Here is a 115,343-nt window from a genome sequence, read left to right on the forward strand (position 1 = left end):
CCCGGCGATGGCATAGGTGTCGCGCAAGCGGCTGCCGTAATTGTCGGTTCGCACCGGCACGCGGGGCAGCTTGCCCGTGCGCCGCGCCACGTCGCGCTCGAACGCGTCGTCCGCCTCCTTCGCCGTCCATTCGGCCAGGTTGCGCCGCGCCCGGTCGAAGGCCTGGCCTGCACGGGCCCGTTCGCCCACGGCATCCAATGCTGCCGCCAGATGGGCGGCGGCCAGCGCCTGTTCCGGCATGCCATTGTCATTGAAATAGCGCAGGTCGCCGGTATTGGCCTGCCCCTTGCGGGCCAGGATCCAGGTGGCATAGGCCCGCACCGTGGCCGGGTAGGAGCGGGTGGTGGCATCGGTCAGCCATTGCCGGCCCAGCAGCAACGCATCGACCGGCACCACGAAGCCCTGGCCCGAGGCCAGATCCAGGAAATCCAGGGCGAAGACCGAAATCCAGGGGTCGGCGGCACTGCCATACTGGCCCCACATGCGGAACCCGCCCTCCGGGTCCTGCATGGACAGGATGCGGTCGATAGCGTCCTGCACCCGGTCGGCGATGGCCTTGTCCTGGCGCGTGCCGGCCATCAGGGCCAGGTCGTTGAACCAGAGCAGTGGCATGGCCCGGCTGACCGTCTGTTCCAGGCAGCCGAACGGGTAGCGGTCCAGCCAGCGCAGCATGCCTGGCACGTCCAGCCCCTGCCAGCGCGACACGGACAGGGCCACGCTTTCCGTCCCCGGCACCAGCCCGTCCAGCAGGCTGGCGGGCAGGGTGACATGCTCCCCCGGTGCCAATGTGGCCACCATCTCCCGCGTCACCGGCAACTGCGGCGGGCGCACCTGGATGGGCCAGGACCGTTCCACCTGGAACCCGTCCGGGCCTGAGACCGCCATGGTGACGGTGCCGATCCCGGCCTGCGTCCCGTCCAGCGGCACGGTGAAGACCTGCCGTTCGCCGGCCGCCAGATTGATGCTGCTTTCGGCCTGCCCGCCCGCCACCGGTCCCTTGGCCGCGACGGACAGGCGGTAGGCGCCGGCCGGCCCTTCCACATTATGCAGCAGCACCGTAGCCCTTCCCTTGTCCGACGGGGACAGGAAGCGCGGCAGGATCAGTTCCGCCACCACCGGATCACGCACCGTCAGGCGGCGTTCGGCCGATCCCAGCTTGTCGGCATCCCAGGCCACGGCCATCAGGCGCAGTTCGCCCTGGAAATCCGGGATGTCCAGATCGATGGTCGCCTTGCCTGCCCCGTCCAGCGCCACGATGCCGGAGAACAGGGCCACGGTGCGCGTCGGCACCACGTCCAGCCCGCGCCCGCCGAACCCGTCGCCGCCCTGGTCGTCGCCCTGGGCCTGTGCCCGGATCAGGCGGCCGTAATCGTCGCGCATGGCGACACCCAGCTGCCGCTTGGCCAGGAAGTAATCCTGCGGCTTGGGCGTGGGGAAGCGGGTCAGTTGCAGGATGCCCTGGTCCACGGCGGCCAGGGTGACATGGGCCTGTTTACCGGCCCCCGTCACGCTGACCGGCACCTGGATCCTCTGACGTGGCAGCACCCGGTCGGGTGCGGTGATCGCCACGTCCAGCGTGCGCCGTGCCGCGTCCAGGCCCAGCCAGGCCACGCCCACGGCCCGCACCGGCGCATGGCCCAGCTGCGGCGTCAGCGGCCGGTAGAGCGTGACCAGCGCATAGGCACCCGGCCCCCAATCGGCACCCACCTTGATCTCCACATCCGCGCCGCCGGCCGGCACGGCGATGGACCGCGTCTCATGCACCGTCTCGTTGGCGATGACCACCAGCGCCTCGCCCGCCGCCTCGCTTTCGATGCGCAGGCGGGCGGTGTCGCCGGGCTTGTAGCCGGCGCGGTCGGCGGCCAGCTTCAGCCGGTCGGGACGGTCGGGCCCGCTCTCCCCGTACCAGCCGCTGGAGAAGGCCACGGAGGTCGCGGCCGGCCCGGCCGCATCGGCCACCACCAGCCGGTATCCGCCCCAGCTCACCGCCTGGGACAGGGTGGCGGGCTTGTCGGCCGTGATGTCCAGCGTGCCGCTGGCCATCACCTTCTCCCGCGGTACCCGCTGGTATTTCCAGGACCCGCCGCTGCGGAACCATTGCCAGGTGGAGGTATCCTTGACCAGGCGCCAGGACAGGCCCTTCACGGCGACCGGATTGCCATCGGCATCCACGGCGATCACCTCGAACCCCGCCTTGGCGCCCTCCGGCACCGCGTCCTGGAATTGCGGGCGGATGCCGATGGAGAGGGGCGTCACCGGCACGGGCACATAGACATGTTCCGCCGTGGCCCGCCCGCCCGGTTCGCGGATGGCGACATGGATGTCGGCGCGCAGCGGCCGCGTGCCCGGCACCTGGGCCGGGACGGTGCCGGTGACCTGGGTCTTGCCGGCCTCGTCGGTGTCGGCGACGGTCAGTTCCACCGGCTCCACATCGAAGCTTTCCGCCGGCACGCCCCATTGGAAGCCCTTGTGCTTGGGGAACGGTGCCGGGTCGGGCTCCAGCGTCAGGGTCGCTTCACCCGCCAGGGCCGCACCGGGCGCGCCATAGAGGAAGCGGGCATTGACGTCGAGCGACAGCTCACCGCCGGGCGACAGGCGCGTGGGCTTGTTGTCGATGGCGACTTCCAGCCGCTGCGGCACGAAATCCTGCACCTGGAAACGCACCGACCCGATGGCGGGGCCTTCCGGGTCGGCATGTGCGGCCGCTTCCCACTGGCCGCGATTGGCGCTGGCCGGCAGGGTGATGGACAGGTGTCCGGCCCCGCCGCCGGTATCGGCCAGATCGAAACGCTGATGTTCCTTGCCGTCGGGGCGCAGCAGCTTCACGGTCAGGCGGCGGCCGGGCAGGGCCATGGCCTGCGGGTCGCGCAGCAGGCTGGTCAGTTCCACCGTCTCGCCGGGCCGATAGATGCCGCGTTCGGTATAAAGGAAGGCATCCACCGTGCCGGACGGCCGCCGCCCCTCCACGCCCCGGTCCGACAGGTCGAAGCCGGGCCGGCGCAAATCCAGGAAGTTGAAATCGCCATCGTCGCGATAGGCCATGACCATGACCGGGGCCATGCCGCCCTCGCCGCGCAGCAGCCCGGCATCGAACCGGCCCATGCCCTTGCCGTCGCTTTTCGCCTCGCCCAGCACCTCGTTGTTGCGGGCGATCAGGGTCAGGCGCACGCCCGACAGCGGCTTGGCGCTGGCCAGCGACCGGATGGACAGGGTCAACCCGTCATCGCCGCGAAAGCTGGTCAGGCCCAGGTCGGACTGCACCACCCATTGCCCGGCCTGCGGCCGGTAATCGTCGGAATAATAATAGCTGCCTTCCTCGTCACTGCGCGGCGCGTCGGGGTTGGACGCGACCAGCAGATAGGCGCCGGGCTCCGTCCTGCCCACGGCCTCGGCCAGGGGGAACAGGGTGGTCACCGCGCTGTTGCGCGGTCCCTTCACCTGTATCTCGCCCTGCCAGACCAGGCGACCCTCATCATCCTGCACCTCGCGCGTGGAATAGGGGTAGAAGCTGCGTTCCTCCACGAAATCCTGGCGCATGCGGGCCAGCAGCCGGTCACCGACGCGGTACAGCTTCACGTCCAGCCGGTCGACATTGACACTGGTGATGGGCAGGCCGTCGCCCGTCTCGCGCGGCAGGATGAAGCCCTGGCCGAAGGCCACGGCCGGCGACCGGTCGGACAGGCCCAGGCTGGTGGTCACTGCCTCGTCCAGCTTGCCGGCATTGGCCCCGGCGGGCAGGCCCGACCGCAAGGTCACCTGGTGTTCGGCGCCGAAGGCCAGGCCGGACAGGCACAGCTTCTCCCGCGCCACGCGGAACCCGGCCTTCACCTCGGCCGGCAGCTCGACATAGTCGGCGTAATTGACCGACCCGGTCTCATCCAGCGGCTTGTTGAACACCAGACAGGCTTCCGCCACGGCGCCACCCGCATCGGACGACACGCGGGTGAAGCGGAAGGCCCTGTCATCCGGCAACGGCGGCAGGCTGGTGGCCGTGACCGGCTTGGTGGAGGGGGCCGAGGGGCTGGTGGTCCCTTGTGCGGCAGGGGAGGGGCCGGCGGCCCTGTCCGGCCGCAGCCACAGGGTCGCGGCCAGCCCCCCGGCGGCCAGCACAGCGATGGTGACGGCCGACAGCACGACGCGTTTCGATAACCGCATGATCCCCCCCGGAACGAAAGCGGGTAACAGAGTGCCAATACCATTGCGGCAAAACAACGGTCGCCCGGGGGGTACTCCTTTTCGCCTATCGGTTGTTCGGGCTTGTTCCCTGTGTTTTAAACCACGGTGAAACCGGCCCAGAACGGGTCTTCGCGGTCGATCCAGATGGTATTGAAGCCGGTGGAAACGGCGCTGCCCTGGATGGACGGGATGATGGCCGCCTGTCCGTTCAAATCCGCCAGGGCCTCCACCTTGCCGATGAAACGGCTGCCGATATAGCTTTCATGCATGAAACTGTCGCCCACCGACAGGCGGCCCTTGGCCACCAGATGCGCCAGCCGGGCCGAGGTGCCGGTGCCGCAGGGGCTGCGGTCGATGGCGCGCTCGCCATAGAACACAGCATTGCGCCCGTCCGCCCCGTCGCCCCGCGGTTTGTCCGCCCACAGCACGTGGGAGACGCCGTGGATGCGGGCATCCAGCGGATGCACCGGTTCGATCTTGTCGCGCATCAGGGTACGGATGGTGCGCGACAGTTCCACGATGCGCGCCGCACCCAGATCGTCCAGGCCGGTATAGGGGCCCTGCGGCTCCACGATGGCGTAGTAATTGCCGCCATAGGAGACATCGACCGACAGCGGCCCGAAGTCCGGCACGTCGATGTCGATACCCATGGCCGCGACATAGGCCGGGACATTGCGGATGCGCACCCAGGTGACGCGCTGGCCCTCGGTCCCGTACTCGATATCGATGATGCCGGCCGGCACCTCCACCCGCAGCCGGCCCGGCTCACGCGGCAGGATCAGGCCGTTTTCCAGGCCGAAGGTGATCATGCCGATGGTGCCGTGCCCGCACATGGGCAGGCAGCCGCTGGTTTCGATGAACAGGATGCCGATATCGCTGTCGTCACGGGTGGGCGGATAGAGGAAGCCGCCCGACATCATGTCGTGCCCTCGCGGTTCGAAGCACAGGCCGGTGCGGATCCAGTCGAACCTTTCCAGGAAATCCTGCCGCCGCTCCGCCATGGAATTCCCGCGCAGCAGCGGCGCGCCACCGGCCACCAGCCGGACCGGATTGCCGGCCGTATGGCCGTCGATGCAGAAGAAGGTGTGGCGCATCTTGCAGTTCCCTCAAACGCCGGGCGCCGCCATCCGGCGGCTTGGCTTTACGCGACCACGAGGTCGCGGGCCGGCAGTCGCCGGCCTTCACCGGTCATCACTAGCATGATGACCGGTGGCGTGCTTGCCTCAGATCGGTCGGGTCGCCGCCGCCTTTTCCACCATGGCGGTGACCTGGGCACGGCGTTCGCCGGACAGCGGCAGGCGCGGCAGGCGGACGCGTTCGGACCCGCGGCCCATGATCTGTTCGGCCAGCTTGATCGATTGCACCAGGTCATGCTCCGCATCCAGGTGCAGCAGCGGCATGAACCAGCGATAGATACGCCGCGCCTCCGTGATGTCGCCCTTCTGCAACGCCTTGATCAGGGCCACGGACTCCTGCGGGAACGCGCTGGTCAGGCCCGACACCCAGCCATGGGCGCCCAGGATCATGCCTTCCAGCGCCACATCGTCCAGTCCGGCCATCAGCACATAGCGGTCGCCGAATTCGTTGATCAGGTCGGTGAAGCGACGCGGGTCGGGCGCGCTTTCCTTCACGGCCACGATGTTGGGAATGTCGGCCAGCTTCTTCAGCACGCGCGCGGAGATGGAGACGCGATAGGCGGGCGGGTTGTTGTAGAGCATGATGGGCAGGCTGGTCGCGTCCGCCACGCTCTTGAAATGGGTGTAAAGCTCGTCCTCCGTCGGCACATAGACCATGGCGGGCAGCAGCATCAGCCCGTCCACGCCCAGCGTCTCGGCATCGCGGGCGAAGGTGACGGCGCGCTTGGTGGTCAGTTCCGACACGCCGGTCACCACGGGCACGCGGCCGGCAACGGCAGCGCGGGCGCGGTCCAGGATGGCGCGCTTCTCGTCGGGTTCCAGGGAGTTGTTCTCCCCGCAGGTGCCCAGCAGGATCAACCCGTCCACCCCGTCGCGGATCAGCGCATCCTGCACACCGGCCGTCGCGTCGTAATCGACGGACAGATCCTCGGCGAACTGGGTGGTGGCGGCGGGATAGACGCCCGTCCAGGAAAGCTTGGCCATGAATATCGCTCCAAAGTGGGACCGATAATCGTATACGATATACTCTTGACCTTGGGAAGGGGGATTATTCCTCCAACTGCTCACGCAGATCATCCAGGGTCGCCCGGATATGGTCACGGGTCAGCTGCTCCACCTCCGCCGCATTCCCGGCGGTCCAGGCGGCAAGGATGGCGCGATGTTCCCGTCTAGCCCGGTCTTCGCGACCCTTGGGTTCCAGATGCATGCGGACATAGCGTTCCGACAGGATCAGCAGCCTTGTCAGCAACTGACAGGTGACGGGCCCGGCGGGCCTGATCATTGACAGATGGAACAGCCGATTCTGGGTCACATGGTCGGCCCCGTCCTGGTCCTGTTCCTTTTCCAGTGCTGCCAGCGCGTCGCGCGCCGCCTCATGGTCCGCGGCATTGGCACGGCCTGCCCCGCTGGCCATGGCGCCCGGTTCCAGTTTCAGTCGCAGGTCGAAGACTTCCGTCGCCTCATTCATCGACATGGACCGCACCACATAACCCCGGTTGGGGTAGGAGATCAGCAATCCGTCCTGTTCCAGCCGCCCCAGCGCCTCGCGCAACGGGATCTTGCTGACACCCAGTTCCGTGGCGATGACGTCCTGGCGCACCGGCATGCCGGGTGGGATTATGCCCGACAGGATCTTCCGGCGCATCACTTCATAGGTCTGGTCGGACAGGGTTCTGACGACGATGCTCATGGACAACCATGGTTGGGGGGAACCTGGAGCGGGCCGGTATCACGCATGCCCGTACGCCGTCTACCTTATACAAAACCAGGGCGTGCGGCCATGCGGCTTCGGCATCGGGCTGTTCCGGCATGATTTTCATGTTCGGGCGAAGCGGGCATATGACCTTCGCCTTGACGACAACCATCATCATGGTTGTACTGGCGTCTCCAGGGGAAACCGGGCGGGGGATGGTCATGGAAGGGCTTGCCAAGATTGCCGGCGAGGAACGGGCCGCGGGATTCTGGGGGCCGGACCCGGTGCCGCCGGTCAGGCCGAAGCATCTGGACATCCTGTTCCTGCATCCCAAGACGCTGGTCGACAGCTGGCCCATCCCCGTGGATACGCTGGGGGAGATGGTGAAGATGCCCAGCAGCGTCTATCCCATCCTGGCCTCCTCCATTTCCGACCTGTCCATCGATTATTCGATCTTCGACGGCTATGTCGCGCGGGAGACGTTCGGAGCGTACAAGAACCGCCTGAAAATACCCGATGTCATCTGCATCAGCGTGATGACCTCGCTGAAGGCCATGGACACGGAACTGACCATCCGTCTGGCCCGCGAACTGAACCCCGAGGTCACGATCATCCTGGGTGGCAACCATGCCAGCGCCTGGCCGGAACGCTGGCTGCAATTGGGGGCCGACTACATCGTCATCAAGGAGGGGGAAATCCCCTTCCGCCGCCTGATCCAGCACCTGACCGGCTGGCAGGTGGGCCTGGCCGACGTGCCGAACCTGTGGTGGCTGGACGAGACCGGCAAACCGGTCAAGTCCAAGGCGCAGCTGCCGCTGATTGACATCAACAAGGCGCCGATCCCCGACTGGTCGCGCTTCGATTTCGCGCCCTACGGCATGGGCATGACCGATGGTTTCGGGGCGGCGGTGGAAATCTCCCGCGGCTGCCCGCAGCGCTGCGACTTCTGCAATATCAACAAGTTCTGGGATTACAAGCAGCGCTACAAGTCGGTGGAGCGCGTGCTGGAGGAACTGACGGCACTGCATGCCAAGGGTGTGCGCGAATTCATCTTCACCGACGACAATTTCGGCGGCGACCATCGCCATACACTCAAACTGCTGGAAGGCATGATCGAGCGCGGGCTGGACATGCGCTGGGGCAGCTTCCTGCGCGGCGACACGGTGACCAAGACCAAGGATTTCGAAGTGCTGGCTGCCAAGGCCGGCATGCGCTTCTGCATGATGGGCATCGAAAGCCTGGACCCCGCCTGGCTGAAATCGCACCGCAAGGGCGTGCGTGCGTCCGACGTGGTCGGCATGTATTCGGACGTCTACAAGCGGCTGAACAGCCAGGGCATCTATGTCGTGGGCCTGTTCATCTCCCCGCCGCAGGGGGAAAGCACGGATTTCTCCGGCACCGGGGCCTGTGGTGTGGTCTGCGACTACCATTACTCGGCCAACCTGATCGCCCAGAAGGGCAGCCAGATGTACGAGGATTACCTGGCCCGTGACGCCGTGGGCAAGGACATGTTCTATCACGACTGGAACCTGTCCAGTATCGTGCTGGATGATGGACGGTTGCAGAAGAACCAGAAATCGCTGTGGGACGAGGTGAAGGAGGCCTTCACCGGCTACGGCATCCGCTCCGCGTTCTTCGGCACCCGCTTCGCCCGGCGTTTCCGCTGGCGCCCGATCTTCGTGGTCGGTGAACGCATGCTGTGCACCACGCCCGGTGACGTGAAGCGCTGGCGCCTGGCAAGGGACAAGAGCATCCCCCTGCAGGAACGCCAGGACCGCATCCTGGCGACGGCATTGGGTGACGAGCGGATCAAGGGCCTGGTCAAGCGCCGCTTCTGGATCAGCCCTTTGTCCCTGCGCACCGGCCTCTGGTCGGGCAGGGTGAAGCGGGCTAAGGTTGGTTGAGATCGCCGTAGGTCAGGTCGAGCCGAAGGCGAGCCCTGACGAGCGACGGAGCTGAAAAAAGTCAGGGCTCGCCTTCGGCTCGACCTGACCTACGACAGGAAACCATATCCATGGCGTTCCAGAAATTGCGGTTCGAGCGGGATGGGCGGGTGGTGCTGATCACGCTCGACCGGGCGGATGCGCAGAATGCCATCGACCGCGCGCTGAATGCCGACCTGCATGCGGCCTGGGCGGAGTTCGCCGCCGATGACGGGTTGGACGTGGCGGTACTGACCGGCACGGGCCGGGCCTTCTGCGCCGGGGCCGATCTGGCCGATTACATCCCGCAATTCCTGGATGGCGACATGCTGAAGGTCCGGGCCAATGTGCCCACAGGGCTGGGCGGCATCACGCGCGGGCAGCATCGGCTGGCCAAGCCGGTGGTCGCCGCCGTCAATGGCTGGGCACTGGCCGGCGGGTTTGAACTGGCGCTGGCCTGCGATGTCCGCATCGCAGCGGAAGGGGCGAAGTTCGGTAGTTACGAGATCCATCGCGGTTTCCACCATGGCGACGGCGGTATCGTGCGCATGGTGCAATCGATCGGTGTGGCCCGCACCATGGATATCGTGCTGACGGGACGGGAGGTCAGCGCGGCGGAGGCCTTGTCCATCGGTCTGGTCAGCCGGGTGGTGCCGGCAGACGCCCTGCTGCCCACGGCCCTGGATTATGCCGGCCGCATCGCTGCCAAAAGCCAGGTGGCCGTACGCTCCGCCAAGGAAACGATTCTGGAGGTGACGGGCCGCACACTTGACGATGCCCTGCGTCTGGAGGCGCTTTACGGCTATTCCAGCGGCGATGTACGCGAAGTGAAGCGGCAGTTGGACAGCTTCTTCGCGAAAAATAGCGGCAGCGGCGCTTAATTTGTTTCAAATCCTTCAGTTTCCAAGGGTTGTGATCTTGCAACCACTAGGCGCCCATGGTCAGATATCGGCAATGACAGGGTAGCAGGCCGATATAGGGTCGGGGTGGAGCGGGCATGGCGCCCTCGGATTCGCCGCTGAAGCTGGCTGACGAGATACAGCGCGACGCGCGCACCATCCTTTTCCGTGGGACCTATGGGGCGGAATCACGGCCGGTGCGCGTGCGCGTCCCGGCCCTGCGCCAGGCCCGCGACATCGCCGCCATCCATCGCGAACATGACATGCTGGGCCGGCTGCATTCCGACCGCGTCGCTGCCGTCCTGACCCTGATGGAATCCGCCCATGGCCCCACCCTGGTCCTGGCCGATCAGGCGGAGGTGCTGCTCAGCGACATGATCCCCGTGGGCGGGCTGCCGCTGGACCGGTTCCTGCCGCTGGCCCATGAGATGGCGACGGCACTGGAGGAGGTGCATGCCCGCGACATGGTGCATCGCGATGTCCGTCCCGCCAGCTTCTGGGTGGCATCCGATGGGGTGACGGTCACGCTCGGCAATTTCTGTCGCGCCTCCCTGGTCCCGAACGAGGCGGCGTTGGGCCTGGGCGCCGGGCGCCTGGACGGGGACTTGCGCTATCTGTCGCCTGAGCAGACCGGCCGCATGAACCGGGTGGTCGATTACCGCAGCGACCTTTATTCCCTGGGCCTGTGTTTCTACGAGATGCTGACCGGCCAGTTGCCGTTCCAGGCGGGCGATCCCGTGGGCTGGGTCCATTGCCATATCGCCCGTGAACCACGCCCCATCCGCGAACTGCGCCCCGACCTGCCGGAACCGATGGGCGAGCTGGTGATGCGCCTGCTGGCCAAGGCGGCGGAACAGCGCTATCAGCTGGCCGCCACCGTGAAGTCGGACCTGGCCACCGCCATGCTGGAATGGCGGGCCACCGGCGCCCTGACCCGGTTCCAGCCATCGCGTGGCGACCGTCCGCGCCAGCTGGTCCTGCCCCAGCGCCTGTTCGGCCGCGACCTGGAGGTGGGCCAGATGCTGGCCGCGTTCGAGCGGGCGGCCGACGGGGCGGTGGAATTCCTGGCCGTGGCCGGCAGTTCCGGCATCGGCAAATCCGTGCTGGTGCGCGAGGTGCAGCGGCCGCTCACCGCCCGGCGCGGCTATTACGCCGAGGGCAAGTTCGACCAGCTGCGCCGCGACGTGCCCTTCCTGGCGCTGATCCAGCCGCTGCGCGATCTGGTCAAGCAGGTGCTGACCGAACCGCCGGAGGTGCTGGCCCATTGGGCCGACCGTCTGTCCCGCGCTCTGGACCGCAACGCCGCGGTGATGGCCGAGGCGCTGCCGGAACTGGAACTGGTGCTGGGCAAGCAGCCGGCACCGCAGCCCCTGCCGCCCATCCAGGCGCAAAACCGGTTCCAGCAGACGGTGGCCTGTTTCCTGCTGCAATTCGCGTCCATCGAACATCCGCTGGTGCTGTTCCTGGACGATCTGCAATGGGCCGACACCGCGTCGCTGAAGCTGCTGGAAGCGCTGCTGGTCGATCCCGATGCCCGCCATCTGCTGGTGGTCGGCGCCTATCGCGATCAGGAGGTGGAGGCCGGCCACCCGCTGACCCGTCTGCTGGCGGCGATCCAGCCTGCCATCCGCACCTCCACCATCGTGCCGCAGCCGCTGGAGCCGCCGCATGTCCGCGCCTGGCTGGCCGAGGCCCTGGGCACCGACGATGCGGAGGTGGTGCTGCTGTCGGAAATGCTGACGGCCAAGACCGGCGGCAATCCCTTCTTCCTGGGCCAGTTGCTGACGACCTTGGCCGCCACCCATGTCATCCGTTTCGATGCCCAGATCGGGTGTTGGCGCGGCGACGTGGCGGCGGTGGAACGGGCCAGCCTGCCCGATGACGTGGCCGACCTGCTGGCCGCCCGCCTGGGTGTGCTGCCCGACCAGACGCAGGATGTGCTGCGTCTGGCCGCCTGCATCGGCAACCGCTTCGAACTGGGCCTGCTGGCCGCCATCTGCCGCCTGACGCCGGAGGTGGCGCTGGTCCGCCTGGACCCGGCGCTGCGCGACGGCTACTGCGTGCTGGTGGAGGATGAGGGCGGGGCTGCCAGCATCTATCGTTTCACCCATGACCGGCTGCACAAGGCGGCCTATCTGCTGACGCCGGAGGCGGAACGGTCGCGCGTGCATCTGGAACTGGGCCGGCGTCTGCGCGACGATGCCGGTCTGGCGGAGCGGCTGCCGTTCGAGGTGGTGCGCCATCTGAACCTGGGCAGCGCCCTGATCACGCAGGAAGCGGAACTGCGCAGCCTGGCGCACCTGAACCATGGTGCCGCCCTCAAGGCGCGCGGATCGGCCGCCTTCGACATCGCCCATGGCCTGTTCCGCTGGGCCATGGAACTGCTGCCCTTGGGTGGGGAGGTGGAGTTCCGTTGGCGCCTGTGGATGGATGCGGCGGAAGCCGCATATCTGGTCCAGGATTTCGATGATTTCCAGGCACGGCGGACGGAGCTGGAGGCGCTGGCCGCCGATGATTTGCAGCGCGCCGAACTGCTGGAACTGGTGGTTCTGGCCAATGAGGCGCGCAACAATTTCAACGACGCGCTGGACGCCGCCGTGGCGGGCCTGCGCCTGCTGGACCTGCCGCTGTCATTGGAGAATGCCAAGCGCGACACGCTGCGCCTGATCGCGCAGGTGTTCTGGCGCCTGGGCCGACGCAGTGCGGCCGATCTGGCGGCGCTGCCGGCGATGCAGGATGCGCGCGTGCTGCAGGTCATGCGCCTGCTGGCCTCGGCCATCCGCGCCAGCTATTCGCTGGCCTCGCCCTTGCTGCCCGTGCTGTCGCTGAAGGGTGTGCTGCTGTCGCTGCGTCATGGCATGACGGCATATGCCACCAACTGCTTCACCGGCAGCGCCCTGATCTTCATCGGCGCATTGAAGGATATTCCGCGTGGCAGCCGGCTGGGCGACACCGCCATGCGCCTGGGCGAACGGTTCGACACCGTGGTGCATGTGCCCAACCATGTGGTGGTGGTCCAGCACTGGACCAGCCCCTTGCGCGACATGGCCATTGTGGCGGCGGAAGTGTCCAAGGAACTGCTGGCCAACGGTTTCTACGACCGGGCTGGCCTTTGTTTGATGGGGGAGATGACCTGCCACACGGTCTGCCGTACCGACCTGGAGCAGGAGCTGAGATCCACCCAGGCCGCCATGGCCTTCGCCCAGCGCCGCGACCTGCGCCTGATCGTGGAGACGGCGCGCAATCCCCTGGCCCTGATCGACCGGCTGCGCCGGCCGGAGGCGGGCGGGCTGGATGCGATCCTGCCCTATGAGGGGCTGGCCGACAGCCGCACGGGCGAAATCGCCTTCAAGATCAGGCAGATGTACACGGCCCTGGTCTTCGACCGTACCGACCTTGTTCGCACCCTGGCGGGCGAGGTGCGGCCGGCGCTGCGCTCGGTCCTGGGATCGGCCTGGGTGGCGCCCTTCCATTGGTACGAGGCGCTGGCCCTGCTGGATGGCTGCGGTGGCCGGGTGCCGGCGCAGGTGCGGACAAACCTGAAGCTCTTACGCCTCTGGGCCCGGCATGCGCCGATGAACAATGCCCACCGCGTCCGCCTGCTGGAGGCGGAGATGGCGTCCCTGACCGGGGCGGGCGATCTGTCGCAGCGGGCGGCCACCGCCTTTGCCGACGCCGTCGACCTGGCCATGGAGGAAGGGTTCGTGGGGGATGCCGCTCTGGCCGCCGAACGCCATGGCCGCGCCCTGCTGCGCCTGGACCGCCGCCGTCAGGCCGCCGCCCAGATGCGGGAGGCCTGGCTGCTGTATCGTCGCTATGGTGCTTTGGGCAAGGCGGCCCAGCTGGCCGGTGAATTCCCCGACGCGCTGGAAGGTCTGTCCGCCGATGGCGGGGCGGAGGATGGCGGCGGATCGCAGGCGCTGGACGTGTCCACCGTCACCAAGATGGGCCAGGCCATCGCCGGCGAACTGGTGCTGGGCCGCCTGACCGGCGGCGTCCTGGATCTGGCCATGGAGAATGCCGGGGCGCGCTATGCCGCCCTGACCCTGGTCGATCCCGACGGCCGCACGATCGCGGCGGAGCGGTCCCTGGGTGATACGCCGGTGGAGCAGGGGGGCAATGTTGCCGGCCGCCTGCCGGAACCGCTGCTGCTCTATGCCGAGCGCACCCTGGAAACAGTGCTGATCGAGGATGCGCGGGTGCAGACCCGCTTCCCCGCCCATCGCCGGTGGGACCGGGCCAATGCCGTGTCGGTACTGGGGGTGCCGGTCGTGCACCAAGGCCGCTGCATCGGCGTGCTCTATCTGGAAAACGACCTGACGGCGGGCGCCTTCACGGCCGACCGGGTGGAATTGCTGCGCGTCCTGGCCTCCCAGGCGGCGACCGCCATCGCCAATGCCCGCCTGTTCGATGAGCTGGACCGTGCCCGCACGGCCCTGCTGGAATATAACCAGCGCCTGGAAAAGGTGGTGTCGGAACGCACCGCCGACCTGGCCCGCCGCTCCACCGCCCTGGAACAGTCCTTGACCGAACTGCGCGCCGCCCAGGCGCAGCTGGTGCAGAAGGAAAAGCTGGCGTCGCTGGGCGGGCTGGTGGCCGGGGTGGCGCATGAGATTAACACGCCGCTAGGCGTGGCCCTGACCGGCGCCAGCTATTTCGAGGAGCGGGTGCTGGAACTGGCCGGTCAGATCGAGGAAAAGCGCCTGACCCGCACCGGCCTGGACGAATTCCTGGCCGACACGCGCGAGGCGGTGCGCACCGTGGTCAACAACCTGCGCCGCTCCGCCGATCTGGTGCAGAGCTTCAAGCAGGTGGCCGTGGGCCAGGGCGAAGGCGGGCTGGAAAGCCTGGATCTGGCGCAATATCTGCGCGAGATTCTGCCGCCCATGCAGGTACTGCTGGAGGCCCGCCAGATCCGGCTGGAAATGGCTTTGGAGGAAGGGCTGTTCCTGCGCGCGCCCGCCGGCGCCATCGCCCGCACCCTGACGCATCTGGTGCAGAATGCCGTGACCCATGCCTTCGACGGGGTGGCGGAGCCGGTTGTCAGGCTGGAGCTGCGGCGCGAGGGTGGGGAAGCGGTTCTGAGCGTGACCGATAACGGCGTCGGCATGGGGCTGGACGTGCGCGAGCGCGCCTTCGACCCATTCTTCACCACCAAACGCAGCGCCGGGGCCACGGGCCTGGGCCTGCATATCGTGCATAATCTGGTGACGGGTTCGCTGACCGGGACTCTGGACATGGCAACCGCACCCGGCCAGGGGACTGGCATCACGGTGCGGTTGCCGCTGTCGGCGGAGATGTGAATTAAAACGCCCTCACCCGCTTTGCGGGAGAGGGCGTTTTCTTACTTCAGCCCCAGCTCCTTGACGATATGCTGCGCGCCATAGACGTTGCGCAGGGCTTCGGCCATGCCGCGCACATCGACCATGACGGTGCGGTTGCGGCGGGGCTCATAGCCATAATCGCCCGACAGGCTGTGGATATTGCCGTCGAACACCAGGCCGATCACCTCACCCTTGGTGTTGATGGCGGCGGAGCCGGAATTGCCGCCGATGATGTCGTTGGTGGAAACGGCGTTATAGGGCGTGTCCAGATTCACCTTGCCCTTGGCCTGGTCCCAGCTGGGGGCCATGTCGAAGGGGAAGGCGCCGGTATTGCGCTCATACAGGCCGGCGATGGTGGTGTAGGGCTTCACTTCGGTACCGTCGACCTCCGTCCAGCCCTGGATCTTGCCGTAGGAGACGCGCAGCGACAGGGTGGCGTCGGGATAGACGCTGTCGCCATAGATGGCGAAGCGGGCCTTGGCGATGCGGGCCTGGGCCTGCTCCACCGGGGCTTCCACTTCCTCTTCCACGGCCTTGCGGGCCGCACGGGCGGCGGCATCCACCACCTTCATCAGCTTGATCATCGGGTCGTCGGACGCGTCCACGGCGGCCTTGCCACCCTCGAACAGGCGCAGCCGCTCGGCCGGGTCGCTCAGTTTGCTGGCCTTGACGGCGGCGGCCGCCACCTGATCCGGCGACTGTTTGCCCAGCACGGCCTTGACGATGGCGTCGTCGGGGCCGAACTGCTCGCGCAGCTTGGTGAGCGAGAAGGTGAGCAGGGCTACTTCCAGATCGGTATGCACGGGGGCCGGGTTGGACAGGCGCTGCTTCAGGGCCGGCAGGCGACTGTCGCCATATTCACGCAGGCGCTGCGCGCTGGGCAGCAGGCGCTCGTCACCGGCGCGCAGCAGCAGGCGGGCATTCATGGCCAGCACGCTGTCGAAGGCGCGCATGCGCTCCAGATGGATCAGACGCTGATAGAGCTGGGCATAGCGCAACTGGGCCTTTTCGATCTGCGCGAACGCGTCGCCCACATCCGCCGACAGCTTGGGATCGGCCGCGATCTTGGCGCGCAGTTCCTGTTCGGCCTTGACCTTGGCCCCGAAGAATTCCTTGTCGGCCAGGGCCAGCTGACGGCCCTTCCACACCTTGATGCCATTTTCGATGCTGTTCAGATCGTCGAAGGCATCGCGGTTGCGGTCGGCATTCTCACGCCCGAACTCGATCAGGCGGCCACGACGTTCCTGTGCGTAGAACAGGAAGGAGGGCGCGACATTGTCGCGGATGAATTCCAGCTCGGCGATGGTGCGCAGGCGGCTGGTGGAGCCGGGATTGCCGATGACGAAGCTGGCATCGCCTTCCTTGCTGCCATCCTTGGACCATTTGAAATGGTCGGGGCTCTTGATCGGCTTGCCATCCTCGTAGACGCGCAGCAGCGACATGTCGAGCGCGTAGCGGGGAAAGTTGAAATTGTCCGGATCACCACCGAAGGAGGCGGCGGCGGCCTCCGGCGCGAAGGCCAGACGGACATCCTGATAGCGCTTGTACTTGTAGAGATTATAGCGCCCGCCCTGGTACAGGGTCACGGCGTCGCAGCGCAGCTTGTCATTGCCGCCGGCACAGTTCTTTTCGATCTCGGCCAGGGTGGCGCGGCGGGCATTGGCGAAGTCCTGGCCGGTCTTGCCGGCGGTGGCGGCTTCGACCTGGGCGGTGACGTCGGTGATCTCGACCAGCTGGTTGATCTCGATGCCCGCACAGCTCTTCTCTTCAGGCCGCGTCTTGGCCAGGAAGCCGTCGGTCTGGTAATCCTTCTGGGCGGATGACAGTTCGGCGATGCAGTCGGCGACGCAATGGTGATTGGTCATCACCATGCCCTCGCCCGACACGAAGCTGCCCGAGCAGCCGCCGGCCAGCCGGACATAGGACATCTGGGCCTTCTTCAGCCACTTGGCGTCCGGCGTGAAGCCGGTGGCCTTGGCGATGGAAGCCGTGGGCACATTGTCGATGGTCCACATGCCTTCATCGGCCTGGGCCGCACCCACCAGCAGGGCGATGGTCGCGGCGGTCGATACCGCCAGCTTCACCGGCTTCACCATGGTTTCCCGTCCTTGTTCTGCGCTCGAATTTTTGGAGCATATTTGGATCGCTGGTGCCCGCGCAGGACGCACGGGCACAGGGGCGGCACCATGCGCCCAAGCCATGGGACCGGTCAACGCCGTCCTGGTGCCGCTTTACAAGGGGTGGATGGTGCCAGGCGGGTCAGCCGTTTGCAGCCCTGCGGCGCATGAAGACATCCAGCGCGCCGTTCATTTCCTTCAGCAGATCAGCCACCATCGGGTCGTTCTGGGCGTGGCGCCAGACGGCCCCCATGCGCGGATGGTCGGCGAACATGTCGATGCCGCCGAAGGCCGGCAGGAACTTTTCCAGGAAGAAACAGGCCGGCACCATGGCGCAGTCGGCCAGGGTGAAGCTGTCGCCCATGCACCAGGGGCCGTCGATGAAGGTCTCCAGCCCGTCGCGCCCGCGCTTCAGTTCCGCCAGCTTCTCCCCCACCAGCTTGGCATCGCGGGTGGCCGGGTTCATCTGGCCCAGCAGGCCCAGCAAAGCGGGCAGGATATAAAGATCGGCGGCACGGCTGATGATGCGGGCGCGGGCGCGGACCAGATCGTCACCGGGCAGGATGCGCTTTTCCGGGAAGCGCTCATCCAGGAATTCGCAGATCACCTCGGACTCGATGATCGTGGCTCCGCCGGCATCCAGGGCCGGCATCTTGCCATAGGGATTGATGGCCAGATATTCCGGCGATTTCAGCCCGCCGCCCGGCGGCGGGACCAGCGGGATGTCCAGCCCCTTGTACCGGATGGCCAGCAGCACCCGGGTGACATAAGGGCTCAGCAGGACACCATAAAGCTTCATGATCCCAATCTCCGGTCGGTCACCCGAACTGCCTTTTCCCCTACATAGCGCGATGCGGCGGCGGGGGGTAGGGGGGATCGCCCATGACAGGACCGCATTGCATCCCGGGCGATGCGGACGAGCCCGGCCATGCTGACCCCGATCGACGCCAGCCCGGTGCGCTTGCCCGCACCGACGGCGTGCCGGTGATGCAGGATCGCACCCGCCTGCACCGGCAGACGATGCGTCATGTGCGGTTATAATAGCGATTGCTTGACCCCGCACATGGCTTGCCGCCATCAAGGGTGATCGCTGAAGCCGCCGGGATTGCCCATGCGCCCTTCCATCGCCCTCTGCCTGTCCGCCATTCTGGTCGCGATTCCCGGTACGGCGCTGGCTGCCTCCATCCCGCCGGGATTTTCCGCCGGGCTGGCGGGGCCGGTGCTGACCTATGTGCATCTGTTCGGCCTGCTGGGATTGGGCCTGTGGCTGGACATGCAGGGCAGGGGGACGCCTGGGGCCGGCGCCGGACTGGCGCTGGCGGCCGGGCTGATTGCCGGGCTGGTGACGCGGGCGGGATTGCACCTGCCTTTTGCCGGGCTGGCGCTGGAGGCGTCGCTGGTCGTGCTGGGCGGGCTGCTGGCCGCCACCCTCAACCTGCCCGCCGTGGTCGGACTGGTCATGGCGGCGGCAGTGGGGGCCTTGCACGGGATCAGCCTGTCGCAATGGGGCGGGCCCGCCACCAGCAACATTCTGTTCTGGCCCGGCATGCTGGCCGGCTGCGTGCTGGTCCTGTCGTCGGGGGTGGGATTGTCGGCCACGCTTTACCAGATCGGCGGGGGCAAGGCCTCGCGGGTGGCCGGTGCCCTCATCGCCCTGGCCGGTCTGCTGATGCTGTTGAATATATTGTGACAAAAAACGTTGGATATCGGCCACAGGGCCCCGACTTTTGTCGCCCCCTATACCATTTCGTCCCCGTACCGGTTGCGCGGGGTCGGTAGCAGGCGCACCATGGTATGATCGAAATCCACACAGGAAAGGGCGCTCGCCATGCCCAATCCATCCGACCCTCCGACCTGTCCGCCCGAAGCCGTGCGTAAGACCGCCTTGCTGCGACGACGCCAATTGCTGGGGATGGGGCTGGGTCTGCTGGCGACCCCGGCGGTCCTGGCGGCACCGGGCGAACAGGTGCGGTTCTTGCAGATCGGTACCGGCACCACGGGCGGCACCTATTTCCTGATCGGCGGGCTGCTGGCCAATGCCGTCAGCAATCCGCCGGGATCGCGCCCCTGCGACCGGGGCGGGGCCTGCGGCGTACCGGGCCTGATCGTGGTGGCGCAGGCGACATCGGGTGCGGTGGAGAATATCGGCCTGATGCGATCACGCCGGCTGGAATCATCCCTGGTCCAGGCCGATATCGCGCATCTGGCGCTCAATGGTGCGGAACCGTTCCAGAAAGCCCCCTATCCCGACCTGAAGGCCATCGCCAATCTCTATACGGAGACCATCCATCTGGTCACACGCGCCAACAGCGGCATCAGGACGCCCGCCGATCTGAAGGGCAAGCGGGTGGCGCTGGGCGAACAGGGATCTGGTACCCTTGTCACTGCCCGCGCCTTGCTGGCCACCTACGGCCTGTCGGAAAAGACCATCAAACCCTTTTATCTCAGTCCCGCCGCCGGTGGTGACCGGCTGGAGGAAGGGGAGTTGGACGCCTTCCTGATCGTGGGTGGCTATCCGCTGCCGGCCGTGGCCGATCTGGCAAGGCGCGTCCCCATCGCCCTGGTTCCCTTCAGTGACGACCGTGCCATGCAGTTGATGAAGCGCATGCCGCATTTCACCGAGACCCGGATCGAGGCCGACACCTATGAGGGCGTGCCCGCCACCAAATCGCTGGGCGTGGGGGCGGTCTGGGTGGTGCGCGGCGATCTGAAGCCGGAACTGGTGCATGACATCACGGCGGCACTGTGGAACGACCAGACGCGGTCGATGCTGGATAATGGCCATCCGCGCGGCCGGTCCATCCAGCTGGCCACGGCGCTGACCGGTCTGCCGGTGCCGCTGCATCCCGGGGCGGAGCGATTCTACCGTACCAAGGGGATGATCAAGGGCGAGATGCCGGCCCCGAAGGTTCCGGCGACCCACTAATTAAATTGTTCCCCGGGATATCTGTTCGCTTTCCAGGCTTGACCCCTGGAAACACACAAAGATAACCTTCTCACGGATGATCGCTGCGGGAAGGGTGCGGCCGTGGAAGCGCGCAAGGCGGTGAGGCTGTTGCCGATGCCCTTGTCCGGCCTGTCGGGCACGCTCTTGGGCGGGTTCGTGGTGCGGCTGGCCGGCTGGTCCATGCTGATCGTGCTGGCGCTGACGGCCATCGGTTATTCAACCATTTACGACCGGGCGGAACGCGACGCGCTGGACCGGCTGCAGGCGCATCTGCTGGAACGCGGCCGCACGGAAAGTGCGATCTTCAAGCTGGCCGCGTCCAACATGGAACTGTTCCGCGACCGGTTCCTGGCGCTCTATGCCGATCCCGCCATCCTGCCCGACCCGGATTTCGATGCCTATTTCCAGCGGGGAGCCGATGGGGCGACGCGGCTGCGCCCGGAATATTTCGATGGCATCGTCGACAAGGATGGTATCCGGCACAATGGAAGCACGGGTTTCGTTGGCGCCAACCAGAAGGATATTCCGGCTGAGCTGAAAAGACGCCTGGTCATTACCCATCATGTCCTGGCGCAATATGGTCCGGCCTGGCAGAACCGCTTCATCAATACCAATATCAGCATGCCGGAAAACGCCATGCTGATGTATTGGCCCTCCTTCGCCTGGGGGCGGGAGGTGGAGGCCGACCTGGACATGACGGCCTTTTCCGTCATCCGGTCCACCCTGATATCGGAGAATCCGCAGCGCCGGCCGGTCTGGACGCCGCTTTACCATGACCATACGGCCAAGGCCTGGATGGTCACCTATCAGCTGCCGGTGGATTATCAGGGCCGGCACCTGCTCAATGCCGGGCATGATGTTTCGGTTGCCGATCTGATGGACCGGCTGATCACCGATCATCTGCCCGGTTCCTATAATTTCGTGTTGGCGGCCGACGGTCATCTGGTGGCCCATCCCTTATGGATGGACCGGCTGCGCAAGGAACTGGCCACCATCAATCTGGAAAAGCTGGGTGATCCCGGCCTGCTGCGTGTCCATGCCCTGATCCGCGACAGCGTGGAACGGCGCAAGGCCGATCCCGGCCCCGACGACAATGTCTGGATCGTGGAGGATGCGGCGGACGATGCCTATCTGGCCGTGACGCGGCTGGAGGGACCGGACTGGTGGTTCATCGCCCGATATCCCAAATCGCTGGTGGCGGCCACGGCGCATCAGGCGGCCAGCGCCATCATGGCCATGGGCATCGCCTATTTCCTGGCCATGCTGGCCCTGGTCTTCGTGCTGCTGCGCCGGCAGGTGGCCGGCCCCATCCTGCAATTGAAGCAGGCGTCGGAACAGGTGGCGGCCGGCGAGTATGCCGCGGTGGCCGATGGCACGACGCCGCTGCCGACGGCGGCGCAGGACGAGATCGGCACGCTGGCCCGATCCTTCCAGGACATGGCGGCCCGCGTGCGCGAAGCGTCCGACGGGCTGGCGGAGCAGGTGGCGCTCAGGACGGAGGCGCTGGAGGCCGCCAACAAGCAGTTGGAGGAATGGAGCCTGCATGATGCGCTGACCGGGGCCTATAACCGCCGCGCCTTCGATGCCGACCTGCGCAGCGTCTTCGATCTGGCCCGGCGCCAGGGCAAGGCCCGTTTCGCCCTGATCCTGGCCGATATCGACCATTTCCAGGCCTATAATGACGCCTATGGCACCGCCGCCGGCGATCAGGTGCTGCGCACCCTGTTCCGCACATTGACGCGGCAGGTGGGGCAGGGCGACCGCGTCTATCGCCATGGCGGGGCCCGCATCGCCATGATCCTGACCGAAGGCGAGGCTGTGGCGCTGGACGGGCGGGTGCGGGAAATCCTGGAGGGGATTGCGGAATTGGCCCTGCCGCATCAGCAGAGTCCGCATGGCATCGTCACCCTGTCTGCCGGGCTGGCGCGTTACAAGACCAGCATGGACGCCGCCGCCGACATGGTGGGCCTGGCGGAAAAGCGGCTGGACCAGGCGCGGCAGGATGGGCGCAACCGGCTGGTGGCGTGACGCGACGCTTTCCCGCCGCGGCATCAGGCCCTAATCTGCCGTCACCTTAACCAATGCCCGATCGTGACCCGACATGACCCAACCAATTTCCCTGATCCTGGACGGCGATCCCGGTACCGATGATCTGCTGGCCTGGATGTGGGTGCTGTCCCTGCCGCGTCAGGCACGGGTGCTGGGCATCTGTGCGGTGAACGGCAATGTCACGCTGGATCGGACCACGGCCAATGCGCTGGCCTTCCTGGACCATGTCGGCGCCCCCGACATTCCCGTCCATGCCGGGGCCAGGGCGCCGCTGGGCAAGGATGAGCCACCGCCGGGCGATGGCGCCTTCGCCGAGAGTGGGCTGGGCGAACTGGTGCTGGCGCCGTCGCTGCGTCAGCCCGCCTCCCACGATGGGGTGGGCTGGATGGCGCAGGTGCTGCGATCGCAGCCGGTCCGTACCGTCACCATCCTGGCCACCGGGCCGTTGACCAATCTGGCGCTGCTGCGGGCTCGCGCACCCGACGCCTATGCCCGCATCGGCCGCATCGTGGCCATGGGCGGGTCCTTCGGGCCGCTGCCGCCCAATTTCGTGCGAAGGGGCAATGTCACGCCCTTTGCCGAGTTCAATTTCTGGATGGATGCGGCGGCGGCGCAGTCGGTGCTGAATGGCGGGGTGCCGGTGCTGCTGGCACCCGCCGACGTGACGCACCAGCTGATCTCCAATCCCGCCCGTCTGGCCAGGGCTCGCGCCCTGCCGCGCTTCGGGCGGGAGGTGGAACTGATGCTGAACGCGCCCTACCACTTGGACAAGCCCAAGTTCCATACCGACGGCGCCTTCCTGCACGACCCCACGGCCGTGGCCGGCCTGTTCCATCCCGACCTGTTCGAGACGGTGCGTGCCCAGACGCATATCGTGCAGGAAGGGACGGGCATCGGCGCCGGTCTGCTGCTGCCCGATGGGGCCGGCAACGTGGAGGTGATGATCCGGGTCAAGGACAGCGACGCGTTCTATGAGCGGCTCTACGGTGATCTGGCCCGGCATTACGCCTGAGCCAGACCACCCCGCTGCCGCAGGCTGAAAAGCTGCGCCGTGGCGATGGCGGCCACAGCCGCGGCCTGGACCAGCACGAAGCCCGTACCCAGCGCCGTGGTCCAGCCCGTGGCCAGCAGCGCCAAACTGCCGGCTACCCAAGCCAGATTGAGCCCGGCCATGACCTGGGCCGGCCCCGCCGCCACACCAGCCCGCCGTCCGGCCCAGGCCGCGAACAGGGCGCAGGGGAACAGCACGACCCCCGCTTCCAGCAGCAGCCAGGCGGGCAGACCCAGCAGCGGTTCCAGCAGCCCCGATCCCAGGGTCAGCAGCAGACCGGAGGCGAAGCATGTGGCGGCATCGATCAGCAGCAATTGGCGAGTGAAGGTGCTGATACCCATGATGATCTCCATCGTTTCGTCGTTGCGATGGCTGGATCATGGGGCAGGGACGTGCGCGCCGCGATTACCTGTCAGGTAATGAGCCTGAATGAAAAAGGGGCGCCCCGTGGAGCGCCCCTTTCACCGGTTACTTACCCTTCACCGCACTAAAACTGCCCCCCTTCAGCACCACCTCCGTGCTCACGGGCAGGTCGGTGGCGGATGCCCCCAGCCAGACCTTGTAGCGGCCGGGCTTCACCACCCATTCCTTCCTGGCCACGTCGAAGCTGGCCAGCAGGCGGGCATCGACGGGGACGGAGAATCGCCCGCTGGCACCCGGCGCCAGTTCCAGCTTCTGCCACCCGGCCAGCCGCTTCGGCGCCTCCCAGCCGCCGCCAGCGGGACCGACATAGAGCTGCGGCACGGCCTTGCCGGCGCGGGCACCCTTGTTGGTGACGGAGCCGGACAGGGTCAGGGTGCCGTCGGCACCGACCTCCGCCTTCAGGTCCTGATAGGCGAAGTTGGTGTAGGAGAGGCCGTAGCCGAAGGGGAACAGCGGCTTGTGCCCATTCTTGTCGAACCATTTATAGCCGACGGCGGCGCCCTCCGGATAGGCGACGTCGAATTTCGTGCCGTCCGGCAAGCCTTCGCCATCCAGCTTGGGGCGCGGCAACTGGTCCAGGCTGGCGGGGAAGGTGACGGGCAGGCGGCCACTGGCATCCACCTCGCCGAACAGCACCCGCGCGATGGCCTCTCCACCGGCTGTACCGGGATACCAGGCCTCCAGCACTGCGCCCACATCCTTCAGCCAGGGCATGAGGACGGGGCCGCCGGACTGCACCACGACGATGGTGCGCTTGTTGGCCTTGGCCACGGCGGCGACCAGCGCGTCCTGGTTGTCGGGCAGGGACAGGGCGAAGTCCATGGCTTCGCCTGTCCATTGATTGACGAAGACGATGGCGATGTCGCTGTCGGCGGCCAGCTTCGCGGCGACCGCCGGGTCGGTGCCGGCATCGAACGCCACCTCACCGCCGGCGCGGGCCTTGATGGCGGCCAGCGGCGGGTTGGCGTGGAAGACGATGGGGCCGGGGAAATTCTTCGGCCCCAGGCCGGGCACCGGGTTGCCGCCCGGCCCGAACACGGTGGACGACCCACCGCCGGCCATCACGCCCTTGTCGGCATAACCGCCGATCACGGCGATCTTTTTCGCACCCACCGCCAGTGGCAGCAGCCCGCCCTGGTTCTTCAGCAGCACGATGCCTTCCTCGGCATCGGCCTGGGTCACCTTGGCATGGGCGGCATAGTCGATCTTGTGATCTTCCACGGTGACGGGATTGTCCATGACGCCATGGGCGAACAGGGCGCGCAGGATGCGGCGATTCATATCGTCCAGTCGGGCGATGCCGACCGATCCGTCGGCCAGCGCCTTGCCCAGCAGTTCCGGCCCGAAATAGGGTTCCTTGTCGAAGACGAAGCCCGATTCCTGGTCAAGGCCGGCATTGGCGGCCTTGACTGTGCTGTGCACGGCGCCCCAGTCGGACATGACATAATAGGGATAGGCCCAGTCGCCCTTCAGCACCTTGTTCAGCAAGAAGTCGCTCTCGCACGCGTAATCGCCATTATAGCGATTATAGGCGCACATGACGGAGCCGGGGTTCGATCGCTCCATGGCGATCTCGAAGGCCAGCAGGTCCGACATGCGGACCCCGGCCTCGTCGATATTGGCCGACAGGACGAAGCGGCCCGTCTCCTGCGCATTCAAGGCGTAATGCTTGATGGTGGAGACGATGTTGTTGGACTGGATGCCGCTGATCTGGGCGCCGACCATGATGCCGGCCAGCAGCGGGTCCTCCGTGCCATATTCGAAATTGCGGCCGTTGCGCGGCTCGCGCACCAGGTTGATGCCGCCGGCCAGCATGACGTTGAAACCGGACAGGCGCGCTTCCTTGCCGATCATGGCCCCGCCCTGGCGGGCCAGTGCCGGATTCCAGCTGGCCACCGTGGCGATGCCGGCGGGCAGGGAGGTGCGTTCGCGCATCGGATCGGTGCTGTCGCGTTGCGTGGCCACGCCGACGCCGGCATCGGTCTGCCATTGCGCGGGAATGCCCAGCCGGTCGATTCCCGGGACATAGCCCGCCGATCCCATGCGGATGCCCGCCGGCGGGACGTAGTTTTTGTCCTTCATGGGGGAGCCGAAATAACCGAAGACCAGAATCTTCTTCTCCTCCACCGTCATCTCGCGCAGCAGCAGGTCGGCGCGCGCGTCGGCGGACAGGCTGGTGTCCATCCAGGGCCGGGCTGTGGCGGCGGCATGGGCCGGCGCGGTGATTCCGGTGGCGGCAACGGCGCCAGCGGACAGGGCCGTGGCCAGCAGCAAGGTGGACATGAAGGCCCGCATCTTCCTGTTATTCATTGGCATTTCTCTTTCATCATCATGGTGCCAAAGCAAGGGCCGCGATGCGGTCCGGCCTTGTCCCGCAAGAGGGTTCACGTCACCAGGAATGGAAAAATGCCGCCAGCGGCGCCGCCTTCCCGTTCCTCCCGGCGTCCACCCGACATTGGTTGCGGGCGGTTCGGCAGGCATAATATCAAAGGCCACAGGGATTGTCAGTGAAAACAGACAACGTTGTCCGATTTCTGTCCAGCCTGTCAGTATCAATTCCACGCGGTTGCGTGACATCCTGGCAACAATGGACAAGTTGTACCCCTGCACTGGGCAGGTCCCCCGCCTGAAACGCTTGAAAACCGGGCTTCTGCGCTGTTCGCCTTCGCAGTCGCGGAAATTATATAAGCGCTGCAAGCATGTCGATTTTCTGTTTATGACCCGGACAAGCGATGTCTACGCTGTCACTATGTATGACAACGATGACATATAGCGCTTGACATCAAATCGGCCTGCCGTAAATTCGTCACCACAAGGATGGGAGCGTGTGGCAAGCACGCCCGGATGGGTGGGGAAACAAACGAGGCGGCTTATTCAAGAGCCCGATCGACGACTATCAGACGCATGAAGCCTTGAAGGGGCCTTCTGTGAATGATCCCGCGTATTCAGGCGCCAAGAAATCACACGTATAATTTTGCACTGAGGGAGGATCTCTTGACAGGGATGCATTCAATGCTTGGTCGCGGTCTGGCCGTGGCTTTGCTGGCGGGGGTCTCGCCGCTGGCGATGGCCACCACCGCCCTGGCGCAGGCTGTACCGGCCGGCACCAATACGCTTGATGAAATCATCGTCACCGGCGTCCGCGCCTCGCAGCAGCGGTCGGTCGACGTCAAGCGCAACCAGACGGCCATCGTCGATGCCATCTCGTCGGAAGATATCGGCAAGCTGCCCGACGTGACCATCGCGGACAGCCTGCAGCGCGTGCCGGGTATCCAGATCCGCCGCGATGCCGGCGAAGGTTCCACGGTGAATGTCCGCGGCTTGCCGCAGGTCATCACCATGCTGAATGGTGAGCAATACCTGTCCGCCGGCAACCAGGGTGAGGCCAAGCCCAACCTGACCGACGTGCCGGCGCAGCTGATGAACGCCGTCGTGGTCTACAAGACCACGGATACCAAGAACGCCTTGTCCGGCGTTTCCGGTACCATCGATCTGCGCACCCGCCGTCCGTCGGACATGCCCTATGGCTTCGCCGCGTCGGGCGCCGTCGAAGGCCAGACCGGCAAGGACACCAAGGAAAAGGATTACCTGGCCAATGGTCTGGTTTCCTGGCGCGGTGACCGCATCGGCGTGCTGGTTTCCGCTGCCGGCAGCCAGGCCAACCTGGGCAACAACTATGCAGGTCTGGCACCGGGGCCCGGCGTCGGCGGCCTGTCCGGCAATAATGACTGGGGCGGGACCAACCCCAACCAGTTCATCTCGCCGCATGGGTTCGAGAGCTTCCATAAGGAGACGGAGCGCGACCGTCTGTCCGTGTCCGGTGCGTTTGAAGCCGATCTGGGGGAGGGGTTCACCTTCCTGGCCGAAGGCTTCTACACCAAGATGGACGAGTATAACCGCGCTGCCGGCCTGAACATCTCCAACCGTTGGTCGGGCGACGCTTTCGGTGTCTGGACCAAGCCGACCTCCACGACCCCGGTCAGCGGCGGCAATTGGCAGGCCGTGGACGAGTACGACATTGACGCCTGGTGGGTGAACTCCTTCTCCGTCAACCGCGTCAACAAGTCGGAATCGAAGAACTACAACGCCGAACTGAAGTACGACAATGGCGGTCCGTTCAAGATGGAAGCCCGGGCCATGCGCTCGGATGCCGACCGTCTGTCGATGAATGGCCAGGCGCAGGGTGACCTGTCGAACTGGAAATACGCGCCGGGCCGCTTCACCCTGTTCCGTGACGCCGCCGACCGTACCCGTGGCACCTTCTATCCGGCCTCCATCGCCTCGACCTTCCCCGCCTCGCGCTACACCAACAATATCGTTGGCAGCCTGGGCGGTCGTTATGTCGATCCCAACCCGCTGGGTTATGGCCAGAACCCGCAGCTGCATTACGACATTTCGGGCAGCAGCCCGGTCTGGTCGGGCTTCAACAACCCGATCTCCGGTGGCCTGGGTGCCGGCAAGACGCTGACCGACTACATGGCCAACAAGGACAGCTACGCCATCGGCGCCTTCTCCTCGGAGGGCAATAACGAGGCGAAGTCAGACCTGAACGTCTATCGCATCGACACCCATTATGATTTCGAGGAGCCGCTGGCCGGTTTCCTCAACAAGATCGATGTGGGCATCCGCCGGTCGGACCGGTCGGTGTCGATCGAGCAGTTCCACCTGTTCTCCACCTTCTACCAGGGCAAGGGCGTGAACGCCGCCGGCCAGCCCAACACCTCGGGCTGTTCGGCCCAGTGGAAGGCCATCGACGTCGTCATGAACCAGAACCAATGCCAGGCGGGCGAGTTCGTGCCCGATCCGGTTACCGGCCAGCTGGTGTTCCAGGGCTACACGGTGAACGCGCCCACCCGCCTCGACACGTATAACAACGTGATCTGGGTCGACAATATGGGTTCCATCACCAAGGGCGTCCCCGGCTTCTGGGCCATCGACCCGCGCGACTTCGACGATCCGGAAGCCTTCCACAAGAAGGTGTTCGGCGGCGCCGATCGTGCCATCATCCCGGGCCAGTCCTATGCCGTCGACCTGACGGAAGACAGCGGCTACATCAACACCAACTTCGAGTTCGGCCGCCTGTCCGGTACGGCCGGCGTGAAGATCATCCGCACGGAGCTGCAGGTCCGCCAGAACATCACGGGTGACACCCTGAATTATGGCGACACCAACATCGACGCTGGCGATGTGGTCTCCAAGCGTTCCTACTACGACTATCTGCCGGCGTTGAACGCGTCCTACGATGTCACCGACGACCTGCGTCTGCGCTTCAGCTACTCCAAGACCATGCAGCCGCTGGACCTGTTGAAGTATGGCGGCGCCTTGAAGATCAACACCGCCGACGATCCGGGGCTGGGTATTCGCGTCGTCACCAGTGCCGAGGCCAATGGCAATCCCAACCTGGATCCGTGGCGTGCGGATAACTGGGATGCGGCGATCGAGTATTATGTCGGCAAGGCCAGCATGCTGAACCTGGCCGTGTTCCGGATGAATATCGACAGCTACGTCGTCACCCGCACCACGGCCGACGGGCGGTTCCCCGACCAGGACGGCGTGATCCGCCGTACGGTCAACGTGACCCGTCCGCAGCAGGGTGAAGGCGGGCGCGTGGAAGGTGTCGAGGTTGGTGCCAAGCTGTCCTTCAAGGACTTCCTGGACAATGACAGCTTCATCTCCAACTTCGGTGTCGATACCAACTACACCTACTCGCCCAGCGAACAGACCCTGTCGTCGGGCAAGAAGCTGGCCTTCGCCGACAATTCCAAGCACCAGTTCAATCTGGTCGGCTGGTACCAGGACGACAATATCCAGGCACGCGTTGCGTACAATTTCCGCAGCAAGCGCCTGGAGAACACGTTCAAGGACTTCCCGGTCTACCAGGATACCTCGCAGTTCGTTGACGTTAACCTCAGCTACAACGTCAATGAGCAAATCACGGTCTACGCCAACGGTTCCAACATCACCGGCGAGATCGAGGATTACTTCGTGGAGTTCGAACCGGGCGTGACGCAGTATGCCTGGCAGAACGAGTACGAGACCCGTTACACGGTCGGCGTCCGCTTCAAGTGGTAATGCACCTGTAGCGTGAAATGAGGGGGCGCCGTCGGGATGTGCACGCACATCAAGGCGGCGCCCTTTCGCGTTTTACTCCCTTTTCCGTCATCCCGGTGACAAGCCGGGACCCAGGGACCAAGCGCCCGACCTTTCGGCAGCTTTGATCCAAGCTGCGTCGAGGTTTGATCCTGTGGCCCCTGGGGCCTGGCTTTCGCTGGGATGACGAAGAGGGGTAGTCTTCTTCCAATACGTCGATGAGGAAATTCACCCATGTCCCCCAACGGCACCGACAACCGCATCCGTGACGTCGTCATTGTCGGGGGCGGTACGGCCGGCTGGATGACAGCGGCCGCGCTGGCCGACCATTTCCGGGGTTCCAGGATGACGATCACGCTGGTGGAAAGCTCGTCCATCGGCACCATCGGGGTGGGGGAGGCGACGATCCCCACGATCCGGCAATTCTATCAATCCATCGGCCTGCGCGACCTGGATGTGATGAAGGCCACGCACGGCACGGTGAAGCTGGGCATTCAGTTCGACGGATGGCTGAACCCTGAATCCAGCTTCATCCATCCGTTCGGCGTCTATGGCCAGGATCTGCGCAATATTCCCTTCCACCAATATTGGCTGCGCCTGCGCGCCGCGGGGGAGCAGACGGATTTCGGCGATTATTCGCTGGCCGTGGCGCTGGCGCGGGCCGGACGCTTCACCACGCCCTCGCCCAACCCGCCCAGCACCCTGTCGGTCTTCGACTGGGCCCTGCATTTCGATGCCGGCCTGTTCGCGCAGTTTCTGCGCAAGAACGCCGAGGGCAAGGGCGTGCGGCGCATTGATGCCAAGGTGGAGCGGGTGGAACAGCGGGCCGAGGACGGGCACATCACCGGTCTGCTGCTCGACAATGGCGACACGATCACCGGCGACCTGTTCGTTGATTGCTCCGGCTTCGGCGGCCTGCTGATCGAAGGGGCGATGAAATCGGGGTATGAGGATTGGACGCAATGGCTGTTCTGCGACCGCGCGCTGGCGGCCCAGGGGAACGCCATCAGCCCGCCGCCACCCTATACTCGCGTCACGGCGCACAGCGCCGGCTGGCGCTGGACCATCCCGTTGCAGCACCGCACGGGCCATGGCTATGTCTATTCCAGCCGCTTCATCAGTGATGGCGATGCGGAGGAGGAGTTGCTGGGGGCCGTCGGCCGCGATTTGAAGATGGCCCCGCGCCGCATCGCCTTCACTCCCGGCCGCCGCAAGCAGGCATGGAAGGGCAATTGCGTCGCCATCGGCCTGTCTTCCGGGTTTCTGGAGCCACTGGAGAGCACGTCAATCGCCTTGATCGAGACGGGTATCGAGAAACTGAAGCAGTTGTTCCCCGGCCGGCAGATCGATCCGCGCCTGGTGGATGAATACAACGACTGGAGCCGGCGTGAGCTTCAGCGGGTGCGCGATTTCGTGATCCTGCATTACTGGGCCAACCAGCGCCAGGACAACGCCTTCTGGCGCGCCTGCCGGGAGGTCGAACTGCCGGAAAGCCTGCTGCACAAGCTGGAGATGTGGAAGCGCCGCGGCCATATCATCCGCTACCGGTGGGAGATGTTCCAGCCGTCCAGTTGGCTGGCCATCTATAACGGCTTCGGCATCCTGCCCGACGGATATGATCCGGCTTTGGACGGGTACGACGTGGCCGGCCTGTCCCGCGCGCTGGGCGGCATGCGCAACGCCATCGCCCAGGCCGTCAAGGACTGTCCCACGCATAGTGAGTTCATCGAACGCTACGCCAAGGCGGACATGTGATCCGCCAACAAAGGAATGATAGGGGAAACACCATGAAGCCGTTGAAGAAGATCGTCATCGCCGGGGGCGGCACCGCAGGCTGGATCACCGCCTCCATGCTGTCCTTCATGCTGAAGGGCACGCAGACCGCCATCGAACTGGTGGAATCCGATGAGATCGGCACGATCGGCGTGGGCGAAAGCACGATCCCGCCCTTCGTGGTGCTGCTGCGCAACCTGGGCATCGACGAGCAGGAATTCATCGCGGCCACCGATGCCAGCTTCAAACTGGCAATCCGGTTCGAGGATTGGTTCAAGAAGGACCTGACCTATTACCATCCGTTCGGTACCCTGGGCGGCCAGATCGACACCCATGAATTCTACCAATGCTGGCTGCGCGCCAAGGAGGCGGGGCATCCGTCGGAATTGCAGGATTTCGCGCCCGCCACCGTGATGGCCGACCAGTTCAAGTTCATGCTGCCCTTCAAGGCGCAGCGCACCCTGATCTCGTCCGCCTCCTACGCCCTGCATGTCGATGCCAAGCGCGTGGCGCAATATCTGCGCAATTATTCGGAGGCGCGCGGCGTGACCCGGACGGAGGGCCGCATCACCCGTGTCCGCACCAAGCCCAACGGCCATATCGAAGGGCTGGACCTGGCCAATGGCAAGGTGGTGGATGGCGATTTCTTCATCGATTGCACGGGCTTCCGCTCCCTGCTGCTGGGCCAGACCTTGGGCGTGGGTTTCATCGACTGGTCGAGCGAGCTGCTGTGCAACCGCGCCATCGCCGTGCAGACGGAGAATACCGACGACGATGCCGACGTCCATCCCTACACCCTGGCCCATGCTCAGGATTGCGGCTGGCGCTGGCGTATCCCTTTGCAGCACCGGGCCGGCAACGGCTATGTCTTCTCCAGCCATTTCCTGTCCGATGATGAGGCCATTGCCACCCTGATGCGCCAGGTGCGTGGCCGGCCGATCATCGATCCGGCCGTCATACCCTTCCGCACCGGCATGCGCGCCAAGATGTGGGAGAAGAACTGCGTGGCCCTAGGCCTGGCCGCGGGCTTCATCGAGCCGCTGGAATCCACCGCCATCCATCTGGTCTATCGCGCCGCCGACTATCTGCTGCGCTTCTTCCCCGATTGCGATTTCGACCCTTCGCTGGCCAACGAGTTCAACCGCCGCATCGGTGCAGAATATGAGGAGGTGCGCGACTTCATCGTGCTGCATTACTGCACGACCCAGCGCGACGACACGCCCTTCTGGCGGGCCGTCCGCCGTGCGCCGATCCCGCCCTCCTTGCGGGCCCGCATGGACCTGTTCAAGGCCACCGGCATCCTGCGCCAGGGGCTGGAGGAACTGTTCGGCGCGGCCAGCTGGCAGTCGGTCTATGAGGGCATGGGCGTGCGCCCGTCACGCTATCAGCCGTTTGTCGACAAGCTGCCGATGAGCGTGATCACGGAGACGCTGGACCGCTCCGCTCCCATCCTGCGGTCGCAGGTGGAGGGCCTGCCCGGCCATGCGCAGTTCCTGCGCGAACATTGCCGCGCGCCGCGGGATATCTGAGGGGGATATGGTGAGGGGCAATACTAACGGTCAAAATGTTTGACCGTTAGTACGGCGGCGACTGCCGCCGCGCCGCTCGTGCGGCGTAGCCAACCCACGGATGTGGGCGCCGGCGACTGAGGGGCATGAATGATTGGCCGAAGGTCAATCATTCATGCCGACGGTAAATAATCCCCCTCACCGCCGCGCCGGTGGTGCCGTCGACCGGCGGATGACTACGTGATGAGGCAGCACCCGGTGGGCCACCGGTGCCGCCTCCCCCTTCTTGCGGGTCAGGACGTTGACCAGGATTTCCGCCGCGGCATCGGCCAGTTCCTGGATGGGCTGCTTCACCGTGGTCAGCGGCGGCCAGACCATCTCCGCCAGTTCGATATCATCGAACCCCACCACCGACAGGTCGCCCGGCAGCGACAGGCCGCGATCATGCGCCACCGACAGCACGGCGGCGGCCATTTCGTCGTTCGACGCGATCACGGCCGTGGGTGGTTCCGGCAGCGACAGCAGCCGGCGCGCGCAGGACAGGGCGGAGCGATAGGTGAAACCGCCCTGCTCGATGATCTCCGGATCGGGTTCCAGCCCATATTCGCGCAAGGCATCGCAATAGCCGGAATAGCGCAGCCGCGTGCCGGCATGATGTTCCGGCCCCTTGATGAAGCCGATGCGCCGGTGCCCGAAGGCCAGCAGGTGCAGGGCCAGGTCGTTGCTGGCCGCCCGCTCGTCGATGCGCACCGACGACCCGCCCTCGCGCTCATGCTGCGGGGTGACGCGGACATAGGGGATGTTGGCGCGTTCGATGACGCCGATGACCGTGTCATTGTCGGTGACGGGGGCGGTCAGGACCACGGCGTCCAGGTTCAGCTGATTGACCAGCTTGCTGACCCGCTCCTCCACATCGTCGCCGCGATAATCGATCTCCTCGATCAGCAGGTGATAGCCCTGGTCGCGGAAGCGGGTCAGCAGGCCCATCTGGATCTGGCCGGTATAGGGGCCGCCCGGATCGCCATAGACATGGGCGATCAGATAGGATTTGTCGCCTTTCAGGCTCTGGGCGGACTTGTTTGGCTGGAACTGCAATTCCGCCATGACCTTCTGCACGCGTTCGCGCGTTTCCGCGCTGACATAGCGTTCATTGTTCATGACACGGGAAACGGTCTTGATAGACGCACCGGCGGCGCGGGCGACATCGATGATCGTCGGCTTGCGTTCTGCCACGTTGGAACACCCGTTGAGTAGAAGGCGGCGCGTTCAGTTGGTCCCGACGGGACCGGCCCCCAAATTTCACGGAAACTCCACACTTTGCAAGCGTCGGATAACGATGTCAGACCCGCCGCATTCCCGCCCAGATTGAGGTGGGTCAATGCCGGCCTGTGCAATCGGCCTATGGTGCGCACCAATCATCCGCCCCCTCCGCCGGAGCCCGTCGCCATGCCCAAGGATTGCGCCCCCGACACCGCGTTGGTCGAAGAACGCCTGGATTTCTTTCGCCTGGACCAGCAGGCGCGGGCGGCCCTGCGCGATGCGCGCGCGGTGCTGATGCCGGCCCTGCCGCGCGTGGCGGCCGGTTTCTACCGGCGTCTGGCGGGGGTGGAACGGCTGGCGCCGCTGATCGCCGGGGCGGGGCAGGTGGACCGCTTGATCGGGGCGCAGGTGGACCATTGGGGTGACTTGTTCTCCGGCGATTTCGACGCGGATTATTTCGACCGCGCGCGGCGCGTGGGGCGGACGCATGACCGGATCGGGCTGGAACCGCGCTGGTATGTCGGTGCCTATGCGCATTTCCTGGATGACATCATCGGCCTGCTGCTGGAACGGCGCTGGTCGCGCGAACGCACGCATGCCGCCCTGAACGCCGTGATGCGCGCCACCCTGCTGGACATGGAACTGGCTATCTCTACCTATGCCGAAAGCGGGGAGGCGACGCGGCTGAAGCTGGAACTGCTGCAGCTCACCGACCGGATCGAACATGACATCGACCAGACGGTGGCCGATGTGGCGGCCAAGGCCTTGCATATGGCCGACAGTGCCGACCGATTGGGCACCATCGCCGATGATCTGCATGATGCCGCTTCGGCCATGGCCGAAGCGGCGGCCCATGCGCTGGCCGATGTGCAGGCCGTGGCGACGGCCACCGAACAGTTGGAAAGCGCCAGCCAGGCCATCGCCGAACAGGTGGCGCAGAGTGCCACCGTCACCGACACGGTGGCCAAACAGGCCGGTGACGCCGCCCGCATCGTGGCCGGCCTGTCCCAGGCCACGGGGCGGATCAGCGACGTGGCGAAGCTGGTCCAGGCCATCGCCGCCCAGACCAAGCTGCTGGCCCTGAACGCCAATATCGAGGCGGCGCGGGCCGGCGATGCCGGGCGCGGCTTCGCCGTGGTGGCGGGGGAGGTGAAAAGCCTGGCCCGCCAGACGGAGGATGCCATCGGCACCGTCAATGTCCAGGCCGGCGACATCCGTCAGGCCACCGATGCCACCGGCCGGTCGGTGGATGGCATGGTGCGCGACATCCGCCATGTCGAAAACATCTCCGGCCAGGTGCGCGACGCCACGGACCAGCAACGCCATGCGACCGCGGAAATCTCCCGCGGCGCGCTTTCCGCGGCCGAACAGGCCCGTTGTCTGGCCGAACGGGCCGGCGGTATGCTGGACCATGCCCGCATGACCGGCGACACGGCGGCGGAGGTGCGGGAGATGGCGGCCGGGGTGAACGACATGTTGTCGGGCCTGCGACGCCGGGTGACGGAGGTGCTGCGCCGTTCCACGGCCGGCGACCGTCGCCGCGCCCTGCGCCTGCCACTGTCGGTGGGGTTCGAGGCGGAATTCGGCCATGCCCGCGTTGCCGGCCACACCCTGGACCTGTCGGTGGAAGGCTGCCTGCTGCACGGATCGCAGACGGGGACCTGCGCCCCCGGCAGCAGCGGCCAGCTGCGCCTGGACGGCATCGGCACCGTCAGCGCATCGGTCCGCGCGATCAGCGGTGCCGGCGTGCATGTCGGGTTCGATGCGGTGCCGGACCCGGTGCAACTGGCGATCCGGCAGATGCTCAATGCCAGGGAAAGGGACTATTCCCGCACATAATCCAGCGGCAGTTCCGTCGTGTATTTCAAGCATTCCATGGAAAAGCCGGCGGACACGTCCGACAGGTTGGCCACCTTGATCAGGCGTTTATAGAGCGCGTCGTAGCCGGCGATGCTGTCGACCATGAACTTGATCAGATAGTCGATATCGCCCGACATGCGGTGAAGCTCAATCACCTCCGGAATGCGGGCCACCCCTTCGGCGAATTTTTGCAGCCACTCTTCCGAATGGGTGGCCGTGCGGATCAGGATGAAGCCGGTCAAGCCCAGGTTAAGCTTGGCCGGGTTCAGCAATGCCACGCGCTTGGCGATGATCCCGTCATCCTCCAGCCGCTTGATACGGCGCCAGCAGGGCGTTTGCGACACGCCGGCCCGTTCCGCGATTTCCGCCACCGAACCCGACGCGTCGGCTTGCAGCGTGGCCAGGATCTTGCGATCGATCTGATCCAAAATGTTCTCCAAATCCGGAAAATCTTAGAACAAATTCGCACGAATTACCCCGATCGACCAAGGTAATTTAGACAAAAATCACGCCAATCCGGTGATAGGCTCTCTTTGTTTCCGGCATAGGGAGGAAGGCCATGCTGTACCGCCTGTTCAACGAGCATCCGGCCAATGTGGGCGAGAGCTATCTGGGCCATATGGGCCAGGCCTTCCATTTCGGCTTCTCCATGCTGTTCGCGGGCCTGGCCTGTCTGATCCATGGTTTCTTCCCCTTCCTGTTCGTGAAGACGGGCAGCAACGCCATCCGCCGCCTGCATGACCGCATGGTCACCCATCGCGACCGCCGCACGGTGATCGCACCGGGGACGGTCACCCGATGACGTTCGCCCCCTGGACCAGTCAGCCGGCGCGGCACCCGCTGGTCCAGCGGGGACGCGACGCGCTGCCCGGCCTGCTGCTGGCCGCCATCGTGGCGCTGGCGGCGGGGCAGATGGCGGCGTGGCAGGGTGGGCCGGTGATGCTCTATGCCCTGCTGTTCGGCATGGGCCTGAATTTCCTGGCATCCGACGCCCGCTGCCAGCCGGGTATCACCATCGCCACCAAGCCGGTCCTGCGCCTGGGTGTGGCGCTGCTGGGCGCCAAGGTCACGCTGGGCGACATGCTGGGTCTGGGTTGGGGGGCCGTGGCGCTGGCCATTTCCGGCCTGCTGGTCACCCTGTCCGGTGGCTATGTCATCGGCCGGTTGCTGCGCCTGAACCCGGCGCATGCGCTGCTGTCCGCAGGCGCCGTGGCCATCTGCGGCGCCTCGGCGGCGCTCGCCATTTCCGCGGCATTGCCGGCCAGGCATCAGGCGGAGAAGCCGACCCTGCTGGTGGTCGTCGGCGTCACCGCCCTGTCCACCATTGCCATGCTGGCTTATCCGCTGCTGTCCCGCCTGCTGGGGCTGGGGGAGGAACAGGCGGGCCTGTTCTTCGGCGCCACCATCCATGATGTGGCGCAGGTGGTGGGGGCGGGCTATCTCGTTTCCGACCATGCGGCGGAGGTAGCGGCCATCGTCAAGCTGATGCGCGTGGCCTGCCTGGTGCCCGTGGTCATGGCCGTGGCCTGGATCTTCTGGGAGAAGGGGGAGGGGACGCGCAAGGCCGCCCTGCCGACCATCCCGCTGTTCCTGCTGGGATTCGTCGCCCTGGTGGCGGTGAACAGCGCCGGCCTGCTGCCCGCCCCCACCCTGGCGCTGCTGGGCGAGGTGTCGCGCGGCTGTCTGGTGCTGGCCGTGGCGGCGCTGGGCATGAAGACCAGCCTGAAGGAACTGGCGGCCCTGGGGCCCCGTCCCGTGGCGGCCCTGGTGGGCCAGACGCTGCTGCTGGCCGTCTTCGCGCTCTGCTTCATTTCGCTGCTCGGCAGTTAATACAGCGCCCTCAGGCGCCGAGCGCCCACATCCGTGGGCTTGGCTTGCGCGCCCATGGGGGCGCGGGCCGGCGGTTGCTGGCCTCCAGCGGTACGAGACAAAGTCTCATGCCGCTGGCCTGAGCCTTTCACATCCCACTTGCCAGAAAAAATCCCCCCGCAATCACAACAAGCCTGTTGCCTTCTTTTATGACACCGGTTACCTAATAGAAGCGCGACCATCCCGGTTACCGGCGCCCCCAAGGTGTTATCGATGTCCAAGCCTTTGGCCCTGCATGAAGACCGTCTGTTTCCCGCCGATCCTGGTACCCGCGCCATCGCACGGCGGCTGTACCAGCTGGTCAAGGACCTGCCGATCATCAGCCCGCACGGCCATACCGACCCGTCCTGGTTCGCCGGCAATGCCAATTTCGGCAACCCGACGCAACTGCTGCTGGCCCCGGACCATTATGTCTATCGCATGCTGTACAGCCAGGGCATCGCCATGGGCGATGTCGGCGTGGGCGACCGGTCCGGGCCGTCCAGCGCCGATCCGCGTGCCGCCTGGCACCTGTTCGCCAATAATTTCCACCTGTTCCGCGCCACACCCAGCTGGCTGTGGCTGAATTTCGTGTTCACCAAGGTGTTCGGCATCGATGTCGCCCTGTCGGCTGACACCGCTGACCATTACTATGACACGATCGACGCGGCGCTGAAGGCCGATGCCTTCCGTCCCCGTGCCCTGTTCGAGCGCTTCAATATCGAAGTGATCGCCACGACGGAGGGGCCAACCGATACGCTGGACCATCACCACAAGGTGCTGGAGAGCGGCTGGAAGGGCGGGCGCGTGGTGTCGGCCTACCGCCCCGACGCGGTGATCGACCCCGAACACGAACAGTTTCCCACCGCCATGCGCGCCTTTGCCGAGGTGACGGGGGAGGATGTGTTCACCTGGAAGGGCTATCTGAACGCCCATCGCAAGCGCCGCCAGGATTTCATGGAAGTCGGCACCACCAGCAGCGACCATGGCCATATCACGGCCAACACCGCCAACCTGTCGGCGGCGGATGCGGAAAAGCTATTCCAGAAGGTGCTGAAGGGCGATTTCACCGCCGCCGAGGCCGAGACCTTCCGTGGCCAGATGCTGACCGAGATGGCGGGGATGAGCATCGAGGATGGTCTGGTGATGCAGATCCATCCCGGCGCCTTCCGCAACCATAATGGCCAGGTGTTCGAACGGTTCGGCCGCGACAAGGGTGCGGACGTGCCGTCGCGCACCGAATATATCAGCGCGCTGAAGCCGCTGCTGGACCGCTATGGCAATGACAAGCGCCTGTCGATCATCCTGTTCACCCTGGATGAGACGACCTATGCGCGCGAACTGGCGCCGCTGGCCGGCCATTACCCGACCTTGAAGCTGGGTCCGGCCTGGTGGTTCCATGACAGCCCGGAAGGCATGATGCGCTTCCGCGAGCAGGTGACGGAGACGGCCGGCTTCTACAACACGGTCGGTTTCAACGACGATACCCGCGCCTTCCTGTCCATTCCCGCCCGCCACGACGTGGCGCGGCGCGTGGATTGCGCCTTCCTGGCCCGCATGGTGGCCGAGCATCGCCTGGATGAGGATGACGCGGCGGAAGTGGCCGTCGATTTGTCATACAACTTGCCCAAGAAAGCCTATAAGCTGTAAAAGCCGCATCCGGATAGGCTGGGCGTCATCGCCGGGCCGGGTGCGAAAAAAATCGGGGAGAAACAGTATGTTCGCGAAGACCTACCACGCCACCCACCCTGTCATGATGCAGGGTGCCAGCAATGACGATCTGCGCGATCGTTATCTGATGACCGGCCTGTTCGCCGCCGATCAGGTGGTGCTGAACTACAGCCATAATGAGCGTTTCGTCGTCGGTGGCGCCGTGCCCGTGAAGGGCGCCATTGTCCTGCCGCACCAGACCGAGCCGGCATCCGCCGCCGGTCACCCGTTCCTGGAACGCCGCGAGCTGGGCATCGTCAATATCGGCGGTGCGGGTTCGGTGACGGTCGATGGTACCGTGTATGAACTGGGCAACAAGGACGGGCTCTATGTCGGCATGGGTGCGAAGGATGTGACCTTCGCATCGGCGGATGGCGCCGAGCCGGCGCGCTTCTACCTCGTCTCCACGCCTGCCCATGCCAGCTTCCCCAACAAGAAGATCGGCATCAAGGACGCGGTGGCGTTGGAGCGTGGTGCGCTGGAGACCAGCAACGAGCGCACGATCTATCAGTATATCGTCCCGGCGACCTGCCAGTCGGCGCAGCTGCTGCTGGGCCTGACCATGCTGAAGCCCGGTTCGGTGTGGAACACCATGCCGCCGCACCTGCATGACCGCCGTTCGGAAGTGTATCTGTACTGCGATATCCCCGGCGACAACCGCGTCTTCCATTTCATGGGCGAGCCGGAAGCCGCCCGCCATATCGTGGTGGCCGATGGCGAGGCGGTGATGTCCCCGCCCTGGTCCATCCACATGGGCAGCGGCACCGCCAACTATTCCTTCATCTGGGCCATGGGCGGCGAGAATCTCGATTACACCGACATGAAGGTGATCGACATCTGCCAGCTGCGCTGAGCGGCGGTCTATCGCTTTCTTCCGTCATCCCGGCGGAAGCCGGGACCCAGGAGCCAAGCGCCCGACCTGTCGATAGCGTTCAGCGAGGCAGCGTCGAGGGTTGGTCCTATGGCCCTTGGGTCCCGGCTTCCGCCGGGATGACGCAGGGGGCGGAAAGCGTCTCATGTCAAAAGAATGCCGAATGGCCAAGAGGAGCATCCCATCATGAGCAATCCCTTCGACCTTTCCGGCAAGGTGGCTTTGGTAACCGGTGCCAATACCGGTATCGGCCAGGGTATCGCGCTGGCGCTGGCCCAGGCCGGGGCATCCATCGTCGCCGTCGGCCGTTCCACGCCCACCGATACGCAGGCCGCCGTCGAGGGGGCGGACGGAAAGTTCGCTTTCGTGTCCGCCGATCTGGGCACTGGTGCGCCGGTGGCCGAGATCGTGGAGAAGGCCACCGCCGCCTTCGGCCGCATCGACATCCTGATCAACAATGCCGGCACCATCCGCCGCGCCGACGCCCTGGAATTCTCCGAACAGGATTGGGACGACGTCCTGGACGTCAACCTGAAGACCCCGTTCTTTCTGGCCCAGGCGGTGGCGAAGAAGTTCATCGCGCAAGGGTCGGGTGGGAAGATCATCAATATCGCCAGCATGCTGTCCTTCCAGGGCGGCATCCGCGTGGTGTCCTACACCGCGTCGAAGAGCGGCATTGCCGGCGTCACCAAGCTGCTGGCCAATGAATGGGCGTCCAAGGGCATCAATGTGAATGCCATCGCGCCCGGCTATTTCGCCACCAACAATACCGAGGCGCTGCGCGCCGACGAGAACCGCAACCGCGACATCCTGGCCCGCATCCCGGCCGCGCGCTGGGGTTCCCCGTCGGACCTGGGCGGTGCCGCCGTGTTCCTGTCCTCGGCCGCCGCCGACTATGTCCATGGCATCACCCTGCCCGTGGATGGCGGCTGGCTGGCCCGGTAACTGTTAACTCCCAGCAGCGCGTACCCACCGCTGCCACTCAGGCCCCCCGCCCACCCCATGGGCGGGGGTTTCTTTTTTCAGGCACAGGCCAGCCGTATCGCGCCGTCCGCCGACACATCCACATCCAGCGCCGCATAGTCCGCGATGGTCGGATGCGGGGTATCTACCGGATGCGTATGGGTGGCCGTGACCACCAACACCGCCGCCCCGGCCGCTTCCGCCGCCGCGATGCCGGCCGGGCTGTCCTCCAGCACCAGGCAGTTGTCGGTCGACGTGCCCAGCTTCTCCGCCGCCAGCAGGAAGCAATCCGGCGCCGGCTTGCCACGCTGCACATCCTCCGCTGCGATCATCAGGTGGGGCAGAGGAATGCCCACCGCCGCCAGCCGTGCACTGGCCAGAAGGCGCGGGGCGGAGGTGACGATGGCCCAACGTTCCGGGGGCAAGGCGGCCAGGAAGGCGGCGACGCCGGCAATCGGCTCGATCCCCTCCACATCCTCGATCTCCGCCGCGGTGATGGCGGCGGCCTCAGCCACCGGGTCCAGGCCCGGCAGGTTCAGGCGGCGGATGGTTTCCACCGACTGCACGCCATGGATGGTGGGCAGGAAGGCGGCCACGTCCAGCCCCTGGCGCTCTGCCCAGGCGGCCCAGACCCGCTCCGCCGATTTGATGGAACTGAGAACCGTGCCATCCATGTCGAGCAGGATCGTGTCGATCACCCGGTCGGGAAACAGAAGGGACATCAAGGGGCTCCGCTTATCATCGTGTCCCCAGGCTATCGCATCGGATCGGTCACGACAGTCGGTCTCCCCGCATGGCTCCCTCCCGTCTGGTGAAGGGAGCGCTAACAATGTCGTTGTCCCGATCCATCATGTATACTACCATACCAGTTAAGGCTTGCAGGCCTTGGCGACCGACGATCAACGTCGGCGTGATTGGTAGAGGAAACGCCCTTGTTGCACCAGAACAGCCATGTCCCGGCCCGTCCGGGCAGGAGCGATGTCGCGCGGTCCCTGTCCGCCCGCCTTGCCGGATCGATCGCCGCCATCACCCTGCTGGCCCTGGCCGGGGTGCCCCAGGCATCGGCCTGCGATACGCCGGTCAGCGCTTGCGCGACGGGCAAGTCGGGCAGCCTGGGGCTGATCCGGTTGGGCCGGCCGCTGCCCGTCTATGTCGATGCATCCGCCGACCCGGCGGTGAAGCACGCCGTCCGTTCCTTGCGCGCTGATCTGGGCCGCGTGGCGGGGCAGGAGGCGGCTTCGCTGTCGGCTTTGTCCGACGCGGATGGCTCGGTCATCATCGTCGGCGTCCTGGGTGCCAGTCCGGTGATCGACGCGCTGGTGCGCGACGGCAAGCTGAAAACCGATGATCTGGCCGGGCAGTGGGAGGGGTACCGGCAGGTTGTGGTGGAGCAGCCCGCTGCCAATATCCCTCGCGCCCTGGTCATTGTCGGGTCCGACCGGCGCGGCGCGGTGTTCGGCGCCTATGACCTGTCGGAACGGATCGGGGTGTCCCCCTGGGTCTGGTGGGCCGATGTGCCGGTGGTGCAGAAGCGCGAACTGTATCTGGTGGCGGGGTCGCGGAGCGATCATCCGCGCGTGAAATATCGCGGCATCTTCATCAATGACGAGGATCCTGCCTTCAGCGGTTGGGCCAAGGCGAAGTTCGGCGGCATCAATGCCGACCTTTATGGCCATGTCTTCGAACTGTTGCTGCGGTTGAAGGCCAATTACCTCTGGCCCGCCATGTGGGCGCCCAAGGCCTTCAACGATGACGATCCGCGCAACATGGCGCTGGCCGATGAAATGGGCGTGGTCATGGGTACCTCCCATCACGAGCCGATGACCCGCGCCCAGCATGAATGGCACCGCAACAAGGATCAGGGCATTACCGGTGGTCGCTGGGACTATGCCGCCAATGCCGACAATCTGCGCGCCTTTTGGCGCGGCGGCATTGAACGCATGATGTCGAAGGGCGATGGCAAGGGCTATGAAAGCCTGATCACCGTCGGCATGCGCGGCGACGGGGACGAACCGATGTCGGAGGACACGGCCACCCGCCTGCTGGAAACAATCGTTGCCGACCAGCGCAAGATCATCGCCGATGTGACGGGCAAGCCGCCCGAACAGACGCCGCAGCTTTGGGCGTTGTATAAGGAGGTGCAGGATTATTACGACCATGGCATGCGGGTGCCTGACGACGTGACCCTGTTGTTCGCCGACGATAATTGGGGGCAGATCCGCCGCCTGCCCGTGGCGGGACGGGACCCGCTGGACCGGGCCGGCGGCTACGGTGTTTATTACCATTTCGACTATGTCGGCGCTCCGCGAAACTATAAGTGGCTGAACACCAACCAGATCGCCAAGGTTTGGCAACAGATGGACCTGGCCTATGAAAGCGGGGCGCGGAATATCTGGATCGTGAATGTCGGCGATATCAAGCCGGTGGAATATCCGCTGGAATTCTTTATGGATATGGCCTGGAACCCGGTGGCGATGACGCCGGCTGCCCTGGCATCCTGGCCTGCGCAATGGGCGGCACAGACCTTCGGCGCGGATGTCGCCAAGGATATCGCGGAGGTGGTGGAGACCTATGGCACCTATTCCGCACGCCGCAAGCCGGAACTGATCGATCAGGACAGTTTCCCGCTTGGCGAGGGAATGGGACCGGTGCTGGATGGTGGCCCGTTCGGGCAAATGATCGATGATTGGCGGACCTTGGTGGCGAAGGTCGGGAAGATCAAGGCACGGCTACGCCCCGACCAGCATGACGCCTATTTCCAGCTTGTCGAACATCCGGTACTGGCGCTGTCCAACCTCTATGAGATGTATTACGCGGCAGCCTGGAACAAGCGGCTGATGATGCGCAACGACCCGCGCGCCGATTACTTCGCCAATGAGGTGGAGCGTACCTTCAAGCGCGATGCCGATCTGACGGCGGAATACCACGCACTGAACGGCGGCAAATGGAACGGCATGATGAACCAGGTCCATATGAGCTATGTGATCTGGCAGACGCCGACGCGACAATCCATGCCCAGCATCAGCCGTGTGTCGGCCGATACTCCCCCGGACCGGCTGGCCGCCCAGATCAAGTTCGCGCAGCCTGAGCGCAGCGACCCGCGTACCATCATCCTGCCGGCCGCGAAGTTCGACCGGGCGGTGGGGGGCAGGGGCCTGACCTGGACGGTCCTGTCCAACCTGGGCCAGGGTGATGCCGTCCTGGCGTTGCCGCAGGGAAGACCATCGACGGGCGCGGATGATGGCGTGCGGCTGGAATATGCCGTCACCCTGCCGGAGGCCGGTACCGCGCATGTGGCGCTGCGTCTGGCCCCGACGCTGGACACGCGTGGGGGGCAGGGCATCCGCATCGGTGTGTCCATCGATGACGGCCCCGTGCAGATGGTCACCTCCCACCTGATCCCGACACCCGGTGCGGTCACCATGCCGGAACAGGCGGCCTGGGTGGAGGCGGTGAAGAACCATGCCCATACGGTGGAAACCAGCTTCCCTAGTATCAAGGCCGGGCGCCATACGGTCAAACTCTGGCGCATTGATGACAATGCCGTGCTGGAAAAGCTGACGGTCAGCCTGCGCTGAGGGGGGCCATCCTATGGGCTCTAGAAAGATCAAGGCGCTGCGCTGGTGGATGATCGGATTGATCATGCTGGGCGCGGTGATCAATTACCTGACCCGCGCCACCCTGGGCGTCGCCGCCCCGACGGTGCTGGCCGATCTGGACATCACGACGCAGGAATATGGCTGGATCACCGGCGCCTTCCAGTTGGGCGTGATGATGCAGCCGCTTTGCGGCTATGTGCTGGACGTGATCGGGCTGAAGATGGGGTTCGCCATCTTCGCCACCGCCTGGTCGCTGCTGACCATCGCGCATGGGTTGGCCCATAATTGGCCCATGCTGGCGGGTCTGCGAGGCCTGCTGGGCATTGCCGAGGGGTCGGCCAATCCCGCCGGCATGAAGGCCGTGTCGGAATGGTTTCCGGCGCGCGAGCGGGGCCATGCCGGCGGGGTCTATAATATCGGTGCCTCGGTGGGGTCGATGCTGGCCCCGCCCCTGGTGGCCTGGGCCATCCTGTTCTGGAACTGGCAGATGGCCTTCGTCATGGCCGGTGCGCTGGGGTTGGTCTGGGTGGCGGCCTGGTTGAAATTCTATCAGTCGCCTTCCAACCATCCCGCCCTGTCGGATGTGGAGCGCGCCCATATCGCGGCGGGCCAGGAAACCCATCTGACCGGCGACGGCACCAGGCCGTCGATCTGGCAGCTGGCCAAACAGCGCAATTTCTGGGGCATCGCCCTGCCGCGCTTTTTGGCCGATCCGACCTGGGGCACCTTGGCCTTCTGGGTGCCGCTCTATCTCACCACGGTGCGCGGTTTCGATCTGGCGGCCATCGCCATGTTCGCCTGGCTGCCCTTCGTGGCGGCCGATCTGGGCTGCCTGTTCGGGCCGACCATCGCCAGCTTCCTGCACCGGCGTGGTGTCGGCCTGCTGAACGCCCGGCGCTGGGCCTTCACGGTGGGGGCGCTGATGATGACGGGTATGGCCTTCGTGGGACGGGTGGAAAGCCCCTATCTGGCCATTGCCCTGCTGTGCCTGGGCGGTTTCGCGCACCAGACGCTGTCGGTCACCGTGATCACGCTCTCCTCCGACCTGTTCCGCCGCAACGAGGTGGCGACGGTGGCCGGCATGGCGGGGACCATGGGCAATCTGGGGGTCCTGATCTTCTCCCTGCTGATCGGTGGCTTGGTGGCGACAGTGGGCTATGATCCCTTCTTCCTGGCGCTGGGCGTGCTGGATATCCTGGGCGCTGTGCTGCTCTGGGTGCTGGTGCGCGACCATGCAAAAACGGAGACGGCATGATCCGCAATCCCATCTTGCCCGGCTTCAATCCTGACCCGTCCATCGTCCGTGTGGGCCGCGACTATTACATCGCCACCTCGACCTTCGAATGGTTTCCCGGGGTGCAGATCCACCATTCGCGCGATCTGGTGCATTGGCGGCTGGTGGCACGGCCGCTGAACCGGCCCAGCCAGCTGAACATGTTGGGTGCGCCCGATAGCTGCGGTGTCTGGGCACCCTGCCTGACCCATGAGGATGGACGGTTTTACCTGATCTATACCGATGTGAAGCGCTATGGCCGTACCACTGTCGGCGGGGCGTCCGGTGCCTCGCTGCGAGACTTCCACAATTACTTGGTGACGTGTGAGAGTATCGACGGCGACTGGTCCGACCCCGTCCATCTGAACAGCAGTGGCTTTGATCCGTCGCTGTTCCATGATGATGACGGGCGCAAATATCTGGTCAACATGCTGTGGGACCATCGCCCCGGCCGCAACCGCTTCGCAGGCATCGTCTGCCAGGAATATTCGCCCCAGGCGCAGGCCCTGGTCGGCGAACGCCAGCTGATCTTCAAGGGCACGGCCTTGGGCCTGACCGAGGCGCCGCATCTCTACAAGCGTGACGGCTGGTACTATCTACTGACGGCCGAAGGGGGGACCGGCTGGAACCACGCCGTGACCATGGCACGGTCGCGCAGCCTTGCCGGCGCCTATGAACTGCATCCCGACACCTACATCCTCAGCTCCCGCAACCGCCCCGATGCGCCGTTGCAGCGGGCGGGCCATGCCGATCTGGTGGACACGCCGGACGGTGAGACCTATGCCGTCTATCTCTGTGGCCGGCCGCTGCCCAACCGGGGGCGCTGCGTGTTGGGGCGGGAAACGGCGATCCAGCGCATGGTCTGGGGGGAGGATGGCTGGCTGCGCACCGTGGATGGTCAGGGCCTGCCCAGCCTGTCCACCCCGTCACCGGGCCTGCCGCCGCACACTTTCCCGAATACGCCCATGCGTGCCGATTTCGACGGGCCCGACCTGCCCATCGATTTCCAATGGCTGCGCACCCCCTATCCGGCGGAGATTTTCAGCCTGATCGACCGTCCGGGCTGGCTGCGCCTGCATGGACGCGAAACCATCGGCAGCCAGTTCCGCCAGGCCCTGGTGGCGCGGCGGCAGCAGGCATTCTGCTATTCCGCTGCCACGCGCATGGATTTCGAGCCCAGGCATTTCCAGCAGATGGCCGGCCTGGTCTGCTATTACGGTGGCACCAAGTTCCACTATCTCCATGTCAGCCGTGACGATACCCATGGTCGCCATCTGCGCGTGATGTCGGCTTTGCCGGACAGCCCCCAGGCCGACGCCTTCACCGATCCGATCCCCCTGCCGCCGGGGCCTGTATATCTGCGGGCGGAGATCGATTTCGAACGGCTGCGTTTCGCCTACAGCCTGGATGGCACCGGCTGGACCTGGATGCCCCAGACATTCGATGCCAGCATCCTGTCGGACGAGGCCACCAGCCCCGGGGCCCCCAATTTCACCGGCGCCTTCATAGGCATGGCCTGCCAGGACATGTCCGGCACCGGGCTGCCAGCCGATTTCGACTGGTTCGATTATCGCGAAAGGGACTATGTCGGCGATCCGACCGACAGCACTAACACCTAGATATGATTCCCCTTCATCGCGTCCGCGTGCCAGCATAGGTCCTCACATCCGCCCTTGGAAGGATGCACAGGTGTCCGTACCCCTGCTTGTCTCCGTTATCGATGATGATCCGTCGCTGAGCGCGGCGCTGGTGGGCCTGTTGCGCTCATTCGGCTATCGCGCCACGGCCCATGGATCGGCGGAGGATTTCCTGGCCAGCGCCGATCTGGGCGGGACGGACTGCGTGGTCACCGATATCCAGATGCCGGGCCTGTCGGGCATCGATTTGCGCCTGGCCCTGGCAGGGCGGCGGCCGGACCTGCCGGTGATCCTGCTGACGGCGCGCACCGAACGCCCGCTGCTGGAGCGCGCCATGGCGTCGCGGCCCTTCCGCCTGCTGCGCAAGCCGTTCGATGCCGATGAACTGGCCGGTTGCCTGGTGGAGGCCATCGGGCCGGCCGACGGGCAAGCCGCCCCATGAATGACGACATCGCCGATCTGGTATCGGAAAGCCTGATCGTCCGTGATCTGACGGGCCACATCACCCTGTGGAACCGCGCATCGGAGAAGCTCTATGGCTGGCGGCGGGCCGACGCGCTGGGCCGCGACCTGAACGACCTGCTGGTCACCCGCCACCTGTTCCCCATCGCCGATATCGAAGCCAAGGTATTGCAGACGGGTGCGTGGGAAGGGGAGGTGGGCCGCCACGCCGCCGACGGCACGGAGCGCAAGATCGAACTGCGCTGGACCCTGCGCCGTGACGAGGCCGGCAATCCCCACGACATCGTGGAGACGGGCCGCGACATCACCGCCCTGTCGGCACTGGAACAGGATGCGCGGCTGGCCGCCCACCGCTACCGCAACCTGTTCCAGGCCATGGCGGCGGGTTTCTGGGAGATGGATTTCAGCCGCGTGCGCATGATGATCGGCGACCTGATGGCTGCCGGCGTCAGTGATTTCCCCCGCCACATGGCGGAAAACCCCGGCTGGATCGTCGAGGCGATGCGGGCCGTGCGTGTCATCGACGTCAATGACAAGGCCGTCTCCCTGTTCGGTGCGACCAGCCGGGAAGAGATCGTGGGTGGCCATGTCGCCTGGTGCTTCCCGCCGCCCAGCCGCCGGGTCTTCGCCGAAAGCCTGATCGCCGCCGCCCGGCGTCAGGATCGATACGCCACCGAAACCACCCTGACCCGTCTGGATGGCAGCCCCGTCGACGTGCTGTTCACCGTCTGCTGGCCGGAGGAGCACAAGGGCAGGGGCCATGTGCTGGTCGGCGTCATCGACATCACCGAGCGCAAACAGGCGGAGGAGGAGACGCGGCGCAGCGAGCGGCGGTACCGCGAACTGTTCGACAATATGCCCGTCGCCCTGGGCCAGCTGGACCTGCGCTACATGAACAGCCAACTGCGGGCCCTGGTCGGTGACGGCCGTCCCCTGCCGCGCAGCGAGGCCGATATCGACCTGGATTTCATCCGCGACATCCTGCGCAACACACAGACGATCGAGGTGAACCCCCAGGCCGTACGCCTGTTTCGCGCCAACGAACGCGAGGAGATGCTGATCCCCATCGAACGGTTCTGGCGCACAAGGCCGGAAACCGTGCGCCGAACCGTGCTGGCCCGCCTGCGCGGGGAGCCCGGATATTCGGAGGAAACACAGGTCGATGCGCTGGACGGCACGCCGATCGACGTCCTCTATACCGTGGCCTTTCCGGCTGCCACCTGGGAACGCGGCACCAACATCGTGGCCTTCGTCGATATCGGCGACCGCGTGGCCGCACTGGCCAAGGTGGAACAGATGCAGACGGAGCTGGCCCATGCCGGCCGCGTCGCCATGCTGGGCGAACTGGCCGCCTCCATCGCGCATGAGGTGAACCAGCCGCTGGCGGCGATCAGCGCCAGCGGTTCCGCCTGCCTGCGCTGGCTGGCGCGCCCGGAACCCGACCTTGCGGAGGTGCGGGAACTGGCGGGAAGGGTGGTGTCGGATGCGCAGCGCGCCGCCGGCATCATCGCCCGGGTGCGCGACATGGCCGCCAACCGCCGTGCCGACCATGTGCCCGTCAGCCTGAACGATGTGGTGGAGGAGGCGACGCGCTTCCTGAAGCATGAATTTCAGGCGCGGCAGGTGGAACTGCATTTCGATCCCGCCCCCGGCCCGGCCCTGGTCGCCGCCGACCGTATCCAGGTGCAGCAGGTGATCGTCAATCTGGCCGTCAATGCCATGCAGGCCATGGCCGAGGCGGCCACACCCGAACAGCGCCTGTCCATCACCGTGGCCCCCACGGATGCGGACCGCCTGTGCGTGATCGTGGAGGATAACGGCCCCGGCCTGACCCCTTCGGTCATCCCCCGCCTGTTCGACAGTTTCTTCACCACCAAGCGCGATGGGCTGGGCATCGGCCTGGCCGTCTGCCGTTCCATCATCGAGGCGCATGGCGGCGGCATCGAAGCCGAAAACCGCGCCGACGGACCCGGTGCACGGTTCTGCTTCACCCTGCCCGCCCTGGTTGAGGGGGACGTACTTAAGAAGGGGGGGTGATGCCCCCCATCGCCCTTGCACCAGATGCTTCGCCAACCTAACCTTTTCCTCGCCCACCCCCCGGAGCGGCCCCGAAATGTCGCCTGATTCCATCGTCCATATCATTGATGACGACGCCTCCCTGCGCCAGTCACTGGACAGCCTGTTCCGTTCCGTCGGGCTGGGCGCCATGGCGCATGAAAGCGTGCGTGGTTTCCTTGATACCGCCCGTCCGGACCTGCCGGGCTGCCTGCTGCTGGATGTGCGCATGCCGGGGATGAGCGGGCTGGATTTCCAGGCGCAGCTGCAGGGGCTGGGCATCTCCCTGCCTGTCATCATTATGACCGGTCACGGCGACATCCCCATGTCGGTGCGGGCGATGAAGGCTGGTGCCCTGGATTTCCTGCCCAAACCGTTCCGTGAACAGGATTTGCTGGACGCTGTCTCCGCCGCCATCGAACAGGACCGCACGAAGCGGGCGGCGCGGGGTGCGGTGACGCAGCTGCGTTCCCTTTACGAAACCTTAACGCCACGGGAGCGGCAGGTGATGGCGCTGGTCACCGCCGGAAGGCTGAACAAGCAGGTGGCGGGCGATCTGAGCCTGTCGGAGATCACGGTGAAGATCCATCGCGGCTCCGCCATGCGCAAGATGGGGGCCCGCACCCTGGCCGATCTGGTGCGCATGGCGGAAACCCTGAAGCTGGACCCGCAAGCGGTCCTGGCCCGCGCCGCCTATACGCAGGTATGAGCGGCCTACATCCACGGACAATTGGTTAACGGTCTCCTAAGGCGCATCGTAGGGACACCCCGGAACAACGGGGACCCAGCGATCACCGGAGATAACCGATGTCGGCGACCACCCCTATCGACAGGGCGCGGACCGCGCTGCTGTTCGTCGATCCCTATAACGACTTCCTGGCGCCGGAAGGCAAGCTCTGGCCCATGGTCTCCGCCGTGGCCACGGAGCTGGGCCTGCTGAACAACCTGCGCAAGGCGGTCGCCGCCGCGCGCGGTGCCGGCCTGCCGGTGATCATCGTGCCGCATCATCGCTGGAAGGATGGCGACCTGGATGGCTGGGACCATCCCAACCCCTATCTGGAGGGCGGGTACCGCCATCGCGTGTTCGCGGCCGGCAGTTGGGGTGGGGAATGGTTTCCCGATTTCGCGCCGCAGCCGGGCGACATGGTGGCCACCGAACATTGGGGCTCCAGTGGCTTCGCCAACACCAACCTGGATTTCCTGCTGAAGCAGAAGGGCATTTCCCGCGTCATCCTGATCGGGCTGATCGCCAATACCTGCATCGAAAGCACCGGCCGTTACGCCGTGGAGCTTGGCTATCACACCACCCTGGTCCGCGACGCCACGGCGGCGGCCAGTCCTGAGGCCATGCGCGCCGCGCACGAGATCAACGGCCCCACCTATGCCCACGCCATCGTCACCACCGCCGAACTGGTGGATGCGCTGGCCGGTCCGCGCATGGATTTCGGCTGACCGGAAACCATTCCGGCGTTTGAGAAACACGACAACAGAGGAGTCACGACGATGACCACCATTTCCGTCGATTACACTGCCCTGACCGCCCCCAACCGGTCTGTGGAGGTGGATGGCCGCACCATCGCCTATCGCCGCTTCGGCCAGGGGCCGGATTTGGTCCTGTGCGTGCGCTTCCGTGGTACCATGGACAGCTGGGACCCGCTGTTCCTGGACCTGCTGGCACGCGATTTCACCGTCACCACCTTCGATTATTCCGGCCTGGGCCTGTCCACCGGCAAGGCCAGCTATGCCAAGCAGGACATGGCCAAGGATGTGGATGATCTGGTCACGGCCCTGGGCCTGGGCCGCGTGGTGATCGCCGGCTGGTCGCTGGGCGGCTTCGCCGCACAGGTGTTCGCGGCCACGCATCCCGACAAAGTCAGCCACGTCCTGGCCATCGCCACCATGCCACCCGGCCTGATGGTCAAGCCGCAAGAGCCTTTGTTCCTGCAAACCGCCTTCAAGCATGAGTACGGCATGGCGGAGGAATATATCCTGTTCTTCGAGCCGGACAGTGCCAAATCCCGTGCCGCCGGCGATGCATCGGTGGCGCGTATCCGGTCACGGTCGGCCGTCACGGATACCTTCACGCCGCCCGATATCATGATACAATCGGTGATCGCCAGTTCCGATCCGACCACGCCGTTTCCCGATCCCGACGGTGCCTATCAGGCCTTCTTCCGCAGCACGGACATTCCCGTCCTGGCCCTGTCGGGCGACCATGACATCATGTTCCCGGTGGAGAACTGGTACGCGCAGAACGATCTCTGGCCCACCCTGTTCGTGACCACCTGGCCCGACAGCGGCCACGGGCCCCAGCACCAGTATCCGGAGCTGAGCGCCGACCTGATCGCCAGCTTCGTGAAGAACAACCCGCGTCCGGTTTGAGGCGCACACAAAACAACAGGAGACGAAGATGCTGCTGGGTTTGTCGATCGAGGCATTCACGACACTGCATGTGGCGATTTCCCTGATCGGTCTCGCCACGGGGCTGGTCTGGCTGCTGGCATTGGTCAATGGGCGCTGGCTGGGGGTGGTGAATGCCATCTTCCTGGTCACCACCGTCGCCACCACCGTCACCGGCTTCATGTTTCCGATCACCGCCTTCACGCCGGCCCTGGGTACGGGCATCGTGTCACTGGCGGTGCTGGCCGTGGCGGTGGCCGCCTATTTCCGCCGGCTGCGGGGCGGGGCCTGGATGGTGACCTATCTGGTGGCGGCTACCGTGGGACTGTACCTGAACGCCTTCGTGGCTGTGGTGCAATCCTTCCTGAAGATCACGGCACTGAACGACCTGGCCCCCACGGGCAGCGAGCCGCCCTTCGCCCTGGCGCAGGGTGCGGTGCTGATCGCCTTCATCACCCTGGGCTGGCTGGCCGTGCGCCGCCGGGCCGTGGTGATGGGTTGACCGGGCGTCCGTCACGGGTGACGGACGCCCGCCGATGGCTCAGAAGCTGTAATCCCAGCCTACGGTCAATGTCCGGCCACGACCCGCGAAATAACGCAGATTGTCGCCGGCATAGCCCGTATCGGAACTGTAGGTGATGTATTGCCGGTCCAGCAGGTTCTGTACCGCCAGGCTGACATTGCCGAAGCCGAGATCGTACCGGATCAACGCATCGACCAGCGTATAGCCTTCGAAATTGTTGCGGACATCCACGCCTTCGAAGTCGCGCGACAGGTAGAACTGCGCCTGCAAACGCGCGCTGAACCTTTCCTGGGCATAGTTGGCAGCCAGGTTCAGGCGGTCGGGGCTGATATTGGCGCCGTCCAGGTCGCGGTCCAGCACGCCGTCATTATTGCCGTCGGTGCGGCCGCGCAGGCGGGCATAGCCGGCCGACAGGTCCAGGCCCGGCACCGGCGTCCTAGCCGTGACGTTCGTTTCCAGCCCCTCGATCTCCATCGCCTGGCGACGGATATCGTTGAACCCCAGGGCGGCGTTGTAGACCAGCAGCTGGCCGAACTTGCTGTCCGACCAGAAATAGGTGGCGCTGGCCGTCAGGGGTCCCTGGTTCAACTCCACCCCGATCTCCCGGTTGTCGGAGATGATGGGGATCATGTTGGCATAGGTTTCCACCCGCACGCCGTCGCGGTTGATGGTGCGCAGGACGCGGCCCACGTCGGGCACCGTGAACCCCTCGGCATAGGCGCCGTAGAAACGCAGACCCTCCGTCAGTTCCAGCACCACGCCGCCATTATACAGCGTCTTGTCGAAGGACAGCTTGCCGCCCGTGACCCGCCGGTTGCCGTACGACGCCAGGGTGACGAAATCATCGACCTCCAGCTTCACATCCTCCCGCCGCGCCCCGCCGGCCAGACGCAGCAGCCCGTCGAACAGCGACCAGTTGGCCTGGAGGAAGGCGGAGTTGGTGTAGAAATCGGTCTCCGGCACCCAGCGGCGGTTGGTCAGGATCATGGCCTGGCTGGTGCGATCGACCTGGCTGTCCAGGCCGACGGTAGCGGTCAGGCCCTCCACGCCCGGCACCTCGCGCTCGTACGAACCGCGCGCGCCCAGCTTGCGGGAGAAGATGGCCGACTGGTCGAACAGCGTGCCGATGGGGGCGATGCTGGCATCCTGGAAGGTGGCGGAGATATCGGCGCCGTAGGTGTTGCGGATGCGGTTGAAGTAAAGCTGCGTCGTCAGGTCGCCGCCATGGAGATCGCTGTCGGTCAGGCTGGCCGACAGCATCTCCGACTTGTTGGCGGGTGCGTCACCCGGCAGGTCGGCGCGGATGCTGGTGGTGGGCAGGCCCGTGTCGCGGTTGCCGGCCTTGACGGTGTATTCGCCGTCACCTTCCAGTTCGAACCGGTTGGCGACCAGTTCCACCCGTGTCGTCTCCCCCAGATCGGCACCGAAACGGCCGAACAGCGACCAGCTGACGGAATTCTGGATATCCCCCTGGTCGGCATCCAGGCCGATGCGACGGCCCTTGGCATCGACGAACACGCCGCGGGTCTCGCGCACCGCACCCACCGTGGCGTCATAGGCGCCGTCGCGGTTGGAGACCAGGGCCGCCACCTTGCCGCCCATTGTGCTGTCATCGAACCCGTCATCGCTGACGCCCTGCACCAGCACGCGGCCGCTGAACCCGTCATGCTTGGGTGCGCCCACCGTCACCTGGTTGATGACGCCACCGGTGCCGCCGATGCCTTGCAACGCGTTTGAACCGAACACCGTTTCCACCCGGTCGATGAAGAACGGATCGATGGAATAGGCGTCGCGCGCACCGTCGCGGATGGGGCTGGTCTGCGGGATGCCGTTGATGGCGAACAAGGGCGACCGACCGCGCAAGGTCTCACCCACGCCCGTCATCTTCTGCCGGGTGGGGGAGAAGGAGGGCAGCAGCGTGGCCACGGCATCGACCGTGGACCCGGCGATGGCCACCTGGTCGGACAGGGTGGCGGCGTCGATGACGTCAACGGTCAGGGGCAGGGCGCTGGCCGGCAGCTTGGTGCGGGCGGCCGACACGATTATCTCTTCCACCGGGGCCGAAGCGGCCGTGGCACGCGGGCGGGACGGGGAGGGTGCGGCGGTTGCGGCGCCAGCGGGGGCAGGTGCCGCGACGATGGCGAAGCCGCCGGCCTGGTCCGGCGTGGCGCGCAGGCCGCTGCCGGCCAGCAAGGTGTCCAGCGCCGATGCAGCTCCATGGCCGCCGCGCAGACCCGGCGTCGTGCGGTTGCGCACCAGGGCGGGATCGTAGGACAGGACCGTGCCGGAGAGACGCGCGAACTGGCCCAACGCCGGGGCCAGGGGGCCGGCCGGAATATCATAGGTGACGCTCGCCGTGGCCTGCGTCTGGGCCTGGGCCGTGGCGGTGAAGGACAGGGCCGTCCCCAGCAGCAGGGCCCCCAGCAGCGGGCGGTGCAGGCGAAGCTTGGCGAAAGACACGGAAAAATCCCCCGTTTTGGATGAAGCACTCATCCTTCCGGACGCGCCAGCCAGCGAAATGGACAGTGGGTTGGAGAATATTTTTTCAGCGACGCCGGATCACCGGGCTTTCCGGGTTGCCGCGGTCCAGCATGACCGGCAGCGAAGCGGCCAAAGCCGCCAGGGCCCGGTCGGTATCGTTCAGCGGGTAATGGCCCGACACGCGCAGCCCCGCCAGGGCGGCCGGGTCATAGCGCACGGGCCGGGCGCGCCAGCGGTTCAGTTCCGCCAGCAGGTCGGACAGCGGCCAATCCTCCACCGCCAGCCAGCCTTGCGTCCAGGCATCGGCCAGCGCCGGGTCGATATCGGGCAGGCGGGTGATGCCGGCAGTACCGATGCGTGCCCGCTGCCCCGGCAGCAGGGTGACGCATTGGTTGGCCAGGGCACGGGCGCATGCCAGCACCTTGGATTCCAGCACGGTGACCAGGGTCGTCCCTGCCTCGCGCCGCACGCTGTAACGCGTGCCCAACGCCTGGGCGGTCATTTCCGGTGTGACGATGGTGAAGGGGGCGGCCGGGTCGGGTGCGACCTCCGCCATCACTTCCCCCGCCAGCAGGTCGATGCGCCGCGCGCCAGCCTCCAAGGCCACGTCCAGCGCCGTGTCGGACGAGAGTACCAGTTGCGATCGGTCGGACAGGGTCACCTGCCGCAATTCACCCACGGCGCTGCGTTCATCGGCCATATGCGGCTTCAATGCCGGCCATTGCCAGCCGCCGATGCCGGCCAGCAGCAGCACGGCCAGGGCCGCACCCGCCAACGGCCGCCGGTCGCGCGGCTGTTGTTGCGGCCGGCGGAACATCATGTCCAGCGCCTTGCGCTCCAAGGCCGGCTGCCGCCCGATCCGGTCCAGGATGCCCGTCATCCGGTCGAAGGCCAGACGGTGGCGCGGGTCGGCGCGCAGCCATTGGTCCAGCGCCGTCTCATCATGATCGGCCTCGCCGACGCGCACATGCCAGGCGGCGGCCTGCTCCACCATCGCCGCCGTCGGCTCCCCGCCCTTCATGCCGCGTCGGGCCCATAGGCGGCGCGGTAGCAATGAGCGAGTGCGCGGGCCAGATATTGCTTCACCATGCTGACCGACACGCCCAGTTCCGCCGAAATCTCGGCATAGGACAGGCCATCCAGCCGGTTCAGCAGGAAGGCGCGGCGCGGCTTGGGCGGCAGTTCCTCCAGCAGCCTTGCCAGGGCCGCCAGTTCGGCCACCGCCATGGCCACCCGTTCGGGCGATGGCGCCTCCTCCCCGTCCAGCAGCAGGCAATAGGCCTCCAGAAAGGCCCGCTCGCTGGCCTGACGGCGGCTGTCATCGATCAACAGGCGGCGGGCCACCGTGGCCAGGTAACGGCGCGGATTGTCCGGCATCGAAAGGTCCGGCCGTTCCAGCAGCCGGCAGAACGTGTCCTGCGCCAGATCGGCCGCCCGATGCCCGCACCGCGCATGCCGGCGCAGCCATACGGCCAGCCAATTTGCATGGTCGCGATAGAAGGCGTCGAAATCCGGGGCGGTGATCGCGGGCAAGGGACGGGACTGACTGATAAGGAAAGGATAAGGCTGACTATCAGGTTTGATAATCAGTCGCAATATCAATCCTGTCAGGTTACGCATGCGTGCAGCATGCAGCGTGCAGCGTTCAGCGCCCTCGAACGGCCTGATAGGCATGCCAGGTGGCATGGCCCAGCAACGGGAAGACCAGCACCAGACCCAGCAGACCCGGCAGCAGCGCCAAAGCCAGCGACACCAGCACGATGGCGCCCCAGGTCAGCATGACGGGCAGATTGTGCCAGACCATGGACATGCTGGTGCCCATGGCGGTCAGCGCGTCCACCCGTTCATCCAGCAGCATGGGCAGGGAGAAGACGGAGATGGCGAAGCCGAAGGCCGCGAACAGGCCACCCACCGCCCCGCCGACCAGCAGCAGCCAGATGCCCAGCGGCTCGCTCACCAGCATGCCGGTCACATGTTCCAGCCCCGGGAATGGTTTCCAGCCGAAGAACAGGGCGTAGAGCAGGACGGCGGCGCGCATCCAGACCAGCATCAGCAGGCAGAGCAGCACGCCGACGAACAGGATCTGCCGCCCCGACGCCGCCTTGACATGCAGCATGGTGGCCAGCCCGATCCGTTCACCCTCCGCCAGCCGCCGGCTTTTCTCGTAAAGCCCGGTGGCGAAGGCCGGCGCCACGATGGCGAAACCGGACAGGGCCGGGAACAGGAAATAGTCCCGCTCCAGCCCGACCAGCCCCGCCACCACGGACCAGGAGACCAGCAGCATGACCACACCGTAAGCAAGGCTGCAGGCCGGATTGACCCACAAATCCCGCCAGCCGGCGCGCAGCCAGTCGACCGCCGCCCCGGCGGGCAGGCCGCGCGCATGCGGGCTGACATGGGGCAGGGGTGGGACGGTGGGCGGCAGGCTGTCGGCGGGACTGATCATGATGTCATGGCCTCTCAACAGGCGGATTTGGCGGCGCTGTAACCGGCTTGGGCCGGCTTCACGCCCGGTTTCTGGTGCGGTACGCAGGAAGGCTGGCTCTCCAGCGCCACCATCACCAGATGGATATTGGCCCCGACCAGCAGGGCGATGCCGGCCAAGACCAGCAGGATGACGCGCCAGTGCCTAAGGACCGGCATGCTTACCCCCGGCAGCCAGATCGGCGACATACAGCGCCAGCACCTTGCGGTCCAGATCAGACAGACGCTGGTCCCAGCGCGGCATGTGCCCCTGACGGCCGTTGAAGACGGTGGCAAAGATCGTCTGCTCGTCCCCGCCATAGATCCAGGTGGCATCGGTCAGGTTGGGTGCCCCCATCTCCACCATGCCGCGCCCTTCCTCGCCATGGCAGGCCGCACAATTGGCGGTGAACAGTTCCTGTCCCGCCGCCGATGCCGGCCCGGCCCCCGACAGCGACCGGACATGGGCCAGCACGGCAATGATATCCGGCCGGGTCAGCATCTGGTCGCGCCCGAAGGCCGGCATCTGCGATATGCGCGTCTCGGGATGGTCGGAATTGATGCCGACACGGATGGTCTCCGCCAGTGCCTCCGGCGACCCGCCCCACAGCCAGGAACCGGCCGCCAGTGCCGGATATCCCGGCCCACCGCTGCCGCCCACCCCATGGCAGGCGGCGCAATTATCGCCGAACAAAACCGCCCCGTGCCGTCGCACCTGATCCATCAGGGCGGGATCGGCCTGGATGGCGGCATAGTCGGTGTCGGTGACGGTGGCCACCCAGGCCGGCGCCTGTTCGGCCGCCTGTTTCAAATCGGCCGCCACCACCTGGCGCTGGTCGATGCCAAGCAAGCCCTTGGTATAGGTGCTGCCCAGCGGCCAGGCCGGCATCAGCACCCACCAGACGACGGAGAACAGGAAGGTGGTGATCAGGAAGAACCAGACAGCCTTGGGCACCGGCGTGTTCAGTTCCTTGATGCCGTTCCATTCATGGCCCGTGGTCATGTGTCCCGTGATGGGATCGCGTTCACCGCCGCCGCTCATGGCCGGTCCTCCTTGTTCAGCACCGACCGGGCCGCATGGTCGAAGCGCTTGCCGTTGCCGGGCCAAAACGCATAGATCAGCACCCCCGCCGATAGGGCCAGCAGGTAGAAAAGCCCGAACCCCTTGGCCAGGAAAACGGTCAGCTCATGGCCTGTCTCCGGCATGTCATTCCTCCGGCGGCTGGCTGTTGGTGTGGGCGGCATCGGTCAGGCGGCCCAGGATCTGGAGATAGGCCACCAGCGCATCCATCTCCGTCACCTTGCCGGGATCACCGTCGAACACCCGGACCTGGGTGGCGGCACCATAGCGGGTGGTCAGGCCATCGCTACCATCCGCATTGGCCTGAGCGATGGCGTCGGCGGTGGCGTTGGCCACCATCTCATCCGTATAGGGCACACCCACCCGGCTCAACGCTTTCAGATGCAGGCCCAGATCGTCGGTGCGCAGCACCGTGCGCGCCAGGAACTTGTAGGAGGGCATGATCGATTGCGGCACCACGGCGCGCGGATCGACCAGATGCGCCACCTGCCATTCATCGGAATATTTGCCGCCGATACGGGCCAGATCTGGACCGGTGCGCTTCGACCCCCATTGCATCGGGTGGTCATGCTTGGATTCAACCGCCAGCGAATAGGGGCCGTACCGTTCCACCTCGTCCCGCAAGGTGCGGATCATCTGCGAATGGCAGGCGTAACAACCTTCCCGGATATAGATGTTGCGCCCCGCCACCTCCAACGGCGTGTAGATGCGCAGGTCGGGTGCATCCTCCACCGTCTCGTCGATGGTGAACAGCGGCGCGATCTCCACCAGCCCGCCGATTGAGGCGACGAAGATGATGCCCAGCACCAGGGCCATGGAGTGCTTTTCAAGCTTGTAGTGCAGTCCGAGCATCGGTTCACTCCCCCGCCAGGACAGGCAGCGGCCGGTCGGTGCCGGCCGGTTGCGATGCGGGCGATGGCCCCTTTATGGTCATCCAGACATTCCAGGCGCCGATGGCGGCCCCGGCCAGGAACAGCGCCCCGCCCACTGCGCGTGCGATGTAATAGGGATGCATGGCCACAAGGCTGTCGACGAAGGAATAGGCCAGGGTGCCGCCCGTGTCATAGGTGCGCCACATCAGCCCTTGGATGACGCCGGAATTCCACATGGCGAAGACGTAGACAAGGGTGCCGGCCAGGGCGAGCCAGAAATGCGCCTCCACGGCCCAGGCGGAATGCATCTTCTCCCGACCCCAAAGGGCCGGCGTCAGGCTGTAGAGCGCGCCGAAGGTGATCAGCGCCACCCAGCCCAAGGCGCCGGCATGCACATGGCCCACGGTCCAGTCGGTATAGTGCGACAGGGAATTCACGGCGCGGATGGCCATGAACGATCCCTCGAACGTGGTCAGGCCATAGAAGATGGCCGCCACCATCATGAAGCGCAGGGTGGCGTCGTCACGCACCTTGTGCCAGGCGCCGTTCAGGGTCAGCAGCGCATTGGCGGCCGACCCCCAGGACGGGATCAGCAGGATCAGCGAGAAGGTCATGCCCAGCGTCTGCACCCAATGCGGCAGGGCCGTGTAGTGCAGATGGTGGGAACCCGCCCACATATACATGAAGGTGATGCCCCAGAAGCTGATGATCGACATGCGGTAACTGAAGATCGGCCGCTGGGCGCGCACGGGCAGGTAATAATACATCATGCCCAGGAAGCCGGCGGTCAGGAAGAAGGCCACCGCATTATGCCCGTACCACCATTGCGTCATCGCATCCTGCACGCCGGCAAAGGCGGAATAGGCTCGGGAGTGGTTCCAGGCCACGGGCATGGCCAAATTGTTGATGATATGCAGCATGGCCACGACGACGATGAAGGCCAGATAATACCAGTTGGCCACATAGATATGCGGCTCCCGCCGCCGTGCCAGGGTGCGGATATAGAGCACCAGATAGGTGACCCACACCACGCACAGCCAGAGGTCCACATACCATTCCGGCTCGGCATATTCCTTGGACTGGGTGATGCCCAGCGGGTAACCGGTCACGGACAGCAACAGGAATAGGTTGTATCCCAGCAGCACGAACCACGGGCTGAATTGTCCTGCCAAGCGGGTGCGACAGGTGCGCTGCACGACGTGATAGGATGTGGCGATCAGGGCATTGCCGCCGAATCCGAAGATCACGGCGGTGGTATGGATGGGCCGTATCCGCCCGAAACTGGCCCAGGCGGCATCGAAGGTGAGATGCGGATAGGCCAGCATCCAGGCCACCCAATCGCCGATGGCCAGCCCGAACAGGGCCCAGCCCATGGTCAGCACGATGCCCACCCGGCTGGGATCGTCGTAATATTCGGCCAGCCTTCCCGCATCCGGTTCCGGCGCGTGCATGCCGGACAGGACCAGGAAGGCGATGCCGACGGCGAAGACCAGCACCAGCCCGCCATGCAGGGCGAACAGGTCGTCATTGGCGCCGGCGGCCATCACCAGCCCGCACAGCGATAGCAGGCCAAGGATGATAAGGGCGAACTGCCGCTCGGCGCGGGTAAGCTGTGCGACCATGGGTTTCCTCATTCTGCGGCGTGCGCGGAAATATCGAGGCCAAGGGCGTGGGCCACCCCCGCGCCATAGGCGGGGTCAGCCTTCGTGCAATTGTCGATATGGCGCCGCTGGATGTGGGGGGCGGCACCGCCAAGGGAGCGTGCAGTATTGTCATACAAAACCTGCTGTTGCGCCAGACCCATCAGGCGAAAAAGATCGCCCGGCTGCTGCCAATGGTCATCGGCCACCCTATGATCGAAATGGTCGGCCGGCCCGTCCAGCGGCAGCGGCGGTTCCTTGGCGTCCGGATGGTCGGCCCAATGACCCAGGCTGTTGGGGAAATAGGTTGGCGTGCCGCCCAGATTACCGTCGGTGCGCATCGCCCCGTCGCGATGATAGGAATGGAACGGGCATTTCGGCGCGTTCACCGGGATATGGTTGAAATTCACCCCCAGCCGGTAACGCTGCGCATCACCGTAGGAGAACAGACGGGCCTGCAGCATGCGGTCGGGCGAGAAGCCGATGCCGGGCACGATATTGGCGGGGGAGAAGGCGGATTGTTCCACCTCCGCGAACACGTTTTCCGGATTGCGGTTCAGTTCCAGCACGCCGACCTCGATCAGCGGGTATTCGCCATGCGGCCAGACCTTGGTCAGGTCGAACGGGTCATGGTAATGCGCGGCCGCCTGTGCTTCGCTCATCACCTGGATGCAAAGGGTCCAGCGGGGGAAGTCGCCAGCCTCGATGCTGTTGAACAGGTCGCGCTGATGGGTTTCGCGGTCCTTGCCGATGGCGGCTTCGGACTCCGCGTCGCTCAAATTCTCGATGCCCTGTTGACTACGGAAATGGAACTTCACCCAGACGCGTTCATTGTCGGCATTGATCATGCTGAACGTATGGCTGCCGAACCCATGCATGTGGCGATAGGTGCGGGGGATGCCACGGTCGGACATGACGATGGTCACCTGGTGCAGCGCCTCGGGCAGCAGGGTCCAGAAATCCCAGTTATTGTCGGCACTGCGCATGCCGGTGCGCGGATCGCGCTTGACGGCGTGGTTCAGGTCGGGAAAGCGCAGCGGGTCACGGAAGAAGAACACGGGCGTATTGTTGCCCACCACGTCCCAATTGCCCTCCTCGGTATAGAATTTCACGGCGAAGCCGCGGATATCGCGTTCCGCATCCGCCGCCCCGCGCTCCCCGGCCACGGTGGAAAAGCGCAGGAAGACGGGCGTCTGCTTGCCGATTTCGGAGAAGATTTTGGCCTTGCTGTAACGGCTGATGTCCCCGGTTACCGTGAAGGTGCCATAGGCGCCGGAGCCCTTGGCATGCATGCGCCGCTCCGGGATCACCTCCCGGTCGAAATGGGCCAGCTTCTCGATCAGCCAGATATCCTGCAGCAGCGCCGGCCCGCGCCGGCCGGCGGTCTGGATGTTCAGATTGTCGGCGACGGGGGCGCCGGTGGCGTGGGTCAGGGTCGGCTTGGTCATGGCGGTGGCTCCGTGATCTCAGGGGGCGGGGCAGAAAGTATCGGTGCAGGTATCGGCGTCGGCACTGTCGGTGGCCAAGGCGGGCGTGAAGGGCTTTTCCGCGATCGCGGCGGCGATCAGCGCGCCCACGGCCATGTCATCCTCTTGTCCGAAGCCATGATGGCGAATGCGCCCGTCACGGCCGATCAGTACCGATGACGGCGTGCCGCGCAGGCCCAGGCGGCGCATGGTCACCGGTGTCGGCGTGCCGTCACCCGGTTGGTCCACGGCTATGGGCATGGTCACGCGGAATTCGTGGATATAGGCTTCCAGGGCGCGCGCGTTCATGGCGTCGTGATGTTCGAACACTGTATGCAGGCCGATGACCTGAAGATCGCTGTCGCGGAACATCATGTGCGCCTTCTGCGCCTGCGGCGTGCCATGGATCACACAGCCGGGGCACAGCATCTGGAACGCATGGATCAGCACGGGACGGCCGCGCAGACCCGCCAAGGTCAGCGGCTTTTGCGTGTTGAACCAGCTTGTCACCGCCAGTTCGGGGGCAAGGGGGGCTTCCTTCATCATGTCCAACTCCGGGATGTTCGACCTTCTGGGGCCGGTGAACGGAATTTTGCGGTCCGCCTCACGGGCCGCCGGCTTTGAGCGCCAGGGCGAACAAAGCGCGGGCCGCTTCATCGGCCGATGAAGGGTTTCCTCCCGTCACCAGCGGCCCGTGGATCACCACATGCGGCTCTCCCGCGGCACCCGGCATGACGCGGGCGCCGAGGTCGGCCAGCAGGTCGCATAGCCGATTTCCATCGGCCAGCAGTGAATCACCGCCGTCCGCCGCCGTCAGGCGCCGCCCGGCGACATAGGGCGTGCCGTCGGGCTTGCGGACCTTCAACAGGGCTGCCGGCGCCTCCGACACGAAACCCATGGGTTTGCCATCGGCGGCGAAGGCGGCGATCAGGGCGATGGAGTGGCTGTCCGCCGCCAGATCGCCCAGCAACCCCGCCCCACCCGGATAGAAAAGCCCGTCGAAATCGCCCGCATGCACCTGTTCCAGGGTGAGCGTATCGGCCAACGCATCGCGCGCCTCCCGATCGGCCAGGAACCGCCTTGTCGCCTCCGACCGCCCGCCCAGCGCATCGCCCACCGGATCGACGGGCGGTGCCCCGCCCAAGGGAGAGGCGAGCGCCAGCTCCGACCCGGCATCGGTCAGTGCCGCCCAGGCCGTGGTGAATTCCGACAAGCGGAACCCGGTGGGCGGTCCGATCCAGGCCAACCGGTCGCAGGAGGTCAGCACGATGAGAATGCGCGGCGCCGCCATCCGCTGTCTCCGCGCCGTCAGGCCAGGGCCACATGGCGATAGGCGGTGCCGTGCCGTTCGGCGATGGCGAAGCCGGGGCTGGTCCAGTGATAGCCCAGCATGCGCAGCTTCTCCGTCGCCGCCCGGTCGATCAGGCGGCGGCGTGTGGCGATGCCCTGGTCCTGGTCGGTGTCGAAGCCGAAGCGCCAGCCCGGATGTTCGAACGACGCGACGACATTGGTGATGGCGTCGCCGGTGATCAGCAAGCCATCATTGCCCGCCAGTTCCATGGAGATATGGCCCGGCGTATGGCCGGGTGTGGACAGGGTCCGCAGGTCCGCCACCACCTCGTCCCCGTCCTTCAACCGGACCACGCGGTCGGCCACTGCGCCCAGGTCGCGCCGGGCACCCGGCACGAAATCACGCAGGCCCGGATAACGCGCATCCGGGGCCGGCCCCATCCAGAAATCCCATTCCGCAGCCGAAACATAATAGGTGGCATTGGGAAAGGACAGGCCGCCACCGGGCAGCAGTACGCCGCCGGAATGGTCGGGATGGGCATGGGTCAGCACGACATGGGTGATGGTGCCCGGATCGATTCCGGCCGCCAGCAGATTGTCGCGCAGCCGCCCGGCCGAGGGCTGGAACTTGTCCCCCGACCCGGTATCGACCAGGATCAGCGCCTTTCCGGCCCGGATCAGGGGGATATTGACGGGAATATCGGCCGTGCCCGCCCGCCCGCCCAGCCGCCGGATAATATCGGCCCTTTCGGAAGGGCCGGCATCCGGCGCGATGACGGCGTCGGGCAGGGTGATGAACCCGTCGCTGAACACATCGATCTGAAAATTCCCGTGCCCGAACCGCCGCGGCGGGGCCGCGACGCTGAGCCCGGTATCCAAGGCACCCGCCGTCACCGTCAGTGCCGCGGCCCCCGCCAGGAAGGCGCGCCGTGCAATGGGGGACGGTTCGGGATCAAAGGCGTTACGCGGCATGACGACCTCCATTGTTGCAGGACCACAGCGAAGTCTTCCGCTGCCATTTCCGCCTCCTCCAACCGTCACCCCGGCGGAAGCCGGAGCCCAGGCGCAGAGCGGCGTCTGCCGCGATAAGAGTTATATCGGCGCTGACCGCGCCTTACGCTGGGCCCCGGCTTTCGCCGAGGTGACGGTAGAGAGTATGGAAACCCTCACAGCCCAGACTTTCGCGAGGGTCTCACCGGTTCGGGAACCGTGAAATCTTCAGGCATTGAAATAGGCCAGCAGGTCGGCATTGATCGTGTCGGCCTGGGTGGTGGCCATGCCGTGGTCGAAGCCCTTGTAGACCTTCAAACTGCCCTTCTTCAGCAGCTTGATGCCCAGCAGGGCGCTGTCGGCGATCGGCACGATCTGGTCATCATCGCCATGCATCAGCAGCACCGGCACGTCGATCTTCTTCAGATCCTCGGTGAAGTCGGTCTCCGAGAAGGCCTTGATGCAATCATATTGCGCCTTGATGCCGCCCATCATGCCCTGGCGCCACCAATTGTCGATAACACCCTGGGAAACCTTGGCACCGGGCCGGTTATAGCCATAAAACGGGCCGGCCGGCACATCCTTGTAGAACTGCGCCCGGTTGGCGGCGACGGCGGCGCGGAAACTGTCGAACACCTCCAGCGGCAGGCCGCCGGGGTTCTTGTCCGACTTCACCATGATCGGCGGCACGGCACCCAGCAGCACGGCCTTCTTCACCCGGCCCGGTTCGGCGCGGGCCACATAGCGGGCGACCTCGCCGCCGCCGGTGGAATGGCCGACATGGATGGCACCCTTCAGGTCTAAGGCGGCGGCCAGGGCCTTCACATCCTCGGCATAGGTGTCCATCTCGTTGCCGGTGTCGGTCTGGCTGGAACGGCCATGGCCACGGCGGTCATGGGCGATCACCCGATAGCCCTTGCCCAGGAAGAACAGCATCTGTGCGTCCCAGTCGTCGGCCGACAGCGGCCAGCCATGGTGGAACACGATGGCCTGCGCATCCCGCGGGCCCCAGTCCTTGTAGAAAATCTCCGTGCCGTCCTTGGTCTTGATCGTGCTCATGATCCGGGTTCCTTCGCTGGGCGTGGCGGCTTCGGCCGACGCCAGGGTGAAAAGGGAGGGGGAGAACAGGCCGGCGGTGTACAGGCCGATACCACCGGCCAGGACGTCGCGGCGGGTGGCGCCGGTGACAGCGCGGGTCGCCATGCTTTTCATGATGGGCTCCGATTGTCCGATGGGGGCCGGGGCAGTCCGACCGGAAAGCCAGCACAGGATGGACCCGTACCGGCCATTGGCCAATTATCCGGTTATTTCAAGCGGCTAACACGTTGGTATAGGTTTGTTAACCATGATGTCAGGCGGCGATGGCGGTGCTGCCCAGGTAATCTTCGGTGGACAGCAGCGTGGCATAGGCGAAGCCCAGCGCCGCCATGAACGCCGCATGGGCGTGGGCCGCCGGCACGGTGGTGCTGCCGAAGGTCAGATCGCGGGAGGCGCAGGCATCATGGATCACCGTCACCTTGTACCCGAAATCGGCCGCAGCCCGGGTGCAGGCATCCACGCACATATGGCTCATGGCGCCGCAGATCACCACCTCATTCACGCCGCGCGCATCCAGCAGCTCCTTCAGGTCGGTGTCGCGGAAGGAATTGATCTGGTGCTTCACCACCACCGGCTCATCGGCGCGATTGGCCACGACGGGGTGGATTTCCGCCCCCTTGCTGCCCTGCGCGAAGAACGGCGCCTCGGCCGTGGGGAACTCATGGCGGATATGGATGATGGGTTCACCCGAAGCGCGCGCGGCGGCGATCAGGCGGGCGGCATTGGCGGCGGCGGCATCCACCCCGCTCAGGGTCCATTTCCCACCGGGAAAATAATCGTTCTGCAGATCGATGACGATCAGGGCCCGCTTGGTCATTTCTGTGTCCCTCCAGGTTGCGGCGTATCTGCCTGGAAACATCATGGCGCAGCCGGTGCCGTTCCGCCTGTAAAGGGTTGTAAAGAACCGTAGTGTATCGCAACGGATCGTTAACCATGGTGGGGGTTGACGCCTTCACCTTCTATGATGCAGTGCATTCGGCAACGCTGTCAGGGCAGCGCGGGGGAGGGGTGGATGGAGCCGCAGGGCCTGTCATTCGGGGAATTCCAGCTGTTGCCGGAGCGGCGTCTGCTGCTGCGCGACGGCCGTCCCGTGCGCCTGGGCAGCCGTGCCTTCGACCTGCTGATCACCCTGGCCGCCCGTCCCGGCGACGTCATCGCCAAGGAGGAACTGATCGCCCGCACCTGGCCCGGCACCTTCGTGGACGAGGCCAATCTGCGCGTCCATGTCGGCGCCCTGCGCAAGGTGCTGGGCGATGACCAGACCGGCAGCCGTTACATCACCAATGTGCCCGGCCGCGGCTATTGCTTCGTGGCTTCGGTCCGCGGCACCACCAGTCCCCCGCCGCCGCCATTACCGGTCGCCGTCCCCGTTTCCGGCAACCTGCCCGTCGCCATGACCCGCATCATCGGGCGGGAGGAGGTGGTGGACGCCGTCGCCCTGCTGCTGTCGCGCCAGCGGCTGGTCAGCATCGTCGGGCCGGGCGGCATGGGCAAGACCACGGTGGCCGTGGCCGTCGCCGCGCGCCTGCGTCGTCCCGACGGGGTGCTGTTCGTCGATCTGGCACCGGTTGCCGACCCCACCGCCGTGCCCGGCGCGCTGGCCACCCTGCTGGGTGTGGCCGACCGGCAGGAGAATCTGGCCGGCGATCTGGTGGAACGGCTGCGCGACCGCGACATGCTGCTGGTCCTGGATAATTGCGAACATGTGATCGAGGCGGTGGCCGGTCTGGCGGAGATGCTGCTGGTCCGGCTGCCGTCGCTCTCCATCCTGGCCACCAGCCGGGAACCGCTGCGCGCCGCAGGCGAATGGGTGCAGCGGCTGCGGCCGCTCGACGTGCCGCCGGTGGAGGTGGTGTCTGCTGCTGACGCCATGGGTTCCGCCGCCGTGCAGCTGTTCGTGGAACGGGCGTCCGCTTGCCTGGGCGGTTATGAACTGAGCGATGCCGATGCCGTCGATGTGGCGGAGATCTGCCGCCGCCTGGACGGGATCGCGCTGGCCATCGAACTGGCGGCCGGTCATCTGGACACGATCGGCATCCGGGGGCTGGCGGCGTCGCTGGATGATTGTTTCCGCGTGCTGACCCGTGGCCGGCGCACGGCCCTGCCCCGGCATCAGACGCTGCGCGCCACGCTGGATTGGAGCTATCGCATCCTGCCGCCTGCCGAACAGGTGCTGCTGCGCCACCTGTCGGTGTTCAATGGCAGTTTCACGGCCGCGGTGGCCGCCGACATCCTGCCGTCCGGCGGGGCGGGCATGGAAGACGCGCTGGCCGATCTGGCGGCCAAGTCGTTGCTGACCGCGGAACTGGGCGACGGGGCCGTGCGCTACCGCCTGCCCGACACGACGCGGGCCTATGCGCGGGGCAAGCTGGCGGAAGCGGGGGAGGATGGCACTTTGCGCCGCCGCCATGCCGCCCATTACCGCGCCATCTTCGAACAGGCCGAGGCGGCGTGGGAGACGATGCCCACCCCCGCCTGGCTGTCCGCCTATGTCGGTCATGTCGACAATCTGCGCGCGGCGCTGGATTGGGCCTTCTCCGCCGAGGGTGATGCGTCCATCGCCATCGCCATCACCGTGGCGGCCGTGCCTTTCTGGTTCGCACTGTTGCAGGTGGATGAATGCCATTCCCGCGTGCTGCGCGCCCTGGAACTGCTGGAACAACCCGCGCGCCGCGATGACCGGCAGAGCATGAAGCTCTATGCGGCACTCGGCTGGCAGCAGATGCGGGCCAGCGCCGGGCAACTGCATGGCGGTCCCGCCTGGCAGCGCACCCTGGAGATCGCCGAACAGGTGGGTGACACCGATTACCAGTCCCGCGCGTTGTGGGCGCTGTGGGTAGACCGCACCAATGCCGGCGAACCGGTGGCCGCCATGGGCATCGCCGAACGGTTCGCCGATCTGGCGGCGCGGCAGGGCGACCGCGCCGATATCGACATTGCCGACCGCATGCGGGCAAGGTCGCTGCTGTTCCAGGGGCGGTTTGCCGAGGCGCAGGACCGTATCACCTTCATGCTGGACCGTTATATACCGCCGGTGAACCGCGCCCATACCGTGCGGTTCCAGTATGAACAGCGCAGCGTGGCCCGCATCACCCTGGCCCGCGTCCTATGGATGCGGGGCTTCCCCGATCAGGCGATATGTGAGGTGGAGGCGACGATCGCCGACGTCACCGAACAGCGCCACGACCTGACCCTGGCCCATGTCCTGTCGGATGCCGCCTGCGCCATCGCCCTGCTGAATGGCGATCTGGATCGGGCCGACCAATATATCGCCCTGCTACGCCGCCTGACCAAGGCGCATTCGCTGGATGTCTGGAACACCTATGCCGACGGGTTCGCGGGTGAATTGCTGATCCGGCGTGGGGCGCTGGCCGCCGGCCTGTCGCTGCTGGACGGTGCCTTGGAAAGGCTGCGGCGCACGAACTTCGTGCTGTATCAGACCGACATGATGCTGGCCCAGGCCCAAGGCCTGTCGCTGGCCGGCCGGCCGCAGGCGGGCTTGGCCACCATCGACGCCGCCCTGGCCCGCTGTGCCCGCACGGGCGAGGCTTGGTACCTGGCAGAACTGCACCGGGTACGCGGCGACATATTGCTGTCGATGCATGACCGGAAAGCCGAGGCCAAGGGTGAGTATGAAACCGCGCTGTCCATCGCCCGCGCCCAGCAGGCCCCATGCTGGGAGGTGCGGGCGGTGGCGGGGCTGGAACGTTTGCGCTGACGCTTACTCCCCCTCCGCCTGCCATCTGCGCAAGGCCGGCAGCACATGCCGGCCGAACAGGTCGCATTCGGCCGCGTGCGGGTAGCCTGACAGGATGAACGCCTCCAGCCCCAGCGCGTGATAGGCCTTCAGCTTGGCCAGCACCTGGTCCGGATCACCGACGATGGCGGCACCGCAGCCCGACCGGGCGCGGCCGATGCCGGTCCACAGGTTTTCCTCGATATAACCATCCTGCTGCGTCGCCGCCTCGCGCAGTTCCGCCTGACGGCGCACGCCATAGGATTGGGCGTCCAGCGACTTGGCGCGGATGGCCGCCCCGGTTTCCGCGTCCAACTTGGACAGCAGGCGATCGGCGGCGTCGCGCGCTTCCGCTTCCGTATCGCGCACCACCACATGCACGCGATAGCCGAAACGCAGGGACCGGCCATGGTTGGATGCCCGCTCCCGCAAATCCTTGATGATGCCGGCCACCCCGTCCAGCGTATCGGGCCACATCAGATAGACATCCGCCGCCTTGGCCGCCGCTTCCCGCGCCTCCGTTGACAGGCCGCCGAAATAGAGCGGCGGGCAGCGGCCGGAAACGGTGCGCACACGCGGTGGGTCCAGCTTCAGCTTGTAGAACTCGCCCTGGAAATCCAGATGCTCGCCGTTCAGCAGCGTCTTCAGGATGTGCATCACCTCCACCGTGCGGTCATAGCGTGGACCCGATGCCAGGGTTTCGCCCGGCAGGTCGCTGGAGATGATGTTGATGGTCAGCCGGCCGTTCAGCATCCGGTCCAGCGTCGCCACCTGCCGCGCGATCTGCGGTGGCCAGAATTCGCCGCAGCGGATGGCCAGCAGCAGCTTGATCTGCTTCAGCAGCGGTGCAACGGCGCCTGCGAACGCCACCCCGTCGATGCCCAGCTGATAGCCGGACGGCAGCAGCAGGTTGTCGTAACCCAGCTTGTCCGCCGTCTGCGCGATGGTGCGGCAATGGTCGAAGCTGGATTGCAGTGCCGGGTCGGGCTGCCCCAGGAATTCGAAATCATCATCGCAAAGGGCGGAGAACCAGGCGACTTCCAACGGACGGGCAGACATGGGACGGGGCCTTTCATGGAACCGGGTAGGTGAAAGATGGTCGAGATATCGGTGTAATTCAACTCTAATGAATAACGATCAAGTCAAAATTGATTTTGATCATTATTATTTTGAATATTTTAGTGGACATTCATTTTATATTGTCATTTTATGTTTTCACCTTTTCCATCATTGTTGATGTAGGTGTTTGAATGTCCAAGGTTCGGGTGGCGGTGATCGGGTCCGGCATGATGGGGGTGGAGCATCTGGCCAACCTTGCGCTGTTTGATGAGGTGGCGGTTGTGGCGCTGGTCGATCCGGTGCCGTCCTCGCTGCAATACGCGTCCGGCAAAGTGGCGGGTGCGGCGCATTTCACAAGCGTCACCGACCTGCTTGCCAGCGGCACGAAACCGGACGCGGTGATCATCGCCTCGCCCAACCACACCCATCATGATGTGCTGGCGCCCTTGTTCGAGACCGACCTGCATATCCTGTGCGAAAAGCCGCTCTGTTCCGATCTGGACGATGCCAAGCGGGTGGCGGAACGGGCGGCGGCGCACCGGGGCGTGTTCTGGGTCGGCATGGAATACCGCTTCATGCCGCCGGCCGCCGAATTCATCGCCCAGGTGCATGGCGGCCGCGTCGGGCGGCTGGTGATGCTGGCCATGCGCGAACACCGGTTCCCATTCCTGCCCAAGGTCGGCGACTGGAACCGGTTCAGCCGCAATACCGGCGGGACGATGGTGGAGAAATGCTGCCATTTCTTCGACCTGATGCGCCTGATCGTGCGGGCGGAACCGGTACGCGTGCATTGCTCCGGCGCCATGGATGTCAACCATCTGGATGAACGCTATGGCGGGCAGCGGCCGGACATCATCGATAACAGTTACACGGTGGTGGATTTCGATAATGGCGTGCGGGCCATGCTGGATCTCTGCATGTTCGCCGACGGGGCGGAGCAGCAGGAGGAACTGGCGGCCACGGGCGACAAGGCCCGGCTGGAGGTGTTCGTGCCGTCCGGCGAACTGATCTACAGCCCGCGCGTCGGCTTCCGTCAGCCCAAGCAGGTGGAACGCACGCTTGTCGGCGTGGACAAGCGCCTGCTGGCTGTCGGTGCCCATCACGGCGCCACCCATTACCAGCACCGCGCCTTTCTGGATGCCATCCTGAAGGGTGCGCCTGTGCAGGTGACGGCCGATGACGGCCTGCGCGCGGTCGCCATGGGCACGGCGGCGGAGATCAGCGCGCGGGAGAAGCGCGTGGTGGAACTGTCGGAACTGGGCCTGGGCTGAACAAGCCTGCATGGGGCGTCACCCGGCCGGTGGCCGGGGGGCACCCAGCAGATGTTCTAGGATCGTGCCCTCCAATGCCGCGAACGCCGCATCGCCGCGGCGGCGGGGGCGGGGCAGGTCGATGGACAGGTCCAGCGTCACCCCGCCCGCATCGATCAGCAGCACGCGGTCGGCCAGGGCCACCGCCTCTCCCACATCATGGGTGACCAGCAGGGCGGTGAAGCCCTGTACCCGCCACACGCCCTCCAGCAGCGCCTGCATCTCGATCCTGGTCAGGGCGTCCAGCGCGCCCAGCGGCTCATCCAGGGCCAGCAGGGTCGGGTGGCTGACCAGGGCGCGGGCCAGGGCCACGCGCTGGCGCTGCCCACCCGACAGGGTGGACGGCCATTCGCCGGCCTTGTCGGAGAGCCCGACATCGGCCAGCGCTTCGCGCGCCGCGGCGGCGGCATCCGGCCCGTCGGCCTTCTCCCCCAGCCCCACGGCGACATTGGCCTCCACGCTGGCCCAGGGCAGCAGGCGCGGTTCCTGGAACACCAGGCGGGCATGGGCGGCGTCGCTGTCACCGCTGATCGTGCCGGCACTGGGCGGTTCCAGCCCCAGTACCACGCGCAACAGCGTGCTTTTCCCGCAGCCGCTCTTGCCGACGATGGCGACGAAACTGCCCGGTTCGATCTCCAGGTCGATATCGTGCAGCACCGGCACCTCGCCGAAGCGCTTGGCAATGCCGCGCAGGGACAGGGACGCGCCCTTGTTGTTGCTCATCATCGTTCCCCTCAGCGGCGATAGGCGGGGTTCCAGCGCAGGAAGCGCCGTTCCAGCGCCTTCGTGGCCGTATCGGCCAGCTTGCCCAGCAGGGCGTAGATCAGGATCGACAGCACCACCACATCGGTGCGCATGAATTCCCGGGCATTCATCGCCATATGGCCGATGCCGGACTTGGCGGCGATGGTCTCCGCCACGATCAGGGTCAGCCACATGATGCCCAGCGCATAACGCAGGCCGACCAGGATGGAGGGCAGGGCGCCCGGCAGGATCACCCGGCGGAACAGCCGTCCAGGCCGCATGCCATAGACCCGCCCCATCTCGATCAGTTGCGGATCGACATTGCGGATGCCATGCAGGGTGTTCAGATAGATCGGGAAGAACACGCCCAGCGCCACCAGGAACAGCCGCGCCTCCTCCTCGATCCCGAACCAGATGATGACCATGGGGATCAGCGCCAGATGCGGCACATTGCGCACCATCTGCAAGGTCGGGTCCAGCAGCCGTTCGCCCAGCCGTGACAGGCCGGTCAGCAGGCCCAGCGCGAAGCCAATGCCCCCGCCGATCAGCAGCCCGGCCACGGCGCGCAGCGCGCTGACGCCCAGATTATGCGGCAAGGTGCCGTCCAGCGTCAGCGTCCAGGCCGATGCCAGCACCGCCAGCGGGGCCGGCAGGATGTTGGATGGCAGCCAGCCCAGGCTGGAACTGGCCTGCCACAAAAGCAGCAAAGCCCCCGGCACGATCCAGGCCAGGGGCAGCGTCTCGGTATTCTTCAAACTTCTCATGCGCCCTTCCACCCCGTCCAGGCGGCGTCTTCGATACGGATGGGGGCGGGGATGATGCCCAGCCGGTGGAACCGATCGGCCACCAGTTGCTGTGCCGCCACCACGTCCGGCGTGATGGGGGTATAGGCGAAGTCGGACCGGTCCACCGTGTCGCGCAGCAGGTCCAGCGGCAGCCCTGTTTCCTTCGCCATCAGTTCGGCCATCGCACCCCGGTTCTGTTCCGCCCAATGCCCATCGGCGGCCAGCGCACTCATCGCCGCTGCCAGCAGCGGCGCATGCTCGTCGGCAAAGGCACGGTTGGCCAGGGCATAGCCGGCGCTGCTGATCCGCTCCTCCGGCCCGTTGAAGGACAGGTTGCGGGCACCATTGTTGCGGATGGCCAATGTGTAATAGGGGTCCCAGATCACCCAGCCATCGATGCCACCCTGGGTGAAGGCCGCCGCCGCATCGGCCGGGCCCAGATTGACGACTTCAACGTCATCCAGGGTCAGGCCGGCGCGTTCCAGCGCCACCACGGCGATGTTATGGGCCGACGATCCGCGCGTGAAGGCCAGCTTGCGGCCCTTCAGGTCGGCAATGCTGTTCAGGCCGGAATTGGCGGGGGTCAGGATGCCCCCCGCCTTGCCGGACAGTTTCTGCACGGCGGTATAGACCAGCGGCGCGCCGGCCGCCTGGGCGAAGATGGGCGGGGTATCACCCGTCCCGCCCAGGTCGATGCCGCCCACGGCCAGCGCCTCCAGCAGGGGCGGGCCGGACGCGAACTCCACCCATTCCACCTTGGCGGCCCCGGCCTTCAGCAGCGCCTTGTCGAACTCACCCCGCTGCTTGGCCAGCAGGAAGACGCCATTCTTCTGATAGCCGACGCGCAGTTTGGTGCCATCGCCCGCCTTGTCCCCGCCGCAGCCGGCCAGAAGGACGGCACCCCCCAGCGAGGCGGCCAGCAGGGAACGGCGGGTCAGGTGGGTGGAATTCCAGGCCATGGTCACTCCCCGAACTTCACACGCAGCGACACGCCGGCATAGCGGTCCGCCTCACGCGGGATGACATAACGCAGCGCACTTCCCGGACCGCCGGGGGCGATCTGGATGGGGAAGCTCTGGTCGAACAGGTTATTCACGAACAGCGACAGGCGATAGCGGTCTTCCTTATCGGAGATCGCGAAACCGACATTCACCAGATCGTAGGAATGGATGCGCAGCAGCGGGTTGTTGCCCAGGTCGGAGAACTGGCTGCTGGTATAGGCATAGTTGGCGTTCAGGTGGAAATCGACCGGCAGATTGTCGGTGGCGATGGTGTATTCCCCACCCACCGACAGCTTCCATTTCGGCGCCAGCGGCAGCGGCTCGCCCTTGCGGGCACTGGTCAGCACGCCGGTGGCATCGCGGAACTTCTCGATTTGCGCGTCGGTATAGGCCAGACCCGCCGTGATGTTGAAATCCTCCGTCACCCGCAACTGGCTGTCGATTTCGATGCCCTTGGTGGAGACCTCACCGGCATTGGTCAGGCGGGTGATGACGACGCCGTTCAGCGTGTCGAAATTATTGGCCTGGAAATTATCGTACTTCGACCAGAAGCCGGCGATATTGACCAGGGCACGGCGGTCGAACAGTTCAGACTTCACGCCCGCCTCGTACGCGTCCACCGTCTCCGCCTTGATCAGGTTGCGCTGGTTGGCGGCCTGGTTGAAGAAGACGTTGAAGGCCGGGCCCTTGTAGCCACGGCTGTAGGTGGCATAGGTGGCGACCTCATTGGTCACCTTGTAGGACAGGCCGGCCTTGCCCGAGACATTGTCCTTGCTGGCCTTGTCCACCCAGCCGGACAGGTCGCGGCGGATGCCCGGCAGATCGATCGGGGCCTGCGAGGGTACGCGGTTATGGTACGCCTCCAGCTTGTCATGGGTCAGGCGCAGGCCGGCGATGGCCGACAATTGGTCGGTCAGGCGCAGCGTGCCCTGGGCGAAGCCGGCGATGGTCTCGCTCTTCGATCCGAAAGTGGCCGACGAGGTGCCGGAGACATAGTTGGACGCCCCGGGCAGGCAAGGGCGCTGGCCCGTGCTGTCGATCGCCAGCGTGCTGGCCGTGCAGATTGTGGTGTCGCGGGTAAACGTACGGTCGCCCTTGGAATTGGCGTAATAGGCGCCGGCCACATATTCCAGCGTCTGGCCCGACGGCGACGCGATGCGCAGTTCCTGGCTGAAGGTGCGGTTGTCCTGCGGGCCGTAATCATGCAACTGGGCGAAGGCCGTGCCGACATAGGGCGCGGTGCGGTCCAGCCAGTCACCGTCGCGCTGGCCCCAGATGTCCCATTCGCGCCAGGCGGTGATCGACGTGATCGTGTGGTCGCCGACGCTATAGTCGGCCTGGGCGGAGAAGCCCCAGCCTTCCTCTTCCGACAGGCTGGCCTCGTTATGGCGGACCTGCCGGGTCTTGTCGCCCTTCAGGTCGATGCCGGACAGGAGCGACAGCAGAGCCGCCTGGTTGGCGCCGGCGACCGGGCTGGTGCCGATCACTTCCGCCAGGCTGTCATCATCGGCCTTGCGGTAATCGGCGATGAAGGTCCAGGTCAGGGCGTCGGACGCGTCCCATTCCACCACGCCGCGCACGCCCTTGCGGTCATAGCCGTTGACCTTGGACTTCTTGGCCGCCGGGTCGGCGGTATAGAGGTTGGTGATGTTGCCGTCATAGGTGCCGGTGAAGCCGGTCAGGCGGGCACGCACCGTGTCGGACAGCGGCAGGTCCACGGCGACCTTGCCCTTGTATTCGCTGCCTTCGGCGGCGGTCAGTTCCACCGTGCCGCCGAATTTGTCACCCGGCCGCTTGGTCACCAGATTGACCACACCGGCCGACGCGTTTTTGCCGAACAAGGTGCCCTGCGGCCCGCGCAGCACCTCGATCCGTTCCACGTCGTACAGATCGCCGAACGCCTCACCCGCGCGGCCCAGGACGACGCCATCCAGCACGAAGGCCACGCTGCTTTCCGCCGCGATGGCGAAATTGATGGTGCCCACGCCGCGCAGGAACAGCGAACTGTCCAGCGAGGTGCCGCCCTTGCGGAAATTCAGGCTGGGGATCAGGGTCTGCAACCCTTCGATTGTCGTGCCCGGCCGGTTGTCCAGCGTGGAGGCCGCGACCACGGCCACCGAGGCCGGCACATCCTGCAGGCGCTGGGCGCGCTTCTGCGCGGTGACGATGATCTCCTCCAGCACGATGGGGCCGTCATTGGCCACCTGTGCGAAGGCGGGCAGGCTGGTCAGGGCGGTGGCGCCAAGCAGAAGGCCAGCGATGAGGGGGCGGGTCGAAACCCGATTGTTCTGATGGGACATAATGATCCGGGCTCCCAGAATTCAACAGGCCGTCTCTTGCGGCATGGCGGGGATCGTGCCGATCTATTCCTACTTGGTCAATAGGAATTTAAGTGAATTGTGTTGTTTGTGAAAAATCAACACATGTTTGTGTGGTATATTCGTGAGCGCAAAATGGCCCGGACATGTTTCCATGCCAGACGGAAGGTACGCCTTTGTTTCCGGGCGGTGACAGGCGATTATGGATGATCCGCCCTCTTTTTCCGGTTTCTCGGCATTCATATTAAACATTAAAAAAATGTGAATAATGGAATTATACTGACGTAATTGCGCCTATCGCTTCCAATCGAATTGCATGATCCACCCATACGTGAATACTATGGGCAAATGCGGATGCGACAGATCGAGGCGTTCAGGGCGGTGATGATGACCGGCGGGGTGACCGCCGCGGCGTCGATGCTGTCCATTTCACAGCCATCGGTCAGTAGATTGATCGCCGACCTGGAATATTCGGTGGGATTCCCACTGTTCGAACGGCGGGGCAGTCGCATGCACCCGACACCCAGGCCGACACCTTGTACGAGACGGTGCAGCGTTCCTTTACCGGGCTGGACCTGCTGGACCTGCTGGCCCAGGCGGCGCGGCGTATCCGGGCGCATCCGGTGGGCACCGTGCGGCTGGCCGTGCTGCCCAATTTCGCCATCACCGTGCTGCCACCCGTGCTGGCGCAGTTCCACCGGCTTTATCCGGAAGTGAAGGTGACGGTGGAGGCGCTGGGCCACCGTGCCGTGGAGGATCGGGTATTCCTGGGTCAGGCCGATCTTGGCATCGGCGTCGTCGCCCCACCGCGCGACGGCATCCGCGCCGACCTGCTGGCCCGCGCCCGCTATCTCTGCGCCTTGCCGCCCGGTCACCGGCTGGCGGACAAGGCGATGATCCATGTCACCGATTTGGGCGGTGAGCGGTTCATCGGCCCCATGCATGAGGCGGACGCCTTGTGGAACGGCATCGATGCCGCCCTGACGACGGCGGATGTGGAGATCGTGCGCATGCTGGAATGCCAGCAGTCGCTGCCCATGTATGCCTATGTGGAGGCGGGGCTGGGCATTTCCATCGTCGAGCCCTTCTCCGCCCGGCTGTTCCGACGGGTGGGGGTGGTGACGCGGCCGGTGGAACCGCTGATCAGCCTGGATTTCACCCTGATCGAACCGGATATCGGCCCGACCCCGCCGCCCATCTGCTGGCTGCGTGAGGCGATCAAGCGGGAGGCTGACACTGCGATGGCTGAAGCCGAACGATAAGGTCAGCTGCCGCCATAGGCCTGTATCAACCGCCGGGCCCGTTCCCCCACCGCGTCCGCCAGCATCCCCGGCCGGTACAGTTCCCCGCCGATGCCGAACCCGTCCGTCCCGGCCGCGCGCCAAGCCGCCATCTCCGCCGCTCCCACGCCGCCCACAGCATAAAGCTTCACATCCGCCGGCATCACCGCCTTCAGCGCCTGCAAATGACCGGGACCGCAACTGCCAGCGGGGAACAGTTTCAGGTGCCGTGCCCCCGCCGCGATGGCGCGAAACGCCTCGGTCGCGGTGGCAAAGCCCGGCATCACCACCATGTTCCGTTCCAGCGCCCGGCCGATCACCGATGGATCGATATTGGGTGTCACGATCAATCGCCCGCCAGCCTTTGCCACATCATCGACGGCCTGCGGCGTCAGCACCGTGCCGGCCCCGATCAGGCACTTGTCGCCATGCCGCCGCGCCAAAATCCCGATGCTGGCCAGCGGGTCGGGCGAATTCAACGGCACCTCGATCAGGCGCCAGCCGGTCGCCACCAGCTCATCACCGATACCGGCAACCTCCGCCGGTGTGATGCCGCGCAGGATGGCGACCAGGGGGGGCGTTGGCAGGATCATGTCATGGGGTCCTTCAGTTCGTGGCCGGCCAAGGCGAACAGCCCGGCCAGCGACTGCCTATCGCCCGACAGCAGGCGGCAGGTGATGCCCAGCCGGCTCAGGGCGCTTTCATAAAGCCGGCCCAGCACTGGGGCGGCGATGATGGTGATCGGCTGGCCCGGTGCGGGGCGATAGCGCGCCCGGGTGCCGACGCAATCCTGGCCGACCAGCAGTCCGGACAGGAAGGACAGTGCCCATTGCGGCCCCAGCCCGTCGCGCAGTTGCCGGCTGCGCGCCTCGAACAGCAGATGGGGCAGGGTGGTGCCATGTTCCTCCAGCCCGCGCGCCAATCCCGTCTGGAAGGCGGGGCCGTCATCGGGCAACAGCCCCTCGGTTCCCCGCCCCAGGATGGAATGCCCATGCAGGGTGGCGAACAATTCCCCGGTCATCGCCGTCTGGAAATGCTCTACCCGTCCATCATTCAGCAGCGCCCATTTGCTGTGCGTGCCGGGCAGGCACAGGATCTGCCGGCCGCGCCCCAGATCGGGATGCGTGGCCAGCGCCCCCAGGATCTGCGTCTCCTCCCCCCGCATCACGTCGGGCGCGCCCAGCGGGTTGGTGCAGGCCAGGCCCGACGCGATGGCCACCTCATGCCCGCCCGCCGCCAGCCGCCGCATCCCGTCGCGCAGCGCCGAGGGGCCGGCCGGACACTGGATATAGGGTGCTTCCACCCATCCGATGCTGGACCCGATCATGCCGGACAGGAAGATCGGCAGGGTCCCATGCGCCGCCCGCCAGGGTGCGATCAGGTCCAGCAGCGTCGCTTCGGCCGCCCCCGGTACGGCGGCGATGCCGGGCCCGCTCACCCTGTCGGTCACGCGTCCGTCGCGGCACAGGAACAGGCGCAGATTGCTGGTGCCCCAGTCACCCGCGATGAAGCCTTTCATTGTCCGGTCCCCGCCAGACAATCGCCCATGCCACGCAGCGCCGTCTCATAACCGGCCACGATCGCCACCGGCACCTCCAGCATGCCCAGTGCCTCGGCATAGAGACGGCAATGCCGCTCCGCCCCGGCCAGCACCACCGGCCCCTCCAGCAACCCGCGCGCCCGATGAGCGTTGACCGCGTCTCGGGCATCGCCACCCACCATGATCCCGGCCAGGAAGGAGGATGCGGATTCGGCCGACAACCCGCCCGTCACCAGCCGGCTGCGCGCCGCGAACATCGCATGGCCCTGCGACAGGCTGGCATCGCCGGCCAGCAGCGCCACGCCATCGCGGAACGCCGCCATATCCGTTACCTCCTGCCGGTCAGGCCCCAGCGCCATGCCGCGGCCCAGCAGGCTGTGGCCCAGCAGCAGGTCGAACAGCTCCCCTTGCATGCTGGTGAAGAAGCTTTCCACCCGGTCGCCGCATGTCGCCGCCCATTTCGGATGTGGGCCGGTCAGACAGATCAGGTGGCGTTCATCCGCCAGCCGCCTTTGCCTGCCCAGCCAGCCGAACAGCTGCATCTCCTCCCCCCGCATCACGTCGGGCTGGCCGAAAATATTGGTGCAGCGCAGGCCCGGGGCGATGGCGATCTCCAGCCCGCGTGCGGTAAAGCGCGTCAGGTGCCGCGACAGGTCGGCGGCACCGGCCGGGCACGGGGCGTAAGCGCAGGATCGCCACCCCATCTCCGATCCGATCATGCCGGCCAGGATCACCGGCAGGGGCCCGTGCCTGCCGATCCAGGGAGCGGCATGGGTGAAGAATTCCTCCTCCATATCCTGGCAATGGCGCACACCGCGCCCGGAAGCGGTATCCAGCACCATCGGCCCGGTGCCGTCCTGGCGGCACAGGAACAGCCGCATGGACATGGATCCCCATTCCCCGGCGATGAACACGGGTGCCCGCATCGTTTCTCTCCCTCTAGCGATTTCAAATTTGTTTCACATTTAGCGACATTAATTTGCCCTGGCAAGGCCCATCCCGCCCCCTTCAGGTGCGACAGATCATGCGGTGTCGGGGGTTATATATTTCGGGAGTCCGCGTAAATCCCGATCGGTGCATCACTGCGACCCTGAATTTTCATGTTGCTATTTAAGCATCAAACTGTTTTAAAGGGAGCCACATCGGCCCGCAAAGCCGGTGCAACGGATATCGAAAGAACGACAGGGGTATGGGATGACCAGGATCGCCGGCGTATTTCCGGTGCTGCCGACCATTTTCGATGCGGATGGCCGTGTCGATCGGGAGGGGTTTGCCCGCGTCGTGGACTATGTCATCGCCAGCGGGGCCGATGGCTGCGTGTTTCCAGGTCTGGCCAGCGAGTATGACGAGCTGACGCTGGATGAACGGCTGGACCTGATGGCGCTGGCCGGGGAACTGACACGTGGCCGCATCGCCTTCGTGGCCGGGGCCGGCGGGCGCAGCGATGCGGAAAGTGCCGCCCTGGCGCTGGCGGCAAAGCAGGCGGGCGCTGCCGCCCTGATGGTGGTCACCCCCCATCGCCTGGACGGGGACGAGGCCGGTCTGGCCGCTTTCTACCGCTATCTGGGCAGCGTGGCCGACACGCCCATCATGCTGCAGAACGCCCCGCGCCCCATGGGGCTGGGCCTGTCGCCCGATGCCATCCTGCGCCTGGTGGAACAGGCCCCCGCCATCCGCTATGTGAAGGAGGAGAATATGCCCTGCGGGCAGCGGATCACCGCCTTGCTGGATGGCGCCAAGGGCGGGCTGGACGGCGTGTTCGGCGGGGCCGGCGGGCGTTATATCACCGATGAGCTGGCGCGCGGTGCCACCGGTACCATGCCGGCCTGCGAGTTGGCGGAAATGCATGCCGCCATGTTCGCCGCCCACCGTGCGGGGGATGAGGGGCAGGTGCGCCGGCTGTTCGAACGGATGCTGCCCGTGCTGCTGATGCAGGCGGTGTTCCGCTGGCGCCTGACCAAGGAGGTGCTGCGCCGCCGCGGCCTGATCGACAGCGCCTTCGTCCGCGCCGCCGGCCCCGCCTTCGACGCCATGGACCATCGCGAGTTGACGCAGATGCTGCTGTTGCTGGAAGACCTGACCGGACCGCTGTCGCACCCGGCTGCCGTTTGATACCGTCTGGTATCAAGAGTCACGGGAAATGACCTTTTCAGGCCGGCGACTGCCGGCCCGCCGCACGTGCGGCGTAAGCCAAGGGCGCAGATGCGCCCGCCCGGCGCCTGAGGGAACAGCAAATATGCCCAAAATCCACAGGATCGAGACCTTCATCGTCACCATTCCCCGCGACACGCCCTATCTGGGGCCGCTGAAGCCGGGGGAGGTGGTGAATGAGCGCGGATATCTGGTGCGCAAGGCCAACCGCACCATCTATCCCACCCAGGACCGTTCCGTCCTGGTCAAGGTGACGACGGCGTCGGGGGCGGTGGGCTGGGGGGAGACCTATGGGCTGACGGCGCCCAAGGTCATCGGCGCCCTGGTGGATGATCTGATCGAACCGCTGCTGCGCGGCCGCGACCCGCGCGATGTGCAGGTGATATGGGAGGATCTGTACGACATTCTGCGGGTGCGTGGCTATCAGGGCGGCTTCTGGCTGGACGCGCTGGCCGCCGTGGATATTGCGCTGTGGGACCTGTGCGGCAAGCTGGCGGGCCTGCCGCTGCGCAAGCTGCTGGGCGGTGAACGGCGGTCGTCGGTTCCGGCCTATGTCTCAGGATTGCCGCGCGCCACCATCGCGGAGAAGGTGGAACTGGCCCGCGACTTCGTGGACCGTGGCTTCACCGCCATCAAGATCGCCGCCGCCGTCAGCGCCGACGGGGTGGAGGCGGAACTGGCGGCCTTGCGCGAGGGGCTGGGCCCCAAGGTCCGCCTGTTCATCGATTTCCACTGGATGTATTCGGCCGGAGAGGCGGCCAGCCTGATCCGCTGGCTGGAACGCTATGATCTGGGCCTGGCGGAAGCCCCCTGCCGGCCGGAGGATGTGGAGGGCCTGGCCGACGTCGCCCGTCAGGTCGCCGTGCCCGTGGCGGCGGGGGAGGAATGGCGGACGGTGTTCGATGCGCGTCCACGCCTGGCCGCCCGCGCCGTTTCCATCATCCAGCCGGAGATGGGCCATACCGGCGTCACCCAGTTCATGCGCATGGCGCAGCTGGCCCAGGCCCACCATGTCCACACCATGCCGCACGCCACCATCGGCCTGGGCATCTTCATGGCCGCCAGCCTGCAGGCGTCCAGCAGCATCCTGGACCTGCCTTTCCACGAATATCAGCATTCGATCTACGACCGGAATGCCGCCTTCGTGACCGGGCAACCCGCCTGCCATGCCGGTGCCTTCGACCTGCCGCAGGGACCGGGCCTGGGGGTGGAGCCGGCGGAAGACCTCTGGCGCTATGCGATCAAGATCTGACCCTTACGGGCACATCGCCTGGAACAGGGCAGTATAGCCGGTCTGCTCCTCCAGGCCGGCCGCGAAACCCAGGACCGCATCCTGGGCCTGTTCCCCGATATGCGGCCGGGCCATACGGCGGAATTTCGCCGCGAAATCCGCATCCTCCATCGGGGTCTCAACGGAGCCCGGACCGGACACCACCTCCTTGACCAGCACGGCACCCGACCGCAGGGTCAGGGTGACCCGGTTGGGCAGATGCTGCGGGAACAGGGCGGTCAGGGCCGGATCTTCCTTGACCGTCGTTCTTGCCATCAGGTCAACGGCCATCGGATCGGCGATCATCGCCGCGTCGTAGGAGGCCAGTTTGATATCGCCATCCATCAACCCCCGCGCCACATTGTAGGGCAGGCTGTGGTCGGCGGTTTCCCTGGTGGCGGGCCGCCATTTCTGCGGATCGCTGGCCAGGATGCGATAACCGATATCGGTCGTATCGATATGGATCGACGCGATATCGTCAAGGTCGGGCACCTGCGGCCTCAGTGCGATGGCGGCCCAGACCGCCGTGTGCAACTCGCCATTGGTGGGGAAGGTCTTGGTCAGGGATTTCAGGATGCGGTAATCGCCGTTTTCCGGGGTGCCGAACCGGCCGATATCGAAATCCAGTTCGCCCGACACCTGGCGGATGAAGCCCATCTTGCCTTCGAAGATCGGCGACGGCCCGTCCATGCCATGGCGGGCCAGGCTGGCACAGAAGATGGCGTTGCGTGCCGCATTGGCAGCCGACGCCCCCTTCCAGGCCGACAATTCGCCCGACCGGACCTGGCGCATCGCCACATGGCCGTTCAGCGCCATGTTGATGGCCTGCGCCGTCTGCGCCTCGGTCAGCTTCATCAGCCGCGATGCGGCGGCGGCCACGGAAACCAGCACATAATTCACATGGTCCCAGCCACGCTTGTTCAGGCCTGCCGCATCCTGCAGGCGCATCTGCACCTCGTAGGCCACGGTGATGGCGGCGATCAGGTCCCGGCCCGATGCACCCTCCGCCTCAGCCACGGCCAAGCAGGCGGGGATATTGTCGCTGGGATGGCCCGGCTCCAGGCTCATATAGCCGTCATTATAGTCCAGATAACGAACCATGGTGCCGTTGGCGAAGGCGGCGATGTCCGGTGTGGTGCGCCGGTTCGTGCCGAAAACCGTAGCGGCCGGCACTGGAACCGTCGCAGCCATTGCCGTCGCGGCCATGGCGGGTGTTGATCCGTAAGCGCCTAGGGTACAGGCGAGGCTATCGACCAGCCGCTGCTTCACCCGCGTCACGACAAGCGGCGGCAACCGCTCGCCATCCAGCGTGACGGCGTAGCGGGCGATCTGTTCGGCGATGTTCAATAGGGGTCTCCCGAGGGGGTTTTGCTTCTCCGTTCCCCCGTCATCCCGGCGAAAGCCGGGATGACGGGGAGGGGCTTTCATTTGAGCAGGCTCCGAACCCTTACAGCTTCCAGCCAACCGTCGCGCCGAAGGTGCGCGGCGGGCTGTAGGAGCCGAAATTGGCCCCCAGGAACACGACCTGGTGGGTGCGGGTCACTTCCTGGGTCAGGTTCTTGCCCCACAGCGACAGGGTCCAATTTCCCGACGCGGCGCTGTAGGTGGCACGGGCATCGACGAACTGTGTCGACGGGCGCCGTTCCGGCCCGACATTGGAATTATCGTCGAAGATCATGCTCTCATAGCGATAATCGACTGCGAACAGCAGGCCGGCCCCATCGCCCAGCGACGCCTCGTACGACGGCGACAGCACGATCTTGTGCCTGGGCGTGCGCGATATGCGGTTGCCGGCGAAATCTACCCCCGGCTCAGGCGCGAACTCGTCAAAGGTCGCGTCGGTATAGGCATAGGCGGCGGCCAGCCGTGCACCGGTGAACGGGCTCCAGGTCAGTTGCGTCTCATACCCTTTGATCGTGGCCTTGCCGGCATTTTCCGTGACGATGGACAGGTCGGGCAGGGTCCGCATCGTCTGCAGGTCGGTGTACTTCATCACATAGAGCGTGTTGTTCCAGATCAGATGCCCGTCCAGGAAGCTGCTTTTCTGGCCGACCTCGTACTGGGTGGCGAATTCCGGCTCGAACCCGTCGGCGGCACTGGCGGCCGACGACGGCGTATCCTGGAAACCGCCGCTCTTGAAGCCTCTGGACACCATGGCATAGAGCTGGTGGTCGCGGTCCAGCTTGTATTGAGCACCGCCGCGCCAGGTCCAGGCGTCATAGCTGTCGGACACGCTGACAGCGAACCGCTCCGTCCCGCGCAGCACGGCGGTGCCGGCGGTGTTGGAGATGCTGTAATCCTTCTCATCCTTGGAATAGCGCAGGCCGCCGATCAGGGAGAATTGCTCGCCCAGTGGCACGGTGACATCGCCGAAGGCGGCATAGGAATTCAGCTTGGCCGCCTGGGTATAGATCTCCGTGGCCGGCCGTCCCTGGTCGATGACCAGCGTATCGACGCGGTCGGTCTCATTGTTGAAATTATAGAGCCCGGCCACCCACTGGATCGTGCTGTCGGGCAGGGAATTCAGCCGCACCTCATGGCTGGAGAACTGGCTGTCCTCGTCATTGCCGCCGCTGATGTTCAGGCGGTTGGTCGGCGGATGGCCGCCATCGAAATCATAGGCGACATGGTAGTCCAAGTCGCGGTAGGAGCCCAGATAGGTGACGCTGGCGAATGGCAGGTCCCAGTCCAGCTGGCCGCGCACCCCCCAGGTGTCGCGATCCTGGTAGCCCTCGTCCGACCCCGCCGTATGCTTGCGGTCGCGATCGACGGTCCAGAGCGCGCGGCGGGGATCGGTCGGGTCCAGGTCCAGCGTATGCTGGGCGGGACCCGTGGCGCGGTCGCGCGTGCCATCCACGCCCAGCAGGACGCGCACCGTCTCCGACGGTTCGCCATAAATCTGGAACCGGCCGCTGCGCGTATCCTGGTCCTCCACCCGGCCGTCGGTGAAGGTATTCTTCACGTAACCATCATGGGTGCGCCAAGCGCCGCTGGCGCGTGCCGCCCACTTGCCCTCGGCCAGCGGGATATTGGCATAAGCCGCCGCCTCCAGCCGTTCGTAATTGCCCACTGTCCCCTCGGCCCCGGCATCGGTGCGGTCCAGTTCCGGGCGGTTGCTGACGACATTGATGGCGCCGCCCACGACGTTGCGGCCATAGAGCGTGCCCTGCGGGCCCTTCAGCACCTCGATCCGCGACACGTCGAACGCATCGAAGGCCACTGCCGCCGGACGGCCCATATAGACCTCGTCCAGGAACACGGCGGAGCTGGGGTCACCGGCGGCACCACGGTCGCTGGACCCGATGCCGCGGATGCTGACGCGCGGCTGCGACGCGGGGAAGGCATCGAAATTCAGGCCCGGCGTGCGGCTGGCGATATCGTCGATCTGGCGCAGACGGGCCTGGGCGATCTCTTCGGCGCTGAACGCCGTCACCGTGACCGGCACGTCCTGCAGGCGCTCGCTGCGGCGCTGTGCGGTAACGATGATCTCCTCCAGCACGGCGGGGCCTGCCGCTTCCTGGGCCAGGGCGGCACCGGCCGACAGCAGAATGGCGGCGGACGTCCCACAGGCCAGGGCCTGGCGGCTGAAAACTCTCATTCGATCCTCCCTTAAAGGCTCTTGTACCCGGTTATTGCCGGTTATGGGGGCCACCTTATGCATGCTGGATGCTATTGGTCAACAGATTGGATGCAAAATTTATTCGATATGGATGTTGTTCTTGACGAAGTGGCGCCATCCGCACAGGATGCACACCGACGGATGGCGATGCCCCGTTACCCATTACAAGAGCCCTATGGCGCCAAGACCGCCCTTTGATGCCTGATAGCGGGGCGTCGGGTCGGCTGGCGACCATGGCGGCGGGGAGAATGTGCCTTGTTCGATACGTTGCTCTCGCCGGCCCTGCTCGGGACGGCGATGGTCGCCACCTTCATGGTGCTGATCATGACCAAGCGGATGTCGGCCATCGCCGCGCTGCTGGTGATCCCCATCCTGTTCGGCCTGATCGCCGGGGCCGGCGCCGGCCTGGGTGACATGATTTTGCAGGGCGTGATGCAGGTGGCGCCGACGGCGCTGATGCTGACCTTCGCCGTGCTGTATTTCGCCATCATGATGGATGCCGGCCTGTTCGATCCGCTGGTGCGCCGGGTGCTGGCCATGGTGGGCGACGATCCCGTGCGTATCGCTGTGGGCACCGCCCTGCTGACCACCATCGTCTCGCTGGATGGCGATGGGACCACGACGGCGTTGATCATCATCACCGCCTTCCTGCCGGTCTATCGCCGGGTGGGCATGAACCCGCTGATTCTGGCCACCCTGCTGGGCCTGTGCAATTCGCTGATGAATTACGTGCCCTGGGGCGGGCCGTCGGCCCGCGCCGCCGCCGCCGTGGGGGCCGATCTGGGCGAAGTGTTCGCACCGCTGATCCCGGCCATGGTCATCGGCTTCCTCGCCATCTTCACCCTGGCCTGGATGCTGGGCCGGTCGGAACGTCGGCGGCTGGCGGGGGGCATCGCCCTGGCGGCCGGCACCGGCACGCCCCGGGCCCCGGTGGCGATGGAGGTTGAACCCGGCGTGCGCCGTCCCCGGTTGTTCTGGTTCAACCTGGCCCTGACCCTGGGTCTGGTGGCGGGTATGATCCTGGGCCTGGCGCCGCTGCCGGTGATGATGATGGGCGCCTTCGCGATCGCGGCCACCGTCAATTATCCAAGGCTGAAGGACCAGAAGGCCCGCATCACGGCGCATGCCGACAATGTCGTCAATGTCGTGGTGCTGCTGTTCGCGGCCGGTGCCTTCACCGGCATCCTGAACGGCACGGGCATGGCCGACGCCATGGCCAATGCCGCCCTGTCGATCATCCCGCCGGAAATCGGCCCCTATATGGCACCGATCACCGCACTGGCCAGCATGCCGCTGACCTTCGTGATGTCCAATGACGCCTATTATTTCGGGGTGGTGCCGATCATCGCCACGGCCGCCGCCGCCTATGGCATCGATCCGGAGGTGATCGCACGCGCCTCCCTGATCGGGCAGCCGGTACATACGTTGAGCCCGCTGTTGGCGCCGATCTATCTGGCCTGCGGCCTGCTGGGCGTGGATGTGGCCGATGCCCAGCGCTTCGCCCTGAAATGGGCGGTGCTGATCTCCCTGGTCGTGCTGGTGGCCGCCATCGCCACGGGTGCCATCCCGTTCCGGGCGGGCTGAGCCATGCTGGCCAAGGGCGCGCAATGGCTGGGGCTGGCATTGCTGACCGGCCTGCTGGTCGCCGGGTTGAAGGCGGGCGATGTGCCGGCGGCCCTGTTGCTGGGCCCGCTGCTGGCCGGGATCGGGTTCGGCCTGGGCGGGGTGGCGATCCGGCCGGCCAAATCGGCGATGCTGGCCAGCTACACCATGGTCGGTTGCCTGGCGGCGGTCGCCATGGGCCGCACCATGGGGCCGGCGCTGCTGGTGCATCTGCCGGCTTTCCTGCTGATGGCGGCATCGACCCTGATGGTCAGTGCCGGCCTGGGCTGGATGCTGGGCAAGGGCGGCTGGTTCCGGGGTTCCACCGCCGTCTGGGGCCTGGCGCCCGGCGGGGCGGCCGGCATGGTGGCCATGGCGCAGGAACAAGGCGCCGATGCCCGCATGGTCGCCATCATGCAGTATCTGCGCATCCTGATGGTGACGGGATCGGCAATCGCGCTCGCCCATTTCTTGACCGACGGGGCCACGCCCCTGCATGGGTCGGGCTGGTTTCCGCCGCTCGACGCCTGGGGGCTGGGGGAGACGGCGGCTTTGGCCCTGGTGGGGGCCTTGGTGGCGCATTTCCTGCGCTTCCCGTCGGGTGCCCTGCTGGTGCCGGGGCTGGTGGGGGCGGCGCTGGTGGCGGCCGGGCTGGCCAAGCCGTCGGTGCCGCCGCTGCTGGCGGCGGGTGCCTATGCCATCATTGGCTGGAATATCGGCCTGTCCTTCACCCGGTCGACCCTGATCGACTGTGCCCAATCCATGCCGCGCATCATCACCGCCGCCATCGGCCTGATCGGCCTGTGTGCGCTGCTGGGCCTGCTGGTCAGTCTGCTCTGCGGCGTGGACTGGCTGACCGGATATCTGGCGACGACGCCGGGCGGCATTGATGCCATCCTGATCATCGGCGCCACGGTGCCGGTGGACCTGCCCTTCATCCTGTCGGCGCAGGTGGTGCGTGTGCTGGTCGTGCTGCTGGTCGGGCCGGCATTCGCCAGCTTCGTGGCCCGGCGGCTGGACTGAAATTCAATAAACGGGAGTGAACGCGATGTCGAACCTTGAACAGATGTCGGCCGATGAGCGCAGGCTGCGCACCGATCTGGCGGCGGCCTTCCGGCTGGTGGCGCATTATGGCTGGGATGATCTGATCTTCACCCATCTGTCGGTGCGCATTCCCGGTCCGGAGCATCATTTCCTGATCAACCCCTACAATCTGATGTTCGATGAGATTACGGCCTCGTCGCTGGTGAAGATCGATGTGGAGGGCAGGGCGGTGGAACCGACCCCGCACATGGTCAATCCCGCCGGCTTCACCATCCATTCCGCCATCCATATGGCGCGCGACGATGCCCATGCCGTCATCCATCTGCACACGCCGCACGGTCAGGCCGTATCGGCGATGAAGGAGGGGCTGCTGCCCCTGACCCAGACGGCGATGATCGCCCATCACGACATCGCCTTTCACGAGTACGAGGGCATCGCCACCGACCTGGATGAGCGCGAACGGCTGGTGGCCGATCTGGGCACCAAGAATATCCTGCTGCTGCGCAACCATGGCACCTTGGCCGTCGGATCCTCCATCGCCACCGCCTTCCTGCGCATTTATTTCATGGAGCGGGCCTGCGAGGCGCAGGTGCATATGCTGTCGGCGGGACGCGAGAATTTGCACCAGCCGCCGGCCGGTGTCGCCGACAAGGTGCGGGCCCAGTCCAGCGGCCCCATGGCCGACATGGCGGCCGAACGTCTGGCCTGGCCGGCGCTGTTGCGCAAGCTGGACCGTATCGATCCCGGCTTCCGGTGCTGACGGCCCGCATGCTGGGGACGGTCCCCCTGCTGGAGACCGATCCCTGGTTCGCGTGCCTGCCGCCCGCCTGCCGGGGCTGGCTGGCCGCCGCCGCGTGCCGCCGATCCTTGGCGGATGGCGAACATGTCTATCGGTTGGGCGATCCGCCCGACGGTCTCTACCGTGTCCTGTCGGGCGGGGTGCGGCTGGCCTCCTACCCCCAGGGTGGGCGGCAATTGGTGAACTTCACCGTGCCGGCCGGCCGCTGGTTCGGCATCCTGTCCACCCTGGACCGGGAACCGCAGCCCCATGATGCCGCCGCCGCCGGCCGCACCTGGCTGCTGCATATCCCGCTGGCCGATATCGACGCCCTGACCAAGGTCACGCCGGACCTGTACCGGCATCTGGCCCTGCTGTCCTGCCGGCAGCAGCGCGCGGCCATTGATCAGGTCGGCACCTCAATGCTGCACAGCCCGCCCGCCCGGCTGGCCCATGTGCTGCTGGACATGGGGGGCAGCGGGCAGGTACGGGTCAACCGCGCCGATCTGGCCAGCCGCGTCGGCCTGTCGCGCGACGGGCTGAGCCGTCTGCTGGCCCATGCCGAAGGTGCGGGATTGATCCGCAGCGCCCCCGGTCGCATCGATATCCTTGATCCGCAAGGGCTTTCGGCCCTGGTTCGCTAGTTTCAAATTTCCCCTCTAAAATTCTGCATCCAAAACTTGACAGATTGGATGCAATAAATCAGTCTCCCTTCACTGGCCTCACGACAGGCCGCTCCAATCACCTGGATTGAAAAAATCATGTTGGATGGTCCGATCAAAATCCTGGTCCCCACCGGGTCGCTGGGCGCCGGCGCGCGGGAGGAGGAGGTGCGCTACGGCATTTCCCGCGGCGCGCATGCCATCGCCACCGATGCCGGTTCCACCGACAGCGGTGCCGCCTATCTGGCGCTGGGCATCTCCAAGAACAACCGCGGCTCGGTGAAGCGCGACCTGACGATCCTGATGCGGGCCGGTGCCGATGCCGGCATCCCGCTGATCGTGGGCACCAGCGGTCAGGCCGGCGGCGACCGCAACCTGGACTGGACCCGCGACATCGTGCTGGAGGTGGCGGCCGAACTGGGTCTGCACCCGAAGATCGCCCTGCTCTATTGCGAGCAGGAGAAGGAAACCCTGAAGAAGTACAACAGCGCCGGCAAGATCCGCCCGCTGCCGCCCCTGGGTAATCTTGAGGACGCCACCATCGACGAATGCGATCATATCGTCGCCGTGATGGGGCCGGAGCCTTATATGGCGGCCCTGGCCTCGGGTGCCGACATCATCCTGGGCGGGCGCACCACCGACACCGCCGTGCTGGCCAGCTTCGCCCTGCTGAAGGGTGCGCATGTCGGCGCCTCCTGGCATGCGGCCAAGATCGCCGAATGCGGTGGGCAATGCACCGTCTCCCCCGCCGCCAGTGCCGGCATCCTGATCAGCATCGGCAATGACGGGTTCGAGGTGGAGCCGCTATCCACCAATAACCGCTGCAACCCGGACAGCGTGTCGGCCCATATGCTGTATGAGAACAGCAACCCGTTCCTGCTGACCGAACCCGGCGGCGTGCTGGATGTGACCGACGCTGTCTATACCCAGCTGGATGACCGCACCGTGTCGGTCAAGGGCTCGCTGTGGCGGCCGCAGCCCTATACGATGAAGCTGGAAGGGGCGGGCAGCCGGCGGTTCCAGACGGTGATGCTGATCGGCATCCAGGACCCGCATGTCATGTCCGATGTGGACAGTTTTCACGACCGCATGCTGGCCGCACTCTATGACCGGGTGCACAAGACCATCGGTGAAGCGGCCGGCGATTTCCACATCTCGCTGCGCATGTATGGCTGGAACGCCGTGTCCGGCGACCGGCCGCCGCCGGGTACGCCCGCTCCGCGTGAGATCGGCGTGCTGTTCGTGGCCACCGCCGACAGCCAGGAGATGGCGTCGCAGATCGCCAAGGCCTGCAACCCGTACTTCTTCCATTTTCCCGTCATCATGGATGAGGAACTGCCCAGCTACGGCTTCGCCTTCAGCCCGGCCGACATCGATCGCGGCCCGGTCTATGAATTCCTGCTGAACCATGTGGTGGAACTGGACGATCCGATGGAACTGGTGCGTACGGTGTGGATCGACATGAGCGAAGGGGAGGCGGCGTGATGGTCAAGCTCAAGGATGTCTGCCGCCATGTCCGGTCGAAGAATGCCGGCCCCTTCTGGGTCACCTTCGACCTGTTCTTCGACGGGCCGGAGAAGTTCAGGGATTACCACGCTCACCCGGCCCTGGGCCCGGATACGTTCCACCGCCTCTATGGGGCTGACCCGGCCCTGGTGCGCCATTACCCGGTGCCCAGCCTGAACATGGTCAAGATCTCCCACGCCCGCATCAGCCCGCAGGGTGGTGTCGTGGAGCGCGATATGCATTGCGGCCAGCAATTCGTGCGGCTGATGGATGTCGAGCTGGGATAACCAATATTCGTCATCCCGGCGAAAGCCGGGACCCAGGGGCCACAGGATCAGACCTCTACGCTGCTTCGATCAAAGCTGCTGACAGGTCGGGCGTTTGGCCCTTGGGTCCCGGCTTTCGCCGGGATGACGTTGAAAAATAACCGGCCGAATATATGGCCGGCACATTCTTCGGGAGCCTCGCAGACAATCAAAGCCGGCGGGAAGGCGACAGGATGATCGCCGCCGCCGCGAAATCCCCGGGAGGGACGACGCCCGTCATCTGACGAGGAGATTGATTATGCGGGGCTTTCGCCTCCATTTCCTGCTGGCCGCACTATCGGCCGGCACCTTTCTGCATGCCGAAACGGCGCACGGACATGAATGGTCCGGCAGCCTTGTCGCCGGCATCGGCGCCCGGCCCGACTATATGGGGTCGGACGATTTCGAACTGACCCCCTATGTCGCCGGCAACCTGTCCTACGGCCCCTATTTCCTGGAGGCCCAGGGGCAGGAGGTACGGTTGGGCTGGGAACTGACGCCGGGCCTGTCGTTCGGGCCGATGATGGATATCGGCAATGGCCGCGACAAGGGCGTGAAAAGCGACCGGGTCGGCCGCCTGCCCAAGATCGATGACGCGTTCGAGGCGGGTGGCTTTGTGAGCTATTCCTGGCAGGGCGTTCTCGACCGGCGGGACAGTTTCACCCTGGAGGCCACATACCTGACGGATGTGTCCAATGAGCATGATGGCGCCATCGGCTCCGTCGGCTTGTCCTATGGCCGCCAGTTGGGTGACCGCTGGTCGGTGGGCGGCGGTATCCGTCTGACCTATGTCGATGACAAATATGCCCAGGCCTATTTCGGCATCGACGCCGCCGGTGCGGCGGCCAGCGGCCTGCCGGTCTACAATGCCGGCGGTGGCATCCGCGACATCGGCATCAGCGCCAAGGTCGGATATGCCCTGGACGAGAACTGGAGCCTGCAACTGCTCGGCAACTACAAGCAACTGACGGGCGATTTCAAGGACAGCCCCGTCGTTGACCTGGAAGGCAGCGCCAGCCAGTTCTCGGGGGCTGTGGCAATCGGGTATCGGTTCTAGTCACCGTAGGTCAGGTCGAGGGCGCAAGCCCGAGCCCAGACATTCAATGGCACCGTCGCTTGTCAGGGCTCGCCTATGGCTCGACCTGACCTACGGGCCAAGCATCGGCTAAGGGTTACCGTGGGATCACGATGGCCTTCAGCCGGTGTTTGGTGGCCAGCACATGGGTCGACATCAGGCGCTGGGCCTCCTCGGCATCCTCGCGTTTGAATGCTTCCATCGCTGCCTCATGCTCTGCCTGGCTTTCCATGATGTGGTCCGGCGGGGTGGGGGGGACTTGGCGGTAACGCGGCGGCACGCTGGCTGCGATGCTGGGGCACAAGCGGGCGGCATCGCCCAGGATCGTATAGATCAGGGTCATCCGCACAGCATTGCGCAGCACCTCGTTGCGCGAGGCCACCAGGATGGACCGGTGGAATTGCCGGTTCAACTCGTACCAGTCATATTCGACCTGTTCGGACCATTCGCCCTTGTCGAGGATGGCGCGGCCCTGTTCGACCAGGCTGGCCGACTGGCGCAGGGCACCGGGTTCCCAGCCCAGATTGACCGCCGACCGGGCGGCGATGCCCTCCAGGGTGGCCCGTACCTCAAGGCTGTCGAACACGTCGCCGATGGTGACGGCGCGGACGGTATAGCCGCGATTGACGCTGTAATTCACCAGCCCCTCGGCCGACAGCACGGCCAGGGCACTACGGATCGGGGTGCGTGACACGTCCAGCAGGGTGGCCAACGCTTCCGCCCGCAACTTGCTGTCCGGCGCGATCTTACCCGTCACGATCATCTCGCGCAGGCGCATCAGCACCGTATGGGTGGCGGGTTCCGTCTGCTGGGGCTCCGCCAGCGCGTCGTCCCGTTCCGTGTCTTCCCCGTCCATCATGTCCAGCCCCTTGGCGATGCCCCCTCCCGGCCGGTTCGTCCGGCGCGGGTTGGGGGGACTGTATCGTCTCCGGGACTGTTTGCATTCAAATAAAATGACAATTGATCCAAAATGCCGCGCTTACGGCATGGCCACCGCCGGTGTCGGGAAGATGTTTTCCCAGATGGGCACTGTCGGCACGGTTTCCGCTTCCAAGCCCCATTGCCGCTGGAACCACGTGGCGGCATGGCGCACATGGTCGGCCACGTCGGGCCAGGCGGGGGTCCAGCCCAGATGTTCGCGCGCCATCGACGCGTCGGCGATCAGGATGGCGGGGTCACCCGGCCGGCGCGCCTCCTCGATGGCGCGGATGGGCAGGCCGGTCACCTCGCCCGTGGTTCGGATGATCTCCCGCACGGAGAAACCGCGGCCATTGCCCAGGTTCAGGCGGATATTCCCGCCCCCGTCCAGCATCCGGCGCAGTGCCCGCACATGCGCATCGGCCAGGTCATGGACATGGACGTAATCGCGGATGCAGGTGCCGTCCGGCGTGGGATAGTCGGTACCGAAGATCCTGATATCCGGCCGCTGTCCCAATGCCGCCTGCAGCACCAGCGGGATCAGGTGGGTCTCCGGATCATGGCGTTCCCCCAGTTCCCCGTCCGGATCGGCGCCCGAGGCGTTGAAATAGCGCAATGCCGTGAAGCGCAGGCCGTTGGCGGCGGCCAGATCGGCCAGGATGGTCTCCGCCATCAGCTTGCTCTGCCCATAGGGGTTCACCGGCTGCCAGGGATGGCTCTCCTTGATCGGTTCCCCTCCGGCATTGCCATAGATGGCGGCGGTGGATGATAGGATCAGCGTATCCACGTCCTCCCGCGCCATGGCCTCCGTCAGGGCCAAGGTCCCGGCGACATTGTTGCGGTAGAAGCGGCCGGGCGAGCGGACCGATTCGCCCGCCTCGATCAAGGCGGCGAAATGTAGGACTCCGACGGGTTTATGCCGCCGGAATACCCCGTCCAGGAACCCCGGTTCCTCCAGCGACCCCTTTTCCAGAGGCCCCCAGAGCACGGCTTCTGCCGACCCGTTGGACAGGTTGTCGACGGCGACAGGCAGGTAGCCGGCGCGCGACAACGCCTTGCAGGTATGGCTGCCAATGAAGCCGGCACCGCCGGTGACGATGACGCGTTGTGCGACCATGTGAAGGCTCCCTTCATCAGAATGTGAGGACCAACAGTCCCCTGATGAAGACACCGCAGCGCAGCAACCGGGCAAGTGACCAAGGGTGCGACCACACAAAGGTCACAAGCCGCATTGGTCGCCCGAGTGTTGTGATGCTGCCATGAGCGACACGATTCTCCTTGCCGGCAGCGGCTATCAACGATCGAAGGTGCCTGTTCCCGTGACAGGCGCCAGCAATATCGACGTGCCCGGGCTGGCGGCGGTCTTCGCGTGCTGCGCCGCACTATACTTGGTCATCTATGCTCTGGAGGCGCCGGTCCGGTATGGGCTTTACCTGGCGGGCAAGGACAGTTTCATCCTGCTGCGCGATGGTCTGATGGCCGTGCCGCTGATCCTGCTCTGTGCGGCCCAGGCCAACCAGCTGCGCCTGCATCCGGCCTTCCTGGCCTTCGGCGTGGCCATGGCTTTCCACGGTCTGGTGCTGATGGGCACAGTGGGCAGCGTCACCGGGGCCGCCTATGGCGTGAAGGTGGTGATGAACCTGCTGTTCGGCTTCTTCGTGGCCGGCATGCTGATCGCGCCGCAGGGGCGCATGCTGCGCCTGTTCGCCGTGCTGTGGGTGCTGATCATGATCGGCATCATCCTGGATAAATGGGGTTTGCCCTTTCCCTGGACAGGCATGACCACCCAGGTCGGCGACCTGAATGTCGACGTGTCCAAGGATTGGCAGATCAGCGACCCGTTCGCGCGGCGCGTGGCCGGCTTCACCCGCAGTTCCATCGCCGTGGCCGCCATCCTGCCGTGCTTGGCCATCGTGCTGATGTGCCGGATGCGTAGCCTGCGCTGGCGCATGGCGCTAGCCCTGCCGTCGGTGATCGGTGTGTTCCTGACCACGCAGAAGGGATCGCTGATCGCCTTCGTGCCCATCGCCTTCCTGCTCTGCCTGCCCTCGGTCCTGCGCCTGGGCTGGCTGCGCATCTGCTTCCTGGGCTTCCTGCTGCTGGCGGCGGGGCTGCCTTTGTTCACCCACGGGCTGCATCTGGACCATGGCGACGGCGTGTTCAGCATGGAATCCCTGTTCCTGCGCATCGCCTATACCTGGCCCGACGCCTGGGACTGGATCGCCCGCAACCAGATGCTGGTGTTCGGCGTCGGCCTGGGCGGCATCGGCGGGCCGCAGCGCCTCTATGCGCCCAGCGCCTTCAACCCCGCCGACAATATCGCCGTCCTGCTCTACGCCTATTTCGGCCTGTTCGCCGTGCTGTACGCGGCCATGACCGCGTGGCTGGCCTTCAAGCCGGTCGCCAGCGGCAAGATCCGCCGTGCGGAGGCGTCGGTGGCCATCCTGGCGTTTGCCGCCGGCTATGGCGTGGTGCTGTCGGTGATCGAGGATCAGGCCGCCTGCCTGTTCCTGGGTGCCGCCGTCGGCACCCTTTGGCGCGAAACCATAATCACTCGGCCTGAAGAGCCGCAGGCCATCCCCAGCCAGATGGAGGTCCCGGATGACAGGGAACAGCAACAGCGCTCGGCGACCCGAAATCGTCAGCTTCGACCGGGCCGGATTTGACGCCGCCTGTGCGCAGCTGATGCGGCAGGTGCTGGTGGATTTCAAACCCGACGCCCTGATCGGCATTCGCACCGGCGGGCTTTATGTGGCCGATGCCATGGCACGGTCGCTGGACAGCCCGCTGCCGGTGCTGTCCATCACCTGCCGGCGAGCCAGCACCGCCTACAAGGAACGGTCAAGCACCCTGAAGTCGCTGGTGACCAGCCTGCCGCGCCCCATCGTGGACAAGCTGCGTGTGCTGGAACATGTCATGCTGACCCGCCGGCCCCGCCCGGTGGCCGATCAGCCCTATCATTTCGATCCCGCTGAACTGGCGCTGCTCGATGATTGGCTTTCCCAGGCCGGTGACAGCCCGTCGCTGCTGGTGGTGGATGATGCCATCGATACCGGCGCCACCCTGTCGCATGTAATGGACATGCTGCAGCGTCAGGCACCGCAGCAGGCGCGGATCAAGTCGGCCGTCATCACCGTGACGACGCGCCAGCCCCTGATCCAGCCCTGGTACAGCCTTTATGACCGGCAGCTGTGCCGGTTCCCGTGGTCGCTCGATGCATAGCGTCGTCATCCTGGACCTGGATGGAACGGTCCTCTCCGTGAACAGCTTCCGGCTGTGGGTGACCCAGATGCTGCGTGCCCATTACCCGCATCTGTCCCCGCACCGGAGGCTGGGTCTGGCCTTGCGCGCCGGCGGGGCGCTTGCGGCGCGCAAGGCCGGGCTGATCGACCATGAGACGCTGAAATGGCGCCTGCAGGGCATCTGGCAGCAGGCGACCGACGGTGATGGCGGGGCCAGTATGCAGGCGCTGAACGATCGCCTGTACCGCCATGTCCGCCCGGAACTGGTGACCTTGCTGGAGGCGGTGGCCGATGGCCGTATCGATGCCGTCCTGGCCACGGCGGCGGTCGCCGATTATGCCGGCGACCTGGGCCGCCAGCTGGGCGTGCCGCATGTCCTGGCCACGCCGGCCCACCGTGCGCGCCATGTGCCCAGCAATGTCGGCACGCACAAGCGTGACGCGGTGCTGGACTTCCTGACGCGCCGCGGCTGGCAGCACCGGCCGCGCATCCTGTTCACCGACCATGAGGACGACCTGCCGCTGATCGAAGTGTGCGGCACCGTCTACTGGTTCGGGGAAGAACACGAACTTTTCGATCTGGCCGGGCGGTTTCCCGGCACGTTGCTGCGCCCGGGTTCACGGGGCAGCGAGATCCTGCCGCCCGGCGGCGACGAATGGCAAGACAGGAGGCACCAATGCTGATCAACATGTTCGACACCGCCATCGACAGCGACAACCTGGGTGACCAGTTCATCATGGATGCCGTCTGGCAGGAGGTGCGGGGCCTGTTCCCCGAGGCCGATTTCATCTCCACCCCCACCCACCGCCGTGCCTCGCTGACGGAGCTGCGGGAAGGACGCAAGGCCGACCTGTCCATCGTCGGTGGCACCAACATCCTGAAATCGCACATGCTGGTGCGCGGCAACTGGAAGATCACGCCGCTGGATTACCTGAACTGGCGCAATGTGGTGCTGATGGGCGTGGGCTGGCAGCAATATGGCCGGGCAGGGGCCGATGTCGCCACCCGCCTGTTCTTCAACAAGGTACTGTCCAAGACCCTGCTGCATTCGGTGCGCGACATGCACACCTATGAGCTGCTGCGCCCGCATGTGCCCAACATCGTCTATACGGCGTGCCCGACCATGTGGATGCTGGATCGCGCCCATTGCCAGACCGTGCCGGTGCGCAAGGCCCGCGACGCGGTCTTCGCCGTCACCTATTACCGGCCCGCCCCGGAACTGGACCTGAAGATCTTCGAAATGCTGCGCCAGCAGTACCGCACCGTCTATTTCTGGCCGCAGCAGGAGGAAGACCTGCCCTATATGCAGGAAATTGGCGCCACCGGTTATGTGCCCATCGCGCCGGACGTGGCCGCCTATGACCGGCTGCTGGATATGGAGGATGTGGATTTCATCGGCGCCCGCCTGCATGGCGGCATCCGCGCTTTGCAGCGCCGCCGCCGCGCGTTGATCATCCCGGTCGACAACCGTGCCACGGAACTCAGCGTCTCCACGGGTCTTCCCGTCGCCTCGCGCACGGAACCCGACGCGATCGACCATTGGATCAACAATCCGCGCCCCCTGTCCCTGACCCTGCCGTTGGAAGGCATCGTCGCCTGGATGGGCCAGTTCCGCCAGGACGCCGCTCTCGTCTCCCAACCGCTGGCGACAGCGGCGTCGTAACGCCCCAGGAAAGCAAGAACGCCAGCCGGTCCTTGGATCGGCTGGCGTTTTTTATGTGCGCTGGTATCCGTATTCGTTTGGGGGAGAATCAACCACTTCTTGTCATCCCGGCGAAAGCCGGGACCCAGGGGCCACAGGATCAAACCTATACGCTTCCTTGATTGTAGCCGCCGAAAGGTCGGGCATTCGGCCCCTGGGTCCCGGCTTTCGCCGGGATGACGAGAAGGGAGAGCTACGATGGGCAGAGGGTTCACTCCGCCGCTTCCGCCGCCATCACCGGCCCGCTCATCCCCACCGCCTTGCGATAGATCTCCAGCAGATCGGCCACATGTCGGTCGCCCGATCGCGTGTCGGACCAGAAGGCATTGTACGCAGCCGTCCCTGCCGCCTGCATCCGCGTATCATCCTTGACCAGCAGCAGGCAGCGGGCCAGATCGTCGGCATCTCCGCTGCGGAAGCGCCAGCCGGTGACGCCATCCTCCACCCGTTCCGCCGCCGCCGTGATGTCACTGACGATGGCGGGCACGCCGCGTGCGGCTGCCTCCGACACGGTCAGGCCAAACGTCTCGTACCACAGGCTGGGGAACACCAGACAGCGGGCGCGCGACAGATAGGTCTGTATCTCCGCACTGCCCAGCCAGCCGGTGACCTTCATGCCGGGTATCGCTTCGATCTCCGCCCGCAAGGGACCTTCACCCACGAAGGTGACGGACAGGCCCAGTGTGGCCGCCGTCCTTGCCAGCAGGCGCACGCCCTTCTCCTCATCCAGCCGGCCCAGATAGAGGATCATGTCGTTCAGCGCCACGGGCGCCGGCACGGCGCGCGGCGCCTCCACCGGGTTGGGCAGGCGGTGGATGCGGGAATGGGGCGGCAGATAGGGCGACAGGATCGCGGCCGACCGTTCCGACAGGGCGATGTAATGCCCGACCGACGCCGGGAAGCGCCCGGCCAGCCGCTGGATCAGCCCCCGCGCCACCCGGAACAGCTTGTGCACATGCCGACGCTTGTCGCAGCGCGTGGCGATGCAACCGCCTGACAGGGCCTGTTGGGTGCAGGGCAGGGCGGTCTGATAGTTGAAGAAGGCGCCGTTGGGGCAGGCGGGGAAGAAATCATGAAGGGTGCAGATCACCGGTACTCCCATCCGTTCCGCCATGCGTACCGGCGCCGTGGTCAGGGCCTTGGTATAGCCGTGCAGATGCACGATGGTACGATCGGCCGGCAAGGCACGCAGGATATCGGCCACCCGTTTCGCCGCCTTGCCGTTCCACAGGCCCTGCGGCACCGCGGACGGGTGCTTGCCGGCCTCCAGCAGCTCATGCTGGCCCAGGCAATGCACCTCCACCGGTGCGTCCCGCAGCGCGTCGCAGACGGGGCCGACGGCGCCCACGAAAATCACTTTCACGCCGGATTGCGACAGGCGCACCGCCTCGTCGATGGCGACCTTGCTGGCCCCGCCCTGCACATGGCAGTAATCGTTCAGCATGACCACGGTCAGCTCGCCCGGCCCCCCGGGTGGCGGCGTTGTCGGCCGGCGGCCCAGGCGCTTGATCAGTTTGCGGCCCATGGCGATGCCCGGCGCCTCCACGAACCGTTCCGCCAGGAAGGCCAGCGCCAGTACCAGCACCACGGTGATGGCCACACCCTCAAGCCCCGGCTCATAGATGCCGAACAGCAGGAACAGCTGGATCATCGGCGCATGCAGCAGATAGACGCCGTAGGAGACATCCGCCTCCATCCGCAGCCGCGGCGTCAGCAGCGCCAGGAACACCACCAATGCGGCCACCAGCAGCGGATAGATCAGCGGCGGGCGGCTGGTCAGCAGGGCCGTCACCACGGCACCCAGCACGATGGCGATCCCCAGCCCCACCCATTTATTCTCCAGCCGCAGCATGTGGCGGTAACGATAGGCGGCCACGCCCAGGACGAAGAACTGCAACTGTCCGGGCAACTGCTTGGCCAGCGTATGATGGCCCGCCTGTTCGAACCCCCAATTATACAAAGCCGACGTCAGGAAGATCGCCACCAGCACGCCCACACCCCGGCGTTCGAACAGCCGCCAGAGGAAGGGGAGCATCAGGTAGAAGGCGAATTCGATCTTCAGGGTCCAGAGACTGGCATTGATGCTCTGCTCATACAGCCCGGTCAGCGCACCGGCCCCCACATCATATTGCAGGAAATTGGCGAAGGCGGCATTGGCCAACAGGTAGGTGCCCATGGAACCCAGATTGCCCATGATACCACCGGGCGCCAGACTGCCCAGGATCAGGGTCTGGGCGATGACCACGGTGATGTAGAGCGGGTAGATGCGGAAGAAGCGCTTGATGAAGAAGCGTTTCAGGTCGGGATCGCGGTCGAAACTGTTAGCGACCAGATAACCGCTGACCACGAAGAAACATTCCACCGCGAGGGCGGCGTAATTGAACGGCCAAGCCGGCGAATTGATGCCGATGAACAGTTTGTAGTGACCCAACACCACCAGCAGGGCCAGGCCCAGGCGCAGGGGCGTGAAATTATTGTCCGCAAACTTATCATCGGCCTGCATGTTCATGTCGCCAATCCAGATTGTCGCGGATAAGTGCCGTTACTTCGATGCACCTGCGAACGGCGCAGTGATGCAAAAGTTCCGTCTGTCCTCAATTATTCGGGCATGTGCGTAAATGCGTGTTGTGACCTTGCTGTGACCCGCTTTTTTGCATGATACGCGCGCGATTTCCCGATGTTATGCCAGGGGAGAACAGGACGGGACCATCATGACCCAGGAAAATACGGTTTCCGTGCCGGGCCGGTTGTCATTGTCGCCCCTGGTGCAGATGCGCCGGCTGCGCGACGGTCTGGCGGCACGGCCCTTCCTGCGCAACGTTTCCATCATGCTGTCGGGCGCGGCCGGCGGACAGTTGATCAGCCTGTTGCTGGCGCCTGTCCTGACCCGGCTCTATTCCCCGCAGCAATTCGGCATCCTCAGCGTCTATCTGGCCGCCCTGACCATGCTGACGGTCATCGCCTCCCTGCGCTATGAACTGGCCTTGCCGCTGGTCCGCCGGCAGGGGGATGCGATCAACCTGACCTTCGTCTGCCTATGCGTGCTGACGGCCACCACGACCCTGCTGGGGGTGGCGGTGTTCACCGTGCCCGATGTGATGGTGCATGATCTGTGGCCGGTGCCGCTGGAGGGTGGGCAGCTCACCCTTTACCGCTGGTTGTTCATCATCGGCTATGCCTGTCTGGGCGGCTATTACATCGCTTTGCAGCTGGCCACGCGGGCAGGGGACTTCCCCGCCATCGCCAAGACGCGGCTGGCGCAGGGGCTGGTCGGGCCGGGCAGCCAGATCGGGCTGGCCCTGGTCGGTGCCGCGACGCCTGGCCTGCTGGCAGGGTCCGTCCTGGGACAGTCGGCGGGCACGCTGGGCCTGTTCGGCACGGTGCTGAACCGCCGGCGGCTGCGGCTGCTGTCCTGGCGGCGCATGCGGATGCTGGCCAACCGCTATATCCGCTTCCCGCTGATCGCCAGTTGGGCCGCCCTGATCGACGCGGCGGGCAGCAGCCAGCTGCTGTACCTGCTGGTCGGGCTGTTCTATTCGCCCTATATCGCCGGCTTCATCTTCCTGGTGGAACGGGTGGTGTCGCGGCCGCTGGCCATCGTCGGCACCTCCATCCTGCAGGTCTATATCGGGGAGGCCGGCAAGATCGCCGCCACCGATCCCGCCCGGCTGATGCGCCGGTTCCGCCAGGTCGTGTCGCGACAGTTCATGTTGGCACTGGCCTGGGCGGTCGCCGCCAACATCGCCGCCACCTTCTTCTTCGCCGCCGTGTTCGGACCCGAATGGCAGGATGGCGTGTTGTATCTGCGTGCCATGAGCATCGGCTATCTGGCCCAGGCCCTGGTGCAGCCCGTGTTCCACACCTTGCAGCTTCTGGAAAAGCAGGCGATGGCGGCGGGCTGGCAGGTGGGGCGCCTGTGCCTGACCGTGGCGGTGTTCATGGGCGGGTATGGCCTGGGGCTGGAACCGCATTGGGTGATCACGGGCTACAGCGCGGCGCAGGCCGTCTGCTGTCTGGCCCTGCTGGGGCTGATGGCGCGTGCCATCGGCCAGCGACAGAAGGGGTTTGAGGGATGAAGCGCATCGGCTTGATGCTGGTGGGGGCGTTTTTGCTGGCCGGTCCGGCGGCGGCGGCACCCTATTGCGTGAAGGTCACCGGCATTCCCGACCAGTGCCTCTATGTCGACCCCGTCTCCTGCCAGCGCGAGGCCAATCGCGCCGGCGGCCGCTGCACCACCAATGCGCGGGAGTTCGAGGCGCCGGTGGCGGCCCAGCCCTATTGCCTGGCGACCGCCGGCAATGTCATGTCCTGCGTCTATGCCGTCCATGCCGATTGCGAGACCGACGCCAAGCGCCAAGGCGGCACCTGCATCGCCTCTAAACGCCCGGCCAGTCCCCAGCCGGTCGCCCAGCCGGGACAGGACCCGTTCGCGGTGACGCGGCCGTGAACCCATGAATTGTTGTGGTAGCTGGTGGGTGGCGTTGGCGCTATCCTGGTTCCATGAGAGCGGTTGTCCTTCTGATCCCGTTGCTGGCGGCAGGCTGCGATCTGGCGGCGAACTCTTTCGAAGTTCAAGCTGTCGGCGCAGCATCAGCGGAGCTTATCCTTTGCGGACAGTCTACTCCGCTTAAGCGGGCGGGGGAGACGTTTACCGCCACGCTTTCGATTCGCTGTGAAGGTAGTGGCGCCATCAAGATCAGCTTCCCTGACCAACTTCCCTTAAACTGCCCGATCGGTTATGTGACGCCCGGAATGGACCAGCGCTTCAAGTTCAAGGTTGAAGGCGGTCGGTGCGAGGCATCCGACACATAGCTTTTGGATTGCCGGTACTGTGTTCAGGCTTTCGATGACCTGACAGGCTCTCCCCCATCAAGGTGGAAGGGATGACCCTACGGCACATCCACCAGATTGGGAATGAACCGACCATAGCCCCGCTGCGGGAAGCCGGAGACGGGGATGGCGGCACGCAGGGTGCTGGCCAGGCCCACAGTGGCGTCGCGGCCGACATAGACCTGATACCGGCTGCCGGTGCGCAGAGATTCCTCGATGAAGCTGGCCGACAGCCAGGAACTGCTGTTGATGAAGGTCGGCACCGTGGCAGGGGCCCCATCGCGCACCACATAGACCAGCCCGCCGAAAATGTCGCTGCGCGCGCCCTCGCGATTATCCAGCACGGTGCAGACCCCTTCGGTCTTCAGCCCCAGGATGGAAAGCGGGCTGCCGCGATTGATGATGCGGGTCGTCGTGCCCTCGCTGTTGAACTGGCGGGCGAAGACCGGCTGGGCGCCGGTGATGCGCAGCAAGCCGCAGCACATGTTCTCCAGGAACGCCTTGCCGCCGCCGACCTTGCGATCCAGCATGGTGGTGCCGGCCGTAACGATGTCGCGCATGACGATGTCGCGCGTGCCCGACAGTTCGATCGCCACCTGTTCGCCCAGATTGGTATTGTCGAACGCCAGCCGTTCGACGAACAAGGGCTGCCCTGCCGTGGCCGCGCGGAACATGCCGGTTGAGCGCAGGAAGGTGGGCTTGCGGTTCAGGATGCGGATGGTGGAATTCATGCCGACAATTCGCACCAGCCCCGCCGGTACATCCACCACATCGCTCAGCGAATAGGTGCCCTTGGGCAGATAGACGACGGACGCCCCGGACGCGAAGGCGGCGCGCAGCGCCGGGGTGGCATCCTGGGCCGGATCGCCCGTGGCGCCGAACCTTGCCACGCTGACCCATTGGTTGGCCGGTGCCTCCGGTGTGGCGGGCGCATCCTCAAACGGGGTGCGCCAGATCGGCGCCGTCGCCAACTGCCAGCCGCTACGGCCCTGCAGGATGCCATTATGGATGTTCCCGGCCAGGGACAGGCCGCGCACGCTGACGAACCCGTCATTGCGGATCAGCGCCGTCAGGCCCGGTACGGGGGCCGTGCCGCCCTCGATGGCCAGGAACCCCTTGTCGCCGCTGTTGATGATGGCCGGCGCCGTCCCCTCCACCACCAGGTTGCGGATGGTCAGCGCATTCTGGCTGTTGGAGATGGCGGCCTGGGTCTGGTTGCGCAGCTTGATATGTTCGAAGGTCAGGCCGTATTCGGTCTGTGCCGTGGCGATGCCGGTGGCGAACCCGTCGATGGTCAGGTTGCGCACCATGGTCGGCCCCGGCCATTTGCGGGTCATGGACAGGCCGACGGCCCCGCTGCCCGCACCGGCCTTCAGCGTGACATGGCGGATGGCGCCGGTATTGTTGCCCAGATAGTCGATGGCGACGGCGCCAGGATTGCCTCTGCCGACATCGATGGTCATGTTCTCCACGAAATTCATATAGGCGTCGTTGCCTTCGCCCCTTCCCAGATAATCCTTGCCGCCATCTGCCGCCCCGCCGCGCAATAGCTTGGACGTGGTGAAGATCACCGCCTGCGGGCGCTGCGGATCGCCATAGCCGGGCGCATTGTCGGCCAGCTTCAGCACCGTTCCCGTCTCCGACTGCCCGATCAGGACGAAGCCGGAGCCGAAATTACCATTGGCATAGCGTTTCACCAGCGGGGCGGAGATGCGGTAGGTGCCGTCGGGCACGAACACCATCTTGTCCTGCCAGAACAGGGTGCCGGTATCGGCACCGCTGGCCGCCAGGGCCGCCAGAAAGGCGGCGGTATCGTCGGTGCGCCCATCGCCGCGCGCCCCGAAATTGCGTACGTTCAAGGCGCTGCTGTCGGCCGGATAGGTTTCCGCGTTGGCACCGCCCGCAGGTGCCAGAAGCAGCAGGAAAGCGAGGGGCAGTGCGTGACTATTCCGCCGCCACCGCCAGGCCAGCCCCCGTAAGGGCGAAATAGTGTCGTTCGTAATCATCGATCATGCGCTCCAGGCTGAAGCGTTGTGCCAATGCAGCCGACGCATCGGGCAGCATGGGCAGGGCGTCCGGATCGCGGGCCAGGCGCGCCATGATCGAAGCCAAAGCACCCGCATCGCCGGGAGGAAACAGGAAGCCGGTGCGGCCGGGTTCAACGAATTCCGGAATGCCGCCAATATCGCTGCCCACCAGGCTCAGCCCATAGGCCGCCGCCTCCACGATGGTCACTGGCGCATTCTCATACCAGAGCGAGGGCAGCAGCAGGTGGCCCGCCCGGGCCAGCGCCTCGGCCTTGGCCGGCCCGTCCAGGAAACCCAGATAGCGGATGCGCGGATCGGCCGCCGCCGCTGCCCGCACCTTGTCCTCCAGCACGCCCTTGCCGGCGATGGCCAGTTCCACGGGCAGGTCAGCCGGCAGGCGGGCCATGGCGTCCAGCACCGTCTCCACGCCCTTTTCCACCGTCAGGCGGGTCAGCATCAGGAAACGGCTGGCGGCCTCCGGCGGGCGCTGGCGGCGGATCTCGGCGGCATCGGGGGGCAGGGGGATGCCGTTATGCACGACGGTACCGGCGCCGGCCTGCAACCCCGCCTTCCGGTGCATCTCCAAGAGGAAACGCGACGGGCTGGCGAACAGGTCGACATGGCGGGTGGTGCGGACATGCCAGTGGCGGAACAGCCGGCAATGGGCGCGCGGCTTCGTGCACAGCTTCCAGTCGGCCGTCAGCATGAACGCGCGGGGGCACATCAGATGGTAATCATGCGCCGTGTGGATCACCGGCACGCCTTCCTGTTTCGCCCTCGCCCAGATGGCGGCGGAGAAACCGTCGATCAGGTGGCTGTGCATCACGTCGGGCCGATCCTTTTCCAGGATGGCGCCCAGCCTTTCAGCTGCCTCGCGGTTCCAGGCATCCTTGGCGTGCCAAAGCCATTTCTTCGGGCCGGACTTCAGCGAGCGTTCGAACGACCAGTAGAGATTGGGCGGGAAGAAGCGGATCACCTCCACCCCGTTCTGCGTCTCTACCGGATAGGGTTCCATCTCCGGCCCACAGGTGGAGACGACCGTCACCCGGTGCCCGCGCTTCACCAGCCCTTCGGCCAGGAAGGCGACGATGCGCTCCGCCCCGCCCGCCATCAGGGGCGGGTAGAGGTTGTTCACCACCATGACATGCAAGGGAACGGCCCTCATCACAGCAGCTGGGCCATCCAGCCCGGCATATGGTTCTGACGGTCATGCAGCACGGCACCCAGGATGGGCCGGTTGCAGCGGGCCAGCAGTTCGCGCAGCCGGATGGCGGAGGACCGGCGGGTCTGCTCCGCCTCGATCACCACGATGTTGCCGTCGACATGGCCCGACAGGATGGCGCCCAGCGGTTCGGCATCGGCCGGCGGGGCGACCACCAGCACCATGTCGAAATGCCGGCAGAAATGGTCGATATGCTCGGCGATCTCGTCGGTCTTGGCGGCGGATACGCCGCGCCCGGGCCAAGCGCGAAGATCGGCCATGTACATCTCATGGTCGGGGATCTTCATCAGTTCCGGCTGACGCGACAGCGCCCGGATCACCCCGTCGCCGCCGGGATCGGCGGATGCCTGCGGCCAGGGCGTCCAGGGCTGGCGGGTGCAGTTCAGCACCAGCATCTTCTTGCCCAGGATGGAACTGGCGGCCCAGGCCATGTCCAGCGCGATTTCCGAGGCGCCGGGGCCGGCGGATGCCGCCAGGAACTGCACGGCCATGCCGCGATCGGGTGCCAGGACGGCGTCCACCTCCAGGTAAAGCTCGATCAGGTCCACCATGGCGAGATCCTCCGGCACGGGCCAGTCAACCTCCCGGACCTGATGGTCGATCCAGGGCGGGGGCGGTTCGTGGAAGGGTTCCGGGGCGATGTTGAATTTCGTCATTTTGCATCTCCGAGAGCCATCAATTGCAGGGGCGGTCGATGCGGTTGACGTTCAAAACTGGCCAGGACCGGCAGGTCCAGCAGGTAGACCACCTGCTCGGCCGTGGTGAAGCGATCATCGCGGGCCTCGCGCAGCAGCACGGCGATGGTGGCCAGGATGGCTCCACCGATCATGCAGGCGAGCAGGGTGATCAGGCCGCGCGGGCGCACCGTTCGATAGGGCTGGGTCGGCTCGCTGATCACGGCGGCGGGGGAAATCCGCTCGTCGTTCAGGTTGCCTTTGACGCGGGCATTGGCATGCTGCATCGACAGCGACCGGTACGCTTCCTCCTTGATCTGGTATTCGCGTACCAGACCGTCGAATTTTCCGCGGTTGCTCCGCAGTTCTGTCAGCCGCTGGTCCAGCGCCGCGATCTGTCCGCCCAGGATCGCCACGGGCTGGGCATTGCCCTCCACATCGGCGCTGGCGCGCAGATAATCGGTCTGCAGGGTCTGATAGACGCTGTTGGTGGTGGTGGCCGACCGCTTTTCCAACTCCGAACGCCGTGCCGCCACTTCCTTCTCCGCCGTGGCGATCCCCGCCTTCAGCGCGGCTATGGCCGGCCCGTCGGGATTATAGGTGGCGACCATCTGGCTGCGCTTCATGCGCAGTTCCAGCAGGCGGGACTGGGCCTCGTCGAGCGCGCGGTACTTCTCGCCATTGGCCGTCTCCGGCACCTTTTCCGGCACCTTCTGCATCAGCTGTTCCAGGCCGCGCTTGCGTTCCTGGGACTGGGCCAAGGCGGCGCGGGCGGCATGGAGGCTGGTATCCAGCTCACCGCGCTGGGCCAGCAGATCCTCCACCTCGCGGTCGAAGGAACTGATCCGCCACTGGTCCTTGAAGGTTTCCAGCGTGGTCTGCGCCTTGGCCAGGTCGTCGCCGGCCTGACGCACCTCGCTGGCCAGGAAGCCCTCATGCGGGTTGTGGTAGATCTGCGTCTGGCGGCCGACATAAAGGTCGATCAGCTTGCGCACCAGCTTGGGCACCATCTCCTTGTCGGGATGGCGCAGCGACAGGGTGATGATGTTGTCCTGTGCGCCCACTTCCGCCGACAGGTCATCCTGCAGGCGACGGACGGCGGCATCCATGGCCGTGCCGCTCGATGGCGGGTCCTCGGCCAGGTCGGGATAGACATTGGCCAGTCCCACCGTCTCGATCGTGGCGCGGGCCAGATCGTGGCTGTGCAGGATGGCGGCGTGGGCCAGCACGATCTCGCGCCGGTCCGACGGGGTCAGTTCCGTGGCCGGGCCGCGTTCCACCTCCGGGGCCGACCAGCGGCCGAAGGTGACGACCATTTCCGCCACGGATTCATATTTCCGGGTGGCGAACGTCAGATAGAGGACGCCCATCAGCATGACGCCCAGGAACACGGCCATGAACAGCCGCCACCGCTTGCAGATGGTGATCAGGATGCCATGGGGTAGCACTGTCGCGTACATCGGCCTTCTCCGGCGCAAGAGGGGCTGTCAATTCCTTCAGTTGTTCGAAGGATTGATGTTGTAGGTGAAGCCCCAGTTGACGGGCACGAACTGCTGCACGAACTGGTTCCAGAAGGTGTAGGCCTCGTAGACGCCGGTGCGCGGCACATAGACAACGTCGTACTGGGCCAGCCGGACATCGGCGGCAGGATTTTTACCGGATATCACAGCCATGTAATCCACGGCCAAGGCCTCCGGCTTGTCGCCCTCGCCCCGGCGCAGGATGAAGATATTGTCCCGCGATGCGGAAAGCTTCACCCCGCCGGCCCGCGCCACCGCCTGGCTGACGGTCAGGTTGGGACCCACGGTGATGAATTCGCCGGGGCTTCCCACCTCGCCTGCCACATAGACGCGGTTGGGCGCGAAAGTATGGACGATGACGCTGATCTGCGGATCGGCCAGCAGCGTGCGGTATTTCTGGCGCAGCGTGGCCGAAATCTCCGATGGCGACCGGTTATAGGCCATCACATCCTCGGCGATGGCGGTGGAGATCATGCCGTCGGGGCGGACCACCACCTCCTCGTTCAGCTCCGGATTGAGGTAGAGGCGCACATGCAGCATGTCGCCGACCTGCACCTTGTATCCCGGCAGGGTAGAGGCATTGCCGGTCACCGGCGTCGCCACCTGCGGGGCCGGCGGCAGGTTCGCCTGCCGCTGGGAACAGCCGGCCAGGAAGCCGGCCACCAGAAGCAAAGCCACGGAGAATTTTGTTATGTTCTTGGACGTGGGCATGGGCGTCACCGTTCCGTCTGTTCCTCAGTACGCACCATCGCGGCGCAGCACGACCGCCGGCGTACGGAGGAGAACACGCAGATCAGAGAAAAAGGTCCAGTTGCGCGCATATTCTTTATCCAGCTCCACCCGCTCGCCATACCCGGTGTCGTTGCGGCCGCTGATCTGCCAGACGCCGGTGATGCCGGGGCGGCAGCGGGCATAGTCGTGGAAGGCCGCACCATAGCGGCGCACCTCGTCCTGGACGATGGGGCGCGGGCCCACCAAGCTCATATCGCCGGCCAGCACATTCAGCAGCTGCGGCAGCTCATCCAGGCTGGTGGTGCGCAGGAAACGGCCGATCTTGGTGACGCGCGGATCATCGCGTAGCTTGAAATCGCGCTCCCATTCCTCGCGCGCCTTGGGGTCGGTGGCCAGCAGGCGGGCCAGCACGGCCTCGGCATTGGGCACCATGGTGCGGAATTTCCAGCACTTGAAGGTCCGGCCCCGCGCACCGACGCGGCGATGGCCGAACAGCATCGGCCCGCCATCGCGCTTGGCGATCACCGCCAGCACCAGGAACATCGGCGACAGCAACGCCAGCAACGTTCCCGCCGCGGCGATGTCGAACATCCGCTTGCTGATCCGGGTGGCCGGCTCGCGCAGCGCCCGGCTCCGGGGCTCGCGGGTCTGGCGTTGGTCGATGGCGGCCGCATGAAGGCGATGCCAGTCATAGCCGCGGCCGGAACCGGCCGACCCGGTCAGTACACCTTGACGCGGGAAGGTGCTGGAAAGGGACTGCGGTGCCATGATGCACTCCATCTTCTGAGGTTGAGCGCCGCCATTACCTGCGAATACCTTCGCAAGTTGTCGGTACTATTGATTGTTTCCGTTCTTCTTGGCTGTCATGACCATAACAACGGGCGCGAAGTTTCGGCCTGTGGTCAATCTGTGGCCGGCGCATGTTGCACCGCATCAAAGCCTAGGAAGTTGTGTCCTCTCCCACGCGGGTCAGGACGATGCCGGCCACTTGGCCGCGCACTTTGCGCAGCCGGGCCAGGGCCCCCATGGCGCGGCCGCGCCGCGTGTGCTTCCAGCGGATGGCGAACAGGATGCGGTCCACGATCCGTGACAACAGCAGCACATCGGTGGCCGCCAGCACGGGCGGCAGGTCGATCAGCACCAGTTCGTAACTGCCGGTCAGGTCGGACAGCAGGCGTTTCATGGGATTGGACAGCAGACGTCTTGCCCCCAGCCGCCCCGTCCCGGCGGGGATCAGGTCCAGGCCGGAGACGGGGTCCGTGCGCACCACCTCGTCCAGTCCCGGCGGGCGGGGGGCCAGCAACTCCGCCAGCCCCTGCAGGTTCGGCACCTGGAACAATCGGTGCTGGTCGGGATGGCGCCAGTCGGCATCGATCAGCAGCACGCGGTGCCCCCGGCTGGCCAGCAGGCGGCCCAAGGTGGCGGCCAGCAGCGACCGTCCCTCACCGGCCTCTGCCGATCCCAGCGCCACCGTCAGGGGTGGGCCGGCCGGGCTGGTGGCCAGCAGCGTGGTGTAGAGAGTGCGCAGGCTGCCGGCCAGCGGGCTGGCCGGATCGCGCAGCACCTGCACCATGGCCGCGTCGGCGTCGAGCAGTTCGGGCAGCGATGCCATCACGGTCAGATCGGTGGCGGCCTCGATCTCGTCGGGTCGCTGGAAATCGCGGGGACCCCTGGGGGTACGCGACAGCACCAGGCCGGCCAGCAGGACCGCCACGCCCCCGGCGACGCCGACGGCGACACCCAGCCACATCCCGGCGCCAAGGCCGGACAGCAGGGCGATCACGGTGATGCCCGGCAGGCGCAGGCGTCCTGACGAAGCCGTCATGTCGGGGCGGGGTGGGGGACTGCGGCGGTCTGCCAGGTCGCCGCCACGAAGGGGGGAGCCAATGGCGCACATCCGGTTCCGGGGCGGGGGAGGGGCGGGGGCATCATCCGGCCGTCACGCCTGGGCGTGCCGCCGGTTGGGGTGTGGCCGGGCCTCCCGTTTCCCGCCAGCAGCGTCAGAGTGCGCGACCCGTCAGGTGCCGGCCAGTGACCATGCTGTGTCCGCATGCCATTGGCCCGTCACCAGTTATTCCGCGGCAGACAGACATGCATGCGCAGGCCGCCAACCGCGCGATTGCTGGCCTCCACGGTGCCGCCCAGCGCCTCGATATGGTGGCGCACGATCCACAGGCCCAATCCTGCATGCGACGGCTCGCTCGCCGATGAACCCGTGCCGGCGGGCCTGAAGGAGAAGTTGCGGTCGAAAATATGGTCGATCTTGCCGGGATCGATACCCGGCCCCTCATCATCGATGATCAGATCGACGCGGGTCTGGGTCTTGGTCAGCGTCGTGCTGATGGTACCGCCCGTTTTGCAGAAGCCGACGGCATTATCCAGGATATTCTCCACGATGATGTCCAGGATGCCGTCGGGCGCCAGCACCTGCACATTCTCATCCAATTGCCGGATGAAGCGGATATGCCGGTCCAGCGAGATGTCGCGCGCATTGTGCAGCGCGTCGGCCACCACATGGGTCAGGTTGATGGGCAGCTTGGGCGCCTCGATGAAGTCGGCCGTGTCATTGCCCAGGCGCTGGGCAGCGGAGATCAGGGCCGACAGGCGGCCCAGCGCCGTCTCGATCAGTTGCACGGCCCGCTGCGACCGCTGGTCGTCCTTGGGCGCCACGGCCTTCAGCGGCTGCAGGGCTGAGCGGATCACGGCCAGTGGCGCCTTGACCGAATGGGCATTCTCTTCCGCCGTGGTGCGGATATTGGCGGCCGCACGGTGCAGGTCGCCCACCAGCCGGTCGAACTCCCGCGCCACCGGGGCCATTTCGGGCAGGGGATTGCGGGCGGCGAAGGTAGCGGCACCGGCCCCGCCGCGGCGGATATCGCCGGCCACGCGCCGGAAATGGCGAAGCGCGCCGCGCATGCGCCACGCCATCAGCAGGGCCAGGCCGGCGAAGACCAGATAGATCAGCGCCGCCATCCGCACATTGTCGGTCTGCCAGTAGGGGCGCCCGAACGCAGTATTCAACAGGGCCGAACTGTTATCGGCCGACACCAGCACCCAGCAGCCGCGCCGACCCTGGATGGGGATGACGGAGGTCAGGATTTCCTCCACCCCGTCCATCTGGCGATAGCGGATTTCCACCGGCTTGTCCCAGGAACAGCTTTCGCCCAGCGATTGCAGGATGCCGTGGCGGCCCAGCAGGTCCAGGTCGGCGCCCATCTGGTCGGCCAGCACGCGCGGGGCCGACGCCACGAAGAAGAAGCTGCCGGCCGCCCCGCCCATCCGGGGCTGGAACATCAGGCGCAGGCTGGTATCCGCGTCCGCGAACGTGGCCAGCATGGCGTTCAGTTCGGATGGCGGCATGTCCTCGCGCTGCTCCAGCCGGGCGGACAGCGCCTGGGCGACCAGCCAGCCATTGCGGCGCAGGCTGTCGGCGACTAGGGCGCGGCTTTGCCTGTCGGCCTCTTCGAACTGCCCGTACAGGATGACGGGCAAGGCGATGAAGATGCCGACCAGCAGGACCAGCTTGAAGCTCAGGGACGACAATGCCTGAACGCACCGCCGCCGCCATTCGTTAAACCGGTGTCGGCGGGTTCTTCCAGCAATATCCGAAGGCGGCGAAATTCTGGATTTCCTCGAAACCGGGATCGATGGCGCGGAACTTGTTGCGGATGCGTTTGACCGAGGATCGGACATTTGTTCGGTATCCATCTTCGCCGCTCCCCGCGATGAAGCCGCTGCGAT

92 protein-coding genes and 1 pseudogene (2 of these 93 cut by a window edge) are annotated in these 115,343 nt (G+C 65.7%); 45 read left to right on the top strand and 48 right to left on the bottom strand.

Annotated features, from left to right (window positions below; translation table 11 throughout):
* From ACM9HJ_RS15240 to ACM9HJ_RS15255, 4 genes are all read right to left on the bottom strand, one after another.
* On the bottom strand, window positions 1-4,155 hold the 5' portion of the coding sequence (locus tag ACM9HJ_RS15240) for an alpha-2-macroglobulin family protein (RefSeq protein ID WP_416572600.1). 801 nt of this gene lie to the left of the window's left edge; the window shows 4,155 of its 4,956 coding nt (coding positions 1-4,155); its start codon is at window positions 4,153-4,155; its stop codon lies beyond the left edge, outside the window.
* Between the two features lie 116 nt (window positions 4,156-4,271).
* A complete protein-coding gene (locus ACM9HJ_RS15245; protein WP_416572601.1) occupies window positions 4,272-5,270 on the bottom strand; it encodes a 4-hydroxyproline epimerase in 999 nt (332 codons plus the stop codon).
* A 129-nt stretch (window positions 5,271-5,399) separates the two neighbouring features.
* Window positions 5,400-6,296 (bottom strand): dihydrodipicolinate synthase family protein, encoded by an 897-nt coding sequence (locus ACM9HJ_RS15250; protein ID WP_416572602.1) that lies wholly within the window; start codon window positions 6,294-6,296, stop codon window positions 5,400-5,402.
* Between the two features lie 64 nt (window positions 6,297-6,360).
* Window positions 6,361-7,002: a GntR family transcriptional regulator gene (locus tag ACM9HJ_RS15255; protein WP_416572603.1), complete on the bottom strand. Its 642-nt coding sequence runs from the start codon at window positions 7,000-7,002 to the stop codon at window positions 6,361-6,363.
* 224 nt (window positions 7,003-7,226) lie between these two features.
* On the opposite strand from ACM9HJ_RS15255, the gene ACM9HJ_RS15260 reads away from it, so the two are divergent.
* The 3 genes from ACM9HJ_RS15260 to ACM9HJ_RS15270 all read left to right on the top strand — a co-directional run bounded on the left by ACM9HJ_RS15260 (window position 7,227) and on the right by ACM9HJ_RS15270 (window position 15,129).
* A complete protein-coding gene (locus tag ACM9HJ_RS15260; RefSeq protein ID WP_416572604.1) occupies window positions 7,227-8,909 on the top strand; it encodes a B12-binding domain-containing radical SAM protein in 1,683 nt (560 codons plus the stop codon).
* Between the two features lie 110 nt (window positions 8,910-9,019).
* Complete coding sequence (locus ACM9HJ_RS15265; protein WP_416572605.1) at window positions 9,020-9,808, top strand: enoyl-CoA hydratase/isomerase family protein; 789 nt, start codon at window positions 9,020-9,022, stop codon at window positions 9,806-9,808.
* 116 nt (window positions 9,809-9,924) lie between these two features.
* Window positions 9,925-15,129 carry an AAA family ATPase gene (locus ACM9HJ_RS15270; RefSeq protein WP_416572606.1) on the top strand — a complete coding sequence of 1,735 codons (5,205 nt, stop codon included), beginning with the start codon at window positions 9,925-9,927 and terminating at the stop codon, window positions 15,127-15,129.
* 41 nt (window positions 15,130-15,170) lie between these two features.
* On the opposite strand, the gene ACM9HJ_RS15275 is transcribed toward ACM9HJ_RS15270, so the two are convergent.
* Together ACM9HJ_RS15275 and ACM9HJ_RS15280 are read right to left on the bottom strand one after the other, a co-directional pair.
* Entirely contained in the window at window positions 15,171-17,246 is a 2,076-nt protein-coding gene (locus tag ACM9HJ_RS15275) for a S46 family peptidase (protein ID WP_416572607.1), read from the bottom strand.
* A gap of 163 nt (window positions 17,247-17,409) precedes the next feature.
* Window positions 17,410-18,066, bottom strand: a complete 657-nt coding sequence (locus ACM9HJ_RS15280; protein WP_416572608.1) for a glutathione S-transferase family protein — start codon at window positions 18,064-18,066, stop codon at window positions 17,410-17,412.
* A gap of 83 nt (window positions 18,067-18,149) precedes the next feature.
* On the opposite strand from ACM9HJ_RS15280, the gene ACM9HJ_RS15285 reads away from it, so the two are divergent.
* The 5 genes from ACM9HJ_RS15285 (at window position 18,150) to ACM9HJ_RS15305 (ending at window position 23,275) form a co-directional block, all read left to right on the top strand.
* Complete coding sequence (locus ACM9HJ_RS15285; RefSeq protein ID WP_416572609.1) at window positions 18,150-18,308, top strand: hypothetical protein; 159 nt, start codon at window positions 18,150-18,152, stop codon at window positions 18,306-18,308.
* A 70-nt stretch (window positions 18,309-18,378) separates the two neighbouring features.
* Complete coding sequence (locus tag ACM9HJ_RS15290) at window positions 18,379-18,957, top strand: HupE/UreJ family protein (protein WP_416572610.1); 579 nt, start codon at window positions 18,379-18,381, stop codon at window positions 18,955-18,957.
* Window positions 18,958-19,095: 138 nt separating this feature from the next.
* A complete protein-coding gene (locus tag ACM9HJ_RS15295) occupies window positions 19,096-20,193 on the top strand; it encodes a TAXI family TRAP transporter solute-binding subunit (protein WP_416572611.1) in 1,098 nt (365 codons plus the stop codon).
* 102 nt (window positions 20,194-20,295) lie between these two features.
* Window positions 20,296-22,242: a diguanylate cyclase domain-containing protein gene (locus tag ACM9HJ_RS15300; protein WP_416572612.1), complete on the top strand. Its 1,947-nt coding sequence runs from the start codon at window positions 20,296-20,298 to the stop codon at window positions 22,240-22,242.
* Window positions 22,243-22,315: 73 nt separating this feature from the next.
* Window positions 22,316-23,275, top strand: coding sequence for a nucleoside hydrolase (locus tag ACM9HJ_RS15305; protein ID WP_416572613.1), 960 nt, complete (start codon window positions 22,316-22,318; stop codon window positions 23,273-23,275).
* Here ACM9HJ_RS15305 and ACM9HJ_RS15310 read toward each other — a convergent pair.
* Both ACM9HJ_RS15310 and ACM9HJ_RS15315 read right to left on the bottom strand, forming a co-directional pair.
* Entirely contained in the window at window positions 23,266-23,655 is a 390-nt protein-coding gene (locus ACM9HJ_RS15310) for a hypothetical protein (RefSeq protein WP_416572614.1), read from the bottom strand. The genes ACM9HJ_RS15305 and ACM9HJ_RS15310 overlap by 10 nt on opposite strands.
* Before the next feature lie 127 nt (window positions 23,656-23,782).
* A complete protein-coding gene (locus ACM9HJ_RS15315; protein WP_416572615.1) occupies window positions 23,783-26,047 on the bottom strand; it encodes a beta-glucosidase family protein in 2,265 nt (754 codons plus the stop codon).
* Between the two features lie 702 nt (window positions 26,048-26,749).
* Here ACM9HJ_RS15315 and ACM9HJ_RS15320 point away from each other — a divergent pair.
* The 3 genes from ACM9HJ_RS15320 to ACM9HJ_RS15330 all read left to right on the top strand — a co-directional run bounded on the left by ACM9HJ_RS15320 (window position 26,750) and on the right by ACM9HJ_RS15330 (window position 33,129).
* Window positions 26,750-29,809: a TonB-dependent receptor gene (locus ACM9HJ_RS15320; RefSeq protein ID WP_416572616.1), complete on the top strand. Its 3,060-nt coding sequence runs from the start codon at window positions 26,750-26,752 to the stop codon at window positions 29,807-29,809.
* A gap of 252 nt (window positions 29,810-30,061) precedes the next feature.
* Window positions 30,062-31,582 carry a tryptophan halogenase family protein gene (locus ACM9HJ_RS15325; protein ID WP_416572617.1) on the top strand — a complete coding sequence of 507 codons (1,521 nt, stop codon included), beginning with the start codon at window positions 30,062-30,064 and terminating at the stop codon, window positions 31,580-31,582.
* A gap of 32 nt (window positions 31,583-31,614) precedes the next feature.
* Window positions 31,615-33,129, top strand: a complete 1,515-nt coding sequence (locus tag ACM9HJ_RS15330; protein ID WP_416572618.1) for a tryptophan halogenase family protein — start codon at window positions 31,615-31,617, stop codon at window positions 33,127-33,129.
* Window positions 33,130-33,306: 177 nt separating this feature from the next.
* Here ACM9HJ_RS15330 and ACM9HJ_RS15335 read toward each other — a convergent pair whose 3' ends face one another.
* A complete protein-coding gene (locus ACM9HJ_RS15335; protein WP_416572619.1) occupies window positions 33,307-34,341 on the bottom strand; it encodes a LacI family DNA-binding transcriptional regulator in 1,035 nt (344 codons plus the stop codon).
* 213 nt (window positions 34,342-34,554) lie between these two features.
* Here ACM9HJ_RS15335 and ACM9HJ_RS15340 point away from each other — a divergent pair, with 213 nt between their 5' ends.
* A complete protein-coding gene (locus ACM9HJ_RS15340) occupies window positions 34,555-36,207 on the top strand; it encodes a protoglobin domain-containing protein (RefSeq protein ID WP_416572620.1) in 1,653 nt (550 codons plus the stop codon).
* On the opposite strand, the gene ACM9HJ_RS15345 is transcribed toward ACM9HJ_RS15340, so the two are convergent.
* Complete coding sequence (locus tag ACM9HJ_RS15345; RefSeq protein WP_416572621.1) at window positions 36,192-36,656, bottom strand: Lrp/AsnC family transcriptional regulator; 465 nt, start codon at window positions 36,654-36,656, stop codon at window positions 36,192-36,194. The genes ACM9HJ_RS15340 and ACM9HJ_RS15345 overlap by 16 nt on opposite strands.
* A gap of 131 nt (window positions 36,657-36,787) precedes the next feature.
* Between ACM9HJ_RS15345 and ACM9HJ_RS15350 the strand changes: the two genes are divergently transcribed.
* From ACM9HJ_RS15350 to kduD, 5 genes are all read left to right on the top strand, one after another.
* Window positions 36,788-37,030: a DUF6356 family protein gene (locus ACM9HJ_RS15350; protein WP_416572622.1), complete on the top strand. Its 243-nt coding sequence runs from the start codon at window positions 36,788-36,790 to the stop codon at window positions 37,028-37,030.
* The gene (locus tag ACM9HJ_RS15355; protein ID WP_416572623.1) at window positions 37,027-38,058 is read left to right on the top strand and encodes a YeiH family protein; all 1,032 of its coding nucleotides are present in this window, start codon (window positions 37,027-37,029) and stop codon (window positions 38,056-38,058) included. Before ACM9HJ_RS15350 ends, ACM9HJ_RS15355 begins: the two co-directional genes overlap by 4 nt.
* 252 nt (window positions 38,059-38,310) lie before the next feature.
* Window positions 38,311-39,726 carry a glucuronate isomerase gene (uxaC, locus tag ACM9HJ_RS15360; protein WP_416572624.1) on the top strand — a complete coding sequence of 472 codons (1,416 nt, stop codon included), beginning with the start codon at window positions 38,311-38,313 and terminating at the stop codon, window positions 39,724-39,726.
* A gap of 67 nt (window positions 39,727-39,793) precedes the next feature.
* Entirely contained in the window at window positions 39,794-40,639 is an 846-nt protein-coding gene (kduI, locus tag ACM9HJ_RS15365; protein WP_416572625.1) for a 5-dehydro-4-deoxy-D-glucuronate isomerase, read from the top strand.
* 204 nt (window positions 40,640-40,843) lie between these two features.
* Window positions 40,844-41,602, top strand: coding sequence for a 2-dehydro-3-deoxy-D-gluconate 5-dehydrogenase KduD (kduD, locus tag ACM9HJ_RS15370; protein WP_416572626.1), 759 nt, complete (start codon window positions 40,844-40,846; stop codon window positions 41,600-41,602).
* Between the two features lie 77 nt (window positions 41,603-41,679).
* Here the strand turns inward: kduD and ACM9HJ_RS15375 are convergent, their stop codons facing one another.
* A complete protein-coding gene (locus ACM9HJ_RS15375) occupies window positions 41,680-42,342 on the bottom strand; it encodes an HAD-IA family hydrolase (RefSeq protein WP_416572627.1) in 663 nt (220 codons plus the stop codon).
* 210 nt (window positions 42,343-42,552) lie between these two features.
* Here ACM9HJ_RS15375 and ACM9HJ_RS15380 point away from each other — a divergent pair, with 210 nt between their 5' ends.
* The 9 genes from ACM9HJ_RS15380 to ACM9HJ_RS15420 all read left to right on the top strand — a co-directional run bounded on the left by ACM9HJ_RS15380 (window position 42,553) and on the right by ACM9HJ_RS15420 (window position 53,548).
* Window positions 42,553-45,198: a glycosyl hydrolase 115 family protein gene (locus ACM9HJ_RS15380; protein ID WP_416572628.1), complete on the top strand. Its 2,646-nt coding sequence runs from the start codon at window positions 42,553-42,555 to the stop codon at window positions 45,196-45,198.
* A 13-nt stretch (window positions 45,199-45,211) separates the two neighbouring features.
* Complete coding sequence (locus ACM9HJ_RS15385) at window positions 45,212-46,474, top strand: MFS transporter (RefSeq protein WP_416572629.1); 1,263 nt, start codon at window positions 45,212-45,214, stop codon at window positions 46,472-46,474.
* Complete coding sequence (locus tag ACM9HJ_RS15390; RefSeq protein ID WP_416572630.1) at window positions 46,471-48,111, top strand: glycoside hydrolase family 43 protein; 1,641 nt, start codon at window positions 46,471-46,473, stop codon at window positions 48,109-48,111. The genes ACM9HJ_RS15385 and ACM9HJ_RS15390 overlap by 4 nt, the downstream gene beginning before the upstream one ends.
* A gap of 70 nt (window positions 48,112-48,181) precedes the next feature.
* A complete protein-coding gene (locus ACM9HJ_RS15395; RefSeq protein ID WP_416572631.1) occupies window positions 48,182-48,571 on the top strand; it encodes a response regulator transcription factor in 390 nt (129 codons plus the stop codon).
* Entirely contained in the window at window positions 48,568-50,628 is a 2,061-nt protein-coding gene (locus tag ACM9HJ_RS15400) for a PAS domain-containing sensor histidine kinase (RefSeq protein ID WP_416572632.1), read from the top strand. The genes ACM9HJ_RS15395 and ACM9HJ_RS15400 overlap by 4 nt, the downstream gene beginning before the upstream one ends.
* A gap of 76 nt (window positions 50,629-50,704) precedes the next feature.
* Window positions 50,705-51,355 (top strand): response regulator transcription factor, encoded by a 651-nt coding sequence (locus tag ACM9HJ_RS15405; protein WP_416572633.1) that lies wholly within the window; start codon window positions 50,705-50,707, stop codon window positions 51,353-51,355.
* 98 nt (window positions 51,356-51,453) lie between these two features.
* Window positions 51,454-52,098, top strand: coding sequence for an isochorismatase family cysteine hydrolase (locus ACM9HJ_RS15410; protein WP_416572634.1), 645 nt, complete (start codon window positions 51,454-51,456; stop codon window positions 52,096-52,098).
* A gap of 51 nt (window positions 52,099-52,149) precedes the next feature.
* Window positions 52,150-53,028, top strand: coding sequence for an alpha/beta fold hydrolase (locus ACM9HJ_RS15415; protein WP_416572635.1), 879 nt, complete (start codon window positions 52,150-52,152; stop codon window positions 53,026-53,028).
* A gap of 28 nt (window positions 53,029-53,056) precedes the next feature.
* Window positions 53,057-53,548: a hypothetical protein gene (locus tag ACM9HJ_RS15420; RefSeq protein WP_416572636.1), complete on the top strand. Its 492-nt coding sequence runs from the start codon at window positions 53,057-53,059 to the stop codon at window positions 53,546-53,548.
* Between the two features lie 39 nt (window positions 53,549-53,587).
* On the opposite strand, the gene ACM9HJ_RS15425 is transcribed toward ACM9HJ_RS15420, so the two are convergent.
* The 15 genes from ACM9HJ_RS15425 to ACM9HJ_RS15495 form a co-directional block, all read right to left on the bottom strand.
* Window positions 53,588-56,029 carry a TonB-dependent receptor domain-containing protein gene (locus ACM9HJ_RS15425; RefSeq protein WP_416572637.1) on the bottom strand — a complete coding sequence of 814 codons (2,442 nt, stop codon included), beginning with the start codon at window positions 56,027-56,029 and terminating at the stop codon, window positions 53,588-53,590.
* An 85-nt stretch (window positions 56,030-56,114) separates the two neighbouring features.
* On the bottom strand, window positions 56,115-57,071 hold the full coding sequence (locus ACM9HJ_RS15430; protein ID WP_416572638.1) for a FecR family protein: 957 nt from the start codon (window positions 57,069-57,071) through the stop codon (window positions 56,115-56,117).
* On the bottom strand, window positions 57,068-57,583 hold the full coding sequence (locus ACM9HJ_RS15435; protein WP_416572639.1) for a sigma-70 family RNA polymerase sigma factor: 516 nt from the start codon (window positions 57,581-57,583) through the stop codon (window positions 57,068-57,070). Before ACM9HJ_RS15435 ends, ACM9HJ_RS15430 begins: the two co-directional genes overlap by 4 nt.
* Window positions 57,584-57,695: 112 nt before the next feature.
* On the bottom strand, window positions 57,696-58,496 hold the full coding sequence (locus tag ACM9HJ_RS15440) for a DUF2189 domain-containing protein (RefSeq protein WP_416572640.1): 801 nt from the start codon (window positions 58,494-58,496) through the stop codon (window positions 57,696-57,698).
* 14 nt (window positions 58,497-58,510) lie between these two features.
* Entirely contained in the window at window positions 58,511-58,693 is a 183-nt protein-coding gene (locus ACM9HJ_RS15445) for a hypothetical protein (protein WP_416572641.1), read from the bottom strand.
* Window positions 58,680-59,555, bottom strand: a complete 876-nt coding sequence (ccoP, locus tag ACM9HJ_RS15450; protein ID WP_416572642.1) for a cytochrome-c oxidase, cbb3-type subunit III — start codon at window positions 59,553-59,555, stop codon at window positions 58,680-58,682. The genes ACM9HJ_RS15445 and ccoP overlap by 14 nt, the downstream gene beginning before the upstream one ends.
* A complete protein-coding gene (locus tag ACM9HJ_RS15455; RefSeq protein ID WP_416572643.1) occupies window positions 59,552-59,719 on the bottom strand; it encodes a cbb3-type cytochrome c oxidase subunit 3 in 168 nt (55 codons plus the stop codon). The genes ccoP and ACM9HJ_RS15455 overlap by 4 nt, the downstream gene beginning before the upstream one ends.
* Window position 59,720: 1 nt before the next feature.
* Window positions 59,721-60,446, bottom strand: a complete 726-nt coding sequence (ccoO, locus tag ACM9HJ_RS15460; RefSeq protein ID WP_416572644.1) for a cytochrome-c oxidase, cbb3-type subunit II — start codon at window positions 60,444-60,446, stop codon at window positions 59,721-59,723.
* A gap of 4 nt (window positions 60,447-60,450) precedes the next feature.
* Window positions 60,451-62,088, bottom strand: a complete 1,638-nt coding sequence (gene ccoN, locus ACM9HJ_RS15465; RefSeq protein ID WP_416572645.1) for a cytochrome-c oxidase, cbb3-type subunit I — start codon at window positions 62,086-62,088, stop codon at window positions 60,451-60,453.
* An 8-nt stretch (window positions 62,089-62,096) separates the two neighbouring features.
* Entirely contained in the window at window positions 62,097-63,554 is a 1,458-nt protein-coding gene (locus ACM9HJ_RS15470; RefSeq protein WP_416572646.1) for a catalase, read from the bottom strand.
* Window positions 63,555-63,572: 18 nt separating this feature from the next.
* Window positions 63,573-64,118 carry a redoxin family protein gene (locus ACM9HJ_RS15475; RefSeq protein WP_416572647.1) on the bottom strand — a complete coding sequence of 182 codons (546 nt, stop codon included), beginning with the start codon at window positions 64,116-64,118 and terminating at the stop codon, window positions 63,573-63,575.
* A 58-nt stretch (window positions 64,119-64,176) separates the two neighbouring features.
* Window positions 64,177-64,863, bottom strand: coding sequence for a type 1 glutamine amidotransferase domain-containing protein (locus ACM9HJ_RS15480; RefSeq protein WP_416572648.1), 687 nt, complete (start codon window positions 64,861-64,863; stop codon window positions 64,177-64,179).
* A 17-nt stretch (window positions 64,864-64,880) separates the two neighbouring features.
* Complete coding sequence (locus ACM9HJ_RS15485) at window positions 64,881-65,834, bottom strand: MBL fold metallo-hydrolase (protein ID WP_416572649.1); 954 nt, start codon at window positions 65,832-65,834, stop codon at window positions 64,881-64,883.
* A gap of 246 nt (window positions 65,835-66,080) precedes the next feature.
* Window positions 66,081-66,911: an alpha/beta fold hydrolase gene (locus ACM9HJ_RS15490; RefSeq protein WP_416572712.1), complete on the bottom strand. Its 831-nt coding sequence runs from the start codon at window positions 66,909-66,911 to the stop codon at window positions 66,081-66,083.
* Window positions 66,912-67,203: 292 nt separating this feature from the next.
* Window positions 67,204-67,767, bottom strand: a complete 564-nt coding sequence (locus ACM9HJ_RS15495; protein WP_416572650.1) for a cysteine hydrolase family protein — start codon at window positions 67,765-67,767, stop codon at window positions 67,204-67,206.
* 195 nt (window positions 67,768-67,962) lie between these two features.
* Here ACM9HJ_RS15495 and ACM9HJ_RS15500 point away from each other — a divergent pair, with 195 nt between their 5' ends.
* Window positions 67,963-70,668, top strand: a complete 2,706-nt coding sequence (locus ACM9HJ_RS15500) for an ATP-binding protein (RefSeq protein ID WP_416572651.1) — start codon at window positions 67,963-67,965, stop codon at window positions 70,666-70,668.
* 3 nt (window positions 70,669-70,671) lie between these two features.
* On the opposite strand, the gene ACM9HJ_RS15505 is transcribed toward ACM9HJ_RS15500, so the two are convergent.
* Window positions 70,672-71,745, bottom strand: coding sequence for an LLM class flavin-dependent oxidoreductase (locus tag ACM9HJ_RS15505; protein ID WP_416572652.1), 1,074 nt, complete (start codon window positions 71,743-71,745; stop codon window positions 70,672-70,674).
* Between the two features lie 191 nt (window positions 71,746-71,936).
* Between ACM9HJ_RS15505 and ACM9HJ_RS15510 the strand changes: the two genes are divergently transcribed.
* The gene (locus tag ACM9HJ_RS15510; protein WP_416572653.1) at window positions 71,937-73,016 is read left to right on the top strand and encodes a Gfo/Idh/MocA family protein; all 1,080 of its coding nucleotides are present in this window, start codon (window positions 71,937-71,939) and stop codon (window positions 73,014-73,016) included.
* A gap of 18 nt (window positions 73,017-73,034) precedes the next feature.
* Here the strand turns inward: ACM9HJ_RS15510 and ACM9HJ_RS15515 are convergent, their stop codons facing one another.
* The 4 genes from ACM9HJ_RS15515 to ACM9HJ_RS15530 are packed head-to-tail and all read right to left on the bottom strand — an operon-like array spanning window position 73,035 to window position 77,885.
* Window positions 73,035-73,778, bottom strand: a complete 744-nt coding sequence (locus ACM9HJ_RS15515) for an ATP-binding cassette domain-containing protein (RefSeq protein ID WP_416572654.1) — start codon at window positions 73,776-73,778, stop codon at window positions 73,035-73,037.
* A gap of 11 nt (window positions 73,779-73,789) precedes the next feature.
* Window positions 73,790-74,563, bottom strand: coding sequence for an aliphatic sulfonate ABC transporter permease SsuC (gene ssuC, locus ACM9HJ_RS15520; protein ID WP_416572655.1), 774 nt, complete (start codon window positions 74,561-74,563; stop codon window positions 73,790-73,792).
* Window positions 74,560-75,543 (bottom strand): aliphatic sulfonate ABC transporter substrate-binding protein, encoded by a 984-nt coding sequence (locus ACM9HJ_RS15525; protein WP_416572656.1) that lies wholly within the window; start codon window positions 75,541-75,543, stop codon window positions 74,560-74,562. Before ACM9HJ_RS15525 ends, ssuC begins: the two co-directional genes overlap by 4 nt.
* A 2-nt stretch (window positions 75,544-75,545) precedes the next feature.
* On the bottom strand, window positions 75,546-77,885 hold the full coding sequence (locus tag ACM9HJ_RS15530) for a TonB-dependent receptor (protein WP_416572657.1): 2,340 nt from the start codon (window positions 77,883-77,885) through the stop codon (window positions 75,546-75,548).
* A gap of 372 nt (window positions 77,886-78,257) precedes the next feature.
* On the opposite strand from ACM9HJ_RS15530, the pseudogene ACM9HJ_RS15535 reads away from it, so the two are divergent.
* Window positions 78,258-78,416, top strand: a pseudogene (locus ACM9HJ_RS15535) (LysR family transcriptional regulator); the annotation flags it as partial.
* Between the two features lie 23 nt (window positions 78,417-78,439).
* The gene (locus ACM9HJ_RS15540; protein WP_416572658.1) at window positions 78,440-79,165 is read left to right on the top strand and encodes a LysR substrate-binding domain-containing protein; all 726 of its coding nucleotides are present in this window, start codon (window positions 78,440-78,442) and stop codon (window positions 79,163-79,165) included.
* Window positions 79,166-79,167: 2 nt separating this feature from the next.
* Here the strand turns inward: ACM9HJ_RS15540 and ACM9HJ_RS15545 are convergent, their stop codons facing one another.
* Genes ACM9HJ_RS15545 through ACM9HJ_RS15555 form a run of 3 tightly spaced genes read right to left on the bottom strand, consistent with a single transcriptional unit; the run spans window position 79,168 to window position 81,649 of the window.
* Window positions 79,168-79,776, bottom strand: coding sequence for a 2-dehydro-3-deoxy-6-phosphogalactonate aldolase (locus ACM9HJ_RS15545; RefSeq protein WP_416572659.1), 609 nt, complete (start codon window positions 79,774-79,776; stop codon window positions 79,168-79,170).
* Window positions 79,773-80,702 carry a 2-dehydro-3-deoxygalactonokinase gene (locus ACM9HJ_RS15550; protein ID WP_416572660.1) on the bottom strand — a complete coding sequence of 310 codons (930 nt, stop codon included), beginning with the start codon at window positions 80,700-80,702 and terminating at the stop codon, window positions 79,773-79,775. Before ACM9HJ_RS15550 ends, ACM9HJ_RS15545 begins: the two co-directional genes overlap by 4 nt.
* On the bottom strand, window positions 80,699-81,649 hold the full coding sequence (locus ACM9HJ_RS15555; RefSeq protein ID WP_416572661.1) for a 2-dehydro-3-deoxygalactonokinase: 951 nt from the start codon (window positions 81,647-81,649) through the stop codon (window positions 80,699-80,701). Before ACM9HJ_RS15555 ends, ACM9HJ_RS15550 begins: the two co-directional genes overlap by 4 nt.
* A gap of 268 nt (window positions 81,650-81,917) precedes the next feature.
* Between ACM9HJ_RS15555 and ACM9HJ_RS15560 the strand changes: the two genes are divergently transcribed.
* Together ACM9HJ_RS15560 and ACM9HJ_RS15565 are read left to right on the top strand one after the other, a co-directional pair.
* The gene (locus tag ACM9HJ_RS15560) at window positions 81,918-82,835 is read left to right on the top strand and encodes a dihydrodipicolinate synthase family protein (protein WP_416572662.1); all 918 of its coding nucleotides are present in this window, start codon (window positions 81,918-81,920) and stop codon (window positions 82,833-82,835) included.
* Between the two features lie 124 nt (window positions 82,836-82,959).
* Entirely contained in the window at window positions 82,960-84,126 is a 1,167-nt protein-coding gene (locus ACM9HJ_RS15565; protein ID WP_416572663.1) for a mandelate racemase/muconate lactonizing enzyme family protein, read from the top strand.
* A 3-nt stretch (window positions 84,127-84,129) separates the two neighbouring features.
* Here ACM9HJ_RS15565 and ACM9HJ_RS15570 read toward each other — a convergent pair whose 3' ends face one another.
* Together ACM9HJ_RS15570 and ACM9HJ_RS15575 are read right to left on the bottom strand one after the other, a co-directional pair.
* A complete protein-coding gene (locus tag ACM9HJ_RS15570) occupies window positions 84,130-85,491 on the bottom strand; it encodes an MmgE/PrpD family protein (RefSeq protein ID WP_416572664.1) in 1,362 nt (453 codons plus the stop codon).
* 100 nt (window positions 85,492-85,591) lie between these two features.
* Window positions 85,592-87,742 (bottom strand): TonB-dependent receptor, encoded by a 2,151-nt coding sequence (locus ACM9HJ_RS15575; protein ID WP_416572665.1) that lies wholly within the window; start codon window positions 87,740-87,742, stop codon window positions 85,592-85,594.
* Between the two features lie 276 nt (window positions 87,743-88,018).
* Between ACM9HJ_RS15575 and ACM9HJ_RS15580 the strand changes: the two genes are divergently transcribed.
* The 7 genes from ACM9HJ_RS15580 (at window position 88,019) to ACM9HJ_RS15610 (ending at window position 94,717) form a co-directional block, all read left to right on the top strand.
* Window positions 88,019-89,347 (top strand): CitMHS family transporter, encoded by a 1,329-nt coding sequence (locus ACM9HJ_RS15580; RefSeq protein ID WP_416572666.1) that lies wholly within the window; start codon window positions 88,019-88,021, stop codon window positions 89,345-89,347.
* A gap of 3 nt (window positions 89,348-89,350) precedes the next feature.
* Window positions 89,351-90,388: an AbrB family transcriptional regulator gene (locus ACM9HJ_RS15585; protein WP_416572667.1), complete on the top strand. Its 1,038-nt coding sequence runs from the start codon at window positions 89,351-89,353 to the stop codon at window positions 90,386-90,388.
* Between the two features lie 25 nt (window positions 90,389-90,413).
* A complete protein-coding gene (locus ACM9HJ_RS15590) occupies window positions 90,414-91,169 on the top strand; it encodes a class II aldolase/adducin family protein (protein WP_416572668.1) in 756 nt (251 codons plus the stop codon).
* Between the two features lie 8 nt (window positions 91,170-91,177).
* Window positions 91,178-91,831: a Crp/Fnr family transcriptional regulator gene (locus tag ACM9HJ_RS15595; RefSeq protein ID WP_416572669.1), complete on the top strand. Its 654-nt coding sequence runs from the start codon at window positions 91,178-91,180 to the stop codon at window positions 91,829-91,831.
* 117 nt (window positions 91,832-91,948) lie between these two features.
* The gene (locus ACM9HJ_RS15600) at window positions 91,949-93,334 is read left to right on the top strand and encodes an acyclic terpene utilization AtuA family protein (RefSeq protein ID WP_416572670.1); all 1,386 of its coding nucleotides are present in this window, start codon (window positions 91,949-91,951) and stop codon (window positions 93,332-93,334) included.
* Window positions 93,334-93,642: a DUF4387 domain-containing protein gene (locus ACM9HJ_RS15605; RefSeq protein WP_416572671.1), complete on the top strand. Its 309-nt coding sequence runs from the start codon at window positions 93,334-93,336 to the stop codon at window positions 93,640-93,642. Before ACM9HJ_RS15600 ends, ACM9HJ_RS15605 begins: the two co-directional genes overlap by 1 nt.
* A 277-nt stretch (window positions 93,643-93,919) precedes the next feature.
* Window positions 93,920-94,717, top strand: a complete 798-nt coding sequence (locus ACM9HJ_RS15610) for a MipA/OmpV family protein (RefSeq protein ID WP_416572672.1) — start codon at window positions 93,920-93,922, stop codon at window positions 94,715-94,717.
* Window positions 94,718-94,832: 115 nt separating this feature from the next.
* On the opposite strand, the gene ACM9HJ_RS15615 is transcribed toward ACM9HJ_RS15610, so the two are convergent.
* Both ACM9HJ_RS15615 and galE read right to left on the bottom strand, forming a co-directional pair.
* The gene (locus ACM9HJ_RS15615) at window positions 94,833-95,594 is read right to left on the bottom strand and encodes a GntR family transcriptional regulator (RefSeq protein WP_416572673.1); all 762 of its coding nucleotides are present in this window, start codon (window positions 95,592-95,594) and stop codon (window positions 94,833-94,835) included.
* A gap of 120 nt (window positions 95,595-95,714) precedes the next feature.
* The gene (gene galE / locus ACM9HJ_RS15620; protein WP_416572674.1) at window positions 95,715-96,770 is read right to left on the bottom strand and encodes a UDP-glucose 4-epimerase GalE; all 1,056 of its coding nucleotides are present in this window, start codon (window positions 96,768-96,770) and stop codon (window positions 95,715-95,717) included.
* 142 nt (window positions 96,771-96,912) lie between these two features.
* Here galE and ACM9HJ_RS15625 point away from each other — a divergent pair, with 142 nt between their 5' ends.
* Genes ACM9HJ_RS15625 through ACM9HJ_RS15640 form a run of 4 tightly spaced genes read left to right on the top strand, consistent with a single transcriptional unit; the run spans window position 96,913 to window position 100,558 of the window.
* Complete coding sequence (locus tag ACM9HJ_RS15625) at window positions 96,913-98,319, top strand: hypothetical protein (RefSeq protein ID WP_416572675.1); 1,407 nt, start codon at window positions 96,913-96,915, stop codon at window positions 98,317-98,319.
* Window positions 98,255-98,875 carry a phosphoribosyltransferase gene (locus ACM9HJ_RS15630; protein ID WP_416572676.1) on the top strand — a complete coding sequence of 207 codons (621 nt, stop codon included), beginning with the start codon at window positions 98,255-98,257 and terminating at the stop codon, window positions 98,873-98,875. The genes ACM9HJ_RS15625 and ACM9HJ_RS15630 overlap by 65 nt, the downstream gene beginning before the upstream one ends.
* Complete coding sequence (locus tag ACM9HJ_RS15635) at window positions 98,868-99,578, top strand: haloacid dehalogenase-like hydrolase (protein ID WP_416572677.1); 711 nt, start codon at window positions 98,868-98,870, stop codon at window positions 99,576-99,578. Before ACM9HJ_RS15630 ends, ACM9HJ_RS15635 begins: the two co-directional genes overlap by 8 nt.
* On the top strand, window positions 99,572-100,558 hold the full coding sequence (locus ACM9HJ_RS15640; RefSeq protein ID WP_416572678.1) for a polysaccharide pyruvyl transferase family protein: 987 nt from the start codon (window positions 99,572-99,574) through the stop codon (window positions 100,556-100,558). Before ACM9HJ_RS15635 ends, ACM9HJ_RS15640 begins: the two co-directional genes overlap by 7 nt.
* A gap of 250 nt (window positions 100,559-100,808) precedes the next feature.
* On the opposite strand, the gene ACM9HJ_RS15645 is transcribed toward ACM9HJ_RS15640, so the two are convergent.
* On the bottom strand, window positions 100,809-103,106 hold the full coding sequence (locus ACM9HJ_RS15645) for an acyltransferase family protein (protein WP_416572679.1): 2,298 nt from the start codon (window positions 103,104-103,106) through the stop codon (window positions 100,809-100,811).
* A 202-nt stretch (window positions 103,107-103,308) separates the two neighbouring features.
* Here ACM9HJ_RS15645 and ACM9HJ_RS15650 point away from each other — a divergent pair, with 202 nt between their 5' ends.
* Together ACM9HJ_RS15650 and ACM9HJ_RS15655 are read left to right on the top strand one after the other, a co-directional pair.
* Window positions 103,309-104,673, top strand: coding sequence for a lipopolysaccharide biosynthesis protein (locus tag ACM9HJ_RS15650; protein ID WP_416572680.1), 1,365 nt, complete (start codon window positions 103,309-103,311; stop codon window positions 104,671-104,673).
* Window positions 104,670-105,044, top strand: a complete 375-nt coding sequence (locus ACM9HJ_RS15655; RefSeq protein ID WP_416572681.1) for a hypothetical protein — start codon at window positions 104,670-104,672, stop codon at window positions 105,042-105,044. Before ACM9HJ_RS15650 ends, ACM9HJ_RS15655 begins: the two co-directional genes overlap by 4 nt.
* Before the next feature lie 442 nt (window positions 105,045-105,486).
* Here ACM9HJ_RS15655 and ACM9HJ_RS15660 read toward each other — a convergent pair whose 3' ends face one another.
* The 9 genes from ACM9HJ_RS15660 to ACM9HJ_RS15700 form a co-directional block, all read right to left on the bottom strand.
* Window positions 105,487-107,433 carry a glycosyl hydrolase family 28-related protein gene (locus ACM9HJ_RS15660; RefSeq protein WP_416572682.1) on the bottom strand — a complete coding sequence of 649 codons (1,947 nt, stop codon included), beginning with the start codon at window positions 107,431-107,433 and terminating at the stop codon, window positions 105,487-105,489.
* Window positions 107,372-108,619 carry a glycosyltransferase family 4 protein gene (locus ACM9HJ_RS15665; protein ID WP_416572683.1) on the bottom strand — a complete coding sequence of 416 codons (1,248 nt, stop codon included), beginning with the start codon at window positions 108,617-108,619 and terminating at the stop codon, window positions 107,372-107,374. Before ACM9HJ_RS15665 ends, ACM9HJ_RS15660 begins: the two co-directional genes overlap by 62 nt.
* Complete coding sequence (locus tag ACM9HJ_RS15670) at window positions 108,619-109,332, bottom strand: hypothetical protein (RefSeq protein WP_416572684.1); 714 nt, start codon at window positions 109,330-109,332, stop codon at window positions 108,619-108,621. The genes ACM9HJ_RS15665 and ACM9HJ_RS15670 overlap by 1 nt, the downstream gene beginning before the upstream one ends.
* On the bottom strand, window positions 109,329-110,810 hold the full coding sequence (locus tag ACM9HJ_RS15675) for a GumC family protein (protein WP_416572685.1): 1,482 nt from the start codon (window positions 110,808-110,810) through the stop codon (window positions 109,329-109,331). Before ACM9HJ_RS15675 ends, ACM9HJ_RS15670 begins: the two co-directional genes overlap by 4 nt.
* A gap of 36 nt (window positions 110,811-110,846) precedes the next feature.
* Window positions 110,847-111,581, bottom strand: coding sequence for a polysaccharide biosynthesis/export family protein (locus ACM9HJ_RS15680; protein WP_416572686.1), 735 nt, complete (start codon window positions 111,579-111,581; stop codon window positions 110,847-110,849).
* A gap of 24 nt (window positions 111,582-111,605) precedes the next feature.
* Window positions 111,606-112,370 carry a sugar transferase gene (locus tag ACM9HJ_RS15685; RefSeq protein WP_416572687.1) on the bottom strand — a complete coding sequence of 255 codons (765 nt, stop codon included), beginning with the start codon at window positions 112,368-112,370 and terminating at the stop codon, window positions 111,606-111,608.
* A 172-nt stretch (window positions 112,371-112,542) separates the two neighbouring features.
* Window positions 112,543-113,427, bottom strand: coding sequence for a CpsD/CapB family tyrosine-protein kinase (locus ACM9HJ_RS15690; protein ID WP_416572688.1), 885 nt, complete (start codon window positions 113,425-113,427; stop codon window positions 112,543-112,545).
* A 239-nt stretch (window positions 113,428-113,666) separates the two neighbouring features.
* A complete protein-coding gene (locus ACM9HJ_RS15695) occupies window positions 113,667-115,145 on the bottom strand; it encodes a sensor histidine kinase (protein ID WP_416572689.1) in 1,479 nt (492 codons plus the stop codon).
* A gap of 28 nt (window positions 115,146-115,173) precedes the next feature.
* On the bottom strand, window positions 115,174-115,343 hold the final stretch of the coding sequence (locus ACM9HJ_RS15700) for a response regulator transcription factor (protein ID WP_416572690.1). The gene runs 541 nt beyond the window's last position; the window shows 170 of its 711 coding nt (coding positions 542-711); its start codon lies beyond the right edge, outside the window; its stop codon occupies window positions 115,174-115,176.

It is taken from the genome of Niveispirillum sp. KHB5.9 (assembly GCF_048066115.1).
In the GTDB taxonomy this organism is placed as follows: Bacteria; Pseudomonadota; Alphaproteobacteria; order Azospirillales; family Azospirillaceae; genus Niveispirillum.

Bases quoted from the DNA above. Each gene is read 5' to 3' on its own strand.
- ACM9HJ_RS15245 (WP_416572601.1), bottom strand. From the start codon at position 5,270: ATGCGCCACACCTTCTTCTGCATCGACGGCCATACGGCCGGCAATCCG.
- ACM9HJ_RS15250 (WP_416572602.1), bottom strand. From the start codon at position 6,296: ATGGCCAAGCTTTCCTGGACGGGCGTCTATCCCGCCGCCACCACCCAG.
- ACM9HJ_RS15255 (WP_416572603.1), bottom strand. From the start codon at position 7,002: ATGAGCATCGTCGTCAGAACCCTGTCCGACCAGACCTATGAAGTGATG.
- ACM9HJ_RS15260 (WP_416572604.1), top strand. From the start codon at position 7,227: ATGGAAGGGCTTGCCAAGATTGCCGGCGAGGAACGGGCCGCGGGATTC.
- ACM9HJ_RS15265 (WP_416572605.1), top strand. From the start codon at position 9,020: ATGGCGTTCCAGAAATTGCGGTTCGAGCGGGATGGGCGGGTGGTGCTG.
- ACM9HJ_RS15270 (WP_416572606.1), top strand. From the start codon at position 9,925: ATGGCGCCCTCGGATTCGCCGCTGAAGCTGGCTGACGAGATACAGCGC.
- ACM9HJ_RS15275 (WP_416572607.1), bottom strand. From the start codon at position 17,246: ATGGTGAAGCCGGTGAAGCTGGCGGTATCGACCGCCGCGACCATCGCC.
- ACM9HJ_RS15280 (WP_416572608.1), bottom strand. From the start codon at position 18,066: ATGAAGCTTTATGGTGTCCTGCTGAGCCCTTATGTCACCCGGGTGCTG.
- ACM9HJ_RS15285 (WP_416572609.1), top strand. From the start codon at position 18,150: ATGACAGGACCGCATTGCATCCCGGGCGATGCGGACGAGCCCGGCCAT.
- ACM9HJ_RS15290 (WP_416572610.1), top strand. From the start codon at position 18,379: ATGCGCCCTTCCATCGCCCTCTGCCTGTCCGCCATTCTGGTCGCGATT.
- ACM9HJ_RS15295 (WP_416572611.1), top strand. From the start codon at position 19,096: ATGCCCAATCCATCCGACCCTCCGACCTGTCCGCCCGAAGCCGTGCGT.
- ACM9HJ_RS15305 (WP_416572613.1), top strand. From the start codon at position 22,316: ATGACCCAACCAATTTCCCTGATCCTGGACGGCGATCCCGGTACCGAT.
- ACM9HJ_RS15310 (WP_416572614.1), bottom strand. From the start codon at position 23,655: ATGGGTATCAGCACCTTCACTCGCCAATTGCTGCTGATCGATGCCGCC.
- ACM9HJ_RS15315 (WP_416572615.1), bottom strand. From the start codon at position 26,047: ATGAATAACAGGAAGATGCGGGCCTTCATGTCCACCTTGCTGCTGGCC.
- ACM9HJ_RS15320 (WP_416572616.1), top strand. From the start codon at position 26,750: ATGCTTGGTCGCGGTCTGGCCGTGGCTTTGCTGGCGGGGGTCTCGCCG.
- ACM9HJ_RS15325 (WP_416572617.1), top strand. From the start codon at position 30,062: ATGTCCCCCAACGGCACCGACAACCGCATCCGTGACGTCGTCATTGTC.
- ACM9HJ_RS15330 (WP_416572618.1), top strand. From the start codon at position 31,615: ATGAAGCCGTTGAAGAAGATCGTCATCGCCGGGGGCGGCACCGCAGGC.
- ACM9HJ_RS15340 (WP_416572620.1), top strand. From the start codon at position 34,555: ATGCCCAAGGATTGCGCCCCCGACACCGCGTTGGTCGAAGAACGCCTG.
- ACM9HJ_RS15350 (WP_416572622.1), top strand. From the start codon at position 36,788: ATGCTGTACCGCCTGTTCAACGAGCATCCGGCCAATGTGGGCGAGAGC.
- ACM9HJ_RS15355 (WP_416572623.1), top strand. From the start codon at position 37,027: ATGACGTTCGCCCCCTGGACCAGTCAGCCGGCGCGGCACCCGCTGGTC.
- uxaC (WP_416572624.1), top strand. From the start codon at position 38,311: ATGTCCAAGCCTTTGGCCCTGCATGAAGACCGTCTGTTTCCCGCCGAT.
- kduI (WP_416572625.1), top strand. From the start codon at position 39,794: ATGTTCGCGAAGACCTACCACGCCACCCACCCTGTCATGATGCAGGGT.
- kduD (WP_416572626.1), top strand. From the start codon at position 40,844: ATGAGCAATCCCTTCGACCTTTCCGGCAAGGTGGCTTTGGTAACCGGT.
- ACM9HJ_RS15375 (WP_416572627.1), bottom strand. From the start codon at position 42,342: ATGTCCCTTCTGTTTCCCGACCGGGTGATCGACACGATCCTGCTCGAC.
- ACM9HJ_RS15385 (WP_416572629.1), top strand. From the start codon at position 45,212: ATGGGCTCTAGAAAGATCAAGGCGCTGCGCTGGTGGATGATCGGATTG.
- ACM9HJ_RS15390 (WP_416572630.1), top strand. From the start codon at position 46,471: ATGATCCGCAATCCCATCTTGCCCGGCTTCAATCCTGACCCGTCCATC.
- ACM9HJ_RS15400 (WP_416572632.1), top strand. From the start codon at position 48,568: ATGAATGACGACATCGCCGATCTGGTATCGGAAAGCCTGATCGTCCGT.
- ACM9HJ_RS15405 (WP_416572633.1), top strand. From the start codon at position 50,705: ATGTCGCCTGATTCCATCGTCCATATCATTGATGACGACGCCTCCCTG.
- ACM9HJ_RS15410 (WP_416572634.1), top strand. From the start codon at position 51,454: ATGTCGGCGACCACCCCTATCGACAGGGCGCGGACCGCGCTGCTGTTC.
- ACM9HJ_RS15415 (WP_416572635.1), top strand. From the start codon at position 52,150: ATGACCACCATTTCCGTCGATTACACTGCCCTGACCGCCCCCAACCGG.
- ACM9HJ_RS15420 (WP_416572636.1), top strand. From the start codon at position 53,057: ATGCTGCTGGGTTTGTCGATCGAGGCATTCACGACACTGCATGTGGCG.
- ACM9HJ_RS15430 (WP_416572638.1), bottom strand. From the start codon at position 57,071: ATGAAGGGCGGGGAGCCGACGGCGGCGATGGTGGAGCAGGCCGCCGCC.
- ACM9HJ_RS15440 (WP_416572640.1), bottom strand. From the start codon at position 58,496: ATGATCAGTCCCGCCGACAGCCTGCCGCCCACCGTCCCACCCCTGCCC.
- ACM9HJ_RS15445 (WP_416572641.1), bottom strand. From the start codon at position 58,693: ATGCCGGTCCTTAGGCACTGGCGCGTCATCCTGCTGGTCTTGGCCGGC.
- ccoP (WP_416572642.1), bottom strand. From the start codon at position 59,555: ATGAGCGGCGGCGGTGAACGCGATCCCATCACGGGACACATGACCACG.
- ACM9HJ_RS15455 (WP_416572643.1), bottom strand. From the start codon at position 59,719: ATGCCGGAGACAGGCCATGAGCTGACCGTTTTCCTGGCCAAGGGGTTC.
- ccoO (WP_416572644.1), bottom strand. From the start codon at position 60,446: ATGCTCGGACTGCACTACAAGCTTGAAAAGCACTCCATGGCCCTGGTG.
- ccoN (WP_416572645.1), bottom strand. From the start codon at position 62,088: ATGGTCGCACAGCTTACCCGCGCCGAGCGGCAGTTCGCCCTTATCATC.
- ACM9HJ_RS15470 (WP_416572646.1), bottom strand. From the start codon at position 63,554: ATGACCAAGCCGACCCTGACCCACGCCACCGGCGCCCCCGTCGCCGAC.
- ACM9HJ_RS15475 (WP_416572647.1), bottom strand. From the start codon at position 64,118: ATGATGAAGGAAGCCCCCCTTGCCCCCGAACTGGCGGTGACAAGCTGG.
- ACM9HJ_RS15480 (WP_416572648.1), bottom strand. From the start codon at position 64,863: ATGGCGGCGCCGCGCATTCTCATCGTGCTGACCTCCTGCGACCGGTTG.
- ACM9HJ_RS15485 (WP_416572649.1), bottom strand. From the start codon at position 65,834: ATGCCGCGTAACGCCTTTGATCCCGAACCGTCCCCCATTGCACGGCGC.
- ACM9HJ_RS15490 (WP_416572712.1), bottom strand. From the start codon at position 66,911: ATGAGCACGATCAAGACCAAGGACGGCACGGAGATTTTCTACAAGGAC.
- ACM9HJ_RS15495 (WP_416572650.1), bottom strand. From the start codon at position 67,767: ATGACCAAGCGGGCCCTGATCGTCATCGATCTGCAGAACGATTATTTT.
- ACM9HJ_RS15500 (WP_416572651.1), top strand. From the start codon at position 67,963: ATGGAGCCGCAGGGCCTGTCATTCGGGGAATTCCAGCTGTTGCCGGAG.
- ACM9HJ_RS15505 (WP_416572652.1), bottom strand. From the start codon at position 71,745: ATGTCTGCCCGTCCGTTGGAAGTCGCCTGGTTCTCCGCCCTTTGCGAT.
- ACM9HJ_RS15510 (WP_416572653.1), top strand. From the start codon at position 71,937: ATGTCCAAGGTTCGGGTGGCGGTGATCGGGTCCGGCATGATGGGGGTG.
- ACM9HJ_RS15515 (WP_416572654.1), bottom strand. From the start codon at position 73,778: ATGAGCAACAACAAGGGCGCGTCCCTGTCCCTGCGCGGCATTGCCAAG.
- ssuC (WP_416572655.1), bottom strand. From the start codon at position 74,563: ATGAGAAGTTTGAAGAATACCGAGACGCTGCCCCTGGCCTGGATCGTG.
- ACM9HJ_RS15525 (WP_416572656.1), bottom strand. From the start codon at position 75,543: ATGGCCTGGAATTCCACCCACCTGACCCGCCGTTCCCTGCTGGCCGCC.
- ACM9HJ_RS15530 (WP_416572657.1), bottom strand. From the start codon at position 77,885: ATGTCCCATCAGAACAATCGGGTTTCGACCCGCCCCCTCATCGCTGGC.
- ACM9HJ_RS15545 (WP_416572659.1), bottom strand. From the start codon at position 79,776: ATGATCCTGCCAACGCCCCCCCTGGTCGCCATCCTGCGCGGCATCACA.
- ACM9HJ_RS15550 (WP_416572660.1), bottom strand. From the start codon at position 80,702: ATGAAAGGCTTCATCGCGGGTGACTGGGGCACCAGCAATCTGCGCCTG.
- ACM9HJ_RS15555 (WP_416572661.1), bottom strand. From the start codon at position 81,649: ATGCGGGCACCCGTGTTCATCGCCGGGGAATGGGGATCCATGTCCATG.
- ACM9HJ_RS15560 (WP_416572662.1), top strand. From the start codon at position 81,918: ATGACCAGGATCGCCGGCGTATTTCCGGTGCTGCCGACCATTTTCGAT.
- ACM9HJ_RS15565 (WP_416572663.1), top strand. From the start codon at position 82,960: ATGCCCAAAATCCACAGGATCGAGACCTTCATCGTCACCATTCCCCGC.
- ACM9HJ_RS15575 (WP_416572665.1), bottom strand. From the start codon at position 87,742: ATGAGAGTTTTCAGCCGCCAGGCCCTGGCCTGTGGGACGTCCGCCGCC.
- ACM9HJ_RS15585 (WP_416572667.1), top strand. From the start codon at position 89,351: ATGCTGGCCAAGGGCGCGCAATGGCTGGGGCTGGCATTGCTGACCGGC.
- ACM9HJ_RS15590 (WP_416572668.1), top strand. From the start codon at position 90,414: ATGTCGAACCTTGAACAGATGTCGGCCGATGAGCGCAGGCTGCGCACC.
- ACM9HJ_RS15595 (WP_416572669.1), top strand. From the start codon at position 91,178: ATGCTGGGGACGGTCCCCCTGCTGGAGACCGATCCCTGGTTCGCGTGC.
- ACM9HJ_RS15600 (WP_416572670.1), top strand. From the start codon at position 91,949: ATGTTGGATGGTCCGATCAAAATCCTGGTCCCCACCGGGTCGCTGGGC.
- ACM9HJ_RS15605 (WP_416572671.1), top strand. From the start codon at position 93,334: ATGGTCAAGCTCAAGGATGTCTGCCGCCATGTCCGGTCGAAGAATGCC.
- ACM9HJ_RS15610 (WP_416572672.1), top strand. From the start codon at position 93,920: ATGCGGGGCTTTCGCCTCCATTTCCTGCTGGCCGCACTATCGGCCGGC.
- ACM9HJ_RS15615 (WP_416572673.1), bottom strand. From the start codon at position 95,594: ATGATGGACGGGGAAGACACGGAACGGGACGACGCGCTGGCGGAGCCC.
- galE (WP_416572674.1), bottom strand. From the start codon at position 96,770: ATGGTCGCACAACGCGTCATCGTCACCGGCGGTGCCGGCTTCATTGGC.
- ACM9HJ_RS15625 (WP_416572675.1), top strand. From the start codon at position 96,913: ATGAGCGACACGATTCTCCTTGCCGGCAGCGGCTATCAACGATCGAAG.
- ACM9HJ_RS15630 (WP_416572676.1), top strand. From the start codon at position 98,255: ATGACAGGGAACAGCAACAGCGCTCGGCGACCCGAAATCGTCAGCTTC.
- ACM9HJ_RS15635 (WP_416572677.1), top strand. From the start codon at position 98,868: ATGCATAGCGTCGTCATCCTGGACCTGGATGGAACGGTCCTCTCCGTG.
- ACM9HJ_RS15640 (WP_416572678.1), top strand. From the start codon at position 99,572: ATGCTGATCAACATGTTCGACACCGCCATCGACAGCGACAACCTGGGT.
- ACM9HJ_RS15645 (WP_416572679.1), bottom strand. From the start codon at position 103,106: ATGAACATGCAGGCCGATGATAAGTTTGCGGACAATAATTTCACGCCC.
- ACM9HJ_RS15650 (WP_416572680.1), top strand. From the start codon at position 103,309: ATGACCCAGGAAAATACGGTTTCCGTGCCGGGCCGGTTGTCATTGTCG.
- ACM9HJ_RS15655 (WP_416572681.1), top strand. From the start codon at position 104,670: ATGAAGCGCATCGGCTTGATGCTGGTGGGGGCGTTTTTGCTGGCCGGT.
- ACM9HJ_RS15660 (WP_416572682.1), bottom strand. From the start codon at position 107,433: ATGATTACGAACGACACTATTTCGCCCTTACGGGGGCTGGCCTGGCGG.
- ACM9HJ_RS15665 (WP_416572683.1), bottom strand. From the start codon at position 108,619: ATGAGGGCCGTTCCCTTGCATGTCATGGTGGTGAACAACCTCTACCCG.
- ACM9HJ_RS15670 (WP_416572684.1), bottom strand. From the start codon at position 109,332: ATGACGAAATTCAACATCGCCCCGGAACCCTTCCACGAACCGCCCCCG.
- ACM9HJ_RS15675 (WP_416572685.1), bottom strand. From the start codon at position 110,810: ATGTACGCGACAGTGCTACCCCATGGCATCCTGATCACCATCTGCAAG.
- ACM9HJ_RS15680 (WP_416572686.1), bottom strand. From the start codon at position 111,581: ATGCCCACGTCCAAGAACATAACAAAATTCTCCGTGGCTTTGCTTCTG.
- ACM9HJ_RS15685 (WP_416572687.1), bottom strand. From the start codon at position 112,370: ATGGCACCGCAGTCCCTTTCCAGCACCTTCCCGCGTCAAGGTGTACTG.
- ACM9HJ_RS15690 (WP_416572688.1), bottom strand. From the start codon at position 113,427: ATGACGGCTTCGTCAGGACGCCTGCGCCTGCCGGGCATCACCGTGATC.